86 protein-coding genes, 1 riboswitch and 1 other annotated feature (2 of these 88 only partly in view) are annotated in these 115,343 nt (G+C 36.7%); of the genes, 52 read left to right on the top strand and 34 right to left on the bottom strand.

All coding sequences use genetic code 11. From position 1 onward, the window contains the following. Positions 1 to 1,551, bottom strand: partial view of an NAD(P)/FAD-dependent oxidoreductase gene (locus DOK78_RS01290; RefSeq protein WP_207941495.1) — the 5' portion only. Its footprint begins 384 nt before the window's first position; the window shows 1,551 of its 1,935 coding nt (coding positions 1–1,551); the start codon lies at positions 1,549 to 1,551; its stop codon lies beyond the left edge, outside the window. A 273-nt stretch (positions 1,552 to 1,824) separates the two neighbouring features. On the opposite strand from DOK78_RS01290, the gene pplA reads away from it, so the two are divergent. The 7 genes from pplA to tenA all read left to right on the top strand — a co-directional run bounded on the left by pplA (position 1,825) and on the right by tenA (position 8,425). Then, positions 1,825 to 2,769: an extracellular electron transfer flavoprotein PplA gene (gene pplA / locus DOK78_RS01285; RefSeq protein WP_207941494.1), complete on the top strand. Its 945-nt coding sequence runs from the start codon at positions 1,825 to 1,827 to the stop codon at positions 2,767 to 2,769. Between the two features lie 129 nt (positions 2,770 to 2,898). Beyond that, positions 2,899 to 4,008 carry an FAD:protein FMN transferase gene (locus tag DOK78_RS01280; protein WP_243430607.1) on the top strand — a complete coding sequence of 370 codons (1,110 nt, stop codon included), beginning with the start codon at positions 2,899 to 2,901 and terminating at the stop codon, positions 4,006 to 4,008. 17 nt (positions 4,009 to 4,025) lie between these two features. Continuing rightward, complete coding sequence (menA, locus tag DOK78_RS01275; protein WP_207941492.1) at positions 4,026 to 4,970, top strand: 1,4-dihydroxy-2-naphthoate polyprenyltransferase; 945 nt, start codon at positions 4,026 to 4,028, stop codon at positions 4,968 to 4,970. 47 nt (positions 4,971 to 5,017) lie between these two features. Next, a riboswitch (TPP riboswitch) is annotated at positions 5,018 to 5,107 on the top strand. Positions 5,108 to 5,212: 105 nt separating this feature from the next. Continuing rightward, positions 5,213 to 5,776: an ECF transporter S component gene (locus DOK78_RS01270; RefSeq protein WP_207941491.1), complete on the top strand. Its 564-nt coding sequence runs from the start codon at positions 5,213 to 5,215 to the stop codon at positions 5,774 to 5,776. Beyond that, positions 5,773 to 7,107, top strand: a complete 1,335-nt coding sequence (locus DOK78_RS01265) for an ABC transporter ATP-binding protein (protein ID WP_207941490.1) — start codon at positions 5,773 to 5,775, stop codon at positions 7,105 to 7,107. Before DOK78_RS01270 ends, DOK78_RS01265 begins: the two co-directional genes overlap by 4 nt. Next, positions 7,104 to 7,748: a cobalt ABC transporter permease gene (locus tag DOK78_RS01260; protein ID WP_207941489.1), complete on the top strand. Its 645-nt coding sequence runs from the start codon at positions 7,104 to 7,106 to the stop codon at positions 7,746 to 7,748. Before DOK78_RS01265 ends, DOK78_RS01260 begins: the two co-directional genes overlap by 4 nt. A gap of 20 nt (positions 7,749 to 7,768) precedes the next feature. Next, positions 7,769 to 8,425, top strand: coding sequence for a thiaminase II (tenA, locus tag DOK78_RS01255; RefSeq protein WP_207941488.1), 657 nt, complete (start codon positions 7,769 to 7,771; stop codon positions 8,423 to 8,425). A 68-nt stretch (positions 8,426 to 8,493) separates the two neighbouring features. On the opposite strand, the gene DOK78_RS01250 is transcribed toward tenA, so the two are convergent. The 3 genes from DOK78_RS01250 to DOK78_RS01240 are packed head-to-tail and all read right to left on the bottom strand — an operon-like array spanning position 8,494 to position 11,125. Then, positions 8,494 to 9,450 carry a biotin--[acetyl-CoA-carboxylase] ligase gene (locus DOK78_RS01250; RefSeq protein WP_207941487.1) on the bottom strand — a complete coding sequence of 319 codons (957 nt, stop codon included), beginning with the start codon at positions 9,448 to 9,450 and terminating at the stop codon, positions 8,494 to 8,496. Between the two features lie 24 nt (positions 9,451 to 9,474). Then, positions 9,475 to 9,828: a hypothetical protein gene (locus DOK78_RS01245; protein ID WP_207941486.1), complete on the bottom strand. Its 354-nt coding sequence runs from the start codon at positions 9,826 to 9,828 to the stop codon at positions 9,475 to 9,477. After that, a complete protein-coding gene (locus tag DOK78_RS01240) occupies positions 9,806 to 11,125 on the bottom strand; it encodes a DUF1576 domain-containing protein (RefSeq protein ID WP_207941485.1) in 1,320 nt (439 codons plus the stop codon). Before DOK78_RS01240 ends, DOK78_RS01245 begins: the two co-directional genes overlap by 23 nt. 360 nt (positions 11,126 to 11,485) lie before the next feature. Here DOK78_RS01240 and rpoB point away from each other — a divergent pair, with 360 nt between their 5' ends. Together rpoB and rpoC are read left to right on the top strand one after the other, a co-directional pair. Further along, complete coding sequence (rpoB, locus tag DOK78_RS01235) at positions 11,486 to 15,100, top strand: DNA-directed RNA polymerase subunit beta (RefSeq protein WP_207941484.1); 3,615 nt, start codon at positions 11,486 to 11,488, stop codon at positions 15,098 to 15,100. A gap of 128 nt (positions 15,101 to 15,228) precedes the next feature. Further along, positions 15,229 to 18,879, top strand: a complete 3,651-nt coding sequence (gene rpoC / locus DOK78_RS01230) for a DNA-directed RNA polymerase subunit beta' (RefSeq protein WP_279381657.1) — start codon at positions 15,229 to 15,231, stop codon at positions 18,877 to 18,879. Positions 18,880 to 19,123: 244 nt separating this feature from the next. On the opposite strand, the gene DOK78_RS01225 is transcribed toward rpoC, so the two are convergent. Then, positions 19,124 to 20,608: a helix-turn-helix domain-containing protein gene (locus tag DOK78_RS01225; RefSeq protein ID WP_207941482.1), complete on the bottom strand. Its 1,485-nt coding sequence runs from the start codon at positions 20,606 to 20,608 to the stop codon at positions 19,124 to 19,126. A 309-nt stretch (positions 20,609 to 20,917) separates the two neighbouring features. On the opposite strand from DOK78_RS01225, the gene DOK78_RS01220 reads away from it, so the two are divergent. The 5 genes from DOK78_RS01220 to DOK78_RS01200 all read left to right on the top strand — a co-directional run bounded on the left by DOK78_RS01220 (position 20,918) and on the right by DOK78_RS01200 (position 42,947). Continuing rightward, positions 20,918 to 28,108 (top strand): SpaA isopeptide-forming pilin-related protein, encoded by a 7,191-nt coding sequence (locus DOK78_RS01220; RefSeq protein WP_207941481.1) that lies wholly within the window; start codon positions 20,918 to 20,920, stop codon positions 28,106 to 28,108. Next, the gene (locus DOK78_RS01215; RefSeq protein WP_339076327.1) at positions 28,038 to 37,310 is read left to right on the top strand and encodes a Cna B-type domain-containing protein; all 9,273 of its coding nucleotides are present in this window, start codon (positions 28,038 to 28,040) and stop codon (positions 37,308 to 37,310) included. Before DOK78_RS01220 ends, DOK78_RS01215 begins: the two co-directional genes overlap by 71 nt. Positions 37,311 to 37,697: 387 nt before the next feature. Beyond that, positions 37,698 to 39,764: a methyl-accepting chemotaxis protein gene (locus tag DOK78_RS01210; RefSeq protein WP_207871839.1), complete on the top strand. Its 2,067-nt coding sequence runs from the start codon at positions 37,698 to 37,700 to the stop codon at positions 39,762 to 39,764. Positions 39,765 to 40,099: 335 nt separating this feature from the next. Further along, positions 40,100 to 41,122, top strand: a complete 1,023-nt coding sequence (locus DOK78_RS01205) for a LacI family DNA-binding transcriptional regulator (RefSeq protein WP_207871838.1) — start codon at positions 40,100 to 40,102, stop codon at positions 41,120 to 41,122. A 208-nt stretch (positions 41,123 to 41,330) separates the two neighbouring features. After that, the gene (locus DOK78_RS01200; protein ID WP_207871837.1) at positions 41,331 to 42,947 is read left to right on the top strand and encodes a glycoside hydrolase family 13 protein; all 1,617 of its coding nucleotides are present in this window, start codon (positions 41,331 to 41,333) and stop codon (positions 42,945 to 42,947) included. 60 nt (positions 42,948 to 43,007) lie between these two features. Here the strand turns inward: DOK78_RS01200 and DOK78_RS01195 are convergent, their stop codons facing one another. The 3 genes from DOK78_RS01195 to DOK78_RS01185 are packed head-to-tail and all read right to left on the bottom strand — an operon-like array spanning position 43,008 to position 46,252. Beyond that, positions 43,008 to 43,868, bottom strand: a complete 861-nt coding sequence (locus tag DOK78_RS01195; protein ID WP_207871836.1) for an ROK family protein — start codon at positions 43,866 to 43,868, stop codon at positions 43,008 to 43,010. Positions 43,869 to 43,880: 12 nt separating this feature from the next. Then, entirely contained in the window at positions 43,881 to 45,251 is a 1,371-nt protein-coding gene (locus DOK78_RS01190) for a glycoside hydrolase family 1 protein (protein ID WP_207871835.1), read from the bottom strand. Beyond that, entirely contained in the window at positions 45,248 to 46,252 is a 1,005-nt protein-coding gene (locus DOK78_RS01185) for a LacI family DNA-binding transcriptional regulator (protein ID WP_207871834.1), read from the bottom strand. The genes DOK78_RS01190 and DOK78_RS01185 overlap by 4 nt, the downstream gene beginning before the upstream one ends. Before the next feature lie 468 nt (positions 46,253 to 46,720). Between DOK78_RS01185 and DOK78_RS01180 the strand changes: the two genes are divergently transcribed. From DOK78_RS01180 to DOK78_RS01150, 7 genes are all read left to right on the top strand, one after another. Next, positions 46,721 to 47,827, top strand: a complete 1,107-nt coding sequence (locus DOK78_RS01180; RefSeq protein WP_207871849.1) for a 5-methyltetrahydropteroyltriglutamate--homocysteine S-methyltransferase — start codon at positions 46,721 to 46,723, stop codon at positions 47,825 to 47,827. A 32-nt stretch (positions 47,828 to 47,859) separates the two neighbouring features. Next, the gene (locus DOK78_RS01175) at positions 47,860 to 48,336 is read left to right on the top strand and encodes an S-ribosylhomocysteine lyase (RefSeq protein ID WP_207871833.1); all 477 of its coding nucleotides are present in this window, start codon (positions 47,860 to 47,862) and stop codon (positions 48,334 to 48,336) included. A gap of 108 nt (positions 48,337 to 48,444) precedes the next feature. Continuing rightward, positions 48,445 to 49,221 (top strand): SDR family oxidoreductase, encoded by a 777-nt coding sequence (locus DOK78_RS01170; protein ID WP_207871832.1) that lies wholly within the window; start codon positions 48,445 to 48,447, stop codon positions 49,219 to 49,221. Between the two features lie 13 nt (positions 49,222 to 49,234). Continuing rightward, on the top strand, positions 49,235 to 50,095 hold the full coding sequence (locus DOK78_RS01165; RefSeq protein WP_207871831.1) for a MetQ/NlpA family ABC transporter substrate-binding protein: 861 nt from the start codon (positions 49,235 to 49,237) through the stop codon (positions 50,093 to 50,095). A gap of 1 nt (position 50,096) precedes the next feature. After that, a complete protein-coding gene (locus DOK78_RS01160; protein WP_207871830.1) occupies positions 50,097 to 50,780 on the top strand; it encodes a 5'-methylthioadenosine/adenosylhomocysteine nucleosidase in 684 nt (227 codons plus the stop codon). Positions 50,781 to 51,084: 304 nt separating this feature from the next. Then, positions 51,085 to 52,608 carry an ABC-F family ATP-binding cassette domain-containing protein gene (locus DOK78_RS01155; RefSeq protein ID WP_207871829.1) on the top strand — a complete coding sequence of 508 codons (1,524 nt, stop codon included), beginning with the start codon at positions 51,085 to 51,087 and terminating at the stop codon, positions 52,606 to 52,608. Positions 52,609 to 52,612: 4 nt separating this feature from the next. After that, on the top strand, positions 52,613 to 52,909 hold the full coding sequence (locus tag DOK78_RS01150; protein ID WP_207871828.1) for a hypothetical protein: 297 nt from the start codon (positions 52,613 to 52,615) through the stop codon (positions 52,907 to 52,909). Between the two features lie 36 nt (positions 52,910 to 52,945). Here DOK78_RS01150 and DOK78_RS01145 read toward each other — a convergent pair whose 3' ends face one another. The 3 genes from DOK78_RS01145 to DOK78_RS01135 form a co-directional block, all read right to left on the bottom strand. Further along, positions 52,946 to 54,367: a helix-turn-helix domain-containing protein gene (locus DOK78_RS01145; RefSeq protein WP_207871827.1), complete on the bottom strand. Its 1,422-nt coding sequence runs from the start codon at positions 54,365 to 54,367 to the stop codon at positions 52,946 to 52,948. A gap of 169 nt (positions 54,368 to 54,536) precedes the next feature. Next, on the bottom strand, positions 54,537 to 55,979 hold the full coding sequence (locus DOK78_RS01140; protein WP_207871826.1) for a DUF1958 domain-containing protein: 1,443 nt from the start codon (positions 55,977 to 55,979) through the stop codon (positions 54,537 to 54,539). A 95-nt stretch (positions 55,980 to 56,074) separates the two neighbouring features. Further along, positions 56,075 to 56,800 carry a DUF554 domain-containing protein gene (locus tag DOK78_RS01135; RefSeq protein ID WP_207871825.1) on the bottom strand — a complete coding sequence of 242 codons (726 nt, stop codon included), beginning with the start codon at positions 56,798 to 56,800 and terminating at the stop codon, positions 56,075 to 56,077. Between the two features lie 259 nt (positions 56,801 to 57,059). Between DOK78_RS01135 and DOK78_RS01130 the strand changes: the two genes are divergently transcribed. The 6 genes from DOK78_RS01130 to DOK78_RS01105 all read left to right on the top strand — a co-directional run bounded on the left by DOK78_RS01130 (position 57,060) and on the right by DOK78_RS01105 (position 63,561). Next, positions 57,060 to 58,094, top strand: a complete 1,035-nt coding sequence (locus DOK78_RS01130; protein ID WP_422389688.1) for an ABC transporter substrate-binding protein — start codon at positions 57,060 to 57,062, stop codon at positions 58,092 to 58,094. Further along, positions 58,084 to 58,920, top strand: coding sequence for an alkaline phosphatase family protein (locus DOK78_RS01125; RefSeq protein ID WP_207871823.1), 837 nt, complete (start codon positions 58,084 to 58,086; stop codon positions 58,918 to 58,920). The genes DOK78_RS01130 and DOK78_RS01125 overlap by 11 nt, the downstream gene beginning before the upstream one ends. Next, positions 58,917 to 59,714: an ABC transporter permease gene (locus DOK78_RS01120; RefSeq protein ID WP_207871822.1), complete on the top strand. Its 798-nt coding sequence runs from the start codon at positions 58,917 to 58,919 to the stop codon at positions 59,712 to 59,714. Before DOK78_RS01125 ends, DOK78_RS01120 begins: the two co-directional genes overlap by 4 nt. Continuing rightward, on the top strand, positions 59,711 to 60,541 hold the full coding sequence (locus DOK78_RS01115; protein ID WP_207871821.1) for an ABC transporter permease: 831 nt from the start codon (positions 59,711 to 59,713) through the stop codon (positions 60,539 to 60,541). Before DOK78_RS01120 ends, DOK78_RS01115 begins: the two co-directional genes overlap by 4 nt. Then, on the top strand, positions 60,516 to 61,541 hold the full coding sequence (locus DOK78_RS01110) for an ABC transporter ATP-binding protein (RefSeq protein ID WP_207871820.1): 1,026 nt from the start codon (positions 60,516 to 60,518) through the stop codon (positions 61,539 to 61,541). Before DOK78_RS01115 ends, DOK78_RS01110 begins: the two co-directional genes overlap by 26 nt. Before the next feature lie 76 nt (positions 61,542 to 61,617). Beyond that, a complete protein-coding gene (locus DOK78_RS01105; protein WP_207871819.1) occupies positions 61,618 to 63,561 on the top strand; it encodes a GTP-binding protein in 1,944 nt (647 codons plus the stop codon). Between the two features lie 263 nt (positions 63,562 to 63,824). Here the strand turns inward: DOK78_RS01105 and DOK78_RS01100 are convergent, their stop codons facing one another. Further along, positions 63,825 to 64,106, bottom strand: a complete 282-nt coding sequence (locus DOK78_RS01100) for a hypothetical protein (protein WP_207871818.1) — start codon at positions 64,104 to 64,106, stop codon at positions 63,825 to 63,827. A gap of 138 nt (positions 64,107 to 64,244) precedes the next feature. Here DOK78_RS01100 and DOK78_RS01095 point away from each other — a divergent pair, with 138 nt between their 5' ends. The 3 genes from DOK78_RS01095 to DOK78_RS01085 are packed head-to-tail and all read left to right on the top strand — an operon-like array spanning position 64,245 to position 65,994. Continuing rightward, positions 64,245 to 64,640 carry a DUF4809 family protein gene (locus tag DOK78_RS01095; RefSeq protein WP_243430373.1) on the top strand — a complete coding sequence of 132 codons (396 nt, stop codon included), beginning with the start codon at positions 64,245 to 64,247 and terminating at the stop codon, positions 64,638 to 64,640. A 57-nt stretch (positions 64,641 to 64,697) separates the two neighbouring features. Next, positions 64,698 to 65,342 carry an Hsp33 family molecular chaperone HslO gene (locus DOK78_RS01090; RefSeq protein ID WP_207871817.1) on the top strand — a complete coding sequence of 215 codons (645 nt, stop codon included), beginning with the start codon at positions 64,698 to 64,700 and terminating at the stop codon, positions 65,340 to 65,342. Beyond that, on the top strand, positions 65,320 to 65,994 hold the full coding sequence (locus DOK78_RS01085; protein WP_207871816.1) for a MerR family transcriptional regulator: 675 nt from the start codon (positions 65,320 to 65,322) through the stop codon (positions 65,992 to 65,994). Before DOK78_RS01090 ends, DOK78_RS01085 begins: the two co-directional genes overlap by 23 nt. Before the next feature lie 26 nt (positions 65,995 to 66,020). Here the strand turns inward: DOK78_RS01085 and DOK78_RS01080 are convergent, their stop codons facing one another. The 3 genes from DOK78_RS01080 to DOK78_RS01070 are packed head-to-tail and all read right to left on the bottom strand — an operon-like array spanning position 66,021 to position 68,213. Next, on the bottom strand, positions 66,021 to 66,581 hold the full coding sequence (locus DOK78_RS01080) for a tRNA (mnm(5)s(2)U34)-methyltransferase (RefSeq protein ID WP_207871815.1): 561 nt from the start codon (positions 66,579 to 66,581) through the stop codon (positions 66,021 to 66,023). Beyond that, complete coding sequence (locus tag DOK78_RS01075; RefSeq protein ID WP_207871814.1) at positions 66,556 to 67,539, bottom strand: TIGR01212 family radical SAM protein; 984 nt, start codon at positions 67,537 to 67,539, stop codon at positions 66,556 to 66,558. The genes DOK78_RS01080 and DOK78_RS01075 overlap by 26 nt, the downstream gene beginning before the upstream one ends. Before the next feature lie 23 nt (positions 67,540 to 67,562). Further along, on the bottom strand, positions 67,563 to 68,213 hold the full coding sequence (locus DOK78_RS01070) for a phosphatase PAP2 family protein (protein ID WP_207871813.1): 651 nt from the start codon (positions 68,211 to 68,213) through the stop codon (positions 67,563 to 67,565). A 274-nt stretch (positions 68,214 to 68,487) separates the two neighbouring features. Between DOK78_RS01070 and DOK78_RS01065 the strand changes: the two genes are divergently transcribed. From DOK78_RS01065 to DOK78_RS01050, 4 genes are all read left to right on the top strand, one after another. Continuing rightward, complete coding sequence (locus DOK78_RS01065; protein WP_207871812.1) at positions 68,488 to 70,731, top strand: LysM peptidoglycan-binding domain-containing protein; 2,244 nt, start codon at positions 68,488 to 68,490, stop codon at positions 70,729 to 70,731. Between the two features lie 289 nt (positions 70,732 to 71,020). After that, complete coding sequence (locus tag DOK78_RS01060) at positions 71,021 to 71,947, top strand: LysR family transcriptional regulator (RefSeq protein ID WP_207871811.1); 927 nt, start codon at positions 71,021 to 71,023, stop codon at positions 71,945 to 71,947. A gap of 45 nt (positions 71,948 to 71,992) precedes the next feature. After that, positions 71,993 to 72,215: a binding site (T-box leader), on the top strand. Between the two features lie 56 nt (positions 72,216 to 72,271). Then, on the top strand, positions 72,272 to 74,686 hold the full coding sequence (gene leuS / locus DOK78_RS01055) for a leucine--tRNA ligase (protein ID WP_207871810.1): 2,415 nt from the start codon (positions 72,272 to 72,274) through the stop codon (positions 74,684 to 74,686). 120 nt (positions 74,687 to 74,806) lie between these two features. Further along, the gene (locus tag DOK78_RS01050; RefSeq protein WP_207871809.1) at positions 74,807 to 75,928 is read left to right on the top strand and encodes a glycerate kinase; all 1,122 of its coding nucleotides are present in this window, start codon (positions 74,807 to 74,809) and stop codon (positions 75,926 to 75,928) included. A gap of 34 nt (positions 75,929 to 75,962) precedes the next feature. On the opposite strand, the gene DOK78_RS01045 is transcribed toward DOK78_RS01050, so the two are convergent. From DOK78_RS01045 to murE, 3 genes are all read right to left on the bottom strand, one after another. Continuing rightward, a complete protein-coding gene (locus tag DOK78_RS01045) occupies positions 75,963 to 76,373 on the bottom strand; it encodes an Ohr family peroxiredoxin (RefSeq protein ID WP_207871808.1) in 411 nt (136 codons plus the stop codon). A 120-nt stretch (positions 76,374 to 76,493) separates the two neighbouring features. Continuing rightward, complete coding sequence (locus DOK78_RS01040) at positions 76,494 to 76,721, bottom strand: hypothetical protein (protein ID WP_207871807.1); 228 nt, start codon at positions 76,719 to 76,721, stop codon at positions 76,494 to 76,496. A 105-nt stretch (positions 76,722 to 76,826) separates the two neighbouring features. Beyond that, positions 76,827 to 78,335, bottom strand: a complete 1,509-nt coding sequence (gene murE / locus DOK78_RS01035) for a UDP-N-acetylmuramyl-tripeptide synthetase (protein ID WP_207871806.1) — start codon at positions 78,333 to 78,335, stop codon at positions 76,827 to 76,829. A gap of 177 nt (positions 78,336 to 78,512) precedes the next feature. Between murE and DOK78_RS01030 the strand changes: the two genes are divergently transcribed. After that, a complete protein-coding gene (locus DOK78_RS01030) occupies positions 78,513 to 80,159 on the top strand; it encodes a putative polysaccharide biosynthesis protein (RefSeq protein ID WP_207871805.1) in 1,647 nt (548 codons plus the stop codon). A 53-nt stretch (positions 80,160 to 80,212) separates the two neighbouring features. After that, positions 80,213 to 80,932: a pseudouridine synthase gene (locus tag DOK78_RS01025; RefSeq protein WP_207871804.1), complete on the top strand. Its 720-nt coding sequence runs from the start codon at positions 80,213 to 80,215 to the stop codon at positions 80,930 to 80,932. 47 nt (positions 80,933 to 80,979) lie between these two features. Here DOK78_RS01025 and DOK78_RS01020 read toward each other — a convergent pair whose 3' ends face one another. Then, positions 80,980 to 81,837, bottom strand: a complete 858-nt coding sequence (locus DOK78_RS01020) for an RluA family pseudouridine synthase (RefSeq protein ID WP_207871803.1) — start codon at positions 81,835 to 81,837, stop codon at positions 80,980 to 80,982. Between the two features lie 189 nt (positions 81,838 to 82,026). Between DOK78_RS01020 and DOK78_RS01015 the strand changes: the two genes are divergently transcribed. Beyond that, the gene (locus tag DOK78_RS01015) at positions 82,027 to 84,204 is read left to right on the top strand and encodes a PBP1A family penicillin-binding protein (RefSeq protein WP_207871802.1); all 2,178 of its coding nucleotides are present in this window, start codon (positions 82,027 to 82,029) and stop codon (positions 84,202 to 84,204) included. A 65-nt stretch (positions 84,205 to 84,269) separates the two neighbouring features. Beyond that, positions 84,270 to 84,611: a YlbF family regulator gene (locus DOK78_RS01010; RefSeq protein ID WP_207871801.1), complete on the top strand. Its 342-nt coding sequence runs from the start codon at positions 84,270 to 84,272 to the stop codon at positions 84,609 to 84,611. Positions 84,612 to 85,145: 534 nt separating this feature from the next. On the opposite strand, the gene DOK78_RS01005 is transcribed toward DOK78_RS01010, so the two are convergent. Beyond that, positions 85,146 to 85,556, bottom strand: coding sequence for a hypothetical protein (locus DOK78_RS01005; RefSeq protein ID WP_207871800.1), 411 nt, complete (start codon positions 85,554 to 85,556; stop codon positions 85,146 to 85,148). Between the two features lie 143 nt (positions 85,557 to 85,699). On the opposite strand from DOK78_RS01005, the gene DOK78_RS01000 reads away from it, so the two are divergent. Together DOK78_RS01000 and DOK78_RS00995 are read left to right on the top strand one after the other, a co-directional pair. Next, positions 85,700 to 85,900, top strand: coding sequence for a hypothetical protein (locus DOK78_RS01000; RefSeq protein ID WP_207871799.1), 201 nt, complete (start codon positions 85,700 to 85,702; stop codon positions 85,898 to 85,900). 1,532 nt (positions 85,901 to 87,432) lie between these two features. Next, positions 87,433 to 87,879, top strand: a complete 447-nt coding sequence (locus DOK78_RS00995; protein WP_243430372.1) for a hypothetical protein — start codon at positions 87,433 to 87,435, stop codon at positions 87,877 to 87,879. 140 nt (positions 87,880 to 88,019) lie between these two features. Here the strand turns inward: DOK78_RS00995 and DOK78_RS00990 are convergent, their stop codons facing one another. Continuing rightward, positions 88,020 to 88,577, bottom strand: a complete 558-nt coding sequence (locus DOK78_RS00990; protein WP_207871798.1) for a DUF536 domain-containing protein — start codon at positions 88,575 to 88,577, stop codon at positions 88,020 to 88,022. Between the two features lie 258 nt (positions 88,578 to 88,835). Here DOK78_RS00990 and DOK78_RS00985 point away from each other — a divergent pair, with 258 nt between their 5' ends. From DOK78_RS00985 to DOK78_RS00975, 3 genes are read left to right on the top strand one after another with little or no spacing between them, the layout of a single operon-like run. Continuing rightward, positions 88,836 to 90,020: a metallophosphoesterase family protein gene (locus DOK78_RS00985; RefSeq protein ID WP_207871797.1), complete on the top strand. Its 1,185-nt coding sequence runs from the start codon at positions 88,836 to 88,838 to the stop codon at positions 90,018 to 90,020. After that, complete coding sequence (locus DOK78_RS00980; protein WP_207871796.1) at positions 90,020 to 92,686, top strand: ATP-binding protein; 2,667 nt, start codon at positions 90,020 to 90,022, stop codon at positions 92,684 to 92,686. Before DOK78_RS00985 ends, DOK78_RS00980 begins: the two co-directional genes overlap by 1 nt. A 41-nt stretch (positions 92,687 to 92,727) precedes the next feature. Further along, complete coding sequence (locus DOK78_RS00975) at positions 92,728 to 93,672, top strand: 3'-5' exoribonuclease YhaM family protein (protein ID WP_207871795.1); 945 nt, start codon at positions 92,728 to 92,730, stop codon at positions 93,670 to 93,672. A gap of 169 nt (positions 93,673 to 93,841) precedes the next feature. Here the strand turns inward: DOK78_RS00975 and DOK78_RS00970 are convergent, their stop codons facing one another. From DOK78_RS00970 to DOK78_RS00960, 3 genes are all read right to left on the bottom strand, one after another. Beyond that, entirely contained in the window at positions 93,842 to 94,813 is a 972-nt protein-coding gene (locus DOK78_RS00970) for a peptidylprolyl isomerase (RefSeq protein ID WP_207871794.1), read from the bottom strand. 124 nt (positions 94,814 to 94,937) lie between these two features. Then, positions 94,938 to 95,291 carry a YtxH domain-containing protein gene (locus DOK78_RS00965; protein WP_207871793.1) on the bottom strand — a complete coding sequence of 118 codons (354 nt, stop codon included), beginning with the start codon at positions 95,289 to 95,291 and terminating at the stop codon, positions 94,938 to 94,940. Further along, entirely contained in the window at positions 95,292 to 95,717 is a 426-nt protein-coding gene (locus DOK78_RS00960; protein ID WP_207871792.1) for an HIT family protein, read from the bottom strand. It lies immediately after the preceding gene. A 146-nt stretch (positions 95,718 to 95,863) separates the two neighbouring features. Here DOK78_RS00960 and DOK78_RS00955 point away from each other — a divergent pair, with 146 nt between their 5' ends. The 5 genes from DOK78_RS00955 (at position 95,864) to manA (ending at position 100,276) form a co-directional block, all read left to right on the top strand. Then, positions 95,864 to 96,799, top strand: a complete 936-nt coding sequence (locus DOK78_RS00955) for an ROK family protein (protein ID WP_207871791.1) — start codon at positions 95,864 to 95,866, stop codon at positions 96,797 to 96,799. 103 nt (positions 96,800 to 96,902) lie between these two features. After that, positions 96,903 to 97,697: a VOC family protein gene (locus DOK78_RS00950; protein WP_207871790.1), complete on the top strand. Its 795-nt coding sequence runs from the start codon at positions 96,903 to 96,905 to the stop codon at positions 97,695 to 97,697. A 75-nt stretch (positions 97,698 to 97,772) separates the two neighbouring features. Then, a complete protein-coding gene (locus DOK78_RS00945; protein WP_207871789.1) occupies positions 97,773 to 98,279 on the top strand; it encodes a DNA topology modulation protein FlaR in 507 nt (168 codons plus the stop codon). A 21-nt stretch (positions 98,280 to 98,300) separates the two neighbouring features. Next, complete coding sequence (locus DOK78_RS00940; protein ID WP_207871788.1) at positions 98,301 to 99,290, top strand: serine hydrolase domain-containing protein; 990 nt, start codon at positions 98,301 to 98,303, stop codon at positions 99,288 to 99,290. 35 nt (positions 99,291 to 99,325) lie between these two features. After that, positions 99,326 to 100,276, top strand: coding sequence for a mannose-6-phosphate isomerase, class I (gene manA / locus DOK78_RS00935; RefSeq protein ID WP_207871787.1), 951 nt, complete (start codon positions 99,326 to 99,328; stop codon positions 100,274 to 100,276). Positions 100,277 to 100,328: 52 nt separating this feature from the next. Here the strand turns inward: manA and DOK78_RS00930 are convergent, their stop codons facing one another. Further along, on the bottom strand, positions 100,329 to 101,348 hold the full coding sequence (locus DOK78_RS00930) for a LacI family DNA-binding transcriptional regulator (RefSeq protein ID WP_207871786.1): 1,020 nt from the start codon (positions 101,346 to 101,348) through the stop codon (positions 100,329 to 100,331). 106 nt (positions 101,349 to 101,454) lie between these two features. Then, positions 101,455 to 103,725, bottom strand: a complete 2,271-nt coding sequence (locus tag DOK78_RS00925; protein WP_207871785.1) for a glycoside hydrolase family 65 protein — start codon at positions 103,723 to 103,725, stop codon at positions 101,455 to 101,457. Positions 103,726 to 103,975: 250 nt separating this feature from the next. Between DOK78_RS00925 and DOK78_RS00920 the strand changes: the two genes are divergently transcribed. Next, on the top strand, positions 103,976 to 104,785 hold the full coding sequence (locus DOK78_RS00920) for an endonuclease/exonuclease/phosphatase family protein (RefSeq protein WP_207871784.1): 810 nt from the start codon (positions 103,976 to 103,978) through the stop codon (positions 104,783 to 104,785). 36 nt (positions 104,786 to 104,821) lie between these two features. On the opposite strand, the gene DOK78_RS00915 is transcribed toward DOK78_RS00920, so the two are convergent. From DOK78_RS00915 to DOK78_RS00885, 7 genes are all read right to left on the bottom strand, one after another. Next, on the bottom strand, positions 104,822 to 105,286 hold the full coding sequence (locus tag DOK78_RS00915; RefSeq protein WP_207871783.1) for a PTS sugar transporter subunit IIA: 465 nt from the start codon (positions 105,284 to 105,286) through the stop codon (positions 104,822 to 104,824). A 3-nt stretch (positions 105,287 to 105,289) separates the two neighbouring features. After that, positions 105,290 to 105,745, bottom strand: coding sequence for a hypothetical protein (locus DOK78_RS00910; protein ID WP_207871782.1), 456 nt, complete (start codon positions 105,743 to 105,745; stop codon positions 105,290 to 105,292). 2 nt (positions 105,746 to 105,747) lie between these two features. After that, entirely contained in the window at positions 105,748 to 106,512 is a 765-nt protein-coding gene (locus tag DOK78_RS00905; protein ID WP_207871781.1) for a MurR/RpiR family transcriptional regulator, read from the bottom strand. A 66-nt stretch (positions 106,513 to 106,578) separates the two neighbouring features. After that, positions 106,579 to 107,910 (bottom strand): 6-phospho-alpha-glucosidase, encoded by a 1,332-nt coding sequence (locus tag DOK78_RS00900; RefSeq protein ID WP_207871780.1) that lies wholly within the window; start codon positions 107,908 to 107,910, stop codon positions 106,579 to 106,581. A gap of 16 nt (positions 107,911 to 107,926) precedes the next feature. Next, positions 107,927 to 109,522 (bottom strand): alpha-glucoside-specific PTS transporter subunit IIBC, encoded by a 1,596-nt coding sequence (locus tag DOK78_RS00895; RefSeq protein ID WP_207871779.1) that lies wholly within the window; start codon positions 109,520 to 109,522, stop codon positions 107,927 to 107,929. Between the two features lie 175 nt (positions 109,523 to 109,697). Beyond that, positions 109,698 to 110,360 carry an adenosylcobyric acid synthase gene (locus tag DOK78_RS00890; protein WP_207871778.1) on the bottom strand — a complete coding sequence of 221 codons (663 nt, stop codon included), beginning with the start codon at positions 110,358 to 110,360 and terminating at the stop codon, positions 109,698 to 109,700. After that, positions 110,353 to 111,702 carry a Mur ligase family protein gene (locus tag DOK78_RS00885; protein WP_207871777.1) on the bottom strand — a complete coding sequence of 450 codons (1,350 nt, stop codon included), beginning with the start codon at positions 111,700 to 111,702 and terminating at the stop codon, positions 110,353 to 110,355. Before DOK78_RS00885 ends, DOK78_RS00890 begins: the two co-directional genes overlap by 8 nt. Before the next feature lie 163 nt (positions 111,703 to 111,865). Here DOK78_RS00885 and DOK78_RS00880 point away from each other — a divergent pair, with 163 nt between their 5' ends. Continuing rightward, positions 111,866 to 112,231, top strand: a complete 366-nt coding sequence (locus tag DOK78_RS00880; RefSeq protein ID WP_207871776.1) for an MmcQ/YjbR family DNA-binding protein — start codon at positions 111,866 to 111,868, stop codon at positions 112,229 to 112,231. A 71-nt stretch (positions 112,232 to 112,302) separates the two neighbouring features. On the opposite strand, the gene DOK78_RS00875 is transcribed toward DOK78_RS00880, so the two are convergent. Beyond that, positions 112,303 to 113,709 (bottom strand): TrkH family potassium uptake protein, encoded by a 1,407-nt coding sequence (locus DOK78_RS00875; protein WP_207871775.1) that lies wholly within the window; start codon positions 113,707 to 113,709, stop codon positions 112,303 to 112,305. A gap of 200 nt (positions 113,710 to 113,909) precedes the next feature. Between DOK78_RS00875 and lepB the strand changes: the two genes are divergently transcribed. Both lepB and DOK78_RS00865 read left to right on the top strand, forming a co-directional pair. Continuing rightward, entirely contained in the window at positions 113,910 to 114,482 is a 573-nt protein-coding gene (gene lepB / locus DOK78_RS00870; protein WP_207871774.1) for a signal peptidase I, read from the top strand. A 332-nt stretch (positions 114,483 to 114,814) separates the two neighbouring features. Next, positions 114,815 to 115,343, top strand: the 5' portion of a protein-coding gene (locus DOK78_RS00865; protein WP_207871773.1) for a MetQ/NlpA family ABC transporter substrate-binding protein. The gene runs 317 nt beyond the window's last position; 529 of the gene's 846 nt are visible here — the first part of the coding sequence; it begins with the start codon at positions 114,815 to 114,817; its stop codon lies off the right edge, out of view.

The raw sequence follows: 115,343 nt of genomic DNA, 5'->3' as shown, positions 1-115,343 counted from the left end.
ACTTAAACCAAAGTGAGCGACTGTTTCTACTGCACCAGCACCCGCATCGGTTGCACCACTTGCAGCACTGGCAACATCAGCACTTGCTGAACTTGCAGCATCCGTTGCTGCTTGATAATCCCATGTCCAAGGGAAGACACTGTCACCTTGGAACCATGAACCTTCGCCAAACCAGGTACTTGGTTTGAGCCATTCACCTTCACCCACAATTTTCTTGAAGGCTTCTAGTAACCAAACTAAACCGTAGAAAATACGTAGTGGTACACTCCATAAGACGTTTCCGTAACGAGAAGTATGTCCACGTGCTACGTTGCGGTCATCTTTAATATGGAAGAATTCATGCATCATATATTGGAACATATAGTAACCAGAACGAATATCAAAGAAATATTTCAAGTTTACGATATGTTTCATGATAATAGCTAAGAAACCACTTAAATGAATTTTATTGAATAAGTTTGCCACGCCCCATTTAGCACCGACAGAAACCATAAATCCTTGATAGTTGCCTTTAAACTTATGTTTTTCGCCACCTTTAATTGCTGCAACAATATTGCTTGCAGCTGTGTGACCAGTTTGTTCGGCTGCTTGAACGATTTGTGGTGTTGGTGTATTTGGAAATTCTTCGTAGAATACTAAGTCACCGATAACGTAGATATTTTTATCTTCGTAACCTTTTGCTTCCATGTATTCATTAGCAACTAGACGATTTCCACGAGCTTTTTCCAACCCAAAGTCTGCTGCATCAGAAGTTGCTTTAACCCCAGCTGTCCAAATTAACGTATGTGTTGGAATAGTTGAACCATCTTTTAATTTAATGTAGTCTGGTGCAACTTCAACGATTGGTGCGTTTAAAACTAACTCAACATTTTTGGCTTTTAAGTAACGTTCTGCTTTAGCAGCGTCATTACGACCTAACATATTTAAAATGGTTGGCATTGCTTCAACAACTTTTAAAGTAATTTCGCTTGGATCTAATTTGTAATCTTTCGCTAGACGATCTTTCCAGTCGATTAATTCACCAATCATTTCAATTCCAGTAAACCCAGAACCGCAGACAACGAATGTTAGCATAGCTTTACGAACGGCTACATCAGGTTCTAAGGCAGCTTTGGCAACAGTTGATAAAATGTGTTCACGAATGCGAACGGCATCTTCAAATGACCATAATGTAAAGCCATTTTCTTTAACGCCAGGAGTACCAAAGTCATTTGGCTCGCCACCCATTCCTAAAACCAAATAGTCAAATGGGTATGAACCTAATTTTGTTGTTACGACTTTGTTCTCTTTGTCAATTGATGTCACCGTATCTGTGACCAATTGTACATTTTTCTTACGGGCAAATAAGCGTTGTAAGTCGTATTGAATGGCATCTGGTTCTACACGTCCTCCAGCAACTTCGTGGAGCTCAGTCATCATCGTATGATAAGAGTGGCGGTCGATTAACGTGATAGTGACATCGCTATCTTTTTTAAGCTTTTTAGCTAAAAACTTAGTTGCAGATACACCAGAGTATCCAGCACCGACAACGACAATATTTTTCTTTGTCATTGAAAATCTCTCCTTTAATAGTAAAAATATAATGGTAATAATTACACAATCTATTACATTATAACGAGAAATTACTCGTTTGTCTAAACTTTTTTAAAAATTTCACAAAAAAAATTAAAAAACCAAGAAGCCTGTGAAAGTTAAAAAAATCAATACTTTTTATTTCTTTTTTTGACAATATAGTTGACTTATTTCAAAAAACCTTTAAAATGTTAGATGAATCACAAACTTCTTTGTGAATAATTTTTTTAGAAAGAAAAAGGTGGGAACAAGATGAAAACAAGAAAATTTATGGTAGGGATGACAGTATTTGCTTTCTCAGCATTGGTGTTAGGAGCATGTTCACCAGATAACAATGGCGAAAGTGGCGCAAGTAGTTCAGCCGCTTCTTCAGAAGTAGTAGAATCATCAACAACAACTTCTTCAACAGCGACAGAATCAAGTGCAGCAGAACCTGGAGTTGTTTTACAAGATGGTACGTATAACTTAGAAGAAAAGAACTATAACAATGGATACCGTGTTGTTTTCTCTATGGAAGTAAAAGATGGCAAAATTGTTGAATCTAACTATGACAATGTAAACGAAGAAGGCAAATCAAAAGTTGAAGACGCTGATTACAACAAAAATATGCAAGACAAAGCTGGCATGTCACCAGAAGAGTATATTCCTAAATTAAATGAAGAATTCTTAGCAGCTCAAAGCGCTGATGGCGTAGACGTAGTGACTGGAGCAACACATAGCTCTCATTCATTCCAAAACTATGCACAACAATTAGTTCAAGCCGCTCAAGCTGGCGATACAGCAACAATTGAAATTGACAATGGTGCAGAACTAAAAGATGGCACGTACACATTAGAAGAAAAAAATTACAGCAATGACTATCGTGTTGTATTCTCAATTGACGTAAAAGACGGTAAAATTGTTGAATCTAAATACGATAACGTGAACGAAGCTGGCGAATCAAAAGTTGAAAACAAAGAATACAATGAAATGATGAAATCAAAAGCTGGTGTATCACCAGAAGAATTTATTCCTAAATTCAACGAAGCTTTAGTTGCACAAATGGCTAATGAAGATGGTACACCAGGAGATGTTGAAGTAGTATCTGGTGCAACACATAGTCATCACACATTTGTTCTTTATGCAGAGCAATTAATCAACGCGGCAGAAAAAGGCGACACAGCAACAATTGAAGTGGATAACTTTGTAGAACAATAAAGAAACAATCTATATTTTAGGAAAGAGGCTGGGAATTTTTGTTCCAGCCTTTTCTTTTGCGAAAAAAACTTTTCAATTAGGCAAAAAAAAGCTATGATAAACAAGACAATAAATAGAAAGAGGAACGACATGAAGAAAAAGTTAGGTCTACTCTTAGTAGCACTCCTTACAGTTGTAAGTGTTGCTGCTTGTAGGAACACCACCAAAGAAAATGCCACCACCGAATCTTCTGTTTCCGTTGCAAAAGGCTTACGTGAAAAACCTTATGCGAAAGAAGAATTTTTGTTAGGGACATATGTCCGCATTCGTGTTTACGATGAAGGAAAAGAAGAGGCGTTAGCACCTGCATTTGAGCGTATCGCAGAATTAGGAGATAAGATTACCATTAATCAAGCTGGTTCAGAAATCGATGCAATCAATGAGCAAGCAGGAATTGCCCCTGTCACTGTGTCAGATGATATTTACGACTTGTTAAAACATGCGTATGAATATAGTGTGGAATCAAATGGTGGCTACAATATGGCCATTGGAGCGATTACACAATTATGGAGAATTGGCTTTGATGATGCCCGAAAACCTGAGCAATCAGAAATTGACGAAGCATTAAAACATATTGATTATCATAAGGTTACTTTTAATGATGCCGATAAATCTGTGTATTTAGAAGAAAAAGGTATGATTATCGATTTAGGTGCTATTGCCAAAGGATACATTGCTGATGAAGCAGCCAACGTCTTAAAAGAAAATGGCGTGACATCTGCAATTGTCGATTTAGGTGGAAATATTTTAGTGGTTGGTCACAGTTGGCGTGGAGAAAATGAGGATTGGAATGTTGGTATTCAAGATCCTAATAACGCACGTGGAACAATTTTAGGATCAATCAAAGAAAGCAATAAAACGGTTGTTACTTCGGGGATTTATGAACGCTATTTAGAAGTAGATGGCGAAAAATACCATCATATTTTTAATTCCAAGACGGGCTACCCCTATGATAATGATATTGCCAGTGCAACTGTTATCACAGAAAAATCTATTGATGGCGATGGATTGACGACAGTTATTTTTGACAAAGGCGTTAAAGCAGGACTGGAATATATTGAACAAAATACACCAAAAGGCACGGATGCTATTTTTGTAACCAAAGAAGGCAGAGTATACGTGACTGATGACATTAAGGACACTTTTAAGTTAGATAAAGATTCTGGCTATACGATGGGTGACCGCAGCGAACTTAAATAGCAATCTAGGAGGAAAAAATGTCACTGAAGAATTTTTTAGAAGTTGTTGAGATCCGTACAAAAGTTGCGAGTCTTTTCCCATTTCTTATCGGCGTGCTGTATTCATTAGCACATTTTAACGAATTTCATGGGTTTTATACGGTGTTGTTTTTCATCGGAATGTTAACTTTTGATATGACTACTACAGCGATTAACAATTATATGGACTTTAAAAAGGCACATTCAGATACTTATAAATATGAGCAAAATGTGATTGGTCGTGAACGAATCTCACCTGCGTTGGTTCGTAAAATGATTTTAATTATGTTAGGAATTTCAGCGATTATTGGGCTATTATTAAGCATGATGACTGGCTGGCTCTTTTTAATCATGGGCGGGATGGTTTGCCTAGTTGGAATTTTCTATACATTTGGTCCGATTCCTGTTTCACGTATGCCATTAGGTGAACTTGCGAGTGGCCTAACAATGGGCTTAGGTTTATTTGCGATGACAGTTTATTTGAATACCGTCAATCAACGTGTCTTTTATCTAGATATTAGTTTTAAAAATAATAGTTTTTCATTAAGTGGTCAATTTTGGGGGATTTTAGCAATTTTTGTGGCATCCTTACCTTTAGTATTTACGATTGCCAATATTATGTTGGCGAATAACTTACGCGATTTAGAAACAGACATCGAGAATGACCGCTATACATTGGTTTATTACATTGGTCGTGAAAAGGGCGTACAGTTATTTCAAATCATGATGTATGCTTGTTATGCTACAATTTTAGTAGGCTTTTTATTCTGGGTATTCCGTTGGCCGATTTTAATCGTTTTTGTGAGTTTACCAAAAGTGCGCCGTAATTTGATAGCGTTCCAAGAAACCTTGCCACAACCTAAAAGCTTTGGCTATGCGATTCAAAATATGGTATTGTTTAATGCAAGCTACGTATTAGCATTATTATTGAGTTTACTTTTTTAAAGTGGACGTCTAAATAAAGGTATGTTATACTTTTAAAAAATTAAATATAGAAACATTTGGGGTGCTGTCAAGCTGAGATTATACCCATTGAACCTGAAACAGTTAATACTGGCGCAGGGAAATGTGTTTATTATTGTGATGAGTGCCTGACTAAGTTTATTTAGTCAGGTTTTTATTTGCCATAATCTGTCTACAGACAGAACTCCTTTTGCTTCTATTTTTGGAATGAAAGGAGTTTTTTTATGCAAAAATGGTCATTGCAACAAGTGGTTTTACTCGCATTTTTAGCGTTTTTATTTGGTGGGGTATTTATGGGGGCAGGCGTCTTGTATTCGCTGTTAAATGCTGCGCTCACACCGCTAGGACTCAGCCCGTTTGCCAATGAAATTCTATTTGGCTTATGGACAATGGCGGCACCGGTGGCAGGAATGTTAGTGCCAAGAAAAGGCAGTGCTACTTTAGGAGAGCTATTAGCGGCGTTAGCTGAAATGCTGTACGGTTCGTATTTTGGCCCAGGTGTTTTATTATCTGGTTTGATTCAAGGTTTTGGTACGGAATTAGGGTTCATGGTGACAAAATATCAACGTTACGATAAAGTTGCTTTATTTTATGGAGCGATTGGTACCACTGTCTTAAGCTTTATCTATGAATTCTTCAAGTTTGGTTATGGCACATACGGTTTAGGCATGGTAGCAGCACTATTTGCCGTTCGCTTTATTTCGGTCGTCTTTTTCGGTGTCATTCTAGTTACACAAATTATGAAAATCTATCAAAAAATTCAAGACGCTAGGGTATCTGTTTCATGATTGAATTAAAAGACGTCACTTTTCAGCAACAAAAGCACATCATTTTGAATCGTTTGTCGTTTGTTTTTCCAAAACAGCAATTTATTTTGGTGACAGGAGATAGTGGGAGCGGTAAATCAACCTTATTTCGGCTCATTGCGGGTTTTGCTCAACTTTCTTATACGGGCAAAATTTTATTAGATGGTAAAAATTTAGCAACTGCTTCGATGAAAGAAAAAGCGCAAACAGTGGGGATGGTCTTTCAAAATCCTAGTCAACAATTTACTATGCGAACACTACGTAAAGAAATTATTTTTGCGTTAGAAAATTTAGGTCTGGCCGTTTCTGAAATAAATCGCCGAATGAACCACGCGTTAGCACTAGGTGAGACCTCACATTTGGCTGATAGGGAAATCAATCAGTTATCTGGTGGCGAGAGACAACGAGCAGCTTTGACCGTTATTTTAGCCATTGATGCACCAATTTTAATCTTAGATGAACCTTTTGCTAGTATCGACTCTGAATCACGCTTGCGTTTGATTCAAAAGCTAAAACAACTACGCAATCAAGGGAAAACCATCATTTTAAGCGATCATGACTGGTTAGGGTATCAAGAGGTGGTCGATCAAGTCGTGGAATTGACCAAGGGAAAACTGCATACATGTTCACTTGATAAACTAGATGCAACCACTTGTTTTTATTTGCATCCATCAAAAGATAAGCGACCGCCATTTTTCGATTTACAAAAGGTACAAATCCAACGAAATAAGCAATTGTTGCTTGAGACAAGTTGGCAATTAAACAAAGGGATTACCACATTAACAGGAGCAAATGGGGCTGGTAAAACTTCCTTGTTAAAAGCCATGTCTCAACTAGAAAAATACCGAGGTAAAATGTTTTTGAATGGCAAAAAGTTAAGAAAAAAACGCCAACTTTATCAAACCATGTCATTAGTTGTCCAAGATGCTGCTAAACAATTTGTAACGTTAACCGTTCAAGAAGAATTGTTGTTTAGTAAGAACCAAAACCCAGAAATCCGTGCAAAACAACAAGAAGCATTAGCTTATTTTAAGATTGATGGTACGCAAAGCTTGTTTCATTTAAGTGAAGGGCAAAAGAAAATTGTGCAATTAATTAGTATGCTCAGTCTGGATTTAGAGTTTCTTTTGTTAGATGAACCCTTTGCTGGTTTAGATCAAAAAGCGTGTAGGTATTTTGTAGAATGGATTCAAGAACAATCGAACCAACAGGATTTCTTAATTGTGACACATCGTTTAGCGCCATTAGCTGGTATTAGTCACCATCACATTGTGTTGGAAAAGCAAGCGTTACAAGTAGGTGAACGTTCATGAAAAAAACCAATGCCTTAAACATGAGTCTCTTTATTCTCATTTTAACTCTTGAGATTTCATTTACGAGGAGCGTTTCCTTGAATATTTTTCTGATAGGCTTAGCTGTGTTGTTTTTCTTGTTTCAGAGGAAGTGGGCGAGTGTCATTCTCTTGGTGTTGCTTCCTTTGATTCCAGCATTTTCTACTTATTGGTCCGTCATGTTAAATGGGAGTGGGAGTGAAGACGCGATTTTGTTGCTGACACGAACTTATGCGTTTGCAGCATTGGGCTTATCCTTTGCTGTCGGTGTAGATTTAGAAGAATTATTGTTGGTTTTAGAACAAAAAGGTGTCGCACCGAACTTTATTTATGGTTTATTAGTCGTCGTGCATTCGTTGCCTGCGATTAAAAATGAAGTGCGTGCCATTCAAGAAGCAAGTTTACTCAAGGGGAAAAGACTTTATTTTTGGTCACCCATGTTTTATATCAAAACAATTTTTCTAGCTTTTGCTTGGCGGGACCATTATACCGAAGCAATGTATTCGCATGGCTATGATGAAACCGGCGTTCGAACACATCAACAGCACTATATTTCTTCATTAAATGGTGCCTTGTGGTTAAGTGGTTTGTTTTTTATTGGGAATATATTGTTGTTTTTATAAAATTTTAGGAGGAATACAAGATGTTTACAGCATTAGCAAGAGAAAAAGCCAATCGTTATTGGGAAGGTAGCTTTCAGCATCCATTTATTCAACAATTACATGAAGGAACGTTAGCACCAGAAATTTTTCGTTATTATTTGATTCAAGATCGGTATTATTTAGAGCATTTCGGCAAATTGTATCAATTGATTGGAGAACAATCAGATAGATCAGAAATCAAAGCATTAATGGCAACAAATGCGGAACATTTAGCGTTAGGTGAAGTGGCCATTCGTAAAAATTTTTTTGAAGAATTAGGAATTACGGAAGACGAAATTCAGAATACAGCGATTGCACCAACTGCGTATCATTACGTTTCCCATATGTATCGTCAATTAATTGAAGGTACCCCCAATGTTGCTGTAGCAGGCATGCTGCCATGTGCGTGGTTGTATCAAGAAATCGGGACACGTTTAATTGAAAAAGGATCGCCACATGCTTTGTATCAACGTTGGATTGAAACGTATGCAGGCGAAGAATCTAAAGAAGCGATTCAAGTAGAACGTAACTTATTGGACCAACTATATAACGAAAGCTCATCAGACGAGCAAGAGCAAATGTTAGCTGCGTTTGTCATTAGCAGTCAGATGGAATATGCTTTTTGGGAAATGGCGCAAACGCTAGAAACATGGGACTAATAAATTTCTGCATGAAAAAACTCGAACGAATTTTACTATTAGTGAATTCGTTCGAGTTTTTTATTATATTAATTGATCGATTGGAGACTAATCTCACCAGAGGATAGAACTTTCATGCCTTCTGAAGTCAACACCAATAATTCACCTGTATCAGAGATCGCTTTAGCGACGCCGCTGTATGTGGTTCCTTGTTGGACAAAGGTTACTGTTTTATTTAAAACAAAGGATTTTTCACGATACACTTTGAGATAACTATTGTCAGGCAATCCTTCAAGTAATTCAAAGAAATTTTGCCAAATTAATTTGATTAATTGATTTCTAGAAACGACTGCAGTGCCGTCTGGAAAGAGAGAGCTGGCTTTTTTTTCTAAACCATCTGGGAATGTTTCTGGAGGTATAGAGAAATTAATGCCCATTCCTAAAACGACGTGAGAAATACGTCCAGTCTCAAAGTCGCTGGTTGCTTCTGATAAAATGCCACATATTTTTTTGCCATCCAGATAAATGTCGTTGACCCATTTAATATCGGTTTTGCGACCAGTGACCTCATCAATTGCTAACGAAACAGCAACCGCCGCCAATAACGTATACTGAGGTAATTCTTCAAATGATTGGTTGGGATTTAATAACAAACTCATATAGATTTGCCCACGTGGACAAAAGAATGGACGACCAAAACGACCATGTCCACCAGTCTGTGTTTCAGCAAGGAATAAAGCTGGGGTAGTCTGTTGATTCATTGCCCCTAACTTCGCATCTTTCATCGTGGATTCCGTAGCGTCCATCAAGACAATATTTTCTGCTCGTAAATCGTTGGTTGCGATACTATCTGCCTCTAAAACATCAGAAGGTAAATATTGATAACCGTTCGCATGACGTTCAATTTGGTAGCCCATTTTTTCCAATTCTCGCACGGCTTTCCAAATGGCTGTTCGTGAAACACCAATTTCTTGCGCTAATTTTTCACCTGAAAATACAGCACCATTTTTGCGTAATAGTGCCAGCACTTTTTGTTTTGTATTCATCAAGAAGCCTCTCCTCTCCTAATATTAGCTATTAAAATGTTTGCGGAAAATTTGAATGGTTAGTAAATGATCTGTATAGATAATATCTGCTTTATCAATCATAGAACCCAGCAAGTAATAATCTTCCTCTTCATGATGGGATTGTGAACCGCCTAAAAGCTCATCATAATAATTTTCTAAATTTAAATCACGAGGAGTATTGAGCATTTCTAAAAAGTCATAAATATCTTCAGGAAGTTCCTCGCAGTGACCTTGAATTTTTGCATGAAATCCTTCTTTTGGAAAATCCAATTCAATCGATAATTGTTTAATATCATGAGAAAAGAAATACATTAATAATTCATCAACGATTCGTCTAGATTTTTCTTTTTCCAGCATGTTTTTTTCCTCTCTTTACTTGGGTTATTGTATCCAACAACGGTACCATAAAAGCGGCAACAAAACCACAAGAAAATCCATTATTATATAAATTTAGACCACCGTGTAAATAGGCGACATTTGAAACAAGAGTCATATGGAAAAAGCCTGCTAGAATACCGTAGATAGCGCCATAATACCCACTGATTGGCGCTAAACTTGTTCCGAAAATGGCAGTCAATAACACCGCAAATGTTTCACGTGAAAACTCTGGCGACAATTGGGAAGCTAAGACAACCCCAATTAAAATTGGAAGACTATTACGCCAATGATTCCCAAAGGCGCTAAAACCAACTGCGGTTAAAATTCCTCCAATTAAAGGACCAGAAAGCTCGCCGCCCATAACAAAAATAAAAGCAAGCATTAAAAAACCCATTAATGCCATATTGATTAGTGTAGCACCAATCTCTGCAATCACGACAAAGTCAGTAACTAATTTTCCGGACGAAGCAAAAATAGCACGCATTCCTTTAAAGGAACGATGATTTAATAAATAACCTAAAACAAAAAGTAACGTGAATAAGAGAAACAAAAAGATAGCGGATTTGCCGTGATATTCCGTGGATAATAAATTTGGAATAGCAATATCCCCACCGAATAAACGAAAAGCGCTCGTCACAAACATGGCGACAATTCCGGAAGTAAATCCGACATTATATAAAGAGAAACCTTGGTGGAACTGTAAAAACTGCGAAGCTAACGGCGGTAGTAAGAAACCGACTAAAATTCCCACAGTATAACCTAATAAAATACCAAAAGGCAGTGGTAATCCGGTACCAAATGTTAAATAACTAATAACTGGAGAAGAAGAACTGCCAAATAATGCAACCAATAAAAATTGTGAATACGGTTTGCGGACCGTTTTAGCATATAAATAGACGCCGATAATAATCGGCAACGAATTATATAAATTTTTACCGAAAAAAGAAAATCCCGAAACAGTAAAAAAGGCGGCGATTAAAGGACCGCTCACGGTTACTCCGCGGGATCTTACTAAAAGCACGCTCGCGAACGTTAAAATGCCACTATTAAAAAAAGCACTCCCAAAGTTTCCTACTGCAAAATAATCCGTTAATAAGTTACTGGGTGACGTAAAAATACGGACGGTACCAGTCCATAAATCTTGAGGAGTTTCGCTGCAAATACCAATTAAAATTAACAACAGACTATAGGCGATTAATAAACGATATTTAAGTACTTGTGAGTTTAAATTGATTAGTTTATTGCGTGTGTGTAACGTGATTGTTTTGTTTTCCATAATTCACTTCCTACTATTATAATTCCTAAGTAACTATACAGTGATTTTTTTCCGAAAGTCAATTTTGAAAACTGAATGTAAATTTCAAGTGCTAGACCTTGACGAGAATTTGCAGAGTGTGTATAATAAGTAGTTGCAAAAACTATCTGAAAAGAAATGAGCAGGAACGAAATATTGTCCGTTTCGGCTTGGTAATAGGGAAACAAAAATAGAACTTCAAAAAAAGAAGCAGATCTATTTTTGGTTTTTTTTTGCTTAAAAGCCGCAAAAAATGTTCGATGTTACACATTTTTAATATTTGTAACATAAATGTAATTATTGGATAGGTATTTTGAAAGACTTTTTAGAGGGGTGAAGAACTTGGCTGGACACGTAGTAAAATACGGAAAGCACCGCGAACGTAGAAGTTTCGCACGTATCAGTGAAGTATTGGAATTACCGAATTTGATTGAAATTCAAACAGATTCTTACCAATGGTTCTTAGATGAAGGACTAAGAGAAATGTTTGAAGACATCTTGCCAATCGATGACTTTAATGGAAACCTGTCCTTGGAATTTGTAGATTATGAGTTGAAAACACCGAAGTATACGGTAGAAGAAGCACGCGCACATGATGCAAACTATTCTGCACCATTACACGTGACATTGCGTTTGACAAACCGCGAAACTGGCGAAATCAAAGCGCAAGAAGTATTCTTTGGCGATTTCCCATTAATGACAGAACAAGGAACATTCATTATCAATGGAGCAGAACGTGTTATTGTTTCACAATTAGTACGTTCACCTGGTGTCTATTTCCACGGAAAAGTAGACAAAAACGGAAAAGAAGGTTTTGGTTCAACTGTTATTCCTAACCGTGGCGCATGGTTAGAAATGGAAACAGATGCCAAAGATATTTCTTACGTACGTATTGACCGTACCCGTAAAATTCCATTGACAGTATTGGTTCGTGCTTTAGGATTTGGTTCTGACGATACTATTTTTGAAATTTTTGGTGACAGTGATTCATTACGTAACACAATTGAAAAAGACTTGCACAAAAACGCAAGTGATTCTCGTACAGAAGAAGGCTTAAAAGATATTTATGAGCGTCTTCGCCCAGGCGAGCCAAAAACAGCAGATAGTTCTCGTAACTTATTAAATGCTCGTTTCTTTGATCCACGCCGCTACGATTTAGCAGCAGTTGGTCGTTACAAAGTAAACAAAAAATTAGATTTAAAAACTCGTTTATTAAATCAAACATTAGCTGAAACATTGGTTGATCCTGAAACAGGTGAAATCATTGTTGAAAAAGGTACAGTATTAACACATCAAGTAATGGATAATACATTAGGTGCTTACCTAGATAATGGATTAAATTCTGTGACTTATTATCCATCAGAAGACGGTGTTGTAACAGACCCAATGACCGTTCAAGTTATTAAAGTATTTGCTCCAAAAGATCCAGAACGTGAAGTAAATGTGATTGGTAATGCCTATCCTGATACAGAAGTACGTACGGTTCGTCCAGCAGATATCATTGCTTCAATGAGTTATTTCTTTAACTTAATGGAAGGTATCGGCAATGTTGATGATATCGACCACTTAGGTAACCGTCGTATCCGTTCTGTTGGTGAGTTATTACAAAACCAATTTCGTATCGGTTTAGCACGTATGGAACGTGTTGTACGTGAACGTATGTCTATTCAAGATACCGAAACATTAACACCACAACAATTAATTAATATCCGTCCAGTCGTTGCAAGTATCAAAGAATTCTTTGGTTCTTCTCAGTTATCACAGTTCATGGACCAAACAAATCCATTAGGTGAGTTAACGCATAAACGTCGTCTATCAGCCTTAGGGCCTGGTGGTTTGACTCGTGACCGTGCCGGATATGAAGTTCGAGACGTTCACTATTCTCACTATGGTCGTATGTGTCCGATTGAAACGCCTGAGGGACCTAATATCGGTTTGATTAACAGCTTGGCTTCTTATGCGAAAGTAAATAAATACGGATTTATTGAAACACCTTACCGTCGTGTTGATCGCGAAACAAGTAAAGTAACCGAACACATTGATTATTTAACAGCTGATATCGAGGACCACTATGTAGTAGCCCAAGCAAACAGCCCATTAAATGATGATGGTTCATTCAAAAATGATGTCGTTATGGCGCGTGCCACAAGTGAAAACTTGGAAGTATCAATTGATAAAGTTGATTACATGGACGTATCTCCAAAACAAGTAGTTGCGGTAGCGACAGCATGTATTCCTTTCTTGGAAAACGATGACTCCAACCGTGCCTTGATGGGTGCCAACATGCAGCGTCAAGCAGTGCCGTTGATTAATCCTCAAGCTCCTTGGGTAGGAACTGGTATGGAATACAAATCAGCACATGACTCAGGTGCGGCGTTATTATGTAAACATGATGGTGTCGTTGAATACGTAGATGCGTCAGAAGTACGCGTTCGCCGTGACAACGGAGCATTGGACACATATACAGTAACAAAATTCCGTCGTTCTAACTCTGGAACAAGCTACAACCAACGTCCATTAGTTTCTTTAGGCGAAAAGGTTGATGCAGGCGATATTTTAGCTGACGGACCATCTATGGAAAGTGGCGAAATGGCATTGGGTCAAAACGTCTTAGTTGCTTTCATGACATGGGAAGGTTACAACTACGAGGATGCCGTTATCATGAGTCGTCGTCTAGTAAAAGACGATGTCTATACTTCTGTTCATATTGAAGAATACGAATCAGAAGCTCGTGATACAAAATTAGGACCTGAAGAAATTACACGCGAAATTCCTAACGTTGGGGAAGACGCATTAAAAGACTTAGACGAAATGGGTATTATCCGTATCGGTGCTGAAGTGCAAGATGGCGACTTATTAGTAGGTAAAGTCACTCCTAAAGGGGTAACTGAATTATCTGCTGAAGAACGACTATTACACGCAATCTTCGGTGAGAAAGCGCGTGAAGTACGTGATACTTCTCTACGTGTTCCTCACGGCGGAGGCGGTATTGTTCACGATGTTAAAATCTTTACACGTGAAGCAGGCGATGAATTATCTCCAGGTGTGAACATGTTAGTTCGTGTTTATATCGTTCAAAAACGTAAAATTCACGAAGGAGATAAAATGGCGGGACGTCATGGTAACAAAGGGGTTGTCTCTCGCATTATGCCGGAAGAAGACATGCCATTCTTACCAGACGGAACACCAGTTGATATCATGTTAAATCCTTTAGGGGTACCATCTCGTATGAACATCGGACAAGTATTGGAATTACATTTAGGAATGGCTGCACGTCAGTTAGGTATCCATGTAGCAACTCCAGTATTTGATGGCGCATCAGATGATGACGTATGGGAAACAGTTCGTGAAGCGGGCATGGCACGCGATGCGAAAACTGTTTTATACGACGGACGTACGGGTGAGCCATTTGATGGACGTATCTCTGTCGGAGTTATGTACATGATTAAACTTGCGCACATGGTTGATGATAAACTTCATGCTCGTTCAATTGGACCTTACTCATTGGTTACACAACAACCTCTTGGTGGTAAAGCACAATTTGGTGGACAACGTTTCGGAGAGATGGAAGTTTGGGCGCTGGAAGCTTATGGTGCAGCGTATACCTTACAAGAAATCTTGACATACAAATCAGATGACGTTGTTGGTCGTGTGAAAACATACGAAGCTATCGTTAAAGGTGAACCAATTCCAAAACCAGGTGTACCGGAATCATTCCGCGTATTAGTAAAAGAATTACAATCACTTGGTTTAGACATGCGTGTATTAGATATTGAAGAACAAGAAATCGAATTACGCGACATGGATGATGAAGATGATGATTTAATCACAGTTGATGCGTTAACAAAATTTGCGGAGCAACAAAACGCTCGTGAAGCTGAGAAAAACGCACAAAGCGGAGCAGAAGTAAAACCTGCTGATGAAGAAAACTCACCAGTTGATGCTCCATTAGATTAGACAGTAAAACAAGATTTTAAAAAATAAGCTGAGAATTAGAGAATTTGCAAATTCTCTAGTTCTAGCGTATTTTATCAAGATTTGTTCGTCTGTTTTGTAGCCATTAAATGAAATGGAGGGAACCCCTTTTGATCGATGTAAATAAATTCGAAAGTATGCAAATAGGTTTGGCTTCTCCCGAAAAAATCAGAAGCTGGTCTTACGGTGAAGTAAAAAAACCTGAGACTATTAACTATCGTACATTAAAACCTGAACGTGAAGGGTTATTTGACGAGCGTATTTTCGGTCCTACAAAAGACTGGGAGTGTGCATGTGGTAAATACAAACGTATCCGTTATAAAGGGATTGTTTGTGACCGTTGTGGCGTAGAAGTAACGCGCTCAAAAGTTCGTCGTGAACGTATGGGCCATATTGAGTTAGCTGCTCCAGTTTCTCACATTTGGTATTTCAAAGGAATTCCATCTCGTATGGGTCTTGTATTAGACATGAGTCCTCGCGCATTGGAAGAAATCATTTACTTCGCTTCTTATGTAGTAATTGAACCAGGAAATACAAGCTTAGAGAAAAAACAATTATTAACAGAACGTGAATACCGCGAAAAACGCGATCAATACGGTCAAGAATTTACAGCTGAGATGGGTGCAGACGCCATCAAGAAATTGTTAGATTCTGTTGACTTAGATGGCGAAGTTGCTGAATTGAAAGAAGAGTTAAAAACTGCTTCTGGACAAAAACGTACACGCGCAATCCGTCGTTTAGATATTTTAGAAGCATTCCGTGCTTCAGGAAACAAACCAAGTTGGATGGTTATGGATGTTATTCCAGTAATCCCACCTGATTTGCGTCCAATGGTTCAATTAGAAGGTGGACGTTTTGCGACTTCTGATTTGAACGATTTATACCGTCGTGTCATCAACCGTAACAATCGTCTAAAACGTTTGTTAGACTTAAATGCACCAAACATCATTGTTCAAAATGAAAAACGTATGTTGCAAGAAGCTGTTGATGCTTTGATTGATAATGGTCGTCGTGGCCGTCCAGTAACAGGACCAGGTAACCGTCCATTGAAATCTCTTTCTCATATGTTAAAAGGGAAACAAGGGCGTTTCCGTCAAAACTTATTAGGTAAACGTGTAGACTATTCTGGTCGTTCGGTTATCGTAGTAGGTCCTTTCTTAAAAATGTATCAATGTGGACTTCCAAAAGAAATGGCGATTGAATTATTCAAACCATTTGTTATGCGCGAATTAGTTCAACGCGAATTAGCATCAAACATTAAAAATGCAAAACGCAAAATTGAACGCGGCGAAGATGACGTTTGGGATGTTTTAGAAGATGTTATCAAAGAACATCCAGTTCTATTGAACCGGGCACCTACTTTGCATAGATTAGGTATCCAAGCCTTTGAACCAGTTTTAGTTGAAGGTCGTGCAATTCGTTTGCATCCACTTGTGTGTGAAGCTTACAATGCCGATTTCGATGGAGACCAAATGGCGGTTCACGTACCATTAAATGAAGAAGCACAAGCAGAAGCACGTATGTTAATGCTTGCAGCACAAAACATCTTGAATCCAAAAGACGGTAAACCAGTTGTTACTCCATCTCAAGATATGGTCTTGGGTAACTATTACCTAACAATGGAAGAAGACGGACGTGAAGGCGAAGGTATGATCTTCCGTGACATGGATGAAGCAGTGACTGCATGGCGTAACGGGTACGTTCATTTACACTCTCGTATTGCGGTAAATCCAAATACATTGGGTGACAAACCATTTACAGCAGAACAAAAATCTCGCTTGATGGTAACGACGGTTGGTAAGATTATCTTTAACTCAATTATGCCACCAGAATTCCCTTATTTGAACGAACCAACAGACTTTAACTTGACTGTACAAACACCAGACAAGTACTTTGTAGAAGCAGGTACCGATATTCCTGTATTCATTAAAGAACAAGAATTAGTTGGACCATTCAAGAAGAAAAACTTAGGAAATATTATCGCTGAAGTCTTTAAACGTTTCCGTGTTACAGAAACATCTCGTATGTTGGACCGTATGAAAGACTTAGGTTATAAACATTCTACGCATGCCGGTATCACTGTTGGTATCGCGGATATCATGGTGTTACATGAAAAACATGATATTATCGAAAATGCACATAAACAAGTTGAAACAATTACTAAACAATTCCGTCGTGGTTTAATCACAGATGAAGAACGTTATGAACGTGTAATTGGTGTTTGGAACGCAGCCAAAGATGCTATTCAGTTAAAACTGATGGAATCTTTAGACGCGAAAAACCCAATCTTCATGATGTCAGACTCTGGAGCCCGTGGTAACATCTCTAACTTTACGCAGCTTGCGGGTATGCGTGGTTTGATGGCCGCTCCGAGTGGTAAGATCATGGAATTACCAATCATTTCAAACTTCCGTGAAGGTTTAACCGTCTTGGAAATGTTTATCTCTACCCATGGTGCACGTAAAGGTATGACCGATACTGCCTTGAAGACAGCCGATTCAGGTTACTTGACTCGTCGTTTGGTAGATGTAGCCCAAGATGTTATTATTCGTGAAGATGACTGTGGGACTGACCGCGGAATTAACATCCGAGCAATTCGCGAAGGCAACGAGATTATTGAATCTCTTGAAGAACGTTTATTAGGACGTTATACTCGTAAATCGGTAATCCATCCTGAAACAGGTGCGTCATTGATTGGACCAAACGAGTTAATTACAGAAGATATCGCAAGACAAATCATTGATGCTGGTATCGAAGAAGTATCCATTCGTTCAGTCTTCACATGTAATACAAAACATGGTGTATGTAAACATTGTTACGGTCGCAACTTAGCAACTGGTAACGAAGTTGAAGTTGGAGAAGCAGTTGGTACAATCGCCGCTCAATCTATCGGAGAACCTGGTACACAGTTAACTATGCGTACGTTCCATACCGGTGGGGTTGCCGGAGACGATATCACTCAAGGTCTTCCTCGTATCCAAGAAATTTTCGAAGCTCGTAATCCGAAAGGGCAAGCGGTTATCACTGAAGTAACAGGTGAAGTCGTTGATATTTCTGAAGATGCAGCAACACGTACAAAAGAAGTAACTATCAAAGGTGAAACAGATACACGTACGTATGTCGTACCATTCACTGCTCGTATGAAAGTGGCGCAAGGCGACATGATTAATCGTGGTGAACCATTGACTGAAGGGTCAATTGAACCAAAACACTTGCTACAAGTTAGCGATGTGCTTTCAGTAGAAAACTATCTATTACGTGAAGTACAACGCGTTTACCGTATGCAAGGGGTAGAAATCGGTGACAAACATATCGAAGTAATGGTTCGTCAAATGTTGCGTAAAGTCCGCGTGATGGATCCAGGCGAAACAGATATCTTGCCAGGAACATTGATGGATATTTCTGACTTTAAAGATCGCAACTACGAAGCGATTATTTCTGGTCGTGTACCAGCAACTTCTCGTCCAGTATTGCTAGGTATTACGAAAGCTTCATTGGAAACAAACAGCTTCTTATCTGCTGCTTCATTCCAAGAAACAACTCGTGTGTTAACTGATGCCGCAATCCGTGGTAAGAAAGATCCACTTCTAGGCTTGAAAGAAAATGTTATCATCGGTAAGATCATTCCAGCTGGTACTGGTATGCCTCGTTACCGTAACATGGAGCCAAAAGAAGTAACAGTTGCAAGTGAAAATGTTTATAGTATTTCAGACATTGAAGCGCAAATGGCTGCAGAAGATGCATTGAACGAATATAAATAAATTGAATTAAAAAACCTCATATTTCTCTAAATTTAGAGAAATATGAGGTTTTTTTCGTATTTTGAATCATCAGTAATTACCTAGTAATCTCTAGGTTGAACCGTGGTGATTCACCAGTGAAGTTGAATAATAATAGTTATAAAGTCTATTATAGCAAGTGTTTAATTACCTATATCTACCTAGGATGTACTCAGTAAAAAAGCATTTTCTTAACTTTGTCTTAGAAAAGTTGAGGAAATGCTTTTTATGTTGGATTTTTTGAAGGAAATAAATGATTGACACAAGTTTCAATATTTTGTAAATCAACATTTGTTAAAGAAGGATAGACATACATGATTGGCGTATTCGTTACAACTTCAAAAACAGTCGTAGTACTAATAATTAGTTGAGCATCCTGGTAATCCGAAACAAAAAGAACATTGTATTGTGACAAGAAATAATTAATGCGCTTTTCCATAAATGTTTTGTGTAAAGAAAATGATTCTGAGTGAATAAATAATTTGACGGTTGGATTAAACATTGTTGGATCAATAATCGCTGTACAAGACAAAAAGGAAGTTAATTTATGATAATCAGAATTTTTAAAGCGTGTTGCTTTTTTTGTGAGTTTTTCCCAAAATAGCTCAAATTGCTGATGGTACATAGGAAAATCGTCGTTAAAACTACCGAAATTTTGCAATCCTAGAATACTCAACAATAAGCTGTTGAGTATAAACATTGAGTGAAACTGAATTTGTTGATCTAAATTGGTAGCCAACAACGTCTTTTCTTGAGAAGTCAGTGGACGCAAGTATTTTTCAAAGGTTGTTAACCAAATATCAATATCTTTTTTAAAGATTCGTGTTTCTTTTTTCTCAATAAAAGAATTAGGCGCACCAATATTTAATGAATATAAACTCAATGTAAAAAATTGCCAATCTTCTTCAGACCAATCTGTTAAAAAGGTTGGTTTTTTAGTGAATTGGTAAAACGAATGGTATTGCATTGAGGGTTCTTCTAAGCTAACAGAACCATAATGTTTAGCAGTTTGTTCAAATATTAAAGTCATTAAACCTAATGTTTGCAATTTATTTTGGCTAACCTCGATGTTTAAATGAGCAAGAATTTTTTTCGTTTTTTTGAGGTATTTGTCTGTATTTGGAAACCAAGTCAATCGATCCAAACGTCGATGCACCATAAAAAAATAATATTGATAATTTGAGCGAATTTTGCTGATCGGTCCTAACAAAATCATTTTATCAGAAAGTGAAATTCGTAGTTGACGTTTTGCTAAAATACGATTTAAGCGTTTTAAGTAGCGAGCAAGTGTTGATTTAGAAATAAAATGCTGTTCACAAAAATCCAGCGTGGAAACTTCTTTATGTAGGAGTAAGGCTTGGTATATTTTATAACTTAAATCATTCATGAAAAAGTCTTCAACTAGTAGTTGGATATTGATATCTTTGCGTAGTAATTGAATGCCGTGACGTGTACTAATAATGAGTTTCGCTTCTTCTTCTGTATAGAGTTTTTCAAAATCTTGCTGTAACTCTAAACAAGTCAGTCGAACCGTATTTACACTGATATTCCCCAATCGTTCAGTTAATTGTTGGGTAGAAAGATAGGTGGCTTCGTTGCTTAGAATTTCAATAATTTTAATTTTTAAGAAAAGTTTTGAGTTTAATTTATCCATAATTTCTTCTTTAGTCATCCTAATAAAAAAGAATACTAAATATTCTTCCACCTCCATGTCAGTGTTCCTCATTCTTCTATTTATTTTATCAAGGGAAGTAGCGTTTGATAATGTCACAAACATAAAAACAGTTATTGGAAAACTGAAGTTTCTATTTAAAACTGAACTCGCTATTCTTAGAGTGATATTTACTATTTAAAAATTAGTGAAAATACCAAGTTCGTTATCATTTTCAGTTTTTATTTGCACGGTGCTATTTGTATCAACAATTGATAAATAGTAATCGTTTTTTTCATGTAAAGAGCTGTTTTAAGTAAGGATATTTGGTTGTAGAAGATATGTAGAAATATAGGAGTGAAGTGGAAGATGAAGAATAAAAGTGTACAAAAAGTTTCCGTGTTGCTTATGTTGGTTGTACTACTCATTCAAAGTGTAATGACACCTATTTTGGCAATTGCTGATACAGATAGTTTGCAAGTCGAAAATAAGATTTTGCTGAATAAACTAGAAGTGGAAACAAAGGATGAGCAAGAAGTAGCGACAGTTTCTCTAGAAACCGAAGTGACAAATAAAACAGATGAAGAACAGACTTATTTAGTTGAAGCAAACTTATCAGTTGAATTGTCATCTAGTACGTCACCATTACCAACAGGTGTAATTGTTAAAGTCAATCAAAAAAAGATTGAAGTGATTGTAGAACCAGCAACGACAGCAAAAGTCCCGTTAAAACTTAGTGTTGCCAAAACTGCTACTAACCAAGAGTTGATTGTTACAACAGATAACGGCAATCAGCAAAAGAACATAAAAATACCACAAATAATAGTAGCAGAAAGCACGACCGAAACGACTACTGTAGAAGAAACAAGTAGTGAAGCCGAAGCGGATCCTGAACCTGAATCTGAGAAAGAAACCGCAACTACTGTAGAGGAAACACAAGAAGTCAGTCAATCGACTGTTGAAAGCATGAGTGAAAAAACTGAAACGGTTGATTCAACTACTACAGAAGAAACAATATCTACAGAAACTACTGAATCAACAACAATAGAATCAGAGAATGAGACAACACCCAGTGAAGTAGATTTTTCTGAGTCAGTCAGCGATACGTCTGCAGAAGCCACAACTGAATCATCAATCAAAGAAACAACTGAGTCTTCGACAGAAAAGAAAACGACGAAATCAGCCGCTAAAGTTGGTCCCCAGGCTGATGAAGATGAGCCAGTACGGACAGAACCAAAAGAATTGTCTGATGATGAAATCACACTTAAAGATTTTATTCTAACTGACAGCCAAGGAAATCCACCATCTGCGGATCATCCGTTAGACCCGTATAGTGAAGCAGGTGTAAAAATTGCATTTGATTGGAAACTAGAAGAAGGCGATTTACGTGATGTAATTGCTGGTGATACCTACAACTTCCAGTTACCTGAAGCTTTATTTAAAATATTAGACATCAATGCTGCCCCAGGTTCAATTGTTTTTGAAGGAAATTTGGGTGATTATGGTGAATACGTGATTACTGCTGAAGGTCAAGTGACTTTTACATTTAATGAGCGAGCAGCCACAGAGAATATTGTTGAAGGGAAAGTTGAAATCTTTTCATTTATTGATGTAACGAAAATTGAAGAAGGTTCCTCACTAGAATTTGACAATCCTTTTAGCGAATCGAACGAAGAAAAAATCGTGATTTATTTCAAACCTTCTGGAGGAACAGCACTTTCTAAGGAAGGAAAATTAGATAGTAAATTCCAACCTAAGTCAGTTACTTGGAATGTAGATATCAATACTTCAATGGATAAACTAGTAGCACCGACGATTACTGATAATATTCCCGCTGATTTAGCCCTAGTTCCTGACTCTATTGTCATTTATCCTGTTAAAGTGGATGTAGCGACTGGAAAAGTTCTTCCTGGATCAGAAGGAACACCTTTAGCGTCTGATGCGTATACAATTGTTAAAAATAGTGACAATGAATTAGAAATCAAATTTAATGAATTGTCTGGCGATGCTGCTTATCAAGCGTATCGAATAACTTATAAGACTGATGTAAAAAATAACGATTTTGAAGATGATCCAGAGAACCCTCGTGTTTGGGAAAATGAAGTGACGTTATCTGATGATGGTAAAGATGTCAGTGATTCTGCTTCTGTTACACCTAAATATGGCAAACTATTAAATAAAACACGAACTAATTATAATCCTGCGACACAAACCATGACTTGGCAAATCGAATACAATACAGGCATGAAAAAAATTGGAGCGGGTCAAGGTGTTTTCACTGATACTTGGAATCAACCAATGATTTTTGATAAAGATGCTGTGCGTGTTTATGAAGCATCGGTTAATTCAGAAGATGGAACAGTCACAAAAGGTTCTCCAATTACCTCAGGATATACCATTACTGAACAAGAAACTTCTGGAGAAACTACAGGAGGTTTCACTCTAACCTTTGATGGAGAAATTGATGGAACCACGTATATCATTGAGTATGAAACAACCTTGGACAAGCAAATTGATGGGAATGACGTTTCTTTAGAAAACACTGTTGCTGCAGATGGTTATTCTGAAAGTAACAGTGGCGGAACATTTGAACAACAAGGTGTTATCAAAACAGGAACGCCAAATTATGAGAACAAAACGATTGCTTGGTCGATTGGCTTGAATAATAATAAGTATGAGATGCATCATTTGATTGTTCATGATACCTTTCCTGAAGGTTTGTCATTAGTTGATGACAGTCTTGAATTAAGAGTCCAAGGATCAGAGACACTTTTAATTGAAGGTACCGACTATGAATTTGAGAAAACACCAAATGATGAAGGGTTTACTCTGACCTTTATTGGCGATTATGCCGTGACAGAGGAAGCCTTTACGTTGACGTATGTGACGAATTTTGAACGTCAAGAAGATAAAACAACACGTTTCCCTAATCATGTCAAAATTGATTGGGAAGATTCTCAAGAAAACAAGCATTCAAATGAAACCGAAACCCCCGGTCTACCAGAAAACCATGAATTTACTGGAAATAATGGGGATAAAGAAGGAACCTATAACCCACAAGAAAAAACGATTGACTGGGTTATTAATACTAACTACGAAAGCAAGGATATTCATGGTTCTTACGTAATTGAAGACGTTTTGCCTGGGAATCAAGAATTAGTTTCAGATAGTGTTAAAGCGCATGTGTATCAAATTGATCCTAGTACAGGTGCGATTACAATTACAGAAGAATTAACAAGTGGGTTTACGGTAGATACGTCAGACCCAACCAAAATCCGAGTGACGTTTGATGACTCAACCAAAGCAAAGAAAACATTAGGCATAACCTTCCAAACAAAATTTAAAGATGACAAAGTAGTTGATGCGACAGTCAAAAACACGGCATCAGTTATAGTAGATGGCAACAAAGCCTATGAGTTAGAAAAAGAGGTTATTGTACGTAACGGAAATGAATTTGGGGTTAAAGAAGGAAAACAAATTGAAGGCACCAATCGCCTAGCTTGGAAAATCGAATTGAATCCTAATGGGTCAACCATTAGTGATTATAAGTTAGTGGATACTATTTCTGGTGAAGATGCGCCTGAGGATAGTGATAGTATGCTTTTAGCAGACACCATTAAAGTCTATAAAGCAAGCTTATCTGCAACTGGTGATGTGGAAAAAGGAGAACTTGCAGATTCAAGTGAGTACACTCTTGAAATCAATAATAGTGCAAAGCAATTTACGCTATCGTTCAATGATGTTATTGACCAACCGTATATTTTAGAATATGAAACAATGATTGATGCGACAGGTGCATTTGCAGAAGTCAGTAATAAATATGAAATTACAGGAAATGCAGGGGAGCTTACAGATGGAGGTTCTTCTTCTGCAGAAGGTGTCCGAATTTCTGGTTCAAAAGGTACAGGTAAAGGTAAACGTGGCGATTTGAAAATTATTAAAAAAGGTGAAAATCAAGCCTTAGATTCTACAAATGCCACGCAAGGTATATTTGAATTATGGGATTCACGTGGACGTACGCAATTAATGACCGAGTCTTTAAATGCAGAGGGTGAATTAATTTTCCCTAATTTAGTGGCAGGTACGTATCGAATTGTGGAACGTAAAGCACCTGGTGGCTATGCGATTGATCCTAAATATGCTGATCGTGGACCAGGAACAGGAAAAGGTTTTTCAACCTATTTGAATCTTGATAGTAACCATAAAACGACGCCATTAGCGTTTGAAGTTGAAGATCCACGGTTTAAAGTAGAGTTAAGAAAAGAAGATAAAAATGGTAATTTAATTGGTAATCAAACAAATTTTGCAACCTTCAAATTATTTAAAGGTGAAGCACCTGATGGAGTTGAAGTAACCGAAAATGCGCCTTATGAAGCAAAAGATGGGCGCTTAACCCTTGAACTTAAAGAACCAGGCAACTATTACGTTATTGAAGAGCAAGCAGTTGAGGGCTACATTCGTAATACAGCACCGATTTCGTTTGAAGTAAAAGAGAATGCGAACGGCACTCAAACACTTATCGATCCAGTCAAGATTGTTAATTATCAAGGATCAGTGACTTGGAAAAAGGTTAATGAAAATAATCAGGGAATAGCCGGGGCAGTTTTTGAATTAGTCAATGCTGCTGATGATACAGTTATTCCTGCTAAAGAAGCTACCTCAACGGCCTCTGGTGAAGTGAAAATCGAAGGAATTGCTCCAGGAACGTATTATTTAAGAGAGAAAAAAGCCGCACCAGACTATATTCTTAATCCTACTAAATCAGCGAATTTTACAATTGACCCTACAAAAGAAGAGGGTGCAGTAGATGTTGACTTAAACGAAGATGAGGATCCGTTAGTCAATTATCGTCGTAAAGCATTTATGGAAAAAGTCTATACTAGTACGGAACCAACATCTGGTGCAAAATTTGTTATTAAAAATGTAGCCACTGGACAATATTATAGTAGTGAGAACGCAACTACTGGTGTTATTACTTGGGGAAACAAAGCGAATGCACAGCGGTTTGAAGAAGAAAACAATAAAGTAATAAGTCCAGCTTTAGGTGCAGGAAATTACGAATTTGAAGAGGTAGAAGTAGCAGGTGGATTAGATGGGTATATTTTAAACTCACAAAATGTAGCATTTACAATCACAGGTGAACAAACTGAGGGAACAGCGACAGTACCACAAGCTGATTATGATACCCAAGAAACGATGATTAACTATCAAGCAAACTTTACTTTAACTAAAGTTTTTGAATCTAACGATGTAACTGATAAGAGTGGCTATACATTTGATTTGTATCGGGGGTCTACTCGAATTCAAACAGGATTAGTAACTGATAGTGATGGAGAAATTACGATTCCACATTTAGGTGCCGGCAGTTATGAACTACGAGAAACTGGTGGTCCAGCTGAGTCAACATATTTACGTAATACGACGCCATTAACGTTTACAGTTTCTTCGACAGCCAATGATAACGAGACTAGCAAATTAGAGCTATCAAAATCTTTTACAAATTATCGTGGTAAGATACGTGTAATTAAAGAATTTGAAGATGGTTCAATTACTAATATTAATAAAACGGCAACGTTCCGTTTGCAGAATGCTGATGGGAATTATTATGACGGAATAGATAGTAATGGATTAGCGATGTTCAATCCAACTGGTTCAATATTTACAACTAATGCTGCAACTGGAATTTACATCTTTGAAGGACTAGTTGATGGAGAGTATCAATTAGAAGAAGTGTCTTCTGCAGATGGATATATTCGAATGACAAGTAGTATGACAATTACTATTCAAGAAGGATATCCGGGTTCAAATGCTACAGTAGAACAGCGTGTAACGAACCATAAAGGTAAAGCTGTTCTGAAAAAAGTTGATGACGATGGAAATCCGATTTCTTTATCAGGTTCAAATGCTGAATTTATTGTTTATGATAGAACAGATTTAATGAAAAAACCGGTTGGTAATGTAACGTTTAGAAATACCAATGAAGTATTCGTTACTGGCTTAGACGCTGGAAAAACGTATATTATCGAAGAAAAAACACCACCTAAAAATCACATTCGTACAGATGTAACTTATGAATTTACGATTCCATTCGAAACCCCAGATGGAACTGTCGAAGTAACTCAAGGGATTAGAAGCGATCGAAGTGCTCCTGCTGTTTCTGAAGACATGGTTTTAACGAATTATCAAGGATCAGCGACTTTAATCAAACAAGACAAAGACGGCAATCAAATTCCTTTAGAGGATGGAGATGCAACGTTTAAAGTCGTAAAAGATGGCGATACAGCAGAAACGCCTCAAGGAACGGTAACCATCAAAGACGGGAAAGTTCATGTGACGGGATTAGGATCAGGAACCTATCGCTTTGTTGAAACAAGTGCACCAGAAGGTTATTTGATTAATACTGCTGGTTCAGCAACTTTTACTATTGGAGACATTGAAAATGAGCATGAACAAGTTTTTCCAGACGAACTTGAATTGAAAAACTACAAAGGTTCAGTTAGTTTTACAAAACAAAATGGTAGCAATGAAGGCATTGAAGGGGCGGAGTTTGCATTCTATCGAAATGGAGAAGACACGCCAATTAAAGAAGCTTTAACAACCGATGAAAATGGTCATATTTTAGTTGATGAGTTAGCGCCAGGTGATTATTATTTTGTAGAAACAAAACCTGCACCAGGTTATCAATTAAATGCCACAAAAGTTCCAGTTACAATTGATGGGGCAGCAAATGGTGAGCCGGTAGCTAAAATAGCTAGTTTGACTAATGAGTTAACTCGAATTACCTTCACGAAATACGGTGAGGCAAAACAAGGCTTAGACAAAACGGCTGTTGATGGTGCAATCTTCATTCTTTCTAGAGACAAGGGTGGTTCAACCGAGTACTATACTGGGCCGAATAATCGGGTAGATATAGATGCCGATTGGACAACAGTGAAAGCTGATGCTGTGCTATTTACATCAGGCAGCAATGGTCAAGTAACTATCAATGGTTTGCGCCCAGATTCATATACAATTGAAGAAACGTCTGCACCAGTAAGATTTGAAGAAATTGATGAAGAAAATTGGCATGCATTGACTTTTGAAATTGATGCTGATGGAAATGCATCATTTGCGTCAGGTTCTGAAATCACTAATATTCGAGAAACAACTGAGTTTGAAGTGACGAAAGTATGGAATGATCAAGAAAACGCCTTTAATACACGTCCTGAAAGTATTCGATTAACTTTACAACGACAAGTTGGAGATAATCCAGCAGTAAACGTTCCTGGCGTAGACCCAGTAGATGTCACACCAGAAACAGTAAACGGTGAAGAAGTGTGGACACATACGTTTAAAGACCTCGTAAAATACGATGAAGCAAACAATGCCTATACATTTAGTGTGGTAGAAACGAAAGTAGCCAATTATGAAACACCGCAGTACTCTGATGAAGGAAAAACGGTAACCAACGTTTTAGAATTGACAGATGTATCTGGTGAAAAAGTTTGGAATGATGGAAATAATTCACAGCAGTCACGCCCGACAACACCAGTCACGCCCGACAACACCAGTCACAATTGAGTTATTAGGTAATGGCGATCCTGTGTTAAAAAATGGCAGCCCAGTGACTGCAACACTTGAAGCAAACAATACGTATAAATTTGAGAACTTACCAAAATTTGATTCATCGGGTAATCTTATTCGCTATACAGTACGAGATTCGATTGCTGGATATACAAGTAGTAGCAATATAGACGGTACAGAATTAACCAATACGCTAGATTCGACATCTATTACAGTGACCAAAGTTTGGAAAGGCGATGCAGCAGTTGCCTCAATGACACGTCCTGAAAGTATTCAATTACAATTGTACAGTCGTGAGAAAAATAGTTCAGCTCCATTTGTAGCTGTGACACCAGCAAACATTCAAACTATTTCAGGTTCTACAGCTGAGTGGTCATATACTTTTGGAGGTCTTGCAAAATACCGAAACATCGAGGATGAACTTGTTGAATTGGAATATGCAGTCAAAGAAGTAGCGTCTGAAAGCCTAAATGGTTATGAAGTAAGCTATGAAGAAGACGATTTAGAGTTTGCATTAAATGGACAAGAAATTACGAATACATTAAAAACAACAGATGTGCCAGTCGCAAAACGATGGGCGGGAGAACCAGCAGATTATAATGATCGACCAGCTTCGGTTACGTTTGTTTTAGATCGCTATGTAGCTGGACAAACAGAAGTGGATGGGCAAGCAATCGCATCGCATCAACTAACAGGTAATGATTGGGAGTATAGCTTTACTGGATTACCAACGTATGATAAGAATGGTAACGCGTATAGCTATCAAGTACGTGAAACAGATTTAAATGATGGCTACACACCAAGTGGACCGATCGTAGAAAATGGTACGCAAGTGATTACCAATACATTTGTTCCAGATACAGCAATTTCAGTGACGAAAGACTGGCAAGATACCTCAGATGAAAGCATTCGACCAGAAAGTATTGTTGTTATCCTTTCTCGTTATACAACTGATGCCAACAATCCGGTGGAACTTACTAGAGCAACACTAAATGCAGATAATGATTGGACAACACTTTTTGATGATTTACCAAAATATAATAGTGACAATGAGAGATACACGTATCTTATCGAGGAAGTAGCTGTTTTTGGCTACACTTCTCAAGCAGCTATCACTACTGAAACAGGGAAACATGTGACTATTACCAATACACTAGACACAGTAAATATCCCAGTCAAAAAAGTATGGGATGATCACGGATTTACTGTCGAACATCAAAATAGTGTCCGGTTCACCTTAACTCGCCAAACAGAAGCTGGCGAGACAGACCCAAGTTTTGTTTCACGTACACTAACGCTTGATTTGACAACAAATTGGCAGGGGGCATGGAATGGTTTAGCAAAAGTTGATAAAGAGGGCAATCCATTCATGTATACTGTGACAGAAGTAGAAACTGATATTCCAGCAGGTTATACTGCCAGTGCGCCGGTATCTGTTGATGCAGATGAGGTTGTTGAAGCTGAACCATTGACTATTACGAACACGCTAGATCCAACTGATATTACGATTACAAAAGTGTGGGAAGATCATAGCAATGCGTTTAATACACGACCAACGGCAATTACGTTTAATTTGATGAAAAACATTGGTACAACCGAGGAACCGAATCTTATTCCAGTAGTGAAAAACGATAATTCATTGACACAAGCAGATGCGACACTTGACGACTTTGCTACAGATGAATGGACGTACACCTTTACTGGTTTACCTAAATATGAAGACGGCAAAGAAATTCAATACACAGTCGTTGAAACAAATACACCAAAAAATTATGAAAGTTCAGTAACAGGTACAACCCTTACGAACACTCTACCAACTGTCGCTATTGCAGGTACAAAAAACTGGCAAGATGACGATGATAAATATACGACACGACCAGCGTTAGCAGCTATTAATGCCATTGATGTTACCTTGTATGTGAAAGGTGAAGAAATCCCTGTTCAAAAAGGCGGTCAAGATGTAACGACGAAACTTGTTGCAACAGAGGAAGAACCGAATGGGCACTATTCATTTACTGACTTACCAAAATTGGATGCGGACGGTAATGAAATTACGTATATCGTCAAAGATAGTGTCAAAGGATACGTGAGCAGTAGCAATGATGGTGCAACTGAACTAACAAATACGTTGGAAACACCAGTTGAAATCAAGGGTCAAAAAACTTGGATGGGATCAAATAACACGCCAATTACAGATGCGGACTTTTTACCAGCAGAACTCACGATTTATTTAACTCGTAAAGTCAAAGATTCAACAGATGACTTTGTTAAGTTAGCAGAGACAGAGCAAAAAATCACTGCAGCAAACGATTGGGAATATTCATTTGATAACCAACCGCAATACAATCAAGCCAATGAAGAATATGAATATTTAGTACGAGAAGAAGTTCCAAATGGCTACACATTTACGCCAGATCCAGCAAATAGAACCTTAACGAACAAGTTGCAGACAACGAAAGTGACAGCAACGAAAGTCTGGGAAGATTCTGGTGAGGAAAATAGCCGCCCAGATGAAATCACCTTTAAATTGTATCGTTCAGTTGAAGGCGGACAACCAGAAGAAGTTGAGACCAGATCATTAACGAGAGCCAATAAACTATTACTCTCAGATAACTGGCAAATTGAATTTACCGACTTACCAACTCACAATCGAGAAGGTAAAAAATATACCTATACAGTAGATGAGTCTGATAAACCAGACTGGTATACGAAAGATATCCAGCAAGAAGACAATGAGGTGACAATCACCAATACTGTCTTAAAACCTGGAGAAGTAGCGGTTGAAAAAGTATGGAACGATTTAGATGATACAAGTAGTCGTCCAAGTGAAATTACCGTTCATTTATATCGTAGTATTGAAGGTACGCCTTTTTCAACCGAAGCTTATCAGACGCAGATCTTAAAAGCAGAAGATTTCGATGAGAACGCGCGGACATGGAGTTATGTGTTTAAAGAGCTGCCGACACAAGATAAAAATGGTGAACCATATATTTATCAAGTAACTGAAGAGGCAGTAACTGGCTACACGACAACTCTGGAAAATGAAGGTCAAACGAAAACAATCACTAACACTTTAAACAGTGTAGAAATACAAGGAACCAAAGATTGGGAAGATGCACAAAATATGAGTGCACGTCCTGCTCAAGTAACGATTGAACTTTATCGTAAACTTGTGACAGAGGAGGATTTCCCAGAAGAAGCGTTGCGTAGTCAACCGATTACGGCACCGTGGATGTATGACTTTGGTAAATTAGCAGCTACCGATTCAAACGGTACGGCTTATGAATACAAGGTTGCAGAAGTCCCTGTAGCAGGATACGAAACAAGTATTACAGGTTCGACAGTTACCAATACGTTAGACACAACTTCTGTGGAAGCAACCAAAATTTGGGAGGACAACGATAATTCATTTGGTACACGCCCAGACGAAGTAACCTTCCAATTAATGCGTCGTACAGCTTCAGGATTAGTTCCTGTTCAAAAAGTTACTGAATCAAACGGTGAGTTAGTGTCAGAAACAATTACCAAAACGTTAACCGAGGATGACGTAGATGATGAGGATGACAACAAATGGGTAGTCGCATTTACTGATTTACCGAAAGTTGACAATCAAGGAACAATCATTGAATATGTGGTTCAAGAAATGCCAACGGAGACCGATAAACCACTTCTTGGCTATACAACAACGTATAGCGATGATCATCTAACAGTTATGAACACACTGGATTTAACACATGAAGTGGAAGTAACGAAGGAATGGCAGGACCATCAGAATGAAGCGAATACCCGTCCAGAATCAATTACCTTTGAACTGAAACGGAATGGTAGTCCGGCATTAGATACTCAAGGGGAACCAATTACAGCGACTGTTACTGGGGAAATGACAGCTGACACATGGCGTCATATCTTTACTGGTTTATCAAAATATGATGGTAATGGGACTGAGTTCACGTATATCGTAACAGAAAAAGCTATTAACGGATACACGCGTACAGATGATGGCACAGGATTAACCGTGGTCAATGGGTTGATTACGGATCAAAAACTGTCTGTCAAAAAAGTGTGGCAAGGTGATGAAGACCACAAACAAGCAACGCGACCAACTAGCATTCATGTCCAACTCTTCCGTCAACTGGATGATGAATTGAAATTAGTGACCGATGCAGGTGTCATCAATGAATTAACTCTTAATGAAGCAAATGAGTGGACCGGTGAATTCACTGGTTTACCGCAATATCAGCAAGGTGATTCAACGAAACCATTTGTGTATGTTGCTAGAGAAATGGCAGCAGATGAATTAGCTGGTTATACACCAACCTATGCATTTGATGAGGAAGAAAATCAATATGTTGTAACCAATACGTTACAAACAACGAAAGAAATTTCAGTGAAGAAAGTTTGGGAAGACGCAACAGACAAGACAAGTCGCCCAGATAAAATAACCTTTGAAGTGGTCCCTTATATTGATGGTCAAGAAGACATGAGTTTCACTAACCGCAAACAAATTGAAGTGACAGGAACGACAGATACCGATGAATGGACAGCTGAAATTACTAGCTTACCAACCCATAATAAAGATGGCAAAGAATATACGTATGGTGTGAGAGAAATTGATGTACCACACGGTTATCGTGATGTTTCATCCGCTGGTTTGACGACTACGATTACCAATGAATTAATTCCACAAGATGCGATTTCTGTCAGAAAAATTTGGGAAAATAAAAATGATGGCAATACGGAACAAATTCAACCAGACATTACTGTTCAGTTATATCGTCATATTGATGGAGAAATGGAAGAATTAGTTAATACAACGACCTTAACAGCAGACAAATTAAGCCATCTATTCACAGGTTTAGCTAAACAAAACAAAAATGGGAATACGTATATTTATACAGTCAAAGAAGTGGTTCCAGATGGTTATGATGCCGTAATTGATGTGGCAGAATTAGGAACACAAGTGGACATTACGAATACGTTGAAAACCACGGATGTCACTATTGAAAAAATTTGGGAAGACACTTCAGACAGAAGTATTCGTCCAGATTATATTGACTTTACGTTATATCGTTACACCACCGATGAAGACGAACGTCAAGAAGTTCAAGTAAATAGTGAAACAACACTAACAGCTAACGGCTGGCGTACGACATTCACAGGTTTAGCACTTAAAGATGCTTCTGGTGCAGATTATACGTATACTGTGGAAGAAGCAAATGTGAATGGGTATCAAGATCCAATAATTACTACTGAGAAAAGTAGTGAGGGTCAAAAAGTAACGATTACCAATAGATTAGAAATCACGCAAGTTCATGCGATGAAGGTGTGGTCAGATAATGACAATGCATTAAACACGCATCCAACAAGTATTACATTGAACTTAATGCGTCACGTTGGTGATGAATTAGAACCAGTAACGCGACTAGTTGCGGGCGGTGAAGAGTTAGTGACAGCTATTGTCGAACCAGATAGCGAGGATAACTGGTCACATTCGTTCACAGGTTTACCGAAATTTGACCAAATGGGTGAACCAATCGTTTATACCGTTGAAGAAGTACCTGTAAATGGATATCAAACAACTTATACAGATGAGACGGATGAGCAAACCGGTGAAGTGACGACAACGATTACGAATACTTTCCAACCAGTTACATTAACTGGTTGGAAAATTTGGAATGACCATGATAATGTCTGGGGAACGCGCCCAGACGGTATTCAACTTAACCTTTACCGTCATACAGCAAGTGATACAGAACCAAAATTAGTAACAGCAACAATTACCACTAAGAACCAAAATTGGGAATACACATTTGATAATTTACCAGCATATAATCAAGTATCTGAGAAATATATTTACACGATTGAAGAAGAAGTCGTACCAGGTTATGAACGAACAAATTCTGAAGTAGCTTGGCAAATTGGTACAGAACCTGTGTTAACGGTAGAAAATACGTTGATGACACCAATTAGTCTGTCGGGTACGAAGTCTTGGATTGGCGATGAATCATTTGCAACTGTTCGTCCAACTACCGTAACAATTGAATTGTTACGTGATGGTCAGCCAGCATTAGATACAAATGGTGAACCAATTACGACAACAACTGATTCGCAAGGCAAGTATTACTTTACAGGGCTACCAGCATTTGAAAAAGCAAATACCAACAAACCGTTTGAATATTCAGTTCGTGAGATTACACCAGCTGGTTATCAAGCACATTTAGATGATGTTGTTGCGGATGAAGACAATGCTACGAAATTGATTCAAAATATCGAAAATGAATTACAAACAACAAAAATTGATGTGAAGAAAGTTTGGGTAGATGATACAGACAATAGTAGTCGTCAATCGGTCACTTTTGAAGTAGTCCCAATGATTGATGGCGAAGTGGATGAAGCCTTTACCAATCATCCAACCGTAACTTTAAATCCAGATGATGCTGGTTTCTTTAGCCAAAATACGTGGACGGGTGAAATTACTGGTTTACCAATGTATAACAGCGAAGGAAAACTTTATGAATATACGATTCGTGAAGTAAATGTTCCAAATGGTTATGAAGCAACGGTAACTGATAACCGAACCATTACCAATACATTGCTTGAAAAAGGCGATATTCTTGTTGAAAAAATTTGGAAAGATGAACAAGATACGAGTGTTCGTCCAGCAAGTATTACGTTCAATTTATATCGTCAAGTTCAAGGCAAGCCAGAAACAAAAACACTATTCAAAGAAGCGGTGAGCTTGGAACCTAGTCCATCAGAAACTTCCGGCAGTCGTTGGACTTATAAATTTGAAGGATTAGCAGATAAGAATAAAGATGGGGAAGCCTATGTTTATTCTGTCGAAGAGCATGAAGTAGCCGGCTATACGACAGAAGTGGATAATTCTGACGCACAAACCAAAGTCATCACTAATGAATTAAAAGCAACCGATGTTACAATCAAAAAAGTTTGGGAAGATGCACATGATCAAAGTATTCGTCCAACAAGTATTACATTCAACTTGTACCGCGAAATAAAAGATCAACCAGAAACCAAAGTGCTCTTTAGAGAAAACGTGACCTTCACGCCGTTAGATAAAACATCTGCGACCTGGGAAATGAAGCTGGTTAATCTAGCTGCCAATGATTCAACAGGCAAAGAGTTTATTTATACGGTGGAAGAACACGCCGTGTCAGGTTATACATCAACGACAGAAGCTACCACTATGACGAACTCGTTGCAGACAACTAGCTTATCGATTGAGAAAAAATGGCGTGATCAAGACAATCAATTTGGATTGCGACCAGAAAGTATTCATCTACAAGTGATGAAAGTCAAAGATGGTACACTTGTTCCGGCAGAAAGAAGCGTTGTTAGAGATGGTGAAGTTATGACTGAAACTATTGAAGCGACTGTGGATGAAGACGATGAATGGACCTATACTTTTGCTAATTTACCAGGAGTAGATACAACTGGTGAAACCATCTCGTATCGTGTTATTGAAAGCCCAGTTGCTGGGTATGACACCATATATAGTGATGATGACTTAACTATTACGAACACGCTGCAAACAACCACACTTGAAGGTGATAAAATTTGGGATGATTTGGACAATCAGTATGAGCTGCGTCCAGAAGAAGTGACAGTCTATGTAACCCGAAATGGCGAACGCTGGACAGATGTCCCAGCTCAAACATTGTCTGAGGACAATTGGCATTATCATTTTGCAGACTTACCAACAATTGATGCGCAAGGGAAACCTTATGTGTATGCTGTTGTCGAAGAGCCTGTCGCAGATTATACTGCGGAAATGCGAGATGGAGAGCTGATTAATCATCTAAACACGATGAAAGTAATTGTAACAAAAGAATGGATCGATGAGAAAAACCAAGCAAACAAACGTCCAGATACTGTAACAGTGAAACTGTATGCCAACGATGTGTTCATAAAAGATTTAGTTCTGACTGGCGAAGACTGGCAGGCTGTCACGACAGTACCTGCAACATTCAAAGGTCAAAAAGTCATCTATTCTATTGAAGAAATACCAGTAGAGGGGTATGATTCCGAAGTATCCGGCAGTGCAAGTAGCGGATTTACAGTAACCAATACTTACCAGCCAACAGAACCAGAAGAATCAACAACCGAAAGCACAAGTACAAGTGAAACTGACTCAAGCAGTACGCCAGAAACAGAAAGTACAAGTACGAGCGAAACCGACTCAAGCAGTACAACAGAAACGGAAAGTACAAGCGAGACTGACTCAAGTAATACGCCAGAAACGGAAAGTACAAGTACAAGCGAAACCGAATCAAGCAGTACGTCAGAAACGGAAAGTACAAGTACAAGCGAAACCGACTCAAGTAGTACACCAGAAACGGAAAGCACAAGTACAAGTGAAACCGAATCAAGCAGTACAACAGAAACGGAAAGTACAAGCGAGACTGACTCAAGTAGTACACCAGAAACGGAAAGCACAAGTACAAGCGAGACCGACTCAAGTAGTACGCCAGAAACGGAAAGCACAAGCGAAACCGACTCAAGTAATACGCCAGAAACGGAAAGTACAAGTACAAGCGAAACCGAATCAAGCAGTACGTCAGAAACGGAAAGTACAAGTACAAGCGAAACCGACTCAAGTAGTACACCAGAAACGGAAAGCACAAGTACAAGCGAGACTGACTCAAGTAGTACACCAGAAACGGAAAGCACAAGTACAAGCGAGACTGACTCAAGTAGTACACCAGAAACAGAAAGTACAAGTACAAGCGAAACCAACTCAAGTAGTACGCCAGAAACGGAAAGCACAAGTACAAGCGAGACTGACTCAAGTAGTACACCAGAAACGGAAAGTACAAGCGAAACTGACTCAAGCAGTACGCCAGAAACGGAAAGTCCAAGCGAAACCGACTCAAGCAGTACACCAGAAACTGAAAGTACAAGCGAGACTGACTCAAGCAGTACACCAGAAACTGAAAGTACAAGCGAGACTGACTCAAGCAGTACAACAGAAACAGATAGTTCAAGCGCAACTACTGGCACAACATCTAATGGGAAACCAGGGACGTCAAATTCTCCTAATACTAATAACAAAACAGATAATTCCAATCAATCAGGTTATCTGCCACAAACAGGAGAAGTTCAATCATGGCTACTGTTCATTGTTGGTATGGGACTTATCGGTAGTGCGGTAACACTAGGTCTAAAACGCAGAAAAAAATAAAAAACTTTCTACTACTTTTTCGTAACTAAATAGTTTAGTTAATGAATAGTGGTAAAAAGAAAGTGAAAAATAGTAAAGGCTCTAAGAAATTGTCCCTATTTCTTAGAGCCTTTTTGGTAGTCTAATTATTTGAATTTTATTTAAAATAAACCAATCTATATCATTAATATTTAATGAAAAGAACCGATAGATACTTTGAATCAAAGACTAACAAATGGAATATCAATTGCATCAAACTATTTTTAGAGTTATTCACAGAAATCGAGAAGCGCTTCACTAGGTAGTGAGGCGAATATTTTTGTAGATAAGGTATGGAAACTTCTTTTGATAGCGGTTGCAAGTTTCTAAGAAAGACTTTTGAATTCATTTATTATGAGGAGGAGTACTATGAAGAAGAGACAAAAAAGCATTGGGAAAATTATTTTTTTTGCATTAATATCACTAGTGTTATTACCTGTAGCAATTATGTTAATGAGCTCATACAAAATTAATATGGATTTATTACAAGAGCGCAATGAAGTGACGCAACAAAGTACGACACAAGCAGTAATCACTGAAAAAGACATGTTATTAACGATGATGGAGACTCGTTTAAGTGAAATTTCTACTTTACCAGTGTTTCAAGAAGAGTTTGATTTAGCTGAGATTCATAGCGTATTAGAGTTAGTAACCCGTGGTGATGGAAATATTAAAGGAATGAACTTTGCAACATCTGATGATCGGTTTACTTCTTTAAATAATTTACCGAGTGATTTTGTTCCTAGCTCACGTCCATGGTATCAGTTGGCGATAGAAAATCAGGGAGAAATTGGTTGGACAACACCATACAAAGATGCTGCTTCAAATGATTATTTAACGACAGCTTCTAAACTAATTAAAAATAAAGATGGTGATTGGGGCGTTCTGACTATCAATATTTCTTTTGAGAAAATTGGGCAGTTATTACAGAAATTAACAGTTGGACGAACGGGTTCGATTACTCTGGTTTCAACGAATGGTATTATTGTGGCAGATGCAAATCCAGAAAAAGTTGGAAAAGATATTTCTAAAACGGCTCTATTTTCAGCATTGCTTGAACATAAGGAAGCCCAAGGACTAGTTGAAGTGAAAACAAAGGAACCTGAATATCCAGAAGTAGCCAATGTTTATTTCAATAAAGGCAAAGAAGGAAATCAAACATTTGCGTTTGCATCGATTATGGATAATGAGTACAAAATCGAAACCAATGCGTTATTGACTTCTTCAGCAATTGTGGCAATAGCTTTATTAATTTTAGTTGGTTTCTTTGCATTTATTGTACAAAAACTTGTCAAAGAGATTATTTCAATTTTTGAATCATATTTCAATGGTATGAAGGTTGGAACCTATCAAAAAATTAAAAAAACAACACAAGGTACGGAGAAAGGTTTCAGTCTGAAAACTAGAGCAAAACGTTATGTTTATCCAGATGAACAAGGAACAGAAATTCATCGCATGGCTGCCAATTTCAATGAAATGATTGATGGTATCGAGAACATAACTGTACAATCACAAAAACAAAGCGAACAAGTTGCAGAAATGGCGGATGCATTACTTGAGTTAGCTCAACAGACCACTTTAGCAACAGGCGAAGTTACGGACACTATCACTGGCGTAGCTGAAGTAACCGGCACACAAGCGCAAGAAACAGAATATAGTGTTAGCCAAATGCAACAACTATCAGATGTTATTCGAGAACTAACTGCCAATGTCATTGCATTAAATAATCAATCACAAGATGCCAATTCAAGCAATCAACAAAGCATGGAAGTGATGGATGCAGTAAATTCTAGTTGGAAACAAGAAATGGAACAAATGAGTGAATTAGTTACGGGAATGAGTAGTATGAATCAAAGTATCCAAGCGATCAATCAAATCATTAATGTAATCAACGATATTTCGTATCAAACGAATTTATTAGCTTTAAACGCATCGATTGAAGCAGCACGTGCAGGTGAATCAGGCAAGGGTTTTGCGGTTGTTGCTGCTGAAATTCGCCAATTGGCAGAACAAAGCAAAAGTTCGACCAAAGAAATTGAAACGATTATTAGCACTATTCAAGGAAAATCGAATCAAATGGTTGAAAAAGTCTCTCGTTCATTAGAAGGTGGAGAAAATCAAACACGCTTGATTCATCAAGCTATTACCTCAGCACAAGATGTGTTGGAACGCACTTCAGCAATGGCTAACAATATTCATGAGATTGAAGTATCCAATGATCGGATTGTCACAATTCAAAGCGGTGTGTTGGGGAATTTAGAAAGCATCTCTGCTTCAACAGAAGAAAATGCAGCAGGAACGCAAGAAGTGTCAGCCAATGCCGAAGAAGTTTTGGCAACAATGGAAGAGTTTGTTGGTCACGTGAGAGACTTACAAAGCATTGCTACTGATTTAAAACGAATGATGTCTTCGTTAAGGTTTGTCAAAGAAGATTAATCAGACAAGCATAGCCAAATGATGGAATATAACAAGAAGAGTTTGGAAAAATGGGAGCTAACTTCTAATAAAAGAGTAGCATAGTTCTCATGTATTGCTCTCCAAAGATATTTTTTGCAGATAGAATAGAAAAAGTCAGAACAAAAGTGCAAATTTTTGTTCTGACTTTTCATTTTAGGACGACTAAAAGCGGTGTAATTGAACTATATCTGATCTTTTCATCTAATAACGGAAAAATAACCTGTCTTTCAATTACTCCAGTCATCTTTTTTACAGTTATAGAAACTCCTTGTAAAGTATTGTATGATAAAGAAGAAATAAAAGGAGGGGAAACGATGCCTACGATTAAGGATGTTGCAAACTATACAGGTGTTAGTCCAACAACTGTCTCTAATGTCATTCACGGACGAACTACTAAAGTATCTGCAGAAACGAAATTAAAGGTGGAGCAAGCTTTAAAAGAACTAAAGTATCATTCGAATATGGCTGGACGTTTATTAGCAAAAAATGGCTCACGAATCATTGGTGTGATTTTCCAAGATGACCGTGCGATTTCTACGCATACGTATGACAATCCTTATTTAGGTGAATTCATACAAGCTGTGGAAACTGCAATTAGAGAAGCTGGTTATTTTATGATGTTTCAACGTGTCTCTTCTGTTGATGATGGCGTAAAGTTAGTACAGATGTGGGATTTAGAAGGTGTTGTTTTATCGGGAACATCGCCTAAAGATTTAAGTGAATGGACGAATAGCTTAAAGATTCCAATTGTCTTTTTAGATATGTATCCCCAAAAAGAGGCAGATATTTTAAACATTGGGGTGGATGATTTACAAGCAAGTTATGAAATGACTCACTATTTAGTTTCTAAAGGGCATCAAGAAATTGCTTTTATCGCATTTGGCAAATCATTTGAGGATTGGATAGGCGTTGATGAAAAACGGGCACAAGGGGTTAAAAAAGCTTTAGCAGAGCATCAATTAAAACCCAATTATTTCAGTGCGCCGAATAGTGAAGAAGCATTTGCAGTATTTATTCAGGCATTTGCCAAAAAACATGCAGGTCATATTACCGCATTATTTTTTGCTTCAGACTTAATGGCAGTACGAGCGCAGTCAGTGCTATCCAATCATGGTTGGCATATTCCGGACGACTTTTCGATTGCGGGTTTCGATGGAACGTTATTAGCAAAACTAGCTACGCCACAAATTACGACAGTTTATCAAAATATCTTGCAAAAAGCTGAAAAGGGCATTCAATTATTATTAGCTGATATTAGAGGACAACAACTTACGAAACGCACCATTCAAATAACAACGACATTTATCGAGGGACAATCAGTCAAAAAAATAAAATGAAAGCGTTGACTATTACGAAGATACACTGTATAGTGTTAGCATATGGTGTTTCGAAACACCTAAATCAATCTCCAAATCCAGAATAAAAGTGATTTCTTTTATTCTGGTAAAAAAATAACAATTAGTGTTACGTAACACCTGTGTGAAATACAAACATCAATTAATAAATTAAATCGTAAATGATACAACAGTTTAGGAGGAAAAAAGTATGAATAAGCATTGGTGGCAAGAAGTCGTAGTATATCAAATTTATCCACGTAGTTTTAACGATAGTAATGGTGATGGAATTGGTGATTTACGAGGGATTATTGAAAAACTTGATTACCTAGAAAAATTAGGAATTGGTGCGATTTGGTTATCACCCGTTTATCAATCACCGAATGACGACAATGGTTATGATATTTCAGATTATGAAGCCATTATGGATGAATTTGGCGCGATGGCAGATATGGATGAACTATTAGTTGAAGCTAATAAGCGTAAGATTAAAATTGTGATGGATTTAGTTGTAAATCATACTTCTGATGAACATGCTTGGTTTGTGGAAGCCAAAAAAGGCAAAGATAATCCGTATCGTGATTATTATGTCTGGGCTGATCCAGTGAATGGAGAGGCACCAAATGATTTGCGTTCAGCATTTTCAGGTTCAGCATGGGAATTTGATGACGCCAGTGGGCAATATTACTTACATCTTTTCAGCAAAAAACAACCTGACTTAAATTGGGAAAAATCAGAAGTTCGTCAAGCTGTTTATGATATGATGAATTTCTGGATTGATAAAGGAATTGGCGGTTTCCGGATGGATGTGATTGACTTAGTAGGGAAATTGCCATTACAAGGAATTACAGGTAATGGACCACATTTACATGACTATTTGCAAGAGATGAATCAAGCGACATTTGGAAATCATGATTTATTAACAGTAGGTGAAACGTGGGGAGCTACTCCTGAAATTGCCAAATTATATTCTCATCCAGAACGACATGAATTATCTATGGTTTTCCAATTTGAACATATTGGTTTGGATCAGCAACCTGGAAAATCAAAATGGGATTTAAAACCGATTGATATTGCGGAATTAAAAACAGTCTTAGCTAAATGGCAAACTGAGTTAGGGAATGAAGGTTGGAATTCGTTATTTTGGAACAACCATGATTTACCACGAATGATTTCACGCTGGGGAAATGATGGAGAGTACCGTGTGCAAAGTGCTAAAATGTTGGCTATTTTATTGCACATGATGAAAGGAACACCGTATATTTACCAAGGTGAAGAAATTGGGATGACCAATACGCCAATTACGGATATTTCTCAAGCGGAGGATATTGAAACTGTTAATTTATATCATGAACGCTTGGCTGAAGGCTATACACAAGAAGAAATTTTAATGTCAATCAATGCTAAAGGACGGGATAATGCACGTCGACCAATTGCTTGGGATGATTCTACCAATGGTGGTTTTACCTCGGGAACACCGTGGTTAGCCTTGAATGATAATTACAAAGAAATCAATGTTGAAGCTGCCTTGGCTGATCCAACTTCGATTTTCTACACGTACCAAGAGTTAGTCCAATTACGCAAAGATCATCCGATTATGGTTTGGGGAGATTTTGAATTAGTGGATACGGTTGCTGAAGTGTTTAGCTATTACCGAACTTATGAAGCTGAACGATGGTTAGTTGTGACAAACTTTTCGAATGAACCACAACCATTCACAATAGATGATGAATTGGTCGCAACAGTGATTTGTAATGATGAACCAGTGACTACCTTAAAAGAATTGACATTAAAACCATGGCAAGCATTTGTTGTGAAAGTAAATTAAAAAATTGCGCTTCCTTAACAGGAGGCGCAATTTTTTTGTGACAGATTTTAAAGGTTTGTTTTAAGAATGAATATGTTGGAAATTAAAAGCAGCACCAATTAGATTGGCATTATTTTGATACTCACAAGCGCATACTTCCGGCATAATGGAAGGAACGCCTGATTCTGTTAATAAGGCAAGCAAACGATCTTTAACCTCTACTGTAACTTCTGGTCGAGCGGAAATACCGCCACCGATAATCACCATTGCTGGATCAATCGATACTTGAATGTTATACAGAGCTTCAGCGATATTTTGATACATGTTATTCAAAGCCGCAATCGCTTGTTCATCGCCTGCATCTTTGCGTTCAAATAATTCTTTTCCAGTAATCAGGGTGCCAATTTTTTCAGAGAAGCGCGCAGCTGTATTCACTGCTGTTCCGTTGTAACTTAATGTATTGCCATTGCGATTTTGCATTAAACCAAATTCGCCACCAAATAGATGTGCCCCTTTATACAATTTACCATTGATGAAAATGGCGCCACCTACACCTGTACCAATGACGACAAAGACGGCATGTTGTACTTCCTGGCCGGCACCAATTTCGATCTCACAAATGCCTGCACAATTCGCATCGTTTTCAATTGCGACAGGTAAACCTAGATAAGCTTCTAACTCATCAAAAATTGGGCGTTCATGAATATAAGGAACAGCGCTGATTCCATCAATACGACGTTCAGCCACATTGACCGCACCAGGTGAGCTGATGGCTACGCCTGTGATGGTTGTTTCGTAAGCATCAATGACGGTTTTTAATTGACTTTGTAGTTCTTCAAACGTACCAGGGGTGGGAAATTGGTTGATATGATGCAATGTTTCTTGATTCCATAAGCCATATTTTACGGCTGAGCCGCCAATATCAAAGACTGCAATACTCATATTTTTTCTCCTTTAAAAACCATTATTTTCCGCTAATTGTTTATACCAAATACCACTTTTTTTCAAACTACGGGCAAAATTATTCTCTAAATCCACACGATAAAAACCATAACGATTACGATAGCCATTTAACCATGACCAACAATCAACAAAGGTCCATGTATGATAGCCAAAGCAATTGCTTCCTTCTGCAATCCCTTGATGAAGATATTCTAAATGTTCTTGCATAAATTCAATGCGATAATCATCTTGAATCATACCATTTTCCATAAAACGTTCTTCATCGGCTACGCCCATACCATTTTCGCTGACATACCAAGGTAGGTTGTTGTAGTCATTTTTCATCATAAGAGCGACATCGTAAAGTGCTTTTGGATAAATTTCCCAGCCACGATAAGGATTAATTTTCTTTTCTGGCCAATCGTAATGTCCGTATAAATCACTCGGCATTTTTGCTGGGAAGGCAGGATTTTCTGGAGCTTGTACACGTCGTGGTTGATAATAATTCAACCCAATAAAATCAACTGTATTCTCTTTTAAAACTGGTTTATCGGTTGGTTGAGTGACAGGTGTTAACTCATGTTCTTTAATCAATGTAATTAATTCTGCTGGAATTTCGCCATGAATAGCAGGGTCAAGGAAACTACGCGTATTTAATAAATCAGAAGCCTCTTTTGCTTGTAAATCTTCTTTAGAATCACTGCGCGCATAGGCTGGCGAAATATTTAAAATCAAGCCAATTTGTCCGTCAGGTAACACTTCTCGAAAAGCTTTCACAGCATAGGCATGCGCCATTAATGTGTGGTAACCTACTTGTACTGCTTTCTTGAAATCAACAATTGCTGGGTAATGAAATTCAAATAAATATCCACATTCAATATGCACAAGTGGTTCGTTAAAGGTTGTCCATTTTTTGACAATATCGCCAAATAATTCAAAGGCTGTTTTTGCATAAAAGGCAAAAGCATCGACGGATTCACGTATTTCCCAGCCGCCTTTTTCCATTAACCACATAGGCATATCAAAATGGAACAAATTAACAATTGGTTCTACACCATAGCGAATCATTTCTTGGAAATACTCACGATAAAAAGCCACCGCTTCATCGTTAACCGTTTTTCCATCAGGAAGCAGACGGGTCCAGGCAATTGACGTACGCAGGGAATTTAACCCGATCTCTTGCATTCGTTGACAATCTTCTTTATAAAGCTCATACATATTAGATGTATCGGCAGGACCTTGATTGTCGTTGAATTTTTCAGGATTCGTTTGGTACCAATAATCCCATGTCGAAGCTGACTTGCCATTTGTTAAACTATGTCCTTCTGATTGCGGTGCTGAAATGGCGGCACCCCACAAGAAGTTCTCTGGAAATTTTTTCATTTGTTTTCGTCCTCCAAAAAATTAGCGATAGAATCACGCCATAAAATATCATTGTTACATACATAAGTTGTTGCTGTTAAAGGTTCTTTTGCTTGAATTCGTTCAATCATCCGTTTGGCCGCTAATTGACTAATTTCTTTAATAGGTTGTCGTAGGACAGTTAATTTAGGATAAACGATTTCACTTAAATCAAAGTAATCGAAGCTGGCAAAAGAAATATCTGTGCCAATTTGTTGGTCACTTTCATATAGTGCTTGTAAAGCACCGAGAGCCATTTTGTAATTACACACAAAGACGGCAGAAACATCCTGTGTCAATAATTGCTGCATGTTTTGATAACCACTTGCTTTCGAATAATCACCAAAATAAATGGTCGCTGTTACTTGAGGGTGCTTGTTCACTGCTTCTTGAATACCTGTGAGGCGTTCTTTGGCGATAATATCTTGTTGGGGTGCAGCAATGATACCAATATGTTGATGTCCATAGGCGATAATCTTCTCCATCACGGCTTGAGTACTTTGTCGATTATCCATCACAATCGAATCTACATTATCTAAAGACAGAGGGATATTAATCGAAGCAACAGGAATAGTCAAAGCTTTGATATATTGCTGGTCAAGTGTCGTTGGCTCAATTTCAAACAATAAAAGTCCATCAATTTGTCGTGCCATTAGGAAATCTAATTTTTCTTTTAAACGACTGGCATCATCTCGTAAAGCACTGACAACAATACTGTATCCTAACTTTTCTAGCTCATCTGAAACGGTCGCAATAAAGGTCGCAGAAAATTGATTTTGGACATGATTCATTAATAATCCAATCGAACGAGTTTGTTTATTTTTGAGTCCCCGTGCCAAAAAGTTCTCTTGATAATTTAGTGTTTTGATAGCAGTTGCAATTTTTTCCATATTTGTCGGTTTTAATTGATGCCCATTTAAATAACGCGAAACACTACCTACCGACACACCAGCATGAGCCGCCACTTCTTGAATTGTTGCCATACCATTCCTCCATTCTGCTCTATTTTTGAATCGATTCAAAAATAGATTAGCATAAATAAAAATAAATGAAAACCCTTTTTTCAAAACATTGTAAAATTTTTGTAGTTATTCAAGAATTTAATTTACCTATTGACTTTAGGAAAACAATTCTGATATATTCATTACAACTTCATAAATAAACACTGTGAGAAAGAAAGTAGTGAATTCGTTTTTTTCGTTAGAGAGTCTCGGTAGCTGAAAAGAGATAAAAAAATAGATTCAACGAAAATGGCTTTTGAGTGGATTTTCTGAATAGTTAAGAAGATACGGTTTGCTCCGTTAAGCAGCAACAGTCTCCACGAATTGTGGGTACTGATGAAGGTAGTATTTGTGAGAATACTACGTTATAAGGTGGTAACGCAGAGTAATGCCCTTAGATGTCTTAGGATGTCTAAGGGCTTTTTTTTATAAAATAAAAGGAGAGATATAATTATGACTATTCCATTTCGTTGGGATCAAGTAGGAAGTTTCTTACGTCCAGAAGAATTAAAAGTAGCACGCGCAGCCTTTAAAGAGGGAACTATTACGAAAGAAGAATTGACTGCAGTGGAAGACAAGGCGATTATTGCATTGATTGAAAAGCAAAAAGAAGTAGGCTTACAAGCAGTTACAGATGGCGAATTTCGTCGTCGCTGGTGGCATCTTGATTTTATTGCGGGGTTGAATGGTATTACCGTCTATGATTTTGAAACCACTGCTTTTGGTTTAAAAACCGAAGCACAAGGTACCTATGTGAGTGGCAAATTATCTTTTGATTTAGCGCATCCATTTTTGGATCACTTCCGCTTCACAAAAGAACATGCTGGTGATGCAGTTGCCAAACAAACGATTCCTGGACCGAATATGATTTTTCTCGATTCATTTATTTTATCGAAACAATACAATGAAAATCCAGTCTATGAAACCAAAGAAGCCTTTATTGAAGATTTAATTGCAACCTATCGTGAGGTTATTCAAGGATTTTATGATGCAGGTTGTCGTTATTTACAATTAGATGACACTAGTTGGGGCGGATTATTCGATGATCGTTTCCGTGGTTTGATTGCCAATAATGGCTATAATCCAGACGAGCTGATTCAAGAATTTGGAGATATTACTGAAGCTGTGTTAGAAGGCAAACCGGATGATTTAGCAGTTACATTCCACTTTTGTAAAGGGAATTTTCAGTCTCACTGGTTGTATAATGGCTCTTATGATAAGATTGCGAAGCGACTATTATCAATTGAAGCATTTGCAGGCTTTTTCTTGGAATTTGATGATGAACGTTCAGGTAGTTTTGAACCATTACAAAATATCAAAGACCAACGTATTGTTTTAGGTTTAGTGACAACGAAAACACCAGAATTAGAAGACAAAGTAGTCTTAAAAGCACGAATTAAAGAAGCAAGTCAATATGTACCGTTAAATCAATTATGTTTAAGTCCGCAATGTGGTTTTTCTTCTACTCATGAAGGAAACAACGTGAGTGAAGACGATCAATGGAAAAAATTCGCATTAATTATTGAAACAGCTAAGGAAGTATGGGGCGACCAATAGTTGCTCTATCGAAAAATAGGAGGAATAAAATTATGGCAGAAGTAGAAAGTTTCACCCTAGATCATACAAAGGTAAAAGCACCTTATGTGCGTTTAATTGCAGAAGAACATGGTACTAAAGGCGATGTTATTGCGAATTATGATTTGCGCTTTTTGCAACCAAATGAAAAAGAAATGCCAACAGGAACCATTCATACATTAGAACATTTGTTAGCTGACTTATTGCGTGACCGATTGGAAGGAATTATTGATATTTCGCCATTCGGTTGCCGTACAGGTTTCCATTTAATTACATGGGGTGTACCAAGTGCTACTGAAGTTGCGAAAGCATTAACGGAAGTATTAACGATTATTGTGAATGAAACAAAATTTGAAGATATTCAAGGCGTATCTGAAAAAGAATGTGGAAATTATCGTGACCATTCGTTATTTGGTGCAAAAGAATATGCCAAATTGGTAATAGAACAAGGCATTAGTGATGATGCGTTTGAGCGCAATGTAGTTAAATAAAAGCTCATGTCATTCCCTTGGGAAAACGAGGCAATGGGTAGGTAGCAGCAAGGGATTTTTTTAGCTGAAATACAACAATGTGACGCATATTGTTGAGGAGGATGACAGGTGGGATATTTTTCAGAATTAGTTGATAAAGTTGTTTTAGTCATTGGAAGTAAACAAGGCATTGGCGAAGCTGTCGTAGCAACCTTTTTAAAAGAAGGCGCGCGGGTAATTTCTGCGGATATTGGCTTTGAAGAAGAGCAATTGACAAAAATAAACGAGCAGCTTTACCATGTACATTTAGATATTAGTCAAGAATCTGCGCTTCAAAACCTTGTGGAACAATTAGAGAATGACCAAGTGATTCCCGAGGTATTTGTGGATGTAGCTGGAATTTCCACCATGGATTTTCTAACTGAAAGTAAAACTTCTGATTTTGATAAGGTACTCGCTGTTAATACTCGAGGTGCTTATTTAAGTAGTAAATATATTGCTAAATTAATGCAAAAACATCAGAAAAAAGGGCGCATTCTTTTTATTGCCTCGCAAGCAGGAAAAAATGGGTATCGAGGGATGTCAGCTTATGTTGCTTCTAAACATGCCGTATTGGGCTTGTGTAAAACCTTAGCATTAGAAGTAGCCAATCAAGGAATCTTAGTTAATGCTGTTTGTCCAGGAATTATTGAAACACCGATGAAACATCGTGAGCGCATTGAAGGAGGAGCCATTCGTGGCATGACAGCACAAGAGGTTCTTGAAGAAGACAATAGTCAAGTACCTCTAGGACGGACAGGTACGCCACAAGATGTCGCCAATGTTGTTTTATTCTTGGCAAGCCCGTTAGCTAGTTATATGACAGGGCAAGCAGTAAATGTAACAGGCGGTATGACAATGAATTAAAGGAGCGAATCAAATGAAAAAATGGTTAAGTGGTTTATTGATAGCAAGTGTCCTTTTGCTAGGGGCTTGTGGCAATCAAGAAAAAACAGAAGAAACTAAAGAAGCGTCAAAAGAAGAAACAATTCGAATTGCTTCAGTTGGACCAGATGCAGAAATTTGGCGCTTTATTGCAGAATCAGATGCGGCGAAAGAAGCGGGAATTAAACTTGAAGTGCAAGACATAACAGGTGGCGCAATTACCAATAATGCCGTTGCGGATGGTGATGCTGATGCGAATGCCTTTCAATCGATTGGTTATCTTGAAAGCTTTAACGCAGAAAGTCCCGTTAAACTCGTTCCTGTAGCAACAACCTATATTGAACCAATGGGAATTTATTCCAATAAATTCAAATCTGTAGAAGAAATTACAGATGGTGCTACGGTTGCGCTAGCTGACAATCCATCAAATACGACACGAGGTTTACGTGTATTAGAATCAGCTGGTTTGATTAAACTAAAAGATGATTTTGATGATGGAATTGGTACGCCAGATGATGTGGTCGAAAATCCTAAAAACTTAGAATTTACATTAATTGATGATTTGACTGGTCCGCGTGTGTTACCGGATGTTGATTTAGTGTTAATTAGCAATACGATTGCTTTTGAAGGCGGTCTAAATGTGTTGGAAGATTCTATTTATCGTGAAGAAGCCGATGCAACCACCCGTAAAAGTATCAATATTATTGCCGTTAAAGAAGATCGGGCAGATGAAGAAGCACTCCAAAAATTAGGCGAATTGTACCATGATCCAAAAGTGCAAGAATTTGTAGCTGAAAAATTTGATGGAACAAAAGTAGAAGTCGATGAACCAGTCAGCGATGTATGGGAGGACTAAAGTGAAAATTGCAGTTGTTGCCGCAATGGAAGAAGAGTTGGCACCATTTCGGGCGAACTTTGCTACAACCGTTGTTTGGCGTAAAGGAAAAACCGTTATTGAACAAGTGAATGAGTCATTGTACCTAGTGGAATCAGGCATTGGCAAAACCAATGCTGCTGCTACGGCGGCTTGGCTTTGTGAAAAAATTCAACCAGATGTAATTATTAATACAGGAACAACGGGTTCTTTTCGTTCCGATTTTGCATTAGGTGATGTCGTCTATACGGACAAATTTGTTTATAGTGATGTTGATGCAACCGGATTTAACTATGCGTTTGGTCAAGTACCACAAATGCCAGCTGATTATCCTGTGGCTGAAGAATGGTTAGCTAAGATTGAAGAAGCGCTCAAAGATGGTGCAATTACTGCGCATTTAGGAACGATTGTGACGTCAGATTCTTTCATGAGTGATACGCAATCTATTGCGGCTATCCGCCAAGTCTTTCCAACGATTGCTGCTTCAGATATGGAAAGTTGCTCTTTAGCTCAAGTAGCAAGTTTTTATGAGATTCCAATTGTCAATGTGCGTGGGATTTCCGACCATGTGGGGGATGCAGCACCCGATACATTTGACGATACGCTAGATCATGCCGCAGAGCAAGCCTTTCAAGCAGTGAAGATTCTTTTAGAACAATGGGGATAAAAAAACTGGTGTCGATTGGCACCAGTTTTTTTAATAGTGGCAAGTGGACAATTTTTCTAACGCGTGTTAGACTAACGTGTGATTAGAAAGGATGATTGTCATGTTTTACCAATCCTATTTAAAATTTATCAGAAAAGCAGCTCTTAACAAGTGAAGATGAAGCATTGTTAAGAGCACGCGTTAGATACTTCATCAAAAAGGACGAGGTTTATTTGTGGTGTCCTTTTTGATGAGTGATAGATAAAGCCGTGGACAATGCGTCTACGGCTGTTTGTTTGTACAGATAAAGAAATGGAGAGAAAAAATGCTAAGTTTAATTAACATTACCCAACAATTTGGAGATAAAATTTTATATGAAAATTTGAATCTACAAGTCAATAAAGGCGAACATGTCGGTTTAATCGGACAAAATGGTGCCGGAAAGTCGACGTTAATCAAGATTATTACAGGAGAACAATTACCCGATGATGGACGTGTAGAAATTGCGAAAAACTGTCATATGGGGTATTTAGATCAATATGTTCGAGTGAACGAAACGTTAACGATTGAAGAATTTCTGAAAACAGCTTTCCAGAAAGAATTAGATATTGAGCAAGAAATTACCGAATTGTATACAACCTATAGTGAAACGTTGGAAGATAAACTATTAGAACGCGCGGGTCGTCTGCAAACACAACTCGATCAAGGAGAATTCTATCAAATGAACACCTTGATTCAAGAGATGGCAACTGGTTTAGGCATTGATGTGTTGGGTTTAGATAGTTTATTAAAGAATTTAAGTGGTGGACAACGATCAAAAGTTATTTTAGCCAAATTGTTATTGGAAAAACCCGATATGTTGGTTTTAGACGAACCAACGAACCATTTGGATGACACCCATGTGCAATGGTTGACTGATTTTTTGAAAAGCTTTAATGGGACCTTCCTTGTGATTTCACATGACCGAGCTTTTCTAAATGATATTACAACTCATATTGCGGATATCGAATTCGGACAATTAACTAAATATACAGGAAATTTAACAAAAGCGTTGAAACAAAAAGAAGCGAATCGAGAAAGTTATTTACGCCAATACGAATCGCAAAAACGTCATATAGAAAAAACCGAAGCATATATTCGTAAATATAAAGCTGGGTCACGTTCAACAATGGCAAAAAGTCGTGAGAAGCAATTAGATAAAATTGAGCGTTTAACCCCACCAAGTGATACGGCGAAACCAAATTTTCAGTTTCCTTATAAACCTATTGTCAGTACCTTAGCATTAACCACAGATGCGTTAGTGGTAGGCTATGATAAGCCATTGTTAAATCCGATTAATTTAACTATTCGTTATGGAGAAAAGATTGCGATTCGTGGTTTTAATGGTATTGGAAAGTCCACTTTATTGAAAACACTGATTGGCGAAATTCCAGCTATTTCTGGAGAGTACCATTTCCCAGCCAATACGAAAATTAATTATTTTTCTCAAGAATTGGTTTGGGAATCTCCCTTAGAAACACCTCTGCAATACCTAGGTAATTTATACGAAAAAGCAACAGTTAAAGATTTAAGACGCCAATTATCAAGAGCTGGGCTGGTTAATCAACTGGCTCAAGAACCATTGAAAATGTTAAGTGGTGGAGAGCAAACCAAAGTAAAATTAGCACAAATGACCATGACAGAAGGCAATTTATTGATTTTGGATGAGCCGACCAATCATATCGATCAAGAAACGAAAGAAAGCTTACAAAAAAGTTTGGCAGAATATGAAGGAACCGTTATTGTGGTATCTCATGAACAAGATTTTTATGAAAATTTTGTAGAACGTGTCATTGAAATCGAGGGATAAGCAAATGTTTGAACAATTCAAAGATTTACATTTAACTGTAATGGAGTTACCTGTTGAGGTGCTTGAAGATAGGCCCGTTTATTCAGGTTATCTTAGAGAGCTGCCATTCATTACTGGAGAAGGGAATTCCAAAGTAGAGATGTATCGAAAGTTGATGGAACATTATCAAGAATATGTGGAAAGTCAAGTTGTCGAAGAATCTACCGAGGAAATGACCTCATCGCTATTAAGTGTTGAGCAGTTATTGAAATATTATGATGGTGAAGTATTTGATGGATTTGAGATAGATACCGAGAAATAAATAAGATACATGAGGCGCCTGTTCTGACACAGCGCCTCATTTTTTGTGCATAAATGTTTCATTTAAAAAGTCTTCAATATTTTTTAAATCTTTATTGGATAAAGAGGGATAGACATGGATAACAGGGGAGTGACCCAAGTCAGTGTTTTGGAAAGTACTGATAATTACATCAGATTGGTTTACATTTTCCACAAAAAGCACATTATATCTCAATAAAAAATAACTAATACGTTTTTCCATAAATGAGCGATGTGTATGAGCAATATCCGAATGAACAAATAATTTTACAGTTGGATTAAACGCTTTGGGATCAACCAAGGAGGTGCAAATCAGAAAAAGTTTAAATCTAAGGTAATCGCTACCGTTAAATTGGTTCGATTTTGTCTCTAATTCTTCCCAAAACTGGGTGAATTGCTGTTGATAAAAAGGAAAATCTTCATTGAAACTATTAAAATTAGTAAGACCAAACATACTTAGCAGAAAATTATTCACTAAAAACATGGTGTGAAATAGGATATGTCGGTCTAATGAAGCGGCTAAAGTATCTGTTTCATCTTCTGTTAAGGGACGAAAATATTTTTCAAAGGTAGTCAAACATAAGGCGATATCTTCTTCAAAAATATAGGGCTTTATCGTTTGAAGGACGTTATCGTTTGGGATGAAGTTCGTAGCATACAGCGTCAACAAGAAGAAGTCCCAATCAATTTCAGTCCATTCTGGGAGAAAGTCTGGTCTTTTCGTATTAAAATGATAAGAAGAATGGTAACGCATGGTAGGCTCTTCTAAGGTTACGCCACCATAACGCTTACTATTTTGTGAGATAATCAAAACGAATAATCCCAAAAATTGCTGGTTGTCATCAGTGGGCTCGATGTCCAAATAAGCAAAAACTTGTTTCGTAAGCTGTACATATTTTTCTATTTCTGGAAACCATGTTAAACGATCCAAACGTCGGTGAACCAAGAAGAAATAATATTGATAATTGGAACATATTTTACTGACAGGTCCGGAAAGTGTCATTTTATCGGATAGAAAGATGCGCAATTGTCGTTGGCTTAACAGGTTATTTAAGCGTTGTAAATAGCGAGCAAGCGTTGATTTTGAGATATAATGTTGTTCGCAAAAATCATCTGTAATGACTTCTTTGTTTAAAAATAGTGCCTGATAGATTTTATAACTCAAGTCATCCACAAAAAAATTTTCAACTAAGCGTTGTAGATCAATACCTTGATGGATAAGCTTGATGCCGTAACGTGTATTGATGACAAGTTCAACTTCATTGTTAGGATAGATTTTTTCAAAATCTTCCTTCAATTCTAAACATGTTAAACGTACATTATTTAGAGTGATGTCCCCCAAATCATGCGCTAATTGCTGCATAGATAAAAAGTCCTGCTCATTATCTAAAATTTCAATGATTTCAATTTTTAAAAAGAGTTTCGTTTTTAATCTTTTCATCGCGATTAGCTATTTAATCATTCGAAATACAAACAATAAATAGGCTCAAGCCTCCGTTCTCCACTATAATTATCTGTATTCTAACAAATTTTCATAGAATAAGAAACTATTCATGTGTTGCTGGTAACCCAAAGAAGACTCAGTAAAATTTTCTGAGTCTTCTTTGTAATTATAGGATATATTGAATGCACAAAATACTGAAACCAATGAAGCAAAAGCCGATACCTACCCAGCGAATGATTTTTTTCGTTGGTAAGAAAGGGATACGAGAACGTTTTTGGTGGGTGTTCTTTCTTTTTTTATCCGGCATGATAGGGATGAAAAATGACATTAATAAGAGAATCAAGCCTAATAAGGCGATTCCTAATGCGAGAATGGTCAATTTCGTAATTTCGACGACATTAACGATTTTTGCTAAAAAGGTATGTTGCTCAATATTTTTTTCAATCGGTGATGTCACTTCACGATAAGAAGCCGTAAGAGGAGCGACACTATCTGATATGATAGGTAAAGATTTCGTTAATGTCAGCTGGTTATCTTTTAAAGTAAACGTGGGCTGTTGACCTTTTTTTACAACAGCATACCAATCGTTTTCTACTTGAATCGTCTGTTTATTCAACTCTTGTTGTCCTGCAGAAATGATTTCTTTGTATTCATAATTATCAAATACTTGTTCCGTCAAGGTATTACTGATGGGAAATACGGCTTGTTTACTCTCAGGTCGTAATACGTTACCGACTCCCGTAACCACCGTAATGACACGTAAGCCATTTTGTTTTGCAGTAGTGATGGCGTTGAATCCAGTTGTTGATTGGCTTGTTTTGAGACCATCTGTCCCTTTAAAGGCAAAAGGGCGACTATACAACGAGTCATTATCTGTTTCAAATGTTTCTTCATACAAGGAATCTGGTAAAACCGTAAAAGAAAGTTCTTTGGTTATGTCTAAAATCGAAGAGAATTCACGAATCAAATGATAGACGAGAATGGCTAAATCTTTAGCTGTTGTTAGATTACCTGCATCAAAATCATAGCCTTCTGGTTGGTAATAGCCATTGAATTGAACAGCCGGTATGCCTGTGGCCGTATTGAAAGTCGTTTGCGTCATCCCCAATTCAACCGCTTTATTATTCATCTGGGTGACAAAGCGACCATCTTGCTCTTCTAATAAGTTGGCAAGCATCAACGTAGCGACATTCGATGAAGGCACAACCGCTAATTTCAGTAAATCACGTACAGTATATTCAATTCCTGCAATAATATTGTTGTTGTTTAACGATTGAATTTGACCAATTGCTTCGTCGTTTTGGGTAGCAATGACTTTTTTGTCTAAGCTTAACTCGCCTTGTTGAATGGCTTCTAAAGTTAAATAAATCGTCATTAAATTAGACAGTTCAGCAGCATCAATGCTTTTAGTCGCGTCTTGTTCCCAAAAAATTTGTCCGTTTTCCGCTTCAATAACAATGCCTGTTTCTGGTAAATCTGTTTCGGGAATATTGTAATTATTTTGAGTGACTTGCTCAAGTAACGTCTCTGCAATCACCGGCTTTGTTGTGGTGCATATATAGAAAAAAGCCAATAGACTAAATAGAAATCCGATTTTTTTCGTTTTCAAAATAGTTCTCCTTTGAATGTAGTTGTAACTATTATTTTAGCATAATTTTAGAAAAATGAGTCAACGACACAGTCTAGCGTCATTGACTCAACTGTTTATAAGAATGGCAATATCCAGTTTGCCCAAAGCCAACTAAAAGGCATAACCAAAATCATTGCGGGAATCATATCGGCTGTGGGAAACATTTTGACATGAATCATTCGAAACCCTGTTGCTACCATTAAAAAACCACCACACGCTTTGAAATCTAAAATCATATCGGGCGTTGTTAATGGGAAAATGAGTTTAGCAGCGTAGAATAGCGTACCGAAAATAATTAATTGTGGAATGGCGATGATTGACACTACAAAACCTAAATTACACGCAAAAATGGCCGCAGTAAAAAAATCCAAAATTGATTTAGAAACTAAAATCGCATGGTCTCCAGTCATTCCTGAATCTAAACTACCATAGATGCCGGTTCCACTTGCACAAAACAAGACGATAATCGTAACAAGTGAACGGATAAATTCCTCTTCATCCATCGTTGGCTCTGATGAAAAAAGTCTAGCGATGGGACGCTGCATCAACAGAGCACCTTGATTAATTTTATCGCCAAGTCGACACATCAACCCTAATCCAGTTCCAATCACTAAGGCAAAAATAACTGCTGGCATGTATTTCATCGGTGCAATGGCATAGATCCCCATACCCATCGAACAAACGCCAAAAATCATCGTCAAATTAGTTTTAAATTCCTCACTAAGGTGATGACCAAGTAGTCCGCCAAGAATTCCTCCTAATAAAATTGCACCTGTGTTAATTAACACCCCTATTGGCATTTTCTTCCCTTCTTTCACTCGCTATTGCTTTAGTCTAGCAAATGATTGATGAATTTATCAATAGCAAACTAGAAATTCGAATTTACACTATTTTAACGTTGTTAACAAAATAGCTACAATCTTCACTGACTCTTTTCATAAATTTTGTCGGAAATTAAAAGAGCTTTGTTACGATTGGGTCATCAAATTATGAGGTGAAAAAATGAAAATTTCAAAAAAAATTACACTTTTAGCATTAGCTAGTTCAGCATTAATTCCAATGTTAGCCGCATGTTCTTCTGAAGTAAAAGAAAGTAATGTTTCTGAGGATGATACGTTAGAAACGATTATTGAAAAAGCGAAAGAAGAAGGCGAAATTGCTAGTTTAGGAATGCCAGATACTTGGGCTAACTGGGTTGATACGTGGAATGACTTAAATGAAAAATATGAGTTGAAACATACAGATACCGATATGTCTAGCGCGGAAGAGTTAGCGAAATTTGAGTCAGAGGGTGTAAAAGGAACCGCAGATATTGGCGATGTCGGCATTAGTTTTGGACCATTAGCTGCAAGTAAAGACTTAACGTTGCCTTATAAAACCAGTTATTGGGAAGAAATTCCTGAGTGGGCAAAAGATCAAGACGGGCATTGGTTATTGAGTTATACAGGAACAATCGCCTTTTTAACCGATAAAAATAATGTAAAAGAAGCACCTAAATCTTGGGCAGATTTGGCAAAAGGCGATTATCAAGTAGCTGTTGGCGATGTTACCAAAGCCAATCAAGCACAATTTGCCGTATTAGCGGCAGCAATTGCACAAGGAGGAGACGAAGCTGACATTCAACCAGGCTTAGAGTATTTCCAAGAATTAGCCCAAAATGGTCGCTTGTCTTCAGTAGATGCTAGTGTTGCTAATTTAGAAAAAGGCGAAATTGATGTTACCGTTGTTTGGGATTTTAATGGATTAAATTATCGCGATCAAATTAACGCAGAGCGATTTGAAGTAACGATTCCTACCGATGGTTCAGTAATTAGTGGGTATACCACTATCATTAATAAAAATGCCCCTCATCCAAATGCAGCGAAATTAGCTCGTGAATATATTTTATCCGATGAAGGTCAAATTAATTTAGCCAAAGGGTATGCTCGTCCAATTCGTGAAAATGTAGAATTACCACAAGAAATTGCTGACAAACTATTACCAGCTTCCGCTTACACGTCTGCGCAACCAGTCAAAAACAATGATACATGGGATGAAACAGCAATGTCCTTACCTGAATTGTGGCAAAAGGAGGTTCTTAGCCATGCCAAATAAGGCACTGGAAGAAAAATTAATTTTGATTGTCTTAGATGGCTGTCGTTATGACACTGCGATTGAACAAATGGGTGTGATGAATCATTTTGTTGAACATCAACAAGCGACGTTAATTAAAGTAATAGCGGAAATGCCAAGTAATTCACGTCCATTATACGAAGTTTTAGGAACTGGCGTACCAAGTTATCGTAATGGCATATTGACTAATGGCCATGTGCGCCGCTCACAAGAAATTTCTTTATTTGATTTAGTGAAACAAGCAGGTGGAAAAACCGGAGCTGCTGCGTATTATTGGCAAAGTGAATTATTTAATGAAGCTCCCTATGACATTACCCGTCATCGAATTCAACACGACGAAAATAAAGCTATTCAACATGGTATTTTTTACAGCGAAGATGGGTATCCCGATTCACATGTTTTCGCAGATGCGAACTATCTTATTCAAACATATACCCCTAATTTCATGCTGATTCATTCAATGAATATTGATGATATCGGACATAAATTTACAGCAGATTCAAGAGAATATGCTGCTGCGGTTAATCACGTTGATACAATTTTAGGCATGTGTCTACCTGAATGGTTACAACTAGGCTATCAAATTTTAGTCACTGCCGATCATGGGATGGATAATAAAGGATTACACGGTGGTAGTCTAGCAGCTCATCGCGAAGTTCCCTTATTTATTTTTTCAACGAAGTTTCCAGAAAATAGTGGTATTCGCCAAATGAATCAATTGGAAGTAGCACCGCTAATTTGTAATTTATTAGGTATTGAAGCTTCTGATAAAATGCAGATCGGAAACACTAGGGGGCAACAATCATGAAAAAATATGCAGGATTAGTCCCATTAATTAGTTTGTTAGCGGCATTTTTGATTGTGCCGCTGATTTTCATGCTACTAAGTAGTTTTCAAAGTGATCAAACAGGTACATGGACCATGACTAACTATACGGAATTTTTCAGCAACTCGTATTATTATCAAGCATTTTTCAATAGTTTATTAATAACCATGGTCTCTTGTATTTTAGGATTGACTGGTGCAATGGTGTTATGTATTTGCCTGTTACAACTATCTGAAAAAACACAAGAAAAAATCACCTTTGTCTCCAATTTAGCGGCAAATTTTGCGGGTATTCCCTTGGCATTTTCCTTTATTATCTTACTAGGTAATGCCGGGGTAATGAAATTGGTTATGCCGTCTTTACAGGCTTTTGACCTGTATTCATGGTGGGGACTTGGCTTGACCTATGTTTATTTTCAAATTCCCTTAGGCGTGTTATTTCTTTATCCAAGTATGCGTGAATTAAAAAAAGAATGGGCAGAAGTTTCTGCCACTTTAGGCACAACTGCATTTTATTATTGGCGTAAGGTAGCTTTGCCATTTTTACGACCTTCGTTAATCACAACCTTTATTATTCTATTTGCCAACGGAATGGGTACCTATGAAACGGCCTATGCGTTAACAGGAAGCAATGTGAATTTATTGACGGTACGGATTGCCTCATTAGTATCTGGAGATGTTTTTGCGAAACCAAATATGGGGAGTGCATTAGCAGTCTTATTTGGTTTGATGATGATTACATTAATGTCGATTGTTGGACGAAAGGAGAAAAAATGAAAAAATTTCTGGTAACACTAACGTTAAGTTTATTTGCCATTTATTATCTCAGTCCATTGTTAGCAACCTTTTTTTATGCGAGTTCAACTTCATGGGAAAAAAGTATTTTCCCCGATGATTTTACTTTGCAATGGTTTGTTCAATTATTAAGTGATGGGGCGTTTTTAGGGGCAGTTGGTCGTTCACTTCTCTTAGCAACTTTGATGACCGTAATCGTTTTTATTGTTTTAGTCCCAACAATGATTTGGATTCATTTGTACTTTCCACGCTGGGATCAAGCCTTGCAAAAAATTGTTTTATTACCTTATGCCATCCCTGGGGTTATTTTAGTTACTGCATTACTTAGAACCTATTCTAAGTCTAATATACCAATGTTTTTTGTGTTATTAGGGGCGTTGTTTATTTCAATGTTACCAATTGTTTACTTAGGTATTAGTAACCAAATGAAATTGGTTAACATGAAAGAATTAGTAGAAGCTGCTGAAACATTAGGCGTGCCAATGTTTCCAATTATCCGTAGCGTACTTATTCCCAATTTGAAAGTAGGGACAACCTTAGTGTCCCTGATGGTATTTTCTTCGGTATTTGGAGAGTATATGTTAACCAACTTATTGATTGGTGGACGATTTGAAACATTGCGAATTTATATGCTTCGCCGAATGAATGAGAATGGTCATGTGGCGAGTGCTGTGATGATCTTGTATTTTTTATTTTTATTAGTGACAGCGTTTAGTATTTTCTATTTCAATAAAAAACAAACAAAAAAAATAGTGGTGAGAGCAAAAATGGAGGAACCGATTTATGAAAAATTACTTAACCACTCGTAATCTATCCTTATCTTTTGGTGACAAAAAAATTTTAAAAGATATCTCTTTTGATGTTCAAAAAGGCGAGTTCGTTACTTTATTAGGACCAAGTGGTTGTGGAAAATCAACCTTATTACGTTGCATTGCTGGTTTAGAGCAACCACAAGAGGGCATTTTGGAATTAGATGGCGAAGAAATTCAGAATCGTCCCACAAGAGAGCGTGACATTGGTTTTGTTTTTCAGCATTATGCCTTATTTCCAACGATGACTGTTTTTGAGAATGTTGCATTTGGTCTAAAAGCTAGAAAATTAGAAAAAGGAACCATCAATCAACGGGTGTTCCGGCTATTAGATTTAGTACAGTTGACAGAGTTTGCCGATACCAATGTTCAACGCTTATCTGGTGGACAAAAACAACGCGTGGCTTTGGCACGTGCCCTAGCAACTGAACCGAAAATTTTATTACTAGATGAACCATTGAGTGCATTGGATGCCAAAATTCGCAAACAATTGCAAAAAGATTTACGCCATATTCAAAAAGAATTGAATATGACGATGATATTCGTTACACATGATCAAGAAGAAGCGATGTTAATTAGTGATCGAGTTTTTGTTTTAGAAGCAGGTGAAATCGTGCAAGCTTCTTCGCCATTTGAACTCTATACCTCACCAGAAAATCCATTTGTTGCCGAATTCATTGGGAATAATGTAAGTTTCGATTGGGAAGAACTCAATGAATATACGTCTGTTTTTTCAGGGATGGGCAATCGTCATTTGTATTACGTTCGTCCAGAATTAATTGCAACGAGAGAAACCAAAGGCGCTTTCCGTATTCCTGTAAAATTACAAAGTGTGAGTACTTTAGGCAATATTAGACGTTATCGATTTGAAACAAATCGTGGCAAAGAAATTTTGGTTGATCGATTAAATGATTGGCACGACATTCCTGAGACACACTTTTTGTATATTGATCCAGAAGATGTGATTGTGGTTGATGTGCAGCGAGTTGTGAATGAATAAGCTTGAGACACTTACCGTTGTTGGTAGGTGTTTTTTTGGTTACAATGGATTGTAAGACAGAGACGAGGCGAAATAAATGAATAGAAAAAAAGTCATTGGTATTTTTTCACACGTAGATGCTGGGAAAACAACCTTAACAGAGGCATTATTATACAAAAGCGGACAAATTTCTCAATTAGGAAATGTCAACAAAGGGACGACTTTCTTTGACTATGATCCACTAGAACGCAAACGAGGCATTACCTTTTTAAGTAAACCAATCTCAGTCGATTATCAAGAGGGGTTTACATTGATTGATACGCCAGGACATATGGATTTAACTTTTGAGATGGAGCGGAGTTTACAGGTCACGGATTTAGCGATTGTTTTATTGAGTGCCACAGAAGGCGCGACGGGTTATACGGAGACTATTATTGATTTATGTGCCACCTATCAAGTACCTCTGATGATTTTTATCAATAAATGTGATTTACCGACAAGCAATGTTCCAAAAGCACTAGCAAGTTTAGAACAACTAGATGAACGTTTTATTATGGTAGGAAATCATTTGGCGACACCGGATTTCCAAGAAAATTGGGCCTTACTCGATGATGAATGGCTGAATCAGATGGAGGAGGCAACAGTAGATAGTATCAAGCAAGAATTTAGTCGCGCAGTCCGCCAACGAAAGATTTTTCCAATCATCTGTGGTTCCGCTGCTCAACTTGAAGGAATTGATACGTTATTAGACTTATTAATGGAAGTACAGCTTCCTGCCAGTAATTCCGAAAATATTGGACAAGTCTATAAAATTTTAACGGAAAAAGGCCAACGCTATCATTTAATAAAAGTGTTGTCTGGACAATTTTCAGTAAAAAATCGTCTACATAGTCCTCAATTACCCAATAGCGAAATGAAAATAAATCAATTATTTGTCCAACGTAATAAATTAAGCGCGATTCAAACAGCGCAAGCAGGTGAAATTGTTGGTGTAACGGGTCTTTCCCAATTGAGAATCGGCGATGTTTTTTCGACAACCGATGTTTCTTTAGAACAAATACCACCCGTGCAATCATTGACCCGTGAACCGGCGTTAGAAGTGCAAATAGTCTCTGCATTATCTAGTGACGAATTATTGTCAGCTTTCGCGCAATTAGAGGAAGAAGATCCGTCATTGCATGTTCGTTATGAAGAAGAGACGAACGAAGTATTCATTCAAGTTGTTGGGCAAATTCAAATGGATTATATTGAAGAAAATTTTGCACGTCGTTTTAATGCAACCATTACTTTTTCAAAACCGAGTGTCTTATACAAAGAAACCTTGTTAGCACCTGTTCGAGGAAATGGACACTATGAACCACTTCGTCATTATGCAGAAGTGGCCTTTTGGATGGAACCAGGTGTTCGAGGGCAAGGCATTGTATTAAAAAATCAATGTTCTTTAGAACAATTAGCAATCAATTATCAAAAAGGTATCTTAAATCATTTAATCGAAAAAACGCATCGTGGGGTATTAATTGGTGCACCACTGACGGATGTAACTATTACCTTACTGGCTGGGATTGCGCATCATCCTGAAACGAAAGGTGGGGATTTTCGTGAAGCGACTTATCGTGCGGTGCGTCAAGGCTTAATGAAAGCAACTAGTCAATTACTAGAACCCTGGTATCAAGTTAAAATTGTCGTTTCTACAGATTTGGTAGGAAAGGTTGTGACTGACTTGCAAAAATACAAAGGAGAGATTGCACCGATTGAAGAAGCCGATGACTATACAACTACCATCGAAGGAATGGTTCCTGTAGCGAATTTTTTAGAATATCCAATTGAATTTGCATCATTTACCAAAAATAAAGGACGTTTAACAACGACCGTTAAAGGGTATTATCCTTGTCATAATCAAGCAGACGTTTTAGAAAAGTATCCATACAATCCAATCAATGATTTAAACCATACACCCAATTCAATTTTCTTTGCAAAAGGTAAAGGATATGATGTAACTTGGGATCAAGTTGACGAAAAATGTCATATCCAATTGAAATAAAAAAGATTTTGTAAGATGAGTAGAAAGAAGTCAAAAATATCTGAACGCCAAAAACTTGCCACAATCAAGCAAATTTTTGGCGTTCAAGCACTTTATTGTTAACAGATTTATATCACAAGCTATTTTTTGTTATAAAGCACCAAAAGCAGCATGAATATAAGGAGAAATTACAATTTTTGTAGTTCCATCGGTAATCTCTTGGTTTTTATCTAGGTAATTATCTATTGATTTTTGAATTTCTTCTTTGCTTAATTTGCTTAAAATCAGCCATTCTTTATTTTATCATTTACTTCTAAAATTTGAATACCTTGGGGTGGTTCAGGCGATTCCTTAGGGTTTATCAAGGGGAACTCAGTGAATTTTACAGTGTATCGAAAGTACGCCACATAACCATGTCTTTTTTTGAACAGAATAGTAATAACTATTCCAATAAATATAAAGAAGGCTGGAATAAAAAGCCATTCACTAAGGCTTTGGTAATCTAAAAAATCAAAAAGGACAAATAGAAAAATTAGAATCAAATCAATTAACAACCATTTTTTCATCATTATTCCCTCCTATATGTAATAAGCTAATTATAGCGCTTTCTTGGGAAGCAAACAAGAAAAGTTCTCATTCTAAATAGTTGATAGTAGTAATTATCACCATATATGTTAATATAATCACAAAGGAAGGTGGAAACAATGATGCAAGCAACGATTCATTATTCAACTGATTTAATCAATGGAGGATGTAACGCGTGTCCAACTGTCAAAACAACCTCCTATAGTCTTACACTAGGACAGCTCAATACGCCCTTAGAAGATTTGGATGTGTCTTCGTTAGTTATGGCGATCGTTTTAAACTCAGGATTTCGTCAAGAATTAGTTTTAGATTTTATGGATGAATATGTGGCGTTTCAACGTGATGGGAAAAAAGTTCAGTTTTTAGATGAATATGGAAAAAGTATCTACAAATCCGATCAGAAAGAAGTCGTTTGTATGCCTAGTAAAGATCACTCTGTAATATTTCATAAAGCCAATGAGGTTTTAACTGAGATTTTTGAAATAAAGGCAGTTGAATTTATAATAGGTGAATAATTATTTGCGTCTCACGTTACGTGATAGTCTATGCTAATGGTAGAGGTGAACGCAATGATGAATACATTAAAGATTTTAACAAATACTAAAGAATGCCGAATTGTGGTGACCGATACGCAAAGCTTATCTGAGACATTACTAGCAACGTTTTATGGGAATCAGACAGTTCGACATTTTTTAGAAGAAATTTTAACCGTAGCAGTATTATTCGGTGGTATCCATGATTTTTATACAAAAATTAGCTTTTTGTACCGTTTAAATAAGAAAAACATTCTTTGTGAAATAAAAGAAAATAATGTATCGTTACGTTATCCTAACGAATTGAATGACAAAGATTTTTGCTTAGAAAGTTTATTGGTGAATCCAGGAATTGTCTCAATCACTATCGGAGACTGGTCAATAGGATTGCATACAGGAACGGTAGCGTTTGAAAAAAAGCGCCCGAGTGAGGTGATGACTTATTTTTCCTTACAAAGTGAGCAATTACTTAGTGAATTTATGGTTTCTAAAGAACAACCAACCAAAGGAATTCTTTTACAAGGTTTGCCTTTTGTGGAAACAAGAGCGTTGCAAAAAGTTCGGGATTTAATTATTCACAGACAAACAGACTCTTTACGAAAATGGCAAGAGGATAGCAAACAGTTTGGTCAGATACTTTGGCAAAAAAAGGTGGGGTCGTATGGAGAAATTCTTGAAAATTAAAGACTTCAGTCAACTGATTGGTGTTAGCGTCCGGACATTGCAATATTACGATGAAATTGATTTATTACCTCCTGCAAAAAAGAATGCCCAAGGACATCGGTTCTATAATGACCGTTCCTTTTCTCTTGCGTTTATGATTGTCTCTTTAAAACGTATGGGAATTTCTTTAGAAGAAATCAAACAAATTTTAGGAAATAAACAACCTTTAGGATCTTTTATTCTTGAGGAAAAACAGCGAGTAGAGCTAGAAATCGGTTCCTTACAAAATCGTTTGATACAATTGACTCATTTGGAGGAATACTTGAAAACTGGGAGAGAAGTGACTCCAGAAATGCTTGTTTTGTTAGGTGAAGGCGAGTTATCTAAGGAATTATTGGCCAAAGTGTCAGAAAAAATAGTTCCTTCTTTTGATTTAGAGGAGTTTCAGATTTTTCTTCAGGAATTAGCACTATGTTATGAACAACAATTACCATATAATCATCCTTCGGTAAAAAAATGTCTCAATTACTGGTGCCAAATGAATGAATATCCCTATGTAGTAGAAATGACAACATTTGCTGAAAAATATTATGCGAAATACCCTGAACAAACGTATGGCATGAAAAAAGAGTGGTATGCTTATTTAAAAGAAAACTTAAAGCAAGACAACTGACACCTTAAAGATGTCAGCTGTCTTGCTTATTTTTTCTCGATACAAAATAAAATTGGTGGTTGATTTTTTTGATTGATAAATTGATAAGTTAATACATTGTATTCTTTTTGTGGTAGTTTTTGACAATAATTCGCTACGGTGGTTAATTCTGCTTGGCCACCTTCATGCCCATAATAAGCAACAATGATAATCCGTCCCTTACGAGCAAGGTATTGTAAGCAACTATCTAAGGCTTGTTGCGTTGTTTCAGGTAAGGTAATCACTTTTTTGTCGCTTTTTGGTAGATAACCTAAATTAAAGACAGCAGCATGAATTTCTTCTTTACCTAGGTAATTTTCTAGATGCTGATGCCCATCATGGATAAGTGTTACTTGGTATTCCAAAGCCTTTTCATCCAAGCGTTTTTGTGTGGATTGTAAGGCTTGTTCTTGAATATCAAAAGCATAAACTCGCCCTTTTTTACCTACTAGTTCAGCTAGAAATACGGTGTCACTTCCGTTGCCCATTGTCGCATCCACTACATGTTGTCCAGGCTGAACGATTTCTTTTAATAATGTATGGCTAAAATGCAAGGCTGTTTGTAGCATGTAAAACTTCCTTTCGCACGTTGAATTTACCTTGGTAAGAATTTCTTCGTAATAATTCTTCATCAATCGCATTTAAGGCTTCCCACTTTTTTAGACTCCACATTGGTCCAACAAGAGTATCACGGGGTGCATCTCCTGTTAAACGATGAATAATAATTTCTTCAGGAATCATTTCTAGTTGATTACAAGTAATTTCTACGTATTTTTCAAGAGAGAGTAATTGTAATCGCCCTTCATGATAATCACGCAGCATTCGTGTATTACGCATTAAGTGAAGTAAATGCAATTTAATTCCTTGAATGTCTGAATCTAAAATTGTTCGTCGTACATTTTCTAGCATCATTTCAGGCGTTTCTTGCGGTAAGCCATTAATTAAGTGTGTGCAAACTCGAATTTGGTGTTTACGCAATTTAGCCACACCATCAAGGTAGGTTTGATAATCGTGGGCACGATTGATTAAGCGACTTGTATCCTCAAAAGTTGTTTGTAAACCTAATTCTACCCAAAGATACAGACGCTCATTTAATTCTGCTAAGTAATCCACGACATCATCTGGTAAGCAGTCGGGCCGTGTACCAATCGATAAACCGACCACTCCAGGTAAATTAATGACTTGTTCAAAACGTGCTTTAATATCAGCAAGAGGCGCATGTGTATTTGTAAAATTTTGGAAGTAGACAATGTATTGATCGACATGAGGCCATTTTTTATGCATCCGTTGAATTTCTTTATTAAATTGAACAGGTAGTGGGTCTTCAGGAGCTAAAATCATATCTCCAGAACCAGAAACACTACAAAAAGTACAGCCACCATGTGCAACAGTGCCATCGCGATTAGGACAATCAAACCCACCATCAATAACTACTTTAAAAATTTTACTACCAAACTCTTGACGTAGTGCGTAATTCCAAGAGTGGTAACGTTTATTTTTATCTTCTGCATAGATAAAGGGATTCATACTATTTGCTCACTTTCTACTTGTTAAAGCTGCTTATTTTTAAAGCGCCAAATGAAGCGTTGTTTTTGGTAATAGGGATAGCTCAATAATAGCCAACCTAAGCCCAGAGAAAAACCGCCAATAATGTCACTAGGGAAATGGACACCTAGATAGACGCGACTAATTCCAATTAATAAAATACAGCTACCTAAAATTATCTGGAGGCCAAGTTTTAAATATCTGTTTTGGATAAATAGGGCTATCAAGAAAATTAACGTTCCATACAGTACCATACTTCCCGTTGAATGACCGCTGGGGAAACTATAACTATGCTCGGTTACTAAATGCTCTAATGTAGGACGCTCACGCATAAACAACAATTTAATCAAAGGATTAAAAATGCCCGCAATCCCAATAATACCTAGGGAAAACCAGGCGGCTTCTGCATAGCGTTTTCCATATAATAAAACAAAAAGCAATGCTAAAAATAATATAACCATGGTGCTAGGATTAGCAAATTTAGTAATCCAAAGAAAAAAAGGGGTCCATGTTGGATATAAAGAGCGAATACCATTTGTTATAAATTGATCAAATGGTTGGATCCACCCAGGGTAAAACCTAACAACATAACCTAAAAAAGCAAAAAGAACGAGTGAGCAACTGCCCACAAATTGAGTGTATAATTTATTATTCATAAAAGCTCCTCTATATTTATTCAAATTAACGAATACATTATAGCATAGACCGTTTCTATAATGAAAAATACATGTCAATTTCCCCATAATAAATTAATTTAAAATCGAATGTAAAAATGGAAATAAATACTGATGTGACAAGGGTTGTGATGGATGTGTAGAAATGTACATATTACAAGTATTTTACAATTTGAGTTTTGAGATGTTTAAACTTTTATTAAGAAAAAATAACCTGTATACTAAAAAATGTATTAAAAAAAATGGAGGTCAAAAAATGGAGAAGACTTTATCAAGAAAAGAACTTAAAAGAATAGAACAGCATCCGCTTTTATATCGTAATATGAAAAAAAGCGCGGCAGTCTTAGGAAGCACTGTTACAGCAATTTCTGTTGCAACACCGTTATTACCGAGTGTTGAAGTAGAAGCTGCTGAAAATGAGTCTCAACAAACTGCTGTCTATTCTTCAACAAATTCTAATGCATATATCGAACAATTAGCTTCACATGCCCAATCAATTGCTGGACCGAATAATTTATATGCATCAGTGATGATTGCTCAAGCGGTTATTGAAAGTGGTTGGGGACAAAGCGGACTATCGCAATCACCCTATCATAATTTATTTGGGATTAAAGGTAGTTACAATGGTGAAACGGTGTATATGAATACACAAGAATATTTGAATGGGCAATGGGTAACCATGAAAGAACCATTTAGAAAATACCCTTCATTTACAGAATCGTTTCAAGACAACGCCAATACATTAAAAAATGTATCTTTACAGCCAGGTGTTTATTATTATTCTGGTGCATGGAAAAGTAATACTTCTTCTTATCGTGATGCTACTGAGTGGTTAACAGGTCGTTACGCTACTGCACCTAATTATGCAAGTGCGCTAAACAGCGTAATTGAAAGTTATGATTTAACACGTTATGATTCTGCAACTTCGGGAAGTTCTAGCGGAACAACAAATACAAACAATAAAACAAACACAAATACCAATACAGAATCTGGTAACAAAACATCTACACCTTCTAAGCCATCTGCCAATGGTCAAAGCTACAAAGTTCAATCAGGAGACTCTGTATGGTTAGTTGCTAATAAACATGGCATGACAATGGATGAGTTAATCAGTTTAAATGGTATTCAAAACAATTTTATTTATCCAGGTCAAACATTGATTGTTTCAAGTAGTGATTCTAGTGCTGTGAACAAACCAAGCCAACCAAGTACACCAAGTCAATCAAACAAACCATCAACGCCAACAACAAACACAGGTACTCAAGGAACTTATAAAGTTCAATCAGGAGATTCTGTATGGTTAGTTGCTGACAAACATGGCATGACAATGGATGAATTAATTCGTTTAAATGGCATTCAAGATAACTTCATCTATCCAGGTCAAACATTGACCGTAGCAAAAAGTGGTTCGACTTCTGCCAATCAATCGAGCCAATCAAGTACACCATCAACACCTAATAAAAATACGGGTAGTGAAGGAACTTATACCGTAAAATCAGGAGATTCCGTATGGTTAGTTGCTGACAAACATGGCATGACAATGGATGAATTAATTCGTTTAAATGGCATTCAAGATAACTTCATCTATCCAGGTCAAACATTAACTGTAGCAAAAGGTAGTTCAACTTCTACTAATCAGTCAAACCAATCAAACACTACGACAACGCCAAATAGCAACACTGCAAGTCAAGGGACATATACAGTGAAGTCAGGAGACTCTGTATGGTTAGTTGCTGATAAACACGGGATGTCAATGGATGAGTTAATTCGTTTAAATGGCATTCAAGATAACTTTATCTATCCAGGCCAAACATTAAACGTAGCAAAAGGAAATTCAGCTAGTACAAGTACACCTACTCCAAGTACACCATCAACACCAACAGCAAACACAGGTGGACAAGGAACATATACTGTACAATCAGGTGAGTCTGTATGGTCAGTTGCTGATAAACACGGGATGTCAATGGATGAGTTAATTCGTTTAAATGGCATTCAAGATAACTTTATCTACCCAGGTCAAACATTAACTGTAGCAAAAGGAGACTCGACCTCTGCCAATCAGTCGAGCCAACCTAATCAGTCAACCACACCGACAACACCAACACAACCGTCAGTGTCACAAACCAACAATAACACTGATAAATATACGGTTCAATCGGGTGAATCTGTTTGGCTGATTGCTGATAAGTTTGGTATAACAATAGACGAATTATGTAGTTGGAATAATATCCAAAATAATTTCATCTATCCAGGTCAAACATTGATTGTAAAAGGTAATTCGACTTCTGCCAATCAGTCGAACCAATCAACTACACCAGCTACACCAACTACCAACGTAAATACAAACAATAATGCTAATGTAACAACATACAAAGTTCAGTCAGGCGATTCCGTTTGGTTAATTTCAGATAAATTTGGAATCACGATTGATGAGCTAAGTAGTTGGAACAACTTAGAGAATAATTTTATTTATCCAGGTCAAACATTAAAAGTTGCTTAGTTGCAACATGTAGATAAAGTTTGATTTTTCACAAAAATTCATGAATTAAACAAAATTATTTTCAAAACTCAGAAACCGATAAAAGATTGATTGAAAGGCACTTTCGTAAAAGAAAGTGCTTTTTTTATAAGTTTCTCATCTTATTTTAACACTAAAGTCGTTAAAATTTAATCATAAGATTTGTTATATAGAAAAAATTTTAAAGAAGAGAAAAGAAAAAAAGATTGACCAGTCAACAAGTGGTTCGTTACTATAGAAAATAAATGCAATGAACCGGGAGGAAAAGTGATTGAATATTCAACAAATGCGCTATGTCGCAGCAATTGCCAATAATGGTAGTTTTCGAGAAGCAGCTAAAAAATTATATATTTCGCAACCAAGCCTTTCCCATGCTATTAAAGAATTAGAAAAAGAATTAGATGTCCAACTCTTTGAACGCACCAGACAAGGAGCCTCATTGACCTCTGAAGGGATGGATTTCTTTCAATACACACAGCCAATTTTGGCTCAAGTTGAGTTATTAGAAAATCGTTACTTAGCAAATGAAGAGAACGAAAAACATTTTTCTATTTCTAGTCAACATTATGATTTTCTATCGATTATGATTAGTCAATTAATTCAAAATTTTCCAGATTATAATGATTTTCGAATTTTCGAAAGTACTACTTTAAATGTCATTAAAGATGTAGAGCAGTATCGAAGTGAATTTGGTATTTTATTATTTAATGATTCCAATCAAGCTGGTTTAAGTCGATTGTTAGAAAACGGCGAATTAGAGTATGAGATTTTAACTACTTTCCAGACGCATATCTTTATGAGAGAAGGTCATCCGTTAGCGACTAAATCAGTGATTGAATTATCAGATTTACATGATTATTCGCAAGTTCGTTTTACACAAGAAACAAATAATTATACCTATTTTGCTGAAGATTTAATTGATTTCCCAGGAATTACCCAGGTAATTCATACGAGTGACCGAGCGACACTCACTGGGATTTTACAGCGGACAGATGCGTATGGTTCAGGTTCTGGTTTAGTGGAGGATCCACGTAGTCAAGGGATTGTTTTAATTCCTTTAGCGAACTCACCCGAAAATAAAATGGTCATGATTAAAAAGAAAAGTCGCAGAATATCAGGAATAGGTGAAGCCTTTTTAACAAACTTGAAAAAATATTTCATTGATTTTCAAGAAACCCAGAAAAATAAAAAGAAATAAATTGAATTCAAGTCACTTTTTTGATAGTATGAACTCAATAATGACTTATGCGCGTTTGAAAAGGAGTAGTAGGTGGTGTCCTTTTTGTTAGAGAGTACATGGTTGGTGGGAATGTACAAAAGACCCGTTGAACTCGCCTTTGAGTGTATTATTTTCTTAAAGCTTTACAAAAAGTGTGTAGAGAAAATACGGTGACGACCGTTACAACGTTTGAGGTTGGAGCATGTCCAACAAATATAGGTGGTACCACGTCAATTACGTCCTATAAGAGGCTTTTTTGTGCTTCTTATAGGGCTTTTTATTTTATTAAGGAGGAGTCAAGTAGTGAATTATAATCACAAAGAAATTGAAAAAAAATGGCAAAAGTATTGGGCAAAAAACAATACCTTTAACACGCATGATGAAACAGGTAAACCAAAATTTTATGCTTTAGATATGTTCCCGTATCCGTCTGGTCAAGGACTACATGTTGGGCATCCAGAAGGGTATACAGCAACAGATATTTTAGCACGTTTTAAACGTAGCCAAGGCTACAATGTGTTACATCCAATGGGGTGGGATGCATTTGGTTTACCAGCAGAACAATATGCGTTAGATACAGGAAATGATCCCGCTGAATTTACAAAGAAAAATATCGAAACATTCCGTCGCCAAATCAATTCTTTAGGTTTTAGTTATGACTGGAATCGTGAAATTAATACCACTGATCCAGATTACTACAAATGGACCCAATGGATTTTTACAAAGTTATATGAAAAAGGCTTGGCGTATGAAGCTGAAGTAGCGGTAAACTGGGTGCCAGAATTAGGAACAGTTATTGCGAATGAAGAAGTTATTGATGGGAAAAGTGAACGTGGCGGCTACGATGTTGTCCGTAAACCCATGCGTCAATGGATGTTAAAAATTACTGCGTATGCAGATCGTTTATTGGATGATTTAGAAGAACTAGATTGGCCAGAAAGCATTAAAGACATGCAGCGTAATTGGATTGGACGTTCAGTCGGTGCGAATGTCACTTTCAAGGTGGCAGGAACAGAGAAAGACTTTACGGTTTTCACTACGCGTCCGGATACTTTATTTGGAGCAACCTATGCTGTATTAGCTCCAGAATTAGAGTTAGTGAAAGAAATTACAACTCCTGAACAAAAAGCAGCCATTGATGCGTATGTTGAAGAAGCTTCAAAAAAATCAGACTTGAACCGTACAGATTTAGCCAAAGAAAAAACTGGTGTGTTCACTGGAGCATATGCGATTAATCCAGTCAATGGTAAAGAAATTCCAATTTGGATTGCTGACTATGTTCTGGCAACTTACGGAACAGGTGCCATTATGGCTGTACCTGCGCATGATGAGCGTGACTATGAATTTGCCAAAACGTTTGATTTGGAAATCATCCCTGTCCTTGAAGGTGGCAATGTAGAAGTAGCAGCATTCACTGAAGATGGTTTGCATATCAATTCTGATTTTCTAGATGGCATGAATAAAGAAGATGCGATTGCCAAAATGGTAGCATGGTTGGAAGAAAACGGTGTGGGAAAACAAGAAGTTAGCTACCGTCTACGTGACTGGTTATTCTCTCGTCAACGTTATTGGGGTGAACCGATTCCAGTCATTCATTGGGAAGATGGCACAACAACAACTGTACCTGAATCAGAATTACCATTACGTCTACCAAAAACGGAGGATATTCGTCCAAGTGGAACTGGAGAATCTCCATTGGCAAATATTGATGACTGGGTAAATGTTATCGATCCTGAAACTGGTAAAAAAGGTCGTCGTGAAACCAATACAATGCCACAATGGGCTGGTAGCTCATGGTATTTCTTACGTTTTATCGATCCACATAATAAAAATGAACTAGCTAACTATGAAAAATTGGAACGCTGGTTACCAGTTGATATTTATATCGGCGGGGCAGAGCATGCAGTCTTGCACTTATTGTATGCTCGTTTCTGGCATAAATTCTTATATGATTTAGGCGTAGTGCCAACCAAAGAACCATTCCAAAAGCTATATAATCAAGGAATGATTTTAGGTTCAAACAATGAAAAAATGTCTAAATCACGTGGAAACGTAGTAAACCCTGATGATGTAGTGGCGCAATATGGTGCTGATACATTACGTTTATATGAAATGTTTATGGGACCATTGGATGCATCAATCGCTTGGAGTGAAAATGGCTTAGAAGGTAGCCGTAAATTCCTTGACCGTGTATGGCGTTTAATCGTGGACGAAAACGGTAAAATGCGTGATCGAATTACCACTTTCAATGATGGTAAATTAACAAAAGTGTACAATCAAACCGTTAAAAAAGTTACGGAAGACTTTGAACATTTGCATTTCAATACGGCTATTTCTCAAATGATGGTCTTTGTGAATGAAGCCTATAAAGCCGATGCACTTCCTTATGAGTATGTCGAAGGATTTGTCCAATTACTTGCACCAATTGCACCACATTTAGGTGAAGAATTGTGGTCAATTTTAGGAAATACAGAAGCTATTTCTTATGTTGCATGGCCAACTTACGATGAAGCAGCGTTAGTTGAAGAGGAAGTTGAAATTGTCTTACAAGTAAACGGTAAAGTTCGTGCTAAAGTGAATGTTCCAGCAGAAGCGAGCCGTGAAGAGCTAGAAGCAATTGCGAAAGCCGATGCAACTATTCAAGAACAAATTGCCGGAAAAACAATTCGTAAAGTAATTGCAGTACCTGGAAAATTAGTAAATATCGTAGCCAATTAATTTCAAACCATTCATTCTGTCTGATGCAGAATGAATGGTTTTTTAGACTTTAATTAAGCAATAAATAGAAGACAATGAAGGATGAAAATAGATTATAATAAACAAAAAGGAGGTGAGGATATGAAAGTTGTAGCAATGATTGATTCATTCAAAGGATGTGCAACCTCAGAAGAATTAAATCAGGCGGTTTTAGCAGGGTTACCAGATGAAATTTGGACAGAAAAATGCACTATTCCGATTGCTGATGGTGGTGAAGGAACAATGGCAGCTATTTATGCAGAATTAGGCGGGACATGGCAAAGTGTAACAACGCAAGATCCCTTAGGAAAACCGATTACCGGTCAATACTTATTGAGTCGCTTTGAAGGTCAAGAGATTGCTGTAATTGAATCAGCTGTTTTTATAGGGATTCATTTAGTTGAAGTTTCAGATACTGTAATTCGCCAAACCTCTTCTTATGGATTAGGCAAAGTTATTCAAGATGCACTAGCTCACCGTGTCACACAAATTTATTTAACTTTAGGTGGTAGTGCAACATCTGATGGTGGATTAGGACTATTGCAGTCCCTTGGTGCAATCATTGAAGGAAGTGAGGAAGGTAATCCACTAATAAATATTAATAATGTTGATTTAAAAGGACTTCAAGGGGAGTTGAATAATGTGGAATTAGTAGCATTAGCAGATGTTACCAACCCTTACCTAGGTAAAAAAGGATTTGCCGAAATTTTTGCACCACAAAAAGGAGCCTCTAAAAATACAGTTAGTGAAATGGAGCAACAAGCACAACTTGTCGCTAAAAAAATCAAGCAGCAGACCAATTTAGATTTGGCTACCATTTCTGGTTCTGGAGCAGCAGGCGGTTTGGGAGGTGCAGTGATTGTTTTAGGAGGTAAAATTGCACCTGGTTTTGTAACTTTGCAAAAAATAATACGATTAGAAGAGAAGTTACAAAAAGCAGATTTGATTTTTACTGGAGAAGGTAAAATGGATGGACAAACAGACCAAGGGAAAGTCCCCTTTGGTGTGGCGCAACTTGCCAAAAAAGCTGGTATACCAGTGATTGGTTTGTGTGGCAGCCGCACGAGAGATATCGGGAAAATGACCGAGGTAACACTCGGCGTTTTTAGTATTCAACAAGGCCCGATTTCTTTAAAAGAAGCGATGGAAAAAGAGCGAACCTTGACTAATATCCAACAGTTAGCAAGCGAGTTAAGTCACGTTTTTATGTACAAAAAAAAGTAGCTGTTTAGATTTCTAAACAGCTACTTTGATTTTATTATTCAGCTTCATATGTTACTTCGACATTGCCATTGATAGCTTTTGAATACGGGCAAATATTATGTGTTTCTTCCATATATTTCAATGTTTCTTCTTTTGATAGACCTTCAATTTTACCGATTAAATGAACAGCTAAATGCAATGTGTGGTAATCAGGTAAATCGCCCAATAATGTCACTTCTGCACGAACCGAACGAGGTAAATCACCATGACCATCACGTTCTAATGGGAAAATAAGTGCACCGTTGAAACAAGCAGAAAAACCTGCAGCAAATAACTCTTCAGGGTTTGTATAACCTTCTTTTTTCGTTCCAGTTGTTTTTACTTCAAAATCACCATTTAACGATTTACTTACGCCTTCACGACCGCCTTCGTTAACCACTGTTGAAACGCCTAATTTTTTACTCATACAATAAACACCCTTTCGTTTTTTGATCTATCTTAACTATAGTATAAAACGAGAAGAATGAAAACCGAATTGCCTTATGATTGAAGACAAAATAAAAGAGCGTAGGAACCACGCTCTAGTTTATTTTTTTGTATAAGCAATTCCATAAAAAAGTGCACCTGTAGCAACAATTGGTAAAAACAATACCAAAACCAAACCATGTGGAAGTGCGGAGCGAGTATGTAAGTGAGCTACATCAGGTAGACCAATCACACCCGTTGCTGTTAATAATTTCCAACCTAAGAAACTAGCGACTACAATCATCAATGCAATAACTGCATAGAAAAGAAATTTCTTTTGTTTGCCCATGAAACGTATCCCCTTTAATTTTACATTCACAGTTATTATACAAGAAATTAAAAGAAATAATAGAAAATTTTTCAAAAATTTTCTTTTGTAATCATTTTGAAATAATTAGGCATTTTCACGTATTAGTCGTTGCGTAATATGAAAGTCTCCTTCATAAGGTTCTTGGACTCCACGAACTTTCATCATTTGTTCAGTACCTTTTCCAGCTAAAATCACAGTATCTTCCGCTTGAGCTATTTCTACGGCAGTGGTTACGGCTTTGGCACGGTCTAATTCAATTTGAACGGGCAATTGTGTAGTAATGGCTTGATAAATTTCCTTGGTAATTGCTGAAGCATCTTCAAAACCAGGATCATCACTTGTTAAAATAGCAATGTCTGCACATTCACTTAATGCTCGTCCAATATCAGGACGGCGAGAATGCGCTTTGTCACCAGCACTACCAGTGACAATAATTACTCGGCCATTAGGTCTTAGTTCTTTGGCAAATTCACCAATAGCTTTGATACTTAAATAGTTGTGCGCATAATCAATGAAAATATAGGCGCCATTTGCTTTTTCTAATAAGTTCATGCGACCAGGAACATGGCTTTGTGGTAAACTAGCTTGAATCATTTCTTTAGAAACGCCTGCTAGTCGGGTAGTTAAAATAGTTGCTGCTGCATTATCATGATTAAAAGTGCCAAATAACGCGAGTTGATAATCACCAGTAACATCTAAGGCATCTTCAGTTGCTTCTAAGTGGAAACAACGAGGGTTAGCTAATGGCTGAATGCGGTAAGTTCCCGTTTTTTGCCCAAATGTATAATAAGGCACCTGTTCTTTTTGGCAAATATCTTCTAACACATCAAAGTGATCACTATCATGATTAATGACCATTTGCTTGCTATTTCTTAGTAATTGACATTTGCAGGCGAAATACTCTTCAAATGTTGCATGTTCAATTGGACTAATGTGATCGGGACTAATATTAAGGAAAATGCCTGTTTCAAAAGTTAACCCAAAGACTCGTTTGGTTTTATATGCTTGTGAAGAAACTTCCATTACTAAATGAGTAGTACCACTTTCCACTGCTAAAGCCATTTGGCGGTAAAGGTCTAAGGCTTCTGGCGTGGTTAATTTTGACGCATAAAATGTGGTGCCATCTAATGTTGTTTCTTCCGAAGAAAACAACGCGACTTTTTGATGGAAAGCTTCGTCTAATACTTTTTTGATAAAATAAGCGGCGGTTGTTTTTCCTTTGGTGCCTGTAATTCCGATTTTGTATAATTTATCTTGCGGTTGTTGATAAAAAGCTTGTGCAACAACGGCCATCGCTTCACGAATGTCAGTTACCAAAATCTCTTGTGCATCCACATCATAAGACACTTCAGACAGATAATGCGTCACACCATCTTGCACCGCAGCTTCTAAAAGTTCTGCTTTAAAGTTCAATCCTTTACAAAAGAAAAGTGTGTGCTCTTTTAAGTCACGTGAATCATAGGAGAGATACGTGAAGGTATTGTTAGCAGATTCTTTGATTTTTTGCTGCCAGTTTTCGTTAGCTACCTTTTCTTGAAGTAACTGATGTTTGCTTAAAAGGTTACAAAGTTCATTAATTGTCATGGAATACATAAATAAGTTTACTCCTTGTCCTAAAGTTCTAGCTAATTATAGCATAGGATATCAGAAAGAGGCATTTTCGCAAGTTGAAATATTAAAAGGGTGTAACGAATAGAAAAATAGATTGCGACAAAGAGCATTTCGCATTAGAATAAGAGATATGTATGAAAGAAAGTGGAGAAGAACTCAATGACAGATAATACAAAACAGGCTTCATCTGAATTGACAAATGAAGACAAAATGGCGCGTGGTTCTGCTTGGATGACCATTGGCAATATTGGCTCTCGTTTGATGGGCGTTATCTATATTTTGCCTTGGTATTATTGGATGGGTGAGTACGGCGATGTGGCAAATGCCTTGTTTAACATGGGATATAATGTATATGCGCTTTTCATCATGGTTTCAACTGCGGGAATTCCTGCAGCGATTGCCAAACAAGTCGCTTATCATAATTCAAGACAAGAGTACCGTACAAGTCAGCGTCTATTCCATCGTTCCTTGCAAGCAATGGCAATTTTAGGGCTGATTAGTGCTTTAAGTATGTATTTTGCTGCGCCAGTGTTGTCACAAGCTGCTGGTGGTGGTGTCGATTTGATTCCATCAATGCGTTCGTTAAGTGTTGCAATTTTAGTTATTCCAGTGATGAGTGTAATTCGAGGATATTTCCAAGGAATTCAAAATATTGCGCCATTTGCGATTTCCCAGTTAGTAGAACAAGTCGCACGTGTTATTTATATGTTAATTGCCACCTTTATGATTATGAAACTAGGTGATGGCGATTATGTTGCTGCAGTTACACAATCAACATTTGGTGCTTTTATTGGTGCGTTAGCGGGAACAGGGATTTTAATTTATTATTTCCGTAAAGAAAAAATCAAAATGGATATTTTAGCAGAAAACAGCAAAGAAACTGGTAATGTAGATACGATTAAATTATTGATATCGACAGTTAAAGAAGCGATACCGTTCATTATTTTAGGTGCAGGGCTCACAATTTTCAAATTAGTTGACCAATATACATTTGTTCACACAATGAGTGGTTTTACAGAATACTCTAAAAATCAATTGATTGCTTTGATGGCTTTATTTGGTGGAAATCCAGATAAATTATCAATGGTAGTTATTGGTTTAGCCACTTCAATGGCAATTGTTGGGATGCCATTATTGACAGAATCGTATGCAAAACAAGACTATAAGGGAATGGCAAAATTAGTTACAAATAATTTACAACTTTACGCATTTGTCATGTTACCAGCTACTTTAGGTATGATGATTTTAGCTTATCCGTTAAACACAATGTTTTATAAACCTGATCAATTAGGAGCGAATTTATTAATTGCTGTGTGTATTTCTGGTTTAGCACAAGGGTTATTTATGGTAACTTCCATGATGTTACAAGGAATGTATGAAAATGGTTCAGCAGTATTATTTTTTGTGATTGGTTTAATTGTTAAAATTGCCACACAAACAATTTGCATCCGCATGTTAGAAGCTTATGGACCCATTGTTTCAACTACACTAGGGATGAGCGTTGCTTGTTACCTGAATTTATGGAAAATTCATAAGAAGACGCGTTTCAACGCACGTTTAACGTGGAAACGTACAGCATTGATTGCTGTTATGACTGCGATTATGGTTTTATTTGCAGGTCTTACAAAATTTGGCTTAGAATTAGTTTTAAGCCCAGATAGTAAAGTTCAGTCATTTATTATTATTATAATTGTCGCAGGTGTTGGGGCACTTGTTTACGTTTATATGGCATTGAAATTGCGTTTAGCAGACAAGTTATTAGGCTCAGGTATGGCACGTTTTAGAACGAAATTACACATTAAATAGTGATAGGTTCGGAAGGAAATCTCTTCCGAACTTTTCTGTTGAAAGGAGAAAAAATGCGATTAGATAAATATTTAGCCGACATGGATTTTGGCTCACGAAAAGAAGTGAAAAACTTTATTAAAAAAGGATTGGTTTCAGTCAACGGGACAGTCATTAAATCTGATAAATTCCAAGTGAAAGAAAATGAAGATGCTGTATTTTTTGATGGGGAGCCTGTCGTTTATCAAAAATATTTTTATTACTTATTAAATAAACCAGCTGGCGTAATTTCAGCTACGATTGATGATTACGATGAAACCGTGATGGATTTATTTGATGATGAACATTATCGTGAGGATTTATTTCCAGTTGGACGTTTAGATAAAGATACAGAAGGATTATTAGTTATTACCAATGATGGTGCCTTAGCACATCGGCTACTGTCACCGAAACGTCATGTAGAAAAAGAATACTATGCACAAATAGCTGGTGTGATGACTCAAGCGGACATTGAAGCTTTTGAAAAAGGACTCACAATTGATGGTGAAGCCTGTCTGCCTGCTAAATTAATGATTGATACTATTGATGAGGAGGAAGAAACCTCAGAAATTCGTTTGATTTTGCATGAAGGAAAATTTCACCAAGTCAAACGAATGGTCCAAGCGGTTGGTAAAGAGGTAACGTATTTAAAACGTATTCGCATGGGTGGATTAGTTTTAGATGCAACGCTTGATTATGGGGAACACCGTGTTTTAACCGAAGCAGAACGGACTCGTCTGGAGCAAAAAAATTAGTAATTGTTAAAAAAGCTTTGATCCAAGCCGAATCAAAGCTTTTTTTCTTATTCCCACAATCCAGGAGTCGCAACGATATGCATTTGTTCTTTAGTAAAAGGATGAACTAAAAACATTTCATAGGCATGGAGCAACAAACGCGGCCCATTTTTGGTTTGATATAAAGGATCACCAACAATGGGATGACCTACACTTGCAAGGTGAACGCGAATTTGATGGGTGCGTCCCGTGTCTAGCACACAATAAATCTCACTAGTTTTTTGATGGACTGCATGCACTTCAACATGCGTAATGGCTGTTTTGCCTTTGCGCTCATCAATGACGCGTTTACGGCGGTCGTGACGATCACGACCCATTTTTTTATGAATGGTGGTATCGTTGTTTAATTTACCCCAAACAACTGCTTGATAACGGCGATAGATCGCTTTTTGTTCTAATAGACGTCCTAAAATCGGTAAGACTAAAGGATTTTTGGCAAATAAAATTACTCCGCTTGTTTCTTTATCTAAGCGATGGACCACATAACCTCTTTGGTTTTTTTCAGCAAGATAAGCCGCTAAATCATTTAAAAGTGTCTCTGTTTCATCTGGTTGATTTGGGTGAGTTTTTACACCCGCTGGTTTATTGACTAAAATAATATGTTCATCTTCAAATAGAGGATGAATATTTTTTTTGTTGCCAAGATGAATTTCTTGATAAGTATAATCTGTTTCTTCTAAACGCAAGGTAAGAGTATCACCTGCGTGGACCTCTTGATGAAACATCGCAAGTTCATTGTTGAGTAAGACATTTTTTCGTATGCGTAAAAAATGACGAACTTTACGAGGAACTAGCCACTCCTTTTCAAGTAAGTCACGAATTGTCATTGGTTGTTGTGAAGCAGGTAAAGTAATTGAATATTCCACAGCCAACGCTCCTTTCGTCTGTCATTATATCATCTTTAACGCTTTTTTAAGAAAAAAACAACGAAAATGTGACAATTCAATGGTAAACTAGGCAAAGTCGAAGTCTATGTTAAAATGACGTAACTTACGTCTCTAGTCGTATTTTCTTATTAGAAAAATATGCTACACTTTGTTAGAGGAGGGGAAGCGATGGATTTTCAGCGCTTTTTAGCTACAATAAAAAAATATTTAGGTATTATAAAAGAATATTTGATTCGTTTTTGGCAATGGATGAAACCTTATCTTATTCAATTCCATCAATGGCGCAAGCGAGTTTGGAAAAAATATCATGTGAATAAAATTATTATTTTATTGGCATTAGTTGGCGCATTAGTTATGAGTGTCTACTTATTTTATATTGCAAAAACAACCAAGGTTTCAGAGCTAGAATCAGGATTACGTGAATCTACGATAATTTATGATAAAGAGAATCAAGAAGCTGGACGAATGTCTGCTCAAAAAGGAACATATGTTGATTTAGATCATGTATCACCTTATGTGGTTGATGCGGTTATTTCGACTGAAGACCGTAGTTTTTATTCACATCATGGGTTTGATATTAAAGGGATTGGCCGAGCAGCAGTTCGGATGCTTATCAATCGCAGCACTAGTGGCGGTGGTGGTAGTACTATCACCCAGCAGTTAGCCAAAAATGCCTATTTAACGATTGATCAAACCTTTAACCGAAAAGCCAAAGAAATATTTTTAGCAATTGAAATTGAAAAGAAATATTCTAAAGATGAAATTTTAGCAATGTACTTAAATACATCTTATTATGGAAATGGTGTTTGGGGCATTCAAGACGCAGCGAAAAAATATTTTGGTGTGGATGCAACGGATGTAACTATTGGTGAAGCAGCGACTTTAATTGGGATGCTAAAGGGACCATCGATTTATAATCCAATTGACGAGCCAGAAGCTGCAACCAATCGTCGCGACACTGTCTTACAGTTGATGGTAGAAAATGGCAAATTAGACCAAGCTTCAGCCGATCAAGAGAGTCAAGTGGCAATCACTGATTTATTGTATGATGCTTACAATCAAACGGATGCCGGGTATCAATATCCCTATTACTTTGATGCAGTAATTAATGAAGCAGAACGTGAGTATGGGATTGATGACGATGATTTAATGAATCGTGGGTATAAGATTTATACAGCATTAGATCAAAATTACCAAATTGCTATGCAAGATACTTATGCAGAAAATGGTTATTTCCCACCAAATGCTGAAGATGGGACGATGGTTCAATCAGCATCTGTGGCCTTAGACCCTGGTACAGGTGGCGTTCGTGGTTTAATTGGTCGTCGTGGGGATTACACTTTTAGAGGATTTAACTTTGCGACAGATATGAGACGTTCACCAGGTTCTACGATTAAACCATTGAGTGTATATGCACCGGCCTTAGAAGCTGGCTACAAACCAGATAGTATTTTAAAAGATGAACCACAAAGTTATTACGATGCAAAAAATTACAGTGGTACTTATGAAAATGAAGTTCCGATGTATCAAGCAGTCGCGCGTAGTTTGAATTTACCCGCAGTTTGGTTGTTACATGAAATTGGCTTGGATAAAGGCTACAATAAAGCCAAAGCATTTGGATTGAACTTAACCGACTCCGATAAATATTGGGGCGTAGCATTGGGGGGGTTAGAATATGGAGTATCGCCAATGACCATGGCAGGAGCATATGGTGTGTTTGCAAATGGTGGAACTTTGTATACACCGCATTTGATTACCAAAATTATTGACTCAACCGGTGCAGTTATTGTGGATAATACACAACCTAAAGGGAAAAAAGTAATTTCTCAAGAAACAGCCAATGAAATGACCAGTATGTTGTTAGGAACCTTTTCAAATGGTACAGCAATGGAAGCTACGCCGTATAACTATACAGTTGCTGGAAAAACAGGAACAACAGAAACCAACTTTGACGCAACTAAAAACAATGACCAATGGATTGTCGGTTATACACCAGATGTAGTGATTTCAACTTGGTTGGGATTTGAACAAACAAGTAAAGATCATTATTTAGAAGGAACTAGTGGTGAAACAGTAGGACCAATCTTTAAAGCGCAAGCAGACAGTATTTTACCTTACACAGCAGGAACCAACTTTACTGTAGCAGATGCTTATTGGACAGGGGGCAAAGTCATGTCACCAGATGAAGCTCCTGAAGAACAAACCACTACCGAAGACGATCAGCCATGGCAAGATGACTTAAATAAATTTACAGAAGATGCGAAAGATGGCATGCAGAAATTTGGCGAAAAAGTGAAAGAAGGGGCTAAAGACCTATTCCGCGGCATTCGTGACCGTTTAAGATAAGCATTAGCCACATGAAATAGAACATGTTACAATATAACTAACTTAAAGAAAAGCGAGGGACAATTATGTCTAACATTTATGATACAGCGAATCAATTAGAACGTGAAATTCGTGATATGGAGCAATTCCAAGAATTAAGTGACACATTTACAAAACTAAAAGCAGATGAAAAAGCTTATGGTTTGTTTAAACAATTCCAAGAATTCCAAATTTCACTTCAAGAAAAAATGGCTGCTGGTGAAGAAATGACAGATGAAGATGCAGAAAAAGCACAAGCATTAGCTGTAGAAATTCAACAAGAAGAATTAATTGCTGATTTAATGCGTGTTGAACAAGCATTTAGTACAGTAATCAATGACTTGAACCGCATCATTATGACACCATTAAGAGAATTATATCAAGACTAAACAACAGGAGTGGTTGGGGTAAAACCATCTCTACTCATAAAAAAGAAGATTCAATCATTGGATCTTCTTTTTTATCCATATTGCTATAGCAAAAGGCTACAAATCTTTTTTTTAGATTTGTAGCCTTTTTAATCTGATTTTATAACGAAAACCATCACTGTTCTTTCAGAAACCGACTTGTAAGCAAATCAAAGGTTAAATAAAAGTACTGACTGTCTGATGATAGATTGGTATTTTTTCTGATGGTCGATGGCGATTTTATATGTACTATTTTTGGTCGTTGCTTTTAAGTAATTTAAAAACGGTACTCATATACTTGCTGAAGATGAAATATCTATAAGTAAATGAGTACTGTTTTTTATTTTGCATAAAATATGCACGTTCTGAGTCGAAACGGGTGCAACAAAAGCCACTCTTAATAGCAATAGGATTGGCTTTTGTTTTATTAATGTATACCTTATTTCACAAACTTAATATAGTATGATTCATGTTTTGAACTAACCTTTACATATTTTTTGACAATGTAAACTACTTTTAATAGTTAATCCAAGCTATTCCCTCATGAGTAATAGTATAAAATAACAGATTTCCTTTTAAATCGAAAAAAGCAATATTCATATAACCAAATTCAGTAGTTTCAACTATTTCGCCAATTTTACTATCAAATTTGTTGTAGAAAAAAGAATTAATACTCTTTAAATCACCAAAGATTTTTTTCTTATCAGATAAGTTTATATCAAATTTGTAAACTACACCTTTAGCTCCTGAATCAATCCAGTTAGATACATTTTTTTTTGAAATCAAAAGATTACTATATTTATCTATAATTAAATTAGATTCTTCATCATCTATAAGTTGCAGTAGTTCTATATACTTAGTTTTTTTTTCTAAAAAATCTAAAATTTTTATATAGTCATTTTTATTGGTTATATTGATATTTTTCATATTAAATATCCTCCTAATAAACATTGGTTAAAAAAATATTGACTAGCCTATTAAACGCACTATATCATAAAGATGTGTTTAAAAATAGATGGAAAAGTAATAATTAATGGGGTGGGGAAATAAAAAAAGCAGCAGTTTCTAGAATGGCAGCTAATGGAGATGTGTGGTCAATTACTAAAGCTAAAGCAAAAACAGTTGCTAGTTCAGCTTCTTTATTAAAAAAAGGAAAAAAAACTCCTGTTGGGCCAGAGAGAGATAAAGGTAAATCTGGATACTATATGCATTATCATACAAATCCTCTTTCAAAATCTAAAGGACATTCCTTTTATGGGACGCCTTCTTAAATCTGCAAAGAGCTGAATCGATGCATATAAATAAAGTTATACCATTTACAAATTTGAGAACTCAAATTCGTAAATGGAAAAAACTAAATATAGGGTATCAAAATAGTTATATTAGTGCATAGTAAAAAATGTAAAGTACATTAAATAAAAAAAGAGCAACCTTGTAAAAGATTGCTCTTTTTAATGTATCTTATGTAAACTGATTAATTTTAGAAATGACTTTTAGATGCATTTGAAATAATCACTATTTCTAAAAAAGTTGAAGTTTAATTTCGTAACTAAATGCTACTAAAAACTGTTCAGGAATAAAAAATGAACTTAATACGAATAAAGAAATCAATAGAAAAATAATAGATTCAGTGCAAAACTTCTTACTTAAATTATTGGTTTTGCAACGATACTTTAGAGTTTAAGTTCTGTTAAGTTAATTACATAAATATAATATACAATTTTAAAAGTATGTTTAGTTATATCCAATTATCATAATTTCTTAAATTAGCTAAACTATTTTTAAATAAAGAGATAGAATCACTCGCCGAGATATAATCAGGTTGTCGTGGTCTATTTTAACAGTGGAAGAATGATTGAGTACTATTAAACAATTGATATTATTAAAAAGAGGGGAATAAAATGAATAAAGCACATGTAATTTTATTGAAGAATTCGTTATATGTAATCATCCCATTAGTTATTAGTTTAATAGCTAGTTATATATTAAATTGTACGTTTTTAATTCCAGCGGCTGTAATTTATGGAGTTATGATTTTTTTTATGATACCATCAGATAGTTTTTTTAGAACAGTTGACTATCAAACAAAATCATTAAATCCTACATTTAGGCCATCCAAACTAGAAATGAAGCTAGAAAGTGCCGAAAGTACAATAAACTTTATTGTTACTTTACTGGCTTTATTAACTTGCCTAATCCTATTGTATTTTCAATATTCATAGACATATCTCAGCGGTATAAATGAACCATTGATTTGTGATTTGATATCTATAATGAAAAATCAACTCAAATTAAAATATAAACTAATTAGCAATAACGGTGAAAAGAAAGTTGCATTGGAGGAATAGACGCTTTAAAAAAATTATTTAGATTTTAATAAGGACTCTTGATAAAATATTTCCTCAGTACGAGTAGGTAACGTTATTTAATTTCTTTCAAAAGGGCTTTATATCAATGTGTCAGTATTTGTGACAAATATTATTTTAAAGTTTGATTTAATAAGAAACACAAAATCTGAATAGTATAATATGATGTGTTAGAACCTGTCTATGATTTTTTATTTTTATATTTTAATATGATGTTAAAGGAGCGAAATAGAATGGTTGAAATCGGAAAACAAATTCGCGATTCAAGGCAAGAAAAAAATTTAACACAACAAGCACTATCAGAAAAATAGAATGTTTCTCGGTCTGCAGTAGCAAATTGGGAAGCTGGAAGAAATTATCCTGATTTAGATTCTATTGTAATTTTAAGTGACATATTAGGTATATCATTAGATCAACTATTAAGGGAGGACACAGTTATGGTTAAGCAAGTTAGTGGAGAACAGCGAAAAAATGTAATCAGAAAAAGAACATTAAGTATTATTGTCTCTGCATTCGTTGTATTATTATTCTTCACTGGATATTTACTTTATCAAGAAGTTTATTATGTTCACAATTTTTTCTCTCCTGAAATATCAACAAAAATAAATATAAGGGAAAACGAAGAAAATACTTGGCAAAGAGTGAAGTTTGAAGAAAATTCTTATTTAAAATTAAATGGAATTTTTTGGAAAAAAGAACTGATTAATGATGCAAGTAGTGAAAATGTTATAGATATTGGTATTTATGAAAATGATGGTATTACGCTAGTCAAAGAGTTTACTTTAGAACCAGGTAAGGCTAAGAAAATGACAGTTGATAAAGGAACTGATTATGTCGTGAAAGTTAAAGCTAATCAAGGTGCATATGTATTGAATATCATTTAATTAAATCATATTCAACGAGAATGGGGAAAACCATCTCTACAAAAAATCGACGCAAAACTTTTTCCAAGTTTTTGCGTCGATTTTTTTATTAATTAAGGCTAATTTTAAGGCTAATTTCAATTTTTTCTCAGCCTTTTTAATTAATTTTTCTTTTTCCAGAATTGGTACCATTTCTTTTTCTTCGCTTCTAGATCAGCTTTTAACTCTGCTAATTCTTTTTCTAGTTGCTCTTTTTCTGTAGTTAATGCTTCAGCTTTTTTCATTTGTTCTTCTAGCTTAGCAACTTGTGCTTCTAGTTCAACAGAACGTTTGTCATCTTCTTCATTTGGTTCTTTAGGAGCTTCTAAAGCAAAATATTGATGAAGTTCTTTGATTAATTTTTTATCTTCTGCATTTAGTTGTTGCTGTTGATCGATTAATTTTTGTAATTGTTCAATTTGTTCATCTTTTTTAGCTAATTGCTCAATTAAATAATCGTTGATTGGGCTACTTACCTCATTTTGTGTGCCTTCTTCATTGATGTCTTCCCCTAACTCATCAATGATACGTTGTACCCCGTTTTCTTTAATATAAATTGTGTTGTTTTCTTTGTAGTAATGATCTTCAGGTAGTTTTTTATAACGATAGATGACTTTATCGCGTGATACACCCAATTCATTGGCTAATTGAGTGAGTGTTTTGCCTGTTTGTTCTGTCATAATTCCCATTTCTCCTTTACCTAGTAATTACTTAGGTACTAACTAAGTGTTTTCAATAGATAGATTTTATCATAAAATTACTAGAAATGCTTGAAAAATCTTTATTTTTTTATTTTTTTCTACGTAAGCGCATTATTTTACCGAGGTAATCACAAAGTAATGTTAATTTTTCGCTTAATGCGAACGAATTTTCGCATTTTGCTGACTAGAATTTGAAAAAATGGTAAAATAATAGGAAAAAGAGGAGGATTTTGAATTATGTTGCGATTTATTCATTGTGCGGATTTACATTTTGATCGAACCTTTGAAGGATTGCATTTAATTACGCAAGTCAAAGAGTTACCTCTTGCGAATAACCAAGTATTAGAAAAAATTGTGACACTAGCTTTAGATGAACAAGTTGATTTTTTAGTATTTGCAGGAGATATTTTCCATCAAAATCGTCCGAGCTTAAAAACACAACATCAGTTTTTTAAACAAATGAATCGTTTGAAGGAACAAGATATTCCAGTCTATATGATTTTTGGTAATCATGATTATTTTGAAAAAGAGCGTTACTGGTTTGATTTTCCTGAGAATATTCATTTATTTACAGAAGAAAAAGTACGAACGATACATGGAAAAAATAAGACAGGCGAAAGTTATGCAATTAGTGGTTTTAGTTACCAACATCCGTGGATTCCCACGTCCAAAGTGAGTGAATTTCCTAAAAAAGCAGCAACTTATCACATTGGAATGTATCACGGAGACAGTAATGGTGAGCGTTTTGCGCCTTTTCAGATTCAAGAAATGAAACAAAAAAATTACGATTATTGGGCATTGGGACATATTCATGTACCAACTGTATTATCTAAAACGCCTCCAATCATCTATCCAGGAACCCCTCAAGGTCATACTCAAAAAGAAAAAGAAACAGGTGTTCAATTGGTCACGTTAGATGGGCTGACAGTACACTACGAAACAAAAAGGGTTGCTGCAGTGACTTGGGAAGATTATGAGTTATCGCTATCAGGGATGAAATCTCGTAAGGATGCTTTGGAAGCTATGAAGGCATTCTTTCAAACATCTCAGCGGCAGTTAGTTAAATTTTCATTGAAAGATACGGAGCATTTACCGATCGACTGGTTAAATAATCGTGAAAAGCCGGAATTGATCGCGTATTTAAATGAATATTTGGCACAGAATAATTTTGAACAGATTGTTTATCAGTTAGAAGTAATCGCAGTTCCTGAAAGTGAGAAACTAGTTTTAACAGGTAAAGAAGTTATGGCGCAATTATTAGCTAGCTATCAAACAAATGAAGTCTTTGAAACAATCATTGAAGAGTTAGCGACACATCCGCTAATTAAACGAACGATTTCATCACAAACATTGAAAGAAGAAACATTAGCCCAAGTGAAAACAACACTAGAGCAAGAGTTTTGTTGGAGTGAGGAAGAATAATGAGGATAATAAAAGCAGAAATTACAGGTTTTGGCCATTATCGTCAACAAACATTTGAATTTTTATCAGGTAATCAACTGTTATTTGGGCAAAATGAGATTGGAAAATCAACATTGTATCAATTTATTCAAGCCATGTTATTTGGTTTTCCCAAGAAAAATTTACGGAAACGTGACTATACTCCCCAAGATGGTGCTGCTTATGGTGGAAAGTTATGGCTAGAAATTGAACCTTATGGTGAAATTGTGGTTGAGCGTTATCGTCAAATAAATCGTGGACAAGCCAAAGTATGGATTGGTTCAGAAGAAGGCGATGAAAAACTATTTCTACAGTTGATTGCTCCTCTGAGTCAAGAGGTATTTCAAGAAGTGTTTACGTTTCAACAAGAGCAACTTTCTCAAATTGAACGTATGCAAGAAAAAGAGCTCCATGCGGCATTGATTTCTTTGGGAATTAGTGGAAGCAAACAATTAATGCAGAAAATTCAAGAATATCATAAAAATAATCAACAACTTTTCAAACCACGCGGTCAACGATTACCATTAAATAAACGTTTAAATGAATGGCAACGATTAAAAGAAACCATTCAGCAAAAAGAAGCCCAAGAAAATGATATGAAGCGAGCGTATCAACAACTATCTGTTTATACAGAACAACAAAAAGAATTACGTCAACAATTACAGCAGTTACAACAGCAACAACAAGAATTAAATCAGCAAAAAATAAATTGGCCTTTATATGAAGAATGGCAACAATTACTACGGCTAAAAGAAAGTAGTATGACTGAAAAAGAGCAAAAGCAGTTGCGTCTTTTTTACCAAGAGTATCAACAACTATCTGAAGAAATCAACAAAAAGCAAGCTGAACTATCACGTTTAGAGCAAGGGCAAGAGTCGAGTCATTATTTCTTTTATTTAGATAAAGAAAGCAAGATTCAAGAGTTACTACGTCAAAAAGTGCCAATTGTTCGAATGGTGGATGAGTATGATCGATTAAATGACGAATATGAAAGAATCGATACTACGTTAATGCAACTTGTAGAACGTTGGGGTTGGAAAAAAGAGGTGGCACCACCTGAATTGGATGACCAAATTTTTCAGCTGTTACACCGTTTAGAAGAATTGGATGAGGAAGTTTCTCAGCATGAGTTGCGTATTCAGTGGTTAAAAGAGAAAAAAGAACCCATAGAAATAGAAATTACCAAAATAGAAAGTAAACATCCTGAATTATTAGCAAAAACGAATACACAAGCGTATGTTTTACCGGCTATTGGTGGGGGATTATTTTTACTTAGTGTATTATTACCCAGTCCTTTAAAAGTAATAGGCATGCTCATTGGTGGCAGTGCCTTATTGATTGGTGGGGGGCTATTCTTTTATAAAAAAATTAATCCTGCATCACAAATTAAACCTCTGTGGCAAGAAAAGTTAGTCCAATTAGATGCATATGCTGCTGAAATTGAAGCAGAAACAGCAGTGTTGAACCAGACACAGCAAGAAAAACAGCAGCTGTTAACTTATTTGCAACCATCTTTTGGCAATAATACGAATTATCATACATGGCATCAAGTCTTACAAGAATATGAACAAGCCGTGGCTAGCTTCCATGAATACACGGCTTTGCTAGCAAAGAGTACCAAACAACACGAACAACTTATCAATGAATTAGCAAAAATTGAAGAAGACTTTCAACTGTTTAGTGAATGGCTACCTTTAGAAAATAAAGCGATTCAAGAAAAATTAACAGTGCTAGAAGAATTTTCAGATAAAATGCAAGATATTAAGTTAACGCGCTTGCAACAACCAAGTACGTTAATTGCGCAACAATTAAAACGTAGTAAAGAAGAACAGCATGCTTTATTTGCGAAATACCAAAACTTACTGGAAAAATTTGGGTTAGAACATCCTACTGAAATTCCTTTGTGGATGAAGCAATGGGAACAGCAACAAAAACAGGCAGAACGAAAAGCAGAATTAACGCATCTCTTAACCCCTATTTTTCCTAAAAAAATGCGTTTCGACGAATTAACCATTCAATTACAAATTGTTCAAGAAAAGCAAGAGGTGCTTCAACAAGAAAGTTCTCAACTTTTAGAAGAAAAACAACGTGTGCAATTACAAATTGAGCATCTACAAATTGATGGTGTTTTAGATGAATTGTATCAAGAGGAAAGTCGATTGCTTTCAGAAATTCAAGAATTAGCAATTACTTGGAGTACCAATCAAGTCTTGAGTGCGAGCTTAAGTGATTTAGCGACTGAACTATCCGAACAACAATTGCCACAGTTACTACAACAAGCTTCGCATTATTTTGAGTTATTAACCAATGAGCGTTATAACCAAGTATTATTAAGCGAAGGTGTCTTACACGTTGCTTCTGACCAGACACTTCTGGATATTTATACGCTTTCCACTGGAACAAAAGATCAACTGATTATGGCTGTGCGTTTTGCGTATTTATCTTTACAAGGACAATCAATAGTAAGTCCAGTCATTATTGACGATGGTTGGTTGCATTATGATAGTTTACGTAAAGAACAGTTAGCGAAATTGTTTGCAGAATTTGGAAAAAAACACCAAGTCATTTGTTTGTCTTCTGATCAAGAAATGGTAAGCTATTATCAAAGGCTGCAACAACCAGTAATTGAAATTAAGCAAAGGATGTGAGAGACGCTTGTTTTACCTAGGTAAAGCAGAGCGTTAAACAAATGAAAAAATTACGAGAATTGGCAGTAGACGAAGAGTTTCATGCATTTGTATTAGTCAAAAATGCGGATGTACGCATGGCAAAAAATGGCAAAAAATTTATTGCTTTTACATTTCAAGACACATCAGGGACATTGGATGGTAAGTTTTGGGATGCTTCTGAAGATGAAATTAAGCGTTTTGAAGCTGGACGTGTGGTCTATCTAACTGGAAAAAGAGAAGTGTATCAAGGAAACCCTCAAGTGAAAATTTTACAATTGCGCACAGCAAAAGCGGAAGAACCGAATGACCCAAGTTTATACATGGAACGAGCACCAATTCAAAAAGAAGCGATGGAAGAAGAAATTAGCCAAGTGCTTTTTGAAATTACTAATCCTCATTGGAACCGAATTGTTCGTTTCTTATTAAACCAATACAAAAAAGAATTTTTTGAATATCCAGCAGCTAAACGAAACCATCATGCGTTTGCTGGCGGACTTGCTTACCATACTACAACGATGCTTCGCCTAGGTAAAGCAATCGTTCGCGAATATTCTGAATTAAATGCTTCCTTGCTGTACGCAGGTATTATTCTACATGATTTGGGCAAAGTAATAGAGTTGAGTGGACCAATGTCAACAGAATATACGCTAGTGGGGAATTTAGTAGGGCATTTGGTTTTAGTTGATGAAGAAATTACTAAAGCTTGTTTGGCGCTAAAAATTGATGAACGTGATGAAGATGTAGTTGTTTTGCGTCATATGGTACTGTCGCATCATGGTCTATTAGAATATGGTTCTCCTGTTCGTCCACGAATTATGGAAGCAGAAATTTTGCATCAAATTGACAATTTAGATGCTTCGATGCAAATGCTCTTAACCTCCATTCGTCAAACTGAACCTGGCGAATATACAGATCGTATTTTTGGTTTGGATAACCGTAGCTTTTATGTCCCAAAAAATATTTAAAACTTAATTGCTACAATCAAAAATAAATCTTACTCTATACGATTTCTTCTTTGATAATCGTATAGAGTTTTTTTTATTCGTTAAAAACGAAATTACTGAATTGAAATTCTATAGTAAGACGTAAAAACAGGCGTTAAGTACATCCGTACTTAACGCCTGTTTTTGAGAATTATTTGCTTTCTTCAGTTGATGCGTTTGTTTCTGATTCTTTTGTAGTAGCTTCTTTGGCATCAGAGTCTGAAGATGATTTAGTTTCTGCTGCATCAATGAAGTTTGTTAGAATATTTGAGAATGCTTCATCTTTGATTTTTACATTTGCGTCAACTAATTCTTCACCAATAGCTTTTGTTGTAAATTCGCTATCGTTTAATTTTGTATCAGTAGCAATTTCTTTAATCTTGTCTTCGTATTTAGACATATCATTGCCTTTTGATTGGTTTTTCACCATTTTCACTACATAGTAGCTTGTACCATATGCAGAGTTTACAGCGATTGGTTCAGAAATTTCACCATCTTTTAAATCCCAAGCAGCAGCTTTTACTTCTTCAGGAATTGTTGTAGCAGCTGTTGATGAGTCAAATTTCACTTTACCACTATCTTCTTTTGAAGCATCAACTGATTTTTCTTTGGCAACTTTACCAAAATCAGCATCTTTTTTACTTACTTCTTCTTTTACTTCTTTTGCTTCATCTTCAGATGTTACTGCAATTAATTGTGCTTCAACTTCTGGATGGAAAGAATCCCAAGCAGCTTTCAAGTCAGCATCTGTTAAGTCTACGTGAGCTTTCAAACCTTCTTTAAAGGCTAAGCTTTCACGAATACTGTTTTCAACTTCTTTACGAGACATGCCAGAAGCTTTTAATTGATCTTCGAAAGTATCACCAAAAACATTTGTAATTTCTTTTTCAACGTCTTTGTCTGTTACTTTATCGCCGTATTTTGATGTGAAAACTTCTGATAAAATCATGTCAAAAACAATTTGTTGACTGTTTTGATCGGTTTTTGCTTTCTCATAAAAATCTTCAACGGTTAATTTAGCACCTTTCATCGTTGCGATTTCTGTATTTGTGTTACCTGAGCAAGCAGCTAGCGTGAAAACACTCATTGCGCCGACAACTGCTAAAAGAATTTTTTTCTTCATTGTATTAAGCACTCCTGTTATTAGATTTCAATATGTTCATAGCCATAACTATACCATACTCTTTTTCAGAAAGGAAAGTGTTGGTAAAATCTTTCAAATAAAATTCATACAAATATCTTTTTCTTTACTTTTTCTTAGTTTCATTTTGAACAGGAAGTGAAGCAATATATTGATTCATTTCTTCCACTTGTTCATTGATTCGTGCCAGACGAGGCGCGGCTTGAAATTTGAAGGCTTCGACATCCTTTTGTAGCGATTTCGTAAAGTAGGGAATCGTTTCTTCAACGGTTTTCTGGGTTTGAGCAAGTGCCTGTTGAAAATTTTGTAAGCTTTCATTAAATTCTTTAGTTGATTCAGTGACATCATCAATGTATGTCTCTACCATTTGTTGGGTTTCCTTGCCGCTACGAGGAGCCATCAATAAACCACTGACGCCACCAACTGTTGCGCCAAATAATAATCCTTTTATGAAACTCATTTATTTCACCTGCGCTTTGATTTTTTCAGCAATAGCAACCATTTCTTCCGAGGTATAATCATCCATGTGTTTACCGAAATGCATCGAGAAATCGTCATCTTTTCCATAACGAGGGATTAAATGGACATGTGAATGAAAGACAGTTTGATAAGCTACTTCTCGGTTATTATTCACAATATTCAACCCTTGCATTTCAGGAAATGATGCTTCGAGTGCACGGGCAATTTTTGGAATGCGTGTAAAGACGTCCGCCGCTAATTCTTCTTCGTATTCGAAAACATCAGAAACATGTTTTTTAGGAATAACTAATGTATGTCCTTTAGTTACTTGCGTGATATCTAAGAATGCATAGATTTTTTCATCCTCATATACTTTATAACTTGGAATTTCTTGATTGATAATTTTACAAAAAATACAGTTTTCCATAAAAATTTCCTCCTATTTCTTTTATAGTTACTTTACCATATTCTAGTGTTTAGCTGTAATTATTTTCCTTCTTAATGGAGCCGTGCTTGTTAAAGCTTTTTTTTTCTTCTATACTATAGAAAAAAGTGATGAAAGGAGTTTTGGCTATGTACGTGGGAATTGATATTGGTGGGACACAAATTAAATATGCGTTAGTAGACGATGCAGCGCAAATTTTTGAAAAAAGCGCCCTGGATACGCCCAAAGATAAAGAACCATTTTTAGAACAAGTTACAGCAATTATTCAAGCGTATCAGGAAAAGCATGACGATATTTTAGGTGTTGGAATTAGTGCACCAGGTATCATTCAAAAAGATGGAATGATGACGACAGCAGGTGCTATTCGTTCCTTATATGGCACAAACTTAAAAGAAGAAATTAAAGCCCGTACAGGTATGGTAACTGTGGTTGAAAATGATGCGAATGCAGTTGCAATCGCTGAAAAATGGGTAGGAAATGCCCAAGATTTAGATAATTATTTATGTATTGTTTTAGGAACTGGTGTTGGTGGCGGAATTGTCATTAACGGAGAGGTTTTCCGTGGTGCACATGGTATAGCTGGTGAATTTGGCTGGGCAATTACTAAAGAGTTACCTGAAGAAGGTAATATTGAATATGCTAGTTTAAACCTTCACATATCTGTCATTGGTGGCTTGTGCCGTTTGTACAATGAGGCGCTAATTAAAGAACAACCAGAAGCAACATCAACATGGGATGCTCGTGAGATTTTACAACGTTATACAGAAAATGAACCGATTGCTCGCCAAGTTGTTGATCGTTTTCATCAAGATTTAGCGGTTGGTTTAATAAATTTAATCAGTCAATATGACCCAGAGGCGATTTTAATTGGTGGTGGTATCAGTGCCAATGAACAATTTTTTAATGGTCTTAAAGAAACAATGGAAAAACTTGAGACGCGTCATGAGAGCATTAATTTTATCAAGCAATATGGCTGGACACCCATTTTACCAGCAAAATTAAAAAACGATGCAGGAATTATTGGAGCCGTTTACCCATTACATAAACAATCACAATCGTCATGAAAAAAGTCTGTTGAAAAATTCTGAAAATATCTAGAGTTTTAGTTGCGTGAATGTTTTTTTATCAGTACAATAGTTTGAGAAGAAACAAGGAGGCCGTGAAAAAATGTCAGGTTTTAATTTAGGCACAACTACTGCACTAGCAACAGTAGCAATTCGTGTCAAAGATCGTGATAAAATGATTGATTTTTATCGTGATTTGATTGGTTTTGTCTTAAAAGGGGAAGAAAATGCCTTAGCGATTATGGGAACGGTTGAAGATAAAAGTGAAAATTTGTGGTTGGAAGAAAGTCCACGTGCGCAAGATTACTTTGGTAAAGTAAAAAAATTACAGCATTTAACACTGCGAGTAGGTAGTGTAGCAGAATTAAGTGATATTTTTGCACGCTTGAAAAAAGCGGATTATCCAGTGACTATTTTGCTCAATGAGACAGAAGCTCGAATTCAACTAACTGATCCAGAAGAGAATCAATTAGAAATTTATACTCAAGTCAATGAAGCATTGTCTGAAACAGATTTGTTAGCCGCTAGTACCGGAGAACATACGCATTTGTCTGTCGATTCACACTTTGAACACGTGCACTTAAATGTAATAGATGTTACCGAAGAAGCTTCATTTTTACATGAAATTTTAGGTTTTGAAAACAAAGAACAAGGCTATCACTTAAACAATCAATCTTTTCATGTAGGATTAAACAAAGCGGAAAGTGAAGCTATCGCAGTGGAAAGCCATGAAATTTTAGGTTTAGAATTTTTAAAATTTTTTATTAGTGAAGAAAATATTCTGGACTTAGAAAAACATTTAAGTGAGTTGAAAAAAGAATTTTTTATTGATAAAAAGAAATCTATTTTAACCATTTATGATGCGGTTGGCATCGAGTGGTGGTTCGTTCGTCATTAGAAAAAGTCATAAGTTATTGCGAAATGCAAGAGCTTATGACTTTGTTTTTGCATTTTTACAAAGGAGAGTATCAGAATGAAAGTAGCAATCTTAGGATATTCGGGAAGCGGAAAATCAACCTTAGCCAAACATATTGCCATAATGCAACAGATTCCTTGTTTGCATCTAGATACGGTGCAATTTATTGAAAATTGGCAGACGCGTCCCGATGAGGAAGCCAAGGCTCTTGTAAAAGAATTTTCAGCTGGAGCGAATTGGGTTATCGATGGAAATTACACACGCTATTATCAAGCTGAGCGTCTAGAGAAAGCTGATCAAATCGTATTGTTATTGTTTCCACGCTGGCATGCCTTGCGACGTGTGGTGACTCGCTATTTTAACTATCGTGGGAAAACTCGTCCAGACATGGCAGAAGGTTGCGAAGAAAAAATTGATTGGGAGTTTTTATGGTGGGTTTTATATCAAGGGCGCACTAGAGCAATTAGACAACATTATCAAGAAATTAAAGATGCTTATCCTGATAAAACCATTATTGTTCGCAATCAATCGGAATTAGAGAAGTTATACCAACAATATCACTAATTATCGAAAAGGAGTGAAAGGATGTATCCTAAAACGCAAGCAATGATTGCTAAAAAACTAGCGCAAGGCGTTTTTCCTGGTGTCGTCTATCAATTTATTGAACAAGAAAATGAGACGCATGTTTTAGGAGACGCTGCGGTTTTACCGGAGAAAGAAGCGATGACGCAGCAGCATGTCTTTGATGTCGCTTCTTTAACTAAAGTCATTTGTACAACAAGTGTAGTATTACGTTTATGGGAACAAGATAAATTGCAGATAGATGCGCCCCTCAAACAATATTTACCTACTTTTGCGAATGATCAAATTACCTTACGCCATTTATTAACACATACCTCAGATATTCAAACGTGGATTCCCAATCGAGATCAATTATCTGCGTTTGAATTACAAAAAGCGTATCTAACTTTACAACCAGGGGAAAACCTAGGTAAAATAGTGAAATATACTGATGCAGGAACGATTTTATTAGGATTTATGTTAGAAGAATTATTAGGGAAATCCGCAACAATCATTTTTCAAGAAGAGGTCTTGAAGCCAATTGGCATGACAAACAGTCAGTTTCCACCACTAACTGCTAATCGGATTGTACCTACGCAACAATTGGCAGATGGGACAGTCATTAAAGGAATCACACATGATCCTAAAGCTCGCATTTTAGGAGAGCATGCGGGTAATGCAGGATTATTTACGACGATTGACGATATTCACTTGTTCATGCGAACTTATTTTGAGGGCAGTTATTTAAAGTCGGCAACTATCGAGTGGCTATTGCAGGATCATACCCCTATGCAAAACGGGAAGAGGTCATTAGGTTGGGATTTGAAAGAAGATATGTTTTTTCATACAGGGTACACGGGGACTTTTTTGCTAATCGATCCAAGGAAACAGCAAGGATTCGCCTTTTTATCGAATCGTGTGCATCCTGTTGATAAACGCGAAGACTATAAACGACACAGGGATGAAATTATTGCACAGTATTTATCTGAAAAACGATTACAAAACGTGCTATAATAAGCCAATAGAAAAGTAACGAGAGGAGAGCAACAATGCAACCATTATTTATGGAACCTGTATTTCAAGAGAAAATTTGGGGAGGAAGTCGATTAAAAACCGTCTTTGGTTTTGATATCCCCAATGACCATATTGGTGAAGATTGGGCGATTAGTGCCCATCCACATGGCGTTAGTGTTGTACAAAATGGGCCTTACAAAGGACAAACGTTAGATGCATTGTGGGCAGAACACAAGGAATTATTTGGTCAACCAAGCGAAGAAGTGTTCCCATTATTAATAAAAATTTTAGATGCAGAAGATGATTTATCTGTTCAAGTGCATCCAGATGATACTTATGGCTTAGAACACGAAGGAGAGCTTGGCAAAACGGAATGCTGGTATATTATTGATGCTGCACCAGGAGCAGAAATTATTTATGGACATTCAGCGACCACTCGTGAAGAACTCGCACAAATGATTGAAGAAGAACGTTGGGATGATTTATTTGTACGCGTGCCTGTTAAAAAAGGCGATTTCTTCTATGTTCCAAGTGGCACCATTCATGCGATTGGAAAAGGTATTTTAATTTTGGAAACCCAACAAAGTTCGGATACCACTTATCGCGTATATGATTATGATCGAACAGATGATCAAGGGCAAACTCGTGAGTTGCACATTCAACAATCGGTGGATGTCACAACTGTTCCTGCACGTACACCAGAAGTAAGTATTACCGAGGTAAGACATGGTGAATCTGCTGTAGTCACATATTTGAAAACCGACTTCTTTAATGTTTATGAATGGCAAGTAAAAGGTGTATTAAATTTTGTAAAACAAGCACCATACACCTTAGCAACAGTTATCGATGGTTATGGAAAATTAGTTGTTGATGGGGAAGTGTATGAGCTAGAATTAGGAACAAGCTTTATTTTGCCAGATCAAATTACTAGTTGGGAAATTCAAGGTGATGTAAAAATCATTGCCTCAGAACCTGGAGAAAAATAGTGAAAAAACAAGCTTAAACCTTTTGATAGAGGGTTTAAGCTTGTTTTTTTGTTTAGTTTTGAACATTTCGTTTCATCACTGATTCACGTTTAATCAAGCGATGAGGAACAACTACACGAATACTACGTTGTTGTTTATTGTTTAATTGATCCATTAAACGTTGTGTGGCAATTTTACCTAGGGAAGGTACATCGATATCAATACTTGTTAAATAGGGATGAATGAGTGTTGCAAAAATAGAATTGTTAAAGCTGATAATAGAAATGTCTTCAGGAACTCGATAGCCGTATAAATTGACTAATTGCATGATTCGTACAGCAAATAAGTCATCAAGTACCACAATAGCTGTTGCTTTCGTATTGGTCAAGGTTTCTTCAAATCTAACGTAATCATCAGGTGATTCAAAAGTTGCTGCTGAATGAACAGGCAAGTTTGCCATCATTAAGGCTTTTTGATAGCCGAAAAAGCGTTCATAATATAAATTCTCGTGCGTGATATTACTTGCAAAGAGAATTTGTTCGTGACCTTCTTCAATTAGATATTCAGTTGCTTGTTTACCTAATAATTGATTGTCATTATCCACATAAATGGTTTTCTCTTCCGCAATATACGGTTGCCCAATCAAAGTGAAAGGGACTGCTTCTTCTAATAAATAACGAATAATTGGATCATCTTTATCAGAATAAGTCAAAATGAACCCATCGACTTGCTTTTGACGATGCATACGCTGAACATTTTCTAACAGGGTATCAAAGTCTCGTGCTGAAGCAATCGCTACCGACATGCCATAATTGCGTGCTTCATCATTAATTGTCTCAATGGTCTCTAAGTGAAAAGGATTACCGATACGTTCTTTTGAATCTAACGGCGGTAATACGACGCCGATTGCACTTGAAATCTGTTTACCAAGATTACGTGCAGCTAAATTCGGGGTATAACCTAACTCATCCATTACTTTGCGGACTTTTTTCTTAGTCTCTTCCGAAATACTCGGATGGTCATTGATGACACGGGAGACGGTGGATGTCGCCACGCCCGCTTTTTTTGCTACATCTTTTACCGTAATACTCATGTTTTCCCACCTCTCGATTATAGTATCACAGGGAACCATTACCTGCTAGCTTGATTTGAAAAAACGTTCATTTGCCTCAACGACAAATGAACGTTTGTAAGTAGGCCTAGTTGTTTTTTACAGGGATTTCTAGAGAATCTTCTAATGTGTAACTGTCATTGTAAACAGTTAAGGTTAAGGCTTCCCCGTCAATTAATTTCAACGTTACGTGTTCTTGGGTCACAGAAACAGCTAACAGGCGCCCACGATAGTTGATATGAAAGGCATAAGAATCCCAAGTTTTAGGAACAAAAGGAGCAAAGCTTAACACTTCATCAAAGGTTTTCATTTGAGCGAATCCTTGAACAATTCCTAACCAGCTACCAGTCATTGAAGTAATGTGTAAGCCATCTTCTGTATCGTTGTTATAGTTGTCTAAATCTAAACGTGCGGTGCGTTCGTACATTTCCAAGGCTTTGTCTTCCATTCCCAATTCAGCGGCTAAGATCGCATGAATGGAAGGAGAGAGAGAAGACTCATGAACAGTCATTGGTTCATAAAATTCAAAGTTACGACGTTTTTCTTCTTTTGTGAATTGATTGCCTAAGAAATAAATACCTTGTAAGACATCCGCTTGTTTGATAAAGCAAGAACGTAAAATTCGATCCCATGACCAGTTTTGATTTAATGGTAAGTGTTTTGGATCTAACTCAGTGACGTTCATTAAATCTTTATCTAAGAATGTATCATGTTGGACAAACACACCAAGTTCTTCATCAACAGGGAAGTACATTTTTTCAATAATTTCACGCCATTTCGCCTGTTCTTCTTCTGAAATCGTAATTGTTGTTTCTTCTTGATAACGCAAGTAGTTTTCTAACGTATAGTTTAACACCCAAGTCGCAATTGTATTAGTGTACCAGTTATTGTTGATATTATTTTCATATTCATTTGGACCAGTTACGCCATGAATCATATACGCATCGTTACGTTTTGAATAATGCACGCGGTCTGCCCAGAAACGTGCGATTTCGACTAATACTTCTAAGCCGTTTGTTTTAAGGTAGTCTGTATCGCCTGTGTAATTTGTATAGTTGTAAATAGCATAAGCAATTGCACCATTACGATGAATTTCTTCAAAGGTAATTTCCCATTCATTATGGCATTCAACTCCTGTAAAAGTAACCATTGGGTAAAGTGCACCTTTAAGACCTTGTTGACGGGCATTGTGTTGTGCTTGTGGTAATTGATTGTGACGGTATTTTAATAAGTTTTTAGTGACATTTGCATCAGCTAAAGCAAGATATAACGGTACGGCATACGCTTCTGTATCCCAATAAGTTGCACCACCATATTTTTCACCGGTAAAGCCTTTTGGTCCAATGTTTAAGCGCTCGTCTTCGCCATAATAAGTTGAGAAGAGTTGGAACAAGTTAAAACGAATCCCTTGTTGAGCAGCGTCATCGCCTTCAATTGTCACATCAGCTAAATCCCAACGTTTACGCCACGCATCTGCTTGTTCTTGACGTAAAGCATCATAGTCTGAACCAAACTGGGTCATGTATGCTATCGCGGTTGTTACTTGTTTTTCTTCTTCAAAATCACGACTAGTTACTACGATAACTTCTTTTTCTAAACGAATTTTTTCGCCAGCATTCGCTTGAAAATCAAACGTAGCAGCAATCGCTAGTTCACTTGTTTCAATGGTTGTTGGTAAAACGTTGTGCGCCATTGCTGACGTGACTGTAAATTGTTCAATACCAAAATCATTAGGCACAGTACGTGTCGTTAAATGATGAATATCATTAGTCGTTCCTTTGGCTAATTCCTCCCAGAACATCTCATCGTAGTTACTATCTTCATTTTGAACGTTGTTATCTAATTTAGAAACAATATGAATAGCTGCATGGCCTTCTAAAACTTCAGCATCCATGCGAATCATAGCTAATTCTTTTTTTGCGATACTTAAGAAACGTTCAAAAGAAAAAGCAATCGTTGCACCGCCAACTGTTACAGTAAAGCGACGTGATAAGATGCCTGTTTCCATATCAAGTTCCATGTAAAAATCTTGCGGATTAATAACTGAAAGGTCAACAGTTTCACCGTTAACAGTGATATCCATAGCGATAAAGTTCACAGCATTAATTACTTTACCAAAATATTCTGGATAACCGTTTTTCCACCAGCCAACTCGTGTTTTATCAGGATACCAGACACCGGCTAGATACGTTCCTAAATGGTGGTCTGCACTATAATGTTCTTCAAAGTTACCGCGCATACCCATGTAGCCGTTTCCAATACTTGTCAAAGATTCTTGCAAACGACGATTTTCGACATCAAGTTTAGTTGTGGCAATTTTCCATGGATGAATATCAAAAAGACGTTGAATATGTTGCATAATTTATTTCCTCCAGCTCGTTTATTTTATATGTATATATTAAACGCAAACGGTTGCGTTAGTCAAGTGTAATATTGCAGAATAGTTTATTTTATTTTTTAAGCGAAACGATAGAGAAACCGATTGCGTTTTATTATATTTTGTTTTCATTGAAGGAAAAAAAGATGGTTGTTTCACTATACGAAGTGTACTACAATATTTAGTGATGTTGCTGTTAGTCGTGGTTTGAGAGTGAGGAACGTAAAAAGTAATGAAAGTATTAACGTTAAATACCCATAGTTGGATGGAAGAACATCCAGAAGAGAAATTTGAACAATTAGCAGAGATGATTTTAAAAGAAGAATATGACGTGATTGCTTTGCAAGAAGTTAATCAAGGAATTAAGTCAGAACCAGGGATTGTAGGCGACTTATATTGTCCTACAACAGATATGGTTATTCATGAAGATAATTTTGTTTTGCGATTAGTGGATTATTTAGCTGCAAATGATGTCGAATACTACTGGACATGGACATTTTGTCATATTGGTTATCAAAAATTTCACGAAGGTTTGGCATTATTGTCTAAAAATCCGATTTTACCAAAAGATTATTTAGTCTCTCAATATGATGGTGCCGAGGATCATCGTCGTCGTCCGTTATTAACAGGAGTGACAGAAATTGTTGGGCAAATGGTTCGTGTATGTAGCGGGCATTATTCTTGGTGGTCACAAGAGGGATTTGTAACGGAGTGGCAAAATACGGTAGCAGTTTTAAAAGATAGTCCGTATCCTTTGTTAGTGATGGGCGACTTCAACAACCCAGAAGGCACAGAAGGCTACCAGTTAGTGACAGCAAGCGAGTTAGGCTTAATGGATACCTTTGTAACATCTGAGGAACAAATCGGCTCATACACCGTTTCAAAGGCAATTGACGGTTGGAACGATAACCAAGGAAACTTGCGAATTGATTACATTTTTGCTACAAAAGAATTCGTGCCAGAAACTTATCAAGTGATGTTTGATGGGATTAGTGGACCAGTTGTTAGCGATCATTTTGGAGTTGCTGTAAAATTCAACTAAAAAAAGTTGTGGGGAAAAACTTCCTCACAACTTTTTTTAATCTAATGAAAAAATTTCTTCTTTCGCAGTAATGCTACGCTCTTGAACACTAGGTAGTTCTTTTTCTTCAGGGAATAAAACCATCAATGTTGACGCTTTGCCTTTTGCTTTAAGCAATTGATGATCAACACGTGCTAGTAAGGTGTCAGGTGACACTTTATCGCCTTCTTTTACGTGGATATCGAAACCTTCCCCATTTAATTCAACGGTATCAATGCCAATATGTAGCAAAATGTCTTTGCCGTTTTTGGCTTTGACGCCAATGGCATGTTTCGTTGGAAAAATGGTAGTGATTGTTCCTTCGACCGGTGCGTAGATTTCAGCAATAGTCGGTTCGATTGCTAGCCCAGGTCCCATCATACCTTCTGCAAATACTGGATCGCTCACTTGAGACAACGGAATCAACATCCCTGTTGTTGGACTGTGTAGCGTCGCTTTTTTCTTTTTAAATAATGAAAACATCTTTTACACTCCTCTCAAACGCCAAGCAATAAATAGCGTTAGAAAACTTAATAATAAAATAAATCCAATTGCAAAGTAAAAAATTAATTTAATTTGAGATGATGTATTTTCTTTGACTGGTAATAAGGCACGTCGTAAGAAGAAGGTTAACAAAGCACCAATAATATTCCCTGTCATCGCTTGTTGAAAAATTGAAATAAAGACGAACTGTCCCAATAAACCCTCTCTACTTTGTGAAACGCGACTAACAAAAAAGAGAACAGCCGCTTGAAAAAGGGTCAAACAAGCAATAAGATTCCCTAATGCTATCCCAGGAACATATTGAATTAAGTCTTGTATTGCTACATCTTTCATTATACTAGAAATTAGCAAATAAACATAAAATAAAATAGGGAAGAGGACCCAATAAGTTAATAAGATTTGTTGTAGTCGCTTGGAATTTGTTGTCCATCGCAGCATAGTTATCCCTCCGTTAATTGGTAAATCCCGTAAGAACGATACAAGTAATCAATTAAACAATGCAAAGTTATTAATGAAATGACTTCACTATGTTTTTTCCCGATAGTAAAAGGGGAGCAATAATAGTTTAAGTGATGCGTACTATTACGAGCAAAATAGTTATTGCCAGATGCTGTAATCGCAATTACAGGGATTTGACGCATATGAAATGTCGTCAGATTTTCTTTTACATCTGCTGTTTCCCCACTGACAGAAGTCACCATAAAGCAATCATCACTGGTAATCATAGGCATGGCCATATCTAATTCCGTTTTATTGGGTAAGATAATGACTCTTTTTTCTAGTGATAACATCATTTTTGAAAATTCTTCTAAGGGCTTTTTCTGAGAGAATCCAGTTGAGTAACAATAGATCGTTTTACTTTTACTAAGTAGTTCGTTAATTGGTTGCAAATCAACGGAGCGGATATAATCCAGTGTTTGTTGGATATCATCCAATTGTTTATCGTAGATTTGTTTTTCGCTTTCTTCAACTAATAAATGTTGTTGTTCTTGTCGCAAAAAATATTTGAATTCAGAATAACCGGAAAAGCCCATTTTTTTCGTCAAGCGTAAAATCGATGACTTGGATGAATGGACTCTTTCGGCTAAATCAAGAATACTTAAGTTAACAACTTCCTCTGTGTGTTCTACAATGTAATGCAAAATTTCTAAATCTAGCTCACTTAAGTCTTTGGCATAGTGATGAATCAAACGTTGCAATTTCATCAAATCCCTCCTTCTTCCGTTATTATAACTGAAAAAGAAGAAGGAGGGATGAATAACTGCTAATAATTATTTTAATTCAGGCCAAAACTCTTGGTTGGCTTCGATTAAATCGTCTAATAATTGTTTAGCAACCCGCGCATTTGGCACGATGCGTGATAAGGTTAAGGCTTGCCATAGTTTTTGGTAAGAACCCTCTACCCAAGCTTCCACTACTAATTTTTCAACGGATACTTGTTGTTCCATCAAACCTTTTTGGAACTGTGGAATTTTTCCTTGTGTCAATGGTTCAGGACCGTTTGAACCAACGATACAGGGTACTTCAACCATTGCCGTTTCATCAAAGTTTACGATAGCGCCATTATTCGGTACAATCAATAACATTCTTTCATGTGTGTTATAAGCAATCGCACGGGCTAAATCGACAATATAACTTGCATGTTCATCGATTTCAAGAGTGGTACCTTCTGTATTGCCACGCGCAGCAATTGCATTACATTCCCCAAAGACATGTTTTTCACGGCCAGCCATTACTTCATTGGCACGTGTGTAATCAGGGTTTGAATGAGCAACTTCATCTTGAGGGTAGAAATAATATTTCAAATACGTATTTGGCAAAGTATCAGGATCAACAGCATAGACTTCACGTGCTTTGGCAAAAGTGTGCATCCAGCTTTCATCTAAATGTTGTGATTCTTCGATTTCATCTTGTAGAGAATAACCATATTGTGCCACATGTTCCTTAATTTTTGGCATTAAGTCATTGCCATCTTTATCACGAATGTCTGTCCACCAGCCAAAATGATTTAATCCGTAGTAACGCACAACCATTTCTTTACGGGACTTCAATCCGATTGAGCGTGCCATACGTTCTTCAATTCCAACTGGCATATCGCAAATATTGATGATTTTTGAATTCGGACGTAGTTTACGTGTTGCTTCTGCGACAATTGCTGCTGGATTAGAGTAGTTTAACATCCAAGCATCAGGTGAATATTTTTCCATGTAGTCTAAGATTTCTAACACGCCACCAATTGAGCGCATACCATAAGCAATTCCGCCAGGTCCGCATGTCTCTTGACCAACCACACCATATTTCAATGGGATTTTTTCATCTTTTTCACGCATTGCATAAAGACCAACACGGATATGTGCCATAACAAAGTCAACATCAGTAAAGGCTGTTTCTGGATCAGTTGTTGCAACAAAGTTAATGTCAGGTGCTTTTTCTTTTAATAAAATTTCGCAAGCATCTGCGACTTGTTTTTGGCGTTCTTCATTATTATCATAAAATTTAATTTGACGAATAGGGAAACGATCTAAGTTGTCTAATAACATTAAGACAATTCCAGGAGTGAAGGTACTTCCTCCACCGGCAACGACGATTGAAAATTTTTTCATGATTTTATAACACTCCTTAATCTTTAATATCTAATAATTGTTCAAATTGTTCTCTCACTTGAGGAACATCTAAGCCTACAATAACTTGGAACGCTGTACCATTGCGGACAACCCCGTGAGCACCACCTGCACGAAAAGCGTCATCGGTTGCGACAATTGCAGGGTCTTTAACGGTAATACGCAAACGAGTGGCACAATTATTTACTTTATCAATATTATCTGAGCCACCAAATGCTTCTAGATAAATAGCTGCTGATTCACGGTAACGATTGCCTTCAGGCTCACCGTCATCATTAGCTCCGCCTGCTTTTTTCGCTTTGTAATCTTTTTTCGTAAATAGTTTAATATCATCTGAAACAGTTTCGCGACCTGGTGTTGGTAAATCCCATTTCAAAATCAAGAAACGGAAAATTAGAACATACAATACTGCGAACGCTAAACCAATCGCCAATTGTGTAAAGATTTCTGTTTTATGATTTGCAAACATTGGAATCCAGTTTTTCGCTAATAAATCTAGGAAACCACCACCCATATCTCCAGAAACACCAAAGGCATACATAGTTGCTGTCATTGAAGCAGCTAATACAGCATGAATCGCAAATAATGGCGGAGAGATGAATAAGAATGTGAATTCTAATGGTTCAGTAATCCCTGCTAAAAAGGCTGTTAAAGTGACTGGAATTAAAATAGAAATAACTTTCTTTTTGTTTTCTGGTTTTGCAGTCAGATAAAATGCTGAAGCAATCCCAATAGAACCAAACATCTTAGAGTTACCATGCATAGCAAAACCACCTTCAGGGAACAATTCTTTCAATGGTTTTGTAGAAGCAGCAAATTCATTTAGGTTTGCCATCCAAGCACGAGTAATCCCATCTGGTGTTACTGCTGGACCAAATACAAACGGGGAGTAGATAAAGTGATGCAACCCAGTAGGTATTAGTATTCGTTCTAAGAAGGTATAAATCCAAACCCCTAACACGCCTGAACTTGCTAAGAAACCTTGCATGGAGTTAATGCCATTTTGAATTTTTGGCCAGATAAGCGCTACAAGGAAAGCGATTGGTAACATTAAGAAGAATCCAATAATCACAACAAATGAAGAACCTTGGAAAATTCCTAACCAATCAGGCAATTTTGTATCAAAGAAACGATTGTGAATCCAAACAACAATAGCTGAAATGACAATTGCACCGATAATACCTGTATCTAGTGTTTTGATATTGGCAATTAATTTCAAACCACTTGTTCCGCCAGCATCCATAGCGTAATCAACACCAAAGAAATTACTGAAGTTTTTTAACATCCCACCAACGAAGTATTGGAAAGTCAAGTAGACGACAAAGGCTTCCATGACTGCACGAGCATTGGCTTTTTTTGCTAAACCAATTGGCAATCCAATAACAAATAATAATTCCATTTGATTAAAGACTGTCCATGCACCGTCTTCGATAATTGACCAAACTCCGTACCATGCGGTTCCTTCAGTTGCGATACTTCCTACTAACATCGGATTTTTACAAATAATTGCTAATGAAACCATTAAACCCGAAAATGAGAAAAGTAGAACTGGTGTAAACATTGCGCCACCAAAGCGCTGAACTTTTTCCATCATAATTGAGAAAACTCCCTTCTAAAATAACTTACGTGATTACTTTAAGTTAAATTGTGAGCGTTTACAATAGATGGAGTTACTTATGGGACAAAAGAGTAGAAGCTGGTACTAGGTATCAGACGGCGGGAAAATTCCCACAAAAAAACGAGACTCATTTATAAGTCTCGTTTGTAAACTACGCTTGATATTTACGGTTATATGCTAAATCGATTAAACGTTTTGCTAAGGCTTCATTTCGTGCCAAAATTGGTCCGTGGAAGTAAGAACAGAAAACATTCCGATAAATTGCGCCTTCTGTTTGGTCTTCGCCATTATTCCCAAAACCTTCAACAATTTTTCCTAAGGGACGTTCACCTTTTCCTAAGAAGGTACGACCATTGTGGTTTTCAAACCCTTCGTAAGTTTCATCGAACTCTTCATTATAGATTTTTACATCACCAATGAAGCGATTGTTATCTTGGCTCAAGGTATAATGATCCAATGCACCGATGCCATAGATTTTTTCACCGCCAGCACCAATGTAATAGTGACCCAGTAATTGATAGCCACCACAAATGGCCAAAATGACGCCATCATTTTCAATAAATGTCGTTAAACTGTCTTTTTTACTTTGAATATCTTGTGAGACAATCAATTGCTCGTAATCTTGTCCGCCACCAAAAAAGACTAGGTCATAACGATTTGGATCAAATGGTTCGTGGATGCTAACAATTTCAATTTCTAACTCGATATCCATTTTTTTAGCGACGTAATTTAACATCAAAATATTTCCATTATCGCCATAAGTATTTAACAGATTTCCATACAAATGGGCTAGTTTTAATTGTCGTTTAGCCACGTGTCATTCCTCCTTCCATGTATCCTTTGTCTGCTAGTTTTTTACGTAATTGTAAGACAGCAGTATAGGTTGCGAGGATGTAAACATGTTCTGTTGGCAAATCTTTAATACTATCAATAACTTCATCAAGATTTTGTGTTTCTGTAATGATTTCTTCGGCAATGCCGGCAACTTTCAAGCGCAAAGCCATATCTTTATGACGATCACCACCTGCAATTACTTGTGGAATGTCCATCTCGGCAAACGCTTCATGATCGCCATCCCAAATCCAACTAACGTCAATTCCATCGGCGTAGTTGGCATTTAACAGACAAACTAATGAAAATTGATAAGGAGATAAACCAATCATATCGATGACTTGATTTAGTCCCACTGGATTTTTTACTAAAACTAAGGTACATTGCTTCCCATCAATTTCAATCACTTCTTGACGGCCAAAGACTTTTTCATCATAGCCAAGTCCAGCACGAATTTTTTCAGGGCTAACTGTATAATATTCTGCAACAGCAGTAGCAGCTAAGGCATTATAAATGTTGTACATGCCACCAACTTCTAATTTGTATTCATTCCCATCGATGACAAACTCTGCCGAAGTATTTGTCATATTTTTCAATTCCGTTAATTTATAGTCTAATTCTGGACGATGGAAGTCGCAATTCGGGCAATAATATTTCCCCAGATTGGCATAAGTAATCATTTTGTAGTGTAAAATATGTTGGCATTTCGGACACAAAACGCCGTCTGTATTGTAGTGTGCCATTTGTTCATGATCTTCTTCATGATCGAACCCGTAATATTTACGAGGATTAATGGTATCGATTGAATTGAAAATTGGTGAATCACCATTGGTTAAAATAGTTGCGTTTGGTGATTTAGCTGCACCATCAACAATTAGTTGATACGTTGTATAAATTTCACCATAACGATCCATTTGATCGCGGAAAATATTTGTAAAAACAAATAATTCTGGTTTGATGTACTCTGTAACTTTACTTAGACTGGCTTCATCAATTTCAAGGACAGCAAATTTTTTCCCACTTGTTTTTTTCGCAGAAAGAAAAGTAGAGACAATTCCTTGCACCATATTTGCACCAGTTGGATTTGTCAACACATTATCAAATTCTTGACGCAAAATATTCACAGTTAAGGCAGTTGTTAATGTTTTGCCGTTTGTTCCAGTAACCACTACAACTTGATAGTCTTTTGCTAGGTAATCTAGAATGTGCGGATCAATTGATAATGCTAGTTTTCCAGGAAGACTTGATCCTCCCTTAAAAAAATTCTTTAGTATCCATTGTGAGGTCTTGCCAACAAATGCAGCAAAATAACTTCGGATTCCCATAAAAAACCTCCATACGTAAAATGAAATATTCATTACAAATTCAACTTATCATACCATATCTTTGCCAAAAGATTAATCAGCTTCCCTTTTTCTTTAGAATTAAGAAAAAATTTAGCAAGAAAAAAGAAACTCTCTTATAATAAAATAAAAAGGAGTGAAGCGCATGCAACAACGCTATGAACGTCTGCAAGCATTTGGTAAGCAATTGCCTTTTGCAAAAGTTTATTATCGAGAAGATTGGCAAACCATTTATTTTGAAGTAGCCGGCAAAATGTTTGGAACGATGAGTCCAGAACTCTCGGAAACAGCTATTATTACTTTAAAAGGTGAACCAGAAAAAAATGAAGAGTGGCGAGAAATTTATTCAGATATTGTCGCTGGCTATCATATGAATAAAAAACATTGGAATTCAATTACCTTAAGTACAGAAGAACTAAGTGATGAAGAACTAGAACAGATGATTCAACTTTCCTACAATCTCGTTTGGCAAAAAATATCTGCAAAAACCCGAAAAGAATTAACAAAATAGTATCCCTAGGTAGTTACTTAGGTAAACAAGCAAATACCCCTTGCCTAGATTGCTAAGCAAAGGGTATTTTTTTAACCAATAATAATTTTTTCAGTAGGATATTCGTATCCTAAATCTCTTGTTTCTTTAGGGATAAATAACAATAGAGTATACAACATCCCAATCCGTCCAATAAACATTAGTAAAGCAATAATCAGTTTGCCGATTACAGAAAGTTCCGAGGTGATTCCTAGGGATAATCCTGTCGTTCCAAATGCGGAAGTCACTTCTACAATAATGGAAATTAAGGAGACATCTTCTGTAGCAGTTAAGAAAATGACGCAAGCAAAGCACATTAATAGAGATAACATGAAGACAACAACTGATTTACGTACATCATCATTGGCAATTTTGCGACCAAAAATGTTAATATGGCTTTCACTTTTTAAAAACGAAATTAAATACAAACCAATAATGGCGACAGTCGTTGTTCGAACACCCCCACCAACGGAACTAGGGCTACACCCGATGAACATTAATACTGAAAAAATCATTAGAGTAGTTGTTTGAAATTCATTCAAATCATGAATCTGTAACCCAGCATTTCGTGTAGTCATTGAGTAGAACATGCTATTAACCCATTGCCCTACTGCAGTCATATTTCGAAAGAGATGATCTTTTTCTAGGAAGAAAATCGTTAAGGTACCGCCAATGAATAAAATGACGAATGCTAAGAAAGCAATTTTGGTAAATAGGGTGAAACGGAAAGGTAACTGGCGTTTCTTTTTAAACACTTGATAACCAATCCATTCTCGAAAATCCATAATTACCGGAAAGCCAATGCCTCCAATAAAAATTAAAAACATGATTGCTACTAAAAAGAGATTGTCGTTTGCGTAAGGAACAATTGATTCACCGGTCACATCAAAACCAGAGTTGGTTACCGCAGAGATGGCTTGATACAATCCATAAAAAAGTGCATCTAGCCAGCGGTCATAATAACCCATGACTTTGAAATAAATGCCAAAGACGGCACCGCCAATCAGCTGACATACTAAAATAATTGTAAATGTTGTACGAATCATGCGCACAATGCCGCTTAAACGAGGCTGATTCATGTCTGCCATGATTAATTGACGCTGTTTCAATGAGATTTTACGCCGTGAAACAATAAAGAAAAAGGTCGAAATCATCATGACACCCAAGCCACCAATTTGAAAGAGAATTTCTAGTAAAATGACGCCACGTTCATTAAATACCTCATCAATTGGAAAAGTGGACAAGCCAGTCACACTAATCGTACTAATTGCCATAAAGAACATGTCGATAAACGAAACATATACATCTGGTTTTCGAAAAATAGGCAAGTAAAGTAAAATAAGTGCAAGAAGAGTCATTAAAATATAATAGGTAACAATCAGTTGAATTGACGAAATATTTTTTGAGAAAAAATTCTTTCCTCGACGCACTGTAAGACGCGTAAAACGTCCAAAGTTCATAAGAATATCTCCAATCTAAATGTATTATTCACTAGTATAACAAAAGTGTAGCCAAAAATGGCAAATATTCAGAGAATATACCATAGAACCGTAGTAAAAACAATCATTATCGATAAGAGAGGACATCAATTTTCGCTAACAATAAGAAGCTATGTTATAATAAACAAAGAATCGAAATAACTAGTAGGGGAGCATAACCTTTGAAAGAATTTATGAAAAATTGGGGGACGTTTATTTTTTTCGTCGTACTATTATTAATATTACGTCTATTTGTAGTGACACCTGTGTCAGTGAAAGGACATTCAATGGACCCTACTTTAGCAGACGGACAAAAATTATTTACATTCCAGCTTTCTAAAATTGAACGCTTTGATATCATCACCACCCAAGAACCAGATGATTTAGAAAAATTAGCTGTCAAACGTGTAATTGGTATGCCTGGTGATAACGTTCAAATGAAAAATGATGTGCTTACCGTAAATGGTGAAAAAGTTGAGGAAACGTACTTAACAGAATACAAAGAAAAATTTGCAGACAATAAATTACAAACAGAATATGGTTATAACACGAGTTTTCAACAAACTGCTGAACGAGCATTAACGTTCACAAATGATTTTTCATATAATGTACCGGAAGGAAAATATTTTGTTCTTGGAGACAATCGTTTAATCTCGAAAGATAGTCGGATATTTGGCTTTGTCGATGAGTCGATGGTTCAAGGGGAAGTTTTCATGCGTTATTGGCCATTGAATGAAATTTCACTAATTAAATGATTTGGTTTTAAATATTGACACTGGTTTACGGATACTGTAAAGTACAAGAAAACTTATATATCTATCCGTTGAAGAGCTGTGTCATCTTGTAAGTATTCATTGCTTTCAAGTAGAACAGATTCTCTGAGGAAAATTGTCGATAATAGGCAATTTCGACTTGTTCAATTGTTACCTTGAACGTTTCTTGTAAAAAAGAGACAGGGAAGTTTTACTTCTGAAAAAGGTGGTACCTCGAAATTTCGTCCTTTTATCAGCATCTTTGTGTTGATGAAGGGCGCTTTTTATTTTTCAGAAGCAAAATCAAAACGGAAAAAAACAAAAGGAGAATGGCAATGAAAAAAGGTTGGAACAAAGTGGTTACAGGTATTTTAACGGTCGGTGCCCTAACATTATTAGGCGCATGTGGTTCAGGAAATACAACGGAGACAGATTCTTCAAGTGAGGCGAAAGCAGAAGTTGTTCGTCTAGGAGTTGTTGGAGAAAATAATGAAGCGTGGGAACACGTTCAAAAAGAATTAAAAGATAAAGAAAATATTGATTTAGAAATCGTAAAATTTACTGATTATCGTGGCCCAATTACGGCTTTAGAAGATGGGTCAATTGATTTACATTCATCATTAACTGAAATCTACATGGATAACGTCAACAAAGAAGGCGGGTTCCACAATACAACTATCGCTTATACCACGTTGAATCCATTAGGTATTTTCTCAAATAAAATTAAAGATGTGTCAGAATTAAAAGATGGCGCAACTGTTGCCCTTCCAAATGACGTATCAAATGAAAGTCGCGCATTGTTATTATTACAAACTGCGGGTTTAATTGAATTAGACCCAGAGAAAGGGTTTATGCCAACAGTTA

This window comes from Enterococcus sp. DIV2402 (genome assembly GCF_017426705.2).
GTDB lineage: Bacteria > Bacillota > Bacilli > Lactobacillales > Enterococcaceae > Enterococcus_F > Enterococcus_F lowellii.
The sequence above is the reverse complement of the archived record's forward strand: the minus strand, read 5'-3'. Positions and strand labels throughout refer to the sequence as shown.

Excerpts from the sequence above, each read along its gene's own strand:
- pplA (WP_207941494.1), top strand. The coding sequence starts at position 1,825 with ATGAAAACAAGAAAATTTATGGTAGGGATGACAGTATTTGCTTTCTCA.
- DOK78_RS01280 (WP_243430607.1), top strand. The coding sequence starts at position 2,899 with ATGAAGAAAAAGTTAGGTCTACTCTTAGTAGCACTCCTTACAGTTGTA.
- menA (WP_207941492.1), top strand. The coding sequence starts at position 4,026 with ATGTCACTGAAGAATTTTTTAGAAGTTGTTGAGATCCGTACAAAAGTT.
- DOK78_RS01270 (WP_207941491.1), top strand. The coding sequence starts at position 5,213 with ATGCAAAAATGGTCATTGCAACAAGTGGTTTTACTCGCATTTTTAGCG.
- DOK78_RS01265 (WP_207941490.1), top strand. The coding sequence starts at position 5,773 with ATGATTGAATTAAAAGACGTCACTTTTCAGCAACAAAAGCACATCATT.
- DOK78_RS01260 (WP_207941489.1), top strand. The coding sequence starts at position 7,104 with ATGAAAAAAACCAATGCCTTAAACATGAGTCTCTTTATTCTCATTTTA.
- tenA (WP_207941488.1), top strand. The coding sequence starts at position 7,769 with ATGTTTACAGCATTAGCAAGAGAAAAAGCCAATCGTTATTGGGAAGGT.
- DOK78_RS01250 (WP_207941487.1), bottom strand. The coding sequence starts at position 9,450 with ATGAATACAAAACAAAAAGTGCTGGCACTATTACGCAAAAATGGTGCT.
- DOK78_RS01245 (WP_207941486.1), bottom strand. The coding sequence starts at position 9,828 with ATGCTGGAAAAAGAAAAATCTAGACGAATCGTTGATGAATTATTAATG.
- DOK78_RS01240 (WP_207941485.1), bottom strand. The coding sequence starts at position 11,125 with ATGGAAAACAAAACAATCACGTTACACACACGCAATAAACTAATCAAT.
- DOK78_RS01225 (WP_207941482.1), bottom strand. The coding sequence starts at position 20,608 with ATGGAGGTGGAAGAATATTTAGTATTCTTTTTTATTAGGATGACTAAA.
- DOK78_RS01220 (WP_207941481.1), top strand. The coding sequence starts at position 20,918 with ATGAAGAATAAAAGTGTACAAAAAGTTTCCGTGTTGCTTATGTTGGTT.
- DOK78_RS01215 (WP_339076327.1), top strand. The coding sequence starts at position 28,038 with ATGATGGAAATAATTCACAGCAGTCACGCCCGACAACACCAGTCACGC.
- DOK78_RS01210 (WP_207871839.1), top strand. The coding sequence starts at position 37,698 with ATGAAGAAGAGACAAAAAAGCATTGGGAAAATTATTTTTTTTGCATTA.
- DOK78_RS01205 (WP_207871838.1), top strand. The coding sequence starts at position 40,100 with ATGCCTACGATTAAGGATGTTGCAAACTATACAGGTGTTAGTCCAACA.
- DOK78_RS01200 (WP_207871837.1), top strand. The coding sequence starts at position 41,331 with ATGAATAAGCATTGGTGGCAAGAAGTCGTAGTATATCAAATTTATCCA.
- DOK78_RS01195 (WP_207871836.1), bottom strand. The coding sequence starts at position 43,868 with ATGAGTATTGCAGTCTTTGATATTGGCGGCTCAGCCGTAAAATATGGC.
- DOK78_RS01190 (WP_207871835.1), bottom strand. The coding sequence starts at position 45,251 with ATGAAAAAATTTCCAGAGAACTTCTTGTGGGGTGCCGCCATTTCAGCA.
- DOK78_RS01185 (WP_207871834.1), bottom strand. The coding sequence starts at position 46,252 with ATGGCAACAATTCAAGAAGTGGCGGCTCATGCTGGTGTGTCGGTAGGT.
- DOK78_RS01175 (WP_207871833.1), top strand. The coding sequence starts at position 47,860 with ATGGCAGAAGTAGAAAGTTTCACCCTAGATCATACAAAGGTAAAAGCA.
- DOK78_RS01165 (WP_207871831.1), top strand. The coding sequence starts at position 49,235 with ATGAAAAAATGGTTAAGTGGTTTATTGATAGCAAGTGTCCTTTTGCTA.
- DOK78_RS01155 (WP_207871829.1), top strand. The coding sequence starts at position 51,085 with ATGCTAAGTTTAATTAACATTACCCAACAATTTGGAGATAAAATTTTA.
- DOK78_RS01150 (WP_207871828.1), top strand. The coding sequence starts at position 52,613 with ATGTTTGAACAATTCAAAGATTTACATTTAACTGTAATGGAGTTACCT.
- DOK78_RS01145 (WP_207871827.1), bottom strand. The coding sequence starts at position 54,367 with ATGAAAAGATTAAAAACGAAACTCTTTTTAAAAATTGAAATCATTGAA.
- DOK78_RS01135 (WP_207871825.1), bottom strand. The coding sequence starts at position 56,800 with ATGCCAATAGGGGTGTTAATTAACACAGGTGCAATTTTATTAGGAGGA.
- DOK78_RS01130 (WP_422389688.1), top strand. The coding sequence starts at position 57,060 with ATGTTAGCCGCATGTTCTTCTGAAGTAAAAGAAAGTAATGTTTCTGAG.
- DOK78_RS01125 (WP_207871823.1), top strand. The coding sequence starts at position 58,084 with ATGCCAAATAAGGCACTGGAAGAAAAATTAATTTTGATTGTCTTAGAT.
- DOK78_RS01120 (WP_207871822.1), top strand. The coding sequence starts at position 58,917 with ATGAAAAAATATGCAGGATTAGTCCCATTAATTAGTTTGTTAGCGGCA.
- DOK78_RS01115 (WP_207871821.1), top strand. The coding sequence starts at position 59,711 with ATGAAAAAATTTCTGGTAACACTAACGTTAAGTTTATTTGCCATTTAT.
- DOK78_RS01110 (WP_207871820.1), top strand. The coding sequence starts at position 60,516 with ATGAAAAATTACTTAACCACTCGTAATCTATCCTTATCTTTTGGTGAC.
- DOK78_RS01105 (WP_207871819.1), top strand. The coding sequence starts at position 61,618 with ATGAATAGAAAAAAAGTCATTGGTATTTTTTCACACGTAGATGCTGGG.
- DOK78_RS01100 (WP_207871818.1), bottom strand. The coding sequence starts at position 64,106 with ATGAAAAAATGGTTGTTAATTGATTTGATTCTAATTTTTCTATTTGTC.
- DOK78_RS01095 (WP_243430373.1), top strand. The coding sequence starts at position 64,245 with ATGATGCAAGCAACGATTCATTATTCAACTGATTTAATCAATGGAGGA.
- DOK78_RS01090 (WP_207871817.1), top strand. The coding sequence starts at position 64,698 with ATGAATACATTAAAGATTTTAACAAATACTAAAGAATGCCGAATTGTG.
- DOK78_RS01085 (WP_207871816.1), top strand. The coding sequence starts at position 65,320 with ATGGAGAAATTCTTGAAAATTAAAGACTTCAGTCAACTGATTGGTGTT.
- DOK78_RS01080 (WP_207871815.1), bottom strand. The coding sequence starts at position 66,581 with ATGCTACAAACAGCCTTGCATTTTAGCCATACATTATTAAAAGAAATC.
- DOK78_RS01075 (WP_207871814.1), bottom strand. The coding sequence starts at position 67,539 with ATGAATCCCTTTATCTATGCAGAAGATAAAAATAAACGTTACCACTCT.
- DOK78_RS01070 (WP_207871813.1), bottom strand. The coding sequence starts at position 68,213 with ATGAATAATAAATTATACACTCAATTTGTGGGCAGTTGCTCACTCGTT.
- DOK78_RS01065 (WP_207871812.1), top strand. The coding sequence starts at position 68,488 with ATGGAGAAGACTTTATCAAGAAAAGAACTTAAAAGAATAGAACAGCAT.
- DOK78_RS01050 (WP_207871809.1), top strand. The coding sequence starts at position 74,807 with ATGAAAGTTGTAGCAATGATTGATTCATTCAAAGGATGTGCAACCTCA.
- DOK78_RS01045 (WP_207871808.1), bottom strand. The coding sequence starts at position 76,373 with ATGAGTAAAAAATTAGGCGTTTCAACAGTGGTTAACGAAGGCGGTCGT.
- DOK78_RS01040 (WP_207871807.1), bottom strand. The coding sequence starts at position 76,721 with ATGGGCAAACAAAAGAAATTTCTTTTCTATGCAGTTATTGCATTGATG.
- murE (WP_207871806.1), bottom strand. The coding sequence starts at position 78,335 with ATGTATTCCATGACAATTAATGAACTTTGTAACCTTTTAAGCAAACAT.
- DOK78_RS01030 (WP_207871805.1), top strand. The coding sequence starts at position 78,513 with ATGACAGATAATACAAAACAGGCTTCATCTGAATTGACAAATGAAGAC.
- DOK78_RS01025 (WP_207871804.1), top strand. The coding sequence starts at position 80,213 with ATGCGATTAGATAAATATTTAGCCGACATGGATTTTGGCTCACGAAAA.
- DOK78_RS01015 (WP_207871802.1), top strand. The coding sequence starts at position 82,027 with ATGGATTTTCAGCGCTTTTTAGCTACAATAAAAAAATATTTAGGTATT.
- DOK78_RS01010 (WP_207871801.1), top strand. The coding sequence starts at position 84,270 with ATGTCTAACATTTATGATACAGCGAATCAATTAGAACGTGAAATTCGT.
- DOK78_RS01005 (WP_207871800.1), bottom strand. The coding sequence starts at position 85,556 with ATGAAAAATATCAATATAACCAATAAAAATGACTATATAAAAATTTTA.
- DOK78_RS01000 (WP_207871799.1), top strand. The coding sequence starts at position 85,700 with ATGGCAGCTAATGGAGATGTGTGGTCAATTACTAAAGCTAAAGCAAAA.
- DOK78_RS00995 (WP_243430372.1), top strand. The coding sequence starts at position 87,433 with ATGGTTAAGCAAGTTAGTGGAGAACAGCGAAAAAATGTAATCAGAAAA.
- DOK78_RS00990 (WP_207871798.1), bottom strand. The coding sequence starts at position 88,577 with ATGACAGAACAAACAGGCAAAACACTCACTCAATTAGCCAATGAATTG.
- DOK78_RS00985 (WP_207871797.1), top strand. The coding sequence starts at position 88,836 with ATGTTGCGATTTATTCATTGTGCGGATTTACATTTTGATCGAACCTTT.
- DOK78_RS00980 (WP_207871796.1), top strand. The coding sequence starts at position 90,020 with ATGAGGATAATAAAAGCAGAAATTACAGGTTTTGGCCATTATCGTCAA.
- DOK78_RS00975 (WP_207871795.1), top strand. The coding sequence starts at position 92,728 with ATGAAAAAATTACGAGAATTGGCAGTAGACGAAGAGTTTCATGCATTT.
- DOK78_RS00970 (WP_207871794.1), bottom strand. The coding sequence starts at position 94,813 with ATGAAGAAAAAAATTCTTTTAGCAGTTGTCGGCGCAATGAGTGTTTTC.
- DOK78_RS00965 (WP_207871793.1), bottom strand. The coding sequence starts at position 95,291 with ATGAGTTTCATAAAAGGATTATTATTTGGCGCAACAGTTGGTGGCGTC.
- DOK78_RS00960 (WP_207871792.1), bottom strand. The coding sequence starts at position 95,717 with ATGGAAAACTGTATTTTTTGTAAAATTATCAATCAAGAAATTCCAAGT.
- DOK78_RS00955 (WP_207871791.1), top strand. The coding sequence starts at position 95,864 with ATGTACGTGGGAATTGATATTGGTGGGACACAAATTAAATATGCGTTA.
- DOK78_RS00950 (WP_207871790.1), top strand. The coding sequence starts at position 96,903 with ATGTCAGGTTTTAATTTAGGCACAACTACTGCACTAGCAACAGTAGCA.
- DOK78_RS00945 (WP_207871789.1), top strand. The coding sequence starts at position 97,773 with ATGAAAGTAGCAATCTTAGGATATTCGGGAAGCGGAAAATCAACCTTA.
- DOK78_RS00940 (WP_207871788.1), top strand. The coding sequence starts at position 98,301 with ATGTATCCTAAAACGCAAGCAATGATTGCTAAAAAACTAGCGCAAGGC.
- manA (WP_207871787.1), top strand. The coding sequence starts at position 99,326 with ATGCAACCATTATTTATGGAACCTGTATTTCAAGAGAAAATTTGGGGA.
- DOK78_RS00930 (WP_207871786.1), bottom strand. The coding sequence starts at position 101,348 with ATGAGTATTACGGTAAAAGATGTAGCAAAAAAAGCGGGCGTGGCGACA.
- DOK78_RS00925 (WP_207871785.1), bottom strand. The coding sequence starts at position 103,725 with ATGCAACATATTCAACGTCTTTTTGATATTCATCCATGGAAAATTGCC.
- DOK78_RS00920 (WP_207871784.1), top strand. The coding sequence starts at position 103,976 with ATGAAAGTATTAACGTTAAATACCCATAGTTGGATGGAAGAACATCCA.
- DOK78_RS00915 (WP_207871783.1), bottom strand. The coding sequence starts at position 105,286 with ATGTTTTCATTATTTAAAAAGAAAAAAGCGACGCTACACAGTCCAACA.
- DOK78_RS00910 (WP_207871782.1), bottom strand. The coding sequence starts at position 105,745 with ATGCTGCGATGGACAACAAATTCCAAGCGACTACAACAAATCTTATTA.
- DOK78_RS00905 (WP_207871781.1), bottom strand. The coding sequence starts at position 106,512 with ATGAAATTGCAACGTTTGATTCATCACTATGCCAAAGACTTAAGTGAG.
- DOK78_RS00900 (WP_207871780.1), bottom strand. The coding sequence starts at position 107,910 with ATGAAAAAATTTTCAATCGTCGTTGCCGGTGGAGGAAGTACCTTCACT.
- DOK78_RS00895 (WP_207871779.1), bottom strand. The coding sequence starts at position 109,522 with ATGATGGAAAAAGTTCAGCGCTTTGGTGGCGCAATGTTTACACCAGTT.
- DOK78_RS00885 (WP_207871777.1), bottom strand. The coding sequence starts at position 111,702 with ATGGGAATCCGAAGTTATTTTGCTGCATTTGTTGGCAAGACCTCACAA.
- DOK78_RS00880 (WP_207871776.1), top strand. The coding sequence starts at position 111,866 with ATGCAACAACGCTATGAACGTCTGCAAGCATTTGGTAAGCAATTGCCT.
- DOK78_RS00875 (WP_207871775.1), bottom strand. The coding sequence starts at position 113,709 with ATGAACTTTGGACGTTTTACGCGTCTTACAGTGCGTCGAGGAAAGAAT.